This window comes from Cysteiniphilum sp. GTC20157 (assembly GCF_055396795.1).
This window is the reverse complement of the sequence record NZ_AP044698.1, coordinates 1,035,827-1,151,169: the sequence shown is the minus strand read 5'-3', so window position 1 is coordinate 1,151,169 and position 115,343 is coordinate 1,035,827. Positions and strand designations below refer to the sequence as shown.

Sequence of the window (115,343 nt, the reverse complement as noted above, 5' to 3'; positions counted from 1 at the left end):
CAAACAAGCTTATATGACGAATACGAAAGTGACAAAAAGTTGCATTTTTTATCAAGAAAAAGTCCCCTCTTTAATAAAAATAGGGAGGTAATTGGTATTGTTGGTGTGTCTGTTGACATTACCGAGCGCAAAAAGCTGGAACTCGAGTTGCAAAAAAACAAGGAAGGACTTTTTACTTTTGATCAGGATATCGAAGTCGTTGCAGACAGCGATTTTCTGCGTCCAGATTTGCATAAAAAATCGCAATACCTAAAAAATGGCTCTGCTATTAACTTAACTGTTGAGGCACAAAAGTTTTATCGCGATGTTGTCGATGCATTATCGGTAAAACAGTTGGATGTGCTTTATCTGACTTTGTCGGGCTATAAAATGAAAATGATTGCTTATCACATGAACGTTGGTATTGAAACGGTTAAAACCTATATCAAGCAAATCAGATTTAGATTAAATTACCACTGTACAACAACGATGATTGAGGATTGTTTCAAGCACCGAGTTAAATATCAATTTGAGCGATCACAAGCGCTCATGAATAAGTTTCACCGCTAATGTTTATATTCCAATGTAATGAAAGAATAAGTTGTACCACTTATTATGTTGCGTGAATGAGGGGTAATTAAAACACGACTAATTTGGCTAAGACTAAATATTCACCCACAAGTGTTCATCGTACCCTGAGCGTAAGTCGAAGCGATGCACTGAGCATCAGTCGAAGCGGTGCACTGAGCAACAGTCGAAGTGTGGGAAAGCTTGAGGAAAATCACACTCCATAGAGGCTTCGACTTACGCTCAGCCAGCGCTTACACAATCAAAGTGGGCTCGAATATAGTCATAGCCACTAATTTTTATTGATTACTATTTTTTAAGTATAACGCTAACTTATACATATGATTTATAGAAGTGAATACGGTAATATATATCGTGTGTGAATAGGTTAAGGAAAAACTATGGGCAAATTTGTTAACTTTGGATGTCTTGATAGCTCTTTCAGCTCAAATCAACAAGAACAAGCCTTGATCTTAGATATGATTCCAGGTGTGTTGTATTGGAAAGATAAAAAAGGAAATTATTTAAAAACTAATGAATTCAATCTAGCTAGCGGTATAAACCCTCATGAGATCGTAGGAAAAAATGACCTTGATATATGGCCGGAAAAAGCGGAGCAACTAAAAGAAAATGATCAAAGTGTTATTACTACTAGAAGGACTTTAGTACTAGAAGAAACAACAGTAGAAAAAGGTTTGACAAGACACTACCTTGCTCAGAAAGCACCCTATTTTGACCATGATAATAATGTCATTGGGATTGTTGGGCTATCTATTGATATTACTGAGCGCAAAAATCTGGAACTCGAGTTGCAAAAAAACAAGGAAGGACTTTTCACCTTTGATCAGGATATCGAAGTCGTTGCAGACAGCGATTTTCTGCGTCCAGATTTGCATAAAAAATCGCAATACCTAACAAATGGCTCTGCTATTAGCTTAACTGTTGAGGCACAAAAGTTTTATCACGATGTTGTCGATGCATTATCGGTAAAACAGTTGGATGTGCTTTATCTGACTTTGTCGGGCTATAAAATGAAAATGATTGCCTATCACATGAATATTGGTATTGAAACGGTTAAAACCTATATCAAGCAAATCAGATTCAGATTAAATTACCACTGTACAACAACGATGATTGAGGATTGTTTCAAGCACCGAGTTAAATATCAATTTGAGCGATCACAAGCGCTCATGAATAAGTTTCACCGCTAATGTTTATTTGCTCATTTTCTGTTTGAAGTTTTTCCTTTTTTGAAAGTTCCCTACTTTTTAGGGATATTGTTACATTTTGATACAAGTTACAATGCTTTAGCGCTTTAGGTGTCATCTATGAGGGGTAATGGAGAGTATATGGAAAGTGGTATAAAACATTATAAAACAGAGGTGACCATTCCAACATGCTATGGAGATGTAGAGTTTTGCACTTTCAGCGACCTATCAGGTAATACTGAGGAGTTTGCGTTAATCTTCAATAGAAACTTAATACTATGCGGTTTACATGACTCACTGAGTTTTACTGTAAAGGAACCCATATTATGGAATTGAAGAAAAAACGGCGTGCCATCATTATCGCTGATTTGGTGACATGTCCACATTATACTATTGATAGATTTAAGGCTTTTAATATTAATGTTGTGGTATTGACTATTAGCACTTATAGCGTTCCATTCTATCAATATGAAAAATTACCGATTCTGGTGCTCCATTCCAAGCAGGATGTTGATGCCGATGTTGCTACAATTAATGCACTCAAACATGAATTTGACTTTATTGGTGGGATTTATGGACATGATGGTGAAGCGACAGTAACCCATGCAGATAAGGTATTTAATCAGTTATTTCCCTTGAGCGCTAACAGCGAAAGTACTAGCCCGCTTCGCTATGATAAGCACGCACTCAATCACAAACTATCACTATTTGGTGCAGGTCTTGCGGCGATCACATTTAAAGCTGCAACAGTTAATAAAAAAGTTTTACAGGATTTTTATGCGCAACACCATGGTTCAGTGGTATTAAAGCCGACTAAAAATTCATCTTCTGGCAAAAACGTTTTAATCAAACCCAGTGAACAAGCGTTACTGACCTGTATTGAGCAATGTCCAGAGCAAACTTTTTTATTGCAAGCATATATTGATGGTGAAGAATACTATATCGATACGGTTTCTTTTAATAATCGCCATAAAGTGGTTTCCATTGGTCGCTATGAAAAAAACATCATCAATCATAAACCCGTCTATCTTTATTCTGAAAACATCGGTAAAAAATCGAGTGATGCCAAAAAACTTGCCGAGTTTGCGATATGGATATTGGAACAATCTGGATTTAGTACCGGTCTGGCTCATATAGAAGTTAAGATGAAAGGAGCCATCATTGAATTAATTGAACTCAATGCTAGGATGTCTGGTATTTATGGTGGATTGAATGAGATGCAACTTGCCAGAGACAACCACGATCAAATATCTGAGTTTCTACATTTAGCGGCTTACGAGCAAGCAGTACCGATTAAAAAGAATTTGCTTTATAGAATGGTTAATCTAAAGAATAAAAGAGCTGAGTTCAGCATACCCGATCTCAAACCAATTTATGATTTAGAAACCGTCTATAAAGTAAATGTTATCCATAACGATCACACGACAACTAACCACAGAATATTGGCTGTTGTCATGCAGATCTTTATGTGTAGCGATTGTCACCAAGCATTAGATGTCGATAATAAGTGTTTATTAACGATGTTTAATCAGTTTAATATTTAAAGAAGGAATAGAGTAATGAATGATCAAGAAAATAATTTGAATAGTATGTTAGATATGATCAATGAACTGAAAAGTGCCATGACGGAAGAGCAAGCCCAGTTAGCTGCTCAAGCGGCAACGTGGTAAGCTTTGATGCCGATTATCAACTGGAGCTTCGGTAAAACTGAAGCTCAACCTCAGGCATGGCGTTTTAATTTTAGTGATGAGCAATCTTCATTTTATGCCGTTATTGTATTTCTAAAGGCATTAGGTCAAGAAACCAAAAATAGTGCATTTAAAGCTGATATTACTACGCAAATTGCTAAGATTAATAAAATCGTTAATGCAGAATCCAGTGACCATGCTCTGGGCCATACTGCTATCAACAGTTCTTCGGTGGCTTTCGCTGTGATTCGGCGGATCAGTCGTGAGAGTGTTTTTACGGCTGATATTATTGATAGTACCGCTCGGTTAATTTTGTTACTTATTGAAAATGTAGAACAGCATGATATTCACCTTTACTCGTTTTGCCGAATAGATAGACCATCAATCAAAGTTTTTACGCGTGTTATCGTTTTGGGGGGAGGATCAAAGGCATGGCAATGGATCTTCACACACGATCCATTTAAAAATGATGAACAACAACTTTTTAATAAATCGAGACGACTATTATTCTCCAGGATACTTGATTATATAAAACCGTCTGTCGATTTTAATAATAACCAAGCGGTTACATTACCTAAGCTTAACAAAAAATCGTTATCTATCGTTAATGCATCTGCTGAACTCGTTATACAAAATTATGATTATTGTATATTAATTTTAGATAGTATTTTAAGTCAGAATAAGAAAGATTATAAAGCGTTAAAGTTATTGGCTTTGGCCTATGTCAATATGGGGCTATATGATGAATCACTTGTGATTTTACAAGATGCGCTCGCCTATTGTGATGACCCGATCTTCAAAGCTTCACTTTATTATGCAAAGGGGCTGATTTTGCAAAAGCGAAAAAGACAATCTTTAGCCGCAGTCGCTGCCTATGATGCAGGCTTAAATGGCTTAAGGTCTTTTGAAATCAACAATGAGACCGATAGCCATCATTATCATTTGGAACAAGCTTGGCTAAATAACGGTCTTTGTTTGTATAAAGCGCTTAAATTAAAAGAAAATGACGATGAAGTGTTGTTTTATGAGATCTATAACACCCTGTGCCATTCACTTTCTAGTTTGTCCAATAATTATAATAACAATGCTATTTATTTAAAGTCGAATTTGATTTCCAATGCCAGTTTTCTCATGGAAATGAGGAAGCAATATAGTGATTCGTTTAATTTATTATCTACTTACTACCAAGGCATTGCCGATTTAAACAAATATGACTTAAGAAGTTGTCATATTAATTATCGTTTAGGTGTTTTACAACTTAAAATGCAGCACTATAGTCAAGCATTAACGTTTTTGAAGATGAGCTTAGCGGCACTAAACGATTTAGCGCAACCATTTTTAGAAGAAAAGTTATGCAGAGTGATTGCCATTGCCTATCTGGGGTTGAAAAAAACTGAGCAAGCAAGAATTTATCTTAAAAAAGGGTTGGCTATTTGTGTGAGTCAATGTGCTACTAATGGTATTCAATATTACGAAACGAAACTACAAGCACCACATCTAACTATAGATTTCAACAGTATCTCGCCGAAATTACCGGCTTATATTCCTGAAATTGATTTAGAAGACATCCCAGCCGTTAATTTGAATGAGTATTTAGGAAAATGAATATCTTAGTTGTGGGATGTGGTCAAATTGGCTCTCAAATAGTAAATACATTAGCCAAGGATCATCAAGTGACCGTGCTCGATAAATCGCCACCGTCGAATTTACTTCACTATTTTCGAGGTAAACGCTCCATCAATTTAATAAAACTCGATATTACTAATCGTGAAGCCGTTAACACCGTCATTAAAAATACCCAACCGAAAATGGTCATCTTAACGACAGGCATTAATGCCGAAACGGTCGATCGTGATCGATCGTTAGGGCAACGCCATTTATACGATGAACCAACACAATTCATTAAGAATATTAGCAAGACGACTATCGAGCGTTTAATTTATATGAGTAGTTTTTCTGTTTATGGTATGTACGCAACGGAAAATGGATTTACTGAATGTAATGAACTCACCCCAGTCAACCCAACCACTCCCTATGGAGAAATTAAATATAAATGTGAACAGTATCTCGTTAATGAATGGAAGAAAGACTATTTAATTTTAAGACCAACGGGCATATTTGGGCAATCAAACCCCGAAGGGGGCAGCTATGGAACGAAAATGATCGATCAATTATTCCATTCACTGCTAAATGGGCACTATTTTGAAATCGATTATTATGGGTTAGAAGATGTAATGTACAATAAAACGCTAGCGAAGTTGCTCTGTGATTTATCATTAAATGAGCAAGTTAGCCATGAGATTATCAATATGAGTTTATTTAATCGCATGGGTTGTAAGCCATTGCGCCATTTTTTTGCTAGTTTGCTTAACAATCCTTCCATCAAACTAAAGACTAAAGATAAACCGAGTGTCGATTGGCCCTTAATTAATAATGATAAAATGTTGTCATTGCTAACGGGCGAATACGCATTTTCTCTATTAAACGATTTTAAGGATTACTACCACCATGCCTTTTGATATTTTATTAATTAGTACCAGTATGAAGAAAACAAAATCATTGTCTCGAGAATTAATGACACATAGTCAGACCTTATTGGAAAAATTTATGTCGGTAAAAGCTATTGATCTCTCTATGCTTCCTATACCCTTATTTGAGGGTAAAGCATTGAACGATTATTTACCTCAGTTACAATACGAGATTGATCACGCCAAAAAGCTTATGCTGTTCTTAACCGGTTATTGGGGTGGGTTATCGGGAGCAAGCAAAAATTTTCTCGATTTATTGGGAGGTGTTAATTATAATGATACAACCCAAACCAATGAATATTATCAACAAAAAGACACCAGTATTGTCGTGGTGGGCTCAGATACCACTGCGACTGAAAATGCCGCCAAGCAAGCTGAAACCAGTGCCCATTTACTCGGATTTAATTTGATTGATAGCCCGTGTCAATTTAACAACTTTAGGAATGCCAACAATCCTGATGTTAAATCATCTTATCTTAGTCTTTATGGGCAAATACAAACACTTTTTCAGGTTGGTAACGCTAATGTATAGTTATTTACAGACAATTAATGAGCTAGCTTGTAAGATACTCTCTCACCCCATAAAACACCTTGATTATGAACAATTAGAAGTCATCGAGAGGCATATAAAAAAAACATATACGATTTCATCAACAACCATTACTCAATTAATGGGGAGATTACTCTTTAGTTTAGCGGCATTAACAAATGCTAGAAAAATACTGGTATTAGGATCATATGAAGGCATTGCGGCTTCTTATCTCATACATGATACTAGCAATATTGACATTACTTGTGTTGATATTGACGCAGAGAATATCGATAGGAACAAATATAATTTCACCGTGTACCCGTCCATTAGCAAGACTTTCAAAACGATGGATGCTGGTGACTACCTAGTCTCTCCAATAGAGGCCGATTTAATCTTTTATGATGTCGAAGATAAGGATAAAGGCAAGCATCTGTATGTTGATTTGTATCAACGGGCAAAAGTGAACAATCGTCACAAGTCTTGTTTACATCTTTTTCATGATGTTTGTGTACCAAAATTCAAAGCGACCTTTGATGAACTAAGCGCCATAAATAATGATTATATTGATGTACCGATTGATCATTCGGGGATTAGAGTGTTAAAGGAAGGGGCGATCTATGCTAATTAATTTAGGTTTAGGCGCTATACATAGCAATAATATCGATATGACGCTTTCAAATTATCCAAACAATACTATCAACTTAAGGTTATTAGAATGGTTGTCTGAACAATATCATGTCGAAATCAAGCCTGAGAATTTCTTATTCGTGCCGGGGGCAACCTACGCATTGTTGCTTATTTTATTGGATTTACAGCATAAAAACATCTATCTTCCCGATTTTTGTTATGGTGGGTATCTCTGCTTGCTGCGAGAGTTAGTGTTTAAGCTGAATGACTACGACTATCAAAATCCATATGATGTTGAGTGTCATCCAGAGAGTGTCTTCATTTGGAATTATCCTAATAATCCTACTGGCTTTTTAGTGAAAGAGGCTAACATTGGTCAATGGAGTGAAGATATTACTGTGATCAGTGATGATGTTTATATTACGCCGGAGACGTATACGGCATCATTATTATCTGAAAATAGTATTGCGAAGCATAATTTATATACTATCGGCAGTGCTTCTAAGCTCTTTGGATTAGCTGGTATTAGGTTGGGTTGGGTGATTTCTTCTAGCGATAATATTACCGCATTGAAAAGGCGTTTACATGCATTATCGTTAGGGGTGCCGACGTCATCGCTTCTAGAATTGGAGAACATCAATTTTAGCGTTCAATTTGAAAGCATCATGCAGCTACTGAAAAAAAATAGGGACTTATGTCATTCATTTTGCGTACAGCATGGCATTTATCATTTGCCCTTGACAGAAACGTCTTATTATTTATTACTGGATGTGAGTCAATTTGGGATTGAAAGTTGCCTGATAAAAGATTTGCTTTTAGCTAAGTATAGTGTTGTAGTAATAGACTTAAGTTATCAAGATAAAGCGTTTTTAAGGATAAATTTAGGCGTGCAAACGGACATACTTGCAGCAGGTCTGAGTAAAATTAATATGGCATTGGCATTGTTGAGGAATATACAATGAAAAATTTATTACTTGTTAATGGTTCCTTGGGTGAATCATCTTATTGTGAAGCGATCATTAATGCGATTAAAGTTATGAAGAATAATCCGGTAGCCGTTGCAGATTTTAGGCAGCTTAATTTACCATTTGAATTACCGCAATATCACAAAGCACCAGAACAATTCCCTGATAATAATGTACAGGTTTGGCTAGATATGATCAAGCATGCTCACTCATTAATATTGGTTAGTCCTTTATACCATGGCAGCATATCGGGGGTATTGAAGAACGCTTTAGATTTATTGGCTTACGATCAGCTTCGCGGCAAAAAAGTGGGTGTCATTATCCAATGTGGGAATGTTAGAGCTGGGGCAACTGCATGTGTGCATATTAGAAGTATTATTCGCACGCTTTATGGCACCAACATTCAAACTCATATTATTACCGGCGCACAGGATTTCACCTTGATTGAGAATCAAAAAAACTTACAGGACGAGGAAATCACCTTGAGGCTAAGTGATATGCTTGAACAATTGGAAATGTGATATGTTGCTAGTGATCATGTTGTTCAATATGATGTTAGCGTTCATGGCCTCTGACATGTATTTACCGGCCATACCAGTCATGGGCAAACTGTATGGCGTGACGATTACTTATATTCAATTTACCATCACCTTATATTTTATTGGCATGGTGATCGCCAATATATTGACCGGTTGCATTTCGGATGGCATTGGTCGCAAAAAAGCATTGATGATGTCTCATATAATATTTTTCATGGGCAATGCACTGTGCATCTGCTTTAACCATTTTACTTTATTTTTACTAGGAAGATTACTGCAAGGTATTGGCTCGGGTGGATTGATGGGATTAAGTCGGGTGATCATTTCAGAATCGTATCCACAAGATGAATTGAAGAAAATATTTTCTATCTTTGCCTTAATGTTCGGCGTATTGCCGGCAATTGCGCCACTTTCAGGTGCGTTGATTATGGAAGCAACGCATTGGCAAGCGATTTTCTACAGCTTGCTTTTCACGCAAATCATCTGTTTTTTAGTAACACAAACAATGGTGCAGGAAACCCATTATGATCGTCAGTCAATCAACATTGTTCATGGGCTTTACTATCATTTTAAGCATTCATCGGTATTGCTGAAAAATGCGATGGGAGCAGCGGTTGTTTTTATGGGAGCGATGGCGATGACCGCGATTGGCCCCATATACTTTGAAAAGTTGAATCATTTTACTTTTAAAAAATATGGATTAACGGTTTTACTTATAGTCTTATTGGGGCAGCTAGGTAAAATCGTCAATATTGTTTTTGCAAACAAGGTGGATCATTATTTGTTTCGATTAGGCTTGTTTTTATTGCTAATGACCGCTTTGTTATTAGCGAATGTCTATCTGCATGTAACAAAAGTTTTTCTCTTTTGTCTCGCATTTGTCTTATATATCAATAGTATGGGCTTATTACTACCGATTTTTGTTAGTAAAGCAATGAACAGCATTACCGATTATAAAGGCAGTGCCAGTTCCATCTATGGTACTTGTTTATTTTTGGGTGGGGCGTTAGGCACGTTTGCCATCATTTTGTTTACGAGGTAAATTTATGAAAAAGAAAGCTAATAAAACACAACGTATGGTGTTTCAAAAACTACGTCAAGCGTCGGAATTAATTGTGTCCTTTAAAACCGATGCGATTTCGGTGGATTTAGTCGGTGGTATTGTATTAAAAACAAGCATAACAGAAGATACCCTTTATGTACAAAATAGCCCCCATCATTTCCATGTGGATTGGTCACGACTAACTCAGGTGACTTATGACAATGACAATCAATATCATGAAGGCTGTTTGACATTTATGGATGATGAGGCGATTATCTTCAAAGTTTTTAATCCAAGCGGCGATTTTAATGCTGAGATAATGCATCTATTTGAGAATAACACCACGATTGAATTGGTGTATTAGAGCAGCAAAACTCAATGATCTTGTTTTTATAACTACAAGGAAACATAATACTACGCGGTTTACATGAGGGGATATCGTGTCATAGGGGATAATATATAAATATTTTATGGGAGATCGGCTGCAAAGCAAAAATGGATACTAAAGAAAGTTCCTAAGTTTACCGTTATGGTTAAAGCATTTAAAGTATCTATAGTCATTTTAATACATATTATGCCTCGCAAAAATATTACCGATTTACCATTGCAACTGATAGGAACGCCATTTCAAAAAAATATATGGCAAATGTTGCAGAACATTCCTTTTGGAGAAACAGTAAGTTATCAAGATTTAGCCAACAATGCCAGCAGTCCAAAGGCAGCTCGCGCAATAGGCTCAGTTAACGCTAAAAATCCTATTGTTATTATCATACCTTGTCATAGAGTTATTAAATCAGGTGGTCAAATTGGTGGATATGCTGGCGGTATTGCCTGCAAGCGCCAATTACTTAAGCTGGAAGGGAGTAGTCCATGCAAAAAGATCCCTACTTTTTAGGGATATTTTTATCAACTGGTATCAACTACAATCTTTGAATATTCCAATATACGACTCTGCTTGGGGCGAGGGGCAGATCGACACAGTTTAAAAATAGGTATTGAGAAATTGTATCAATTGATCAATATCGTTCCCCTTTTTAGACTGTGTCGGATAATTACTCAAGAGCTCAGAAAGCATCTAAGCTCTTGTAAGTTTTAGGCGATAACAACGTCTAAATTTCAGTCATTAACAAATTTTAGGTTTTAACGCTGCTTCATCAAATATTTTTTTGTCAACCTTAAGATAGGCTGCACCCTCTTCTAAACAGACCATTGCCTCTTCAACGCCTGGTAAATTAACAATGCTTTGTTGCAATGCCTTAGCATCAATAGACTGAGTTTTATTGATACTATATAGTTTAGAGCTTAATTGTTTTGGCTTTTGCATCGTTGCTGCAATGACAATCCACAACACACCTAACAGACCATTAAAAATAAAAATACCTTGTATACCAAAGTGATGCATTATTAAGCCACCTACTACACCACCAAAAAAGATCCCAAAGAACTGCGCACTAGAGTAAACCCCCATTGCGGTACCTTTGCTGCTAATTGGTGCCATTTTTGAAATAAGCGATGGCAAAGCCGCTTCAAGTAAGGTAAAGCTTGCAAAATATAATACCAATAAAAGACTCATCACAATGACATGATGATCGAACTCATATAATAAAAACTGCATCGCCGTAAGAATGATGATTGCGCCAACAAAAACGGGCTTCATCAAATTTTTAGTCTCAGCAATAATGATAAATGGCACCATAAGCAAGAATGAAATAAATAGCACGGGTAAATAAATAATCCACTGTTTATCAACACTCACGCCAATATAGTCAATTAAAATAACCGGAATAGCGAGAAACAATGCCGTTAGCATCGCATGCAAGCTAAAGATACCATAGTTTAAACGCAATAATTCAGGCTTTTTCAATACACTCTTGATTTGACTAGGTGTCGTTTCAGATCCTTTATGAAAAATAACTTTAGTCGGTGTAGGCACACCATAAACTAGAATAACAATACCAATAGCACCCAAAATAGCTGTCAGCCAAAAAATACCTGATAAACCAATCCATGTATTTAAAATGGGACCTAACACCATCGCCCCAATAAATGATAAACCAATCGTCATGCCAATGACTGACATCGCTTTCATACGATTCTCTTCCTTGGTCGTATCAGCAACTAACGCTGTAAGGGTACTACCTATCGCACCGGCTCCTTGCAAAGCGCGACCAATGATAATACCATAGATCGTATGCGACATCGCAGCAACAATGCTACCAATAATAAATATCACAAGACCAAACAATATAACTGGCTTTCGCCCATACTTATCGGATAACACACCCAAAACGATCTGTAATAACGCTTGCGTTAAGCCATAAATACCCAATGCCACACCAATTAATGTCGGTGTCGCATCAATGATTTTATCAGCATAAAGACTAAATATAGGCAAAATAATAAAAAGACCCAGCATTCTAAAAGCATAAATACTAGCAATACTTAACGTCGATTTCTTTTCTGATTTTAACAACATAGTTAAACCTCGATATGACTAAATATTAACGGATATCCCCAAGTCTCCAAAAAGCACAAAGAGTAATTTATAAGCAATAAAGCTCATGACAATGCAGCATGGTAAGGTTAATAGCCAAGCCGTCGCCATCGTCCGCACCACACGCCAATTCACTCCACCACTTTCAGGATAGCCCGCCCCCATAATTGAGCCTGAAGCGGCTTGCGTGGTACTAACTGGTAATCCTAAATGTGAAGCCCCAAGAATCAATAGACCAGAGCTCATCTCAGCGGCAAAACCATTAGCTGGACCAATCTTAGCAACGCGTGTTGTCAATGTCTTAATAATACGCATACCGCCAGATAAAGTGCCAAGAGCCATGGTTAATGCACACAAACAAATCACCCATACAGGAATATGCGAAACGGTTGAAACCATACCAAAACTAAACAATGCCAGAGTGATAATCGACATGGTTTTCTGTGCATCGTTTGAACCATGGCTTAATGCTAATAGGCTACTAGAGATCACTTGCATCTCACGAATACGTGCATTTGATTTGCGTGGTGTTTTACGCTTACTTAGAATTCTAAATACAATCACAACCAAGATAAGTGCCAAGAAGAATGCTAATATTGGTGATAGCACCATCGGCACAATGATTTTACCAACCAAAATCCCATAATGAATGGTATGCACATTACTGGCAGCTATGGCGGCACCAACAAGCGACCCAATAAGGGCGTGTGATGAGCTAGATGGAATACCAAAATACCAAGTAAACAGATTCCAGCCAATGGCAGCAAATAGCGCCGCTATTAACACTAAATGCGTAATCACATTGGCATCAACCAAACCTTTACTGATCGTTGTTGCTACTGCCGTCCCAATAAAGGCACCAACAAAGTTAAAGATTGCAGCAATAATAATCGCCTGATATGGCGATAATGACTTTGAAGCAATCGGTGTTGCCACAACATTGGCAACATCATGAAAGCCATTAATAAATTCAAAAAAAAGTGCAATGATGATAATACTAATAAGAACTATCATCGTTAGATTTCCTTGACGTAAATACGCATCACCGAATCACATAAAGTGGCACTGGTATCAACCGCTGACTCTACTGCCTTGAATACTTCCTTTAATTTAATCGTTGTCAATGTGTCATAATCAGCCTTTTTAATCTGATCAATCGCATCACCTAAATCCTCAACCACGTTCTCATCAAGCTCTGTTGCGCGTTGTGAGGCAAGTTTTAACTTGTCACCATCCTTGTCTTTAAAGGCAACCAATAAATCACACAATGATTTTGTGATTTCCTGCAACGTCACAGCACTGCGTATTAAACAATCATCAACCTTACTATCAATCGCATAGATTTGCATTTTTTTGTTGATCTTAATAATGCGTTTAGTCAGTTTCAACATAATGCCAGATAAATGAAAAATATCGCCACGATCAATCGGTGTGATGAATTGCTCATTTAACTCAACAATAATTTTTTTATTAATATCTACCGCATTTTGACGTTGCTGACGCAACTTGGCCATTAGCTCAGTGGCTTTATAAGCATTTTCTTCATTAACGATATCTACTAAGAGCGATGCTGAGAAATGCACATTTTGTGCAGCCTCAACAAATAGATCAAAAAAAACTTCCCCGCGTGACGGAATCAACGACTTGATAATTTTTCGCAACATAAGCGCATTTTCTTAAAACCTTTCAGGTATCGCCATGATAATCGTATTGACGTAAAACACAACCTTAAACTTTATTTTAATAAATCTACCAACGCCGTCTCAATATGCGAATACTGAAATACAAGCCCTTTTTCTTGCAAACGTTTCGACGCAATATTATGCGATGATAATAACAGCTCTTTACCCATTTGCCCAAACATTAATCTCACCAACCATTGCGGCAAAATCAAATAACATGGTTTGTTAAGCACTTTGGCTAAAGCTTTTATAAATACTTTCTGGCTACAAACATTGCCTGAAGTGATATTATATTCGCCATCTGTTACGTTATTTTGAATTATAAAAACAAGCGCTTGACACAGGTCATCCATATGCACCCATGACATCATTTGTTGACCATTGCCAATCATTGCACCTAACCCCTTTTTAGCCGTTGGCAAAAGCTTGTTTAGCATACCACCCTTACCAAGCACTACTCCAAAGCGCACAATGGTTTTGCGACGCAAGCGCGCACGCTGCACAACTGCTTCCCATTGATTGACAATATATTGACAAAAACCGCTATTTTCTTTTGTTCTTTGCACATTATATGTTTCATCTTGTTCTTTCATAGAGAAAGGATAAAAACCAATGGCACTGGCATTAATCAACCATACATCATAGTCACCAATCAGTTTAATCAGACGTTCTGTTGGTTCAATACGACTATTAACAATTTTCTCTTTAACCGCGCTTGACCAACGTTTTTCACCAATACCAAATCCACATAAGTTAATAACCACATCGAACTGTGCCACTTTTGCCATCGTGATGTCCTGCCACGTAATGCACTCATCAAAGCCATCAATTATTTGCATTTGACGACTTAACAATGACACCCAATAACCTTTTTGCTTAAGATGACGGACAAGGTTTTGACCAATAAACCCAGAACCACCAGCTATTAATATCTTTAGCATAACACGCTCCTTGCTAATTGTTGTTATTTACCTAAGTTACGCATTCGCTATTAAACGGCATTTATAGCCAGCAAACTTACACATATTCATTACCCCTGTATCCAAGATAATATATTGCCCTTTGATGCCCAATAACGTACCTTCAACGAGTGGGCTCTTATCAAGGTTATGTGAACTAACTTTCTGCGGATATGAAAGCACAGGATAATGAATATCAATGACTTCATTATTCATCAACTCAATCGCTTGCGTGCCATATTTTGCCTTAAGTGATTCAATAAAATCCTGCTCTGCTAAAAGCACTTCGTTTTTTATTGACAGTAAATCAATCGCATCAGGCGGCCCCTTTAGCATCGCCTGCCAATTGGTTTTATCCGCTAAGTGTTTCGTAAGTTTTGTTTCAATCAGCCCCGATAACAAACGTTCACTGACCTTAATAATCGGTAAAGCTTGTACCGCACCTTGATCAATCCAACGTGAAGGCGTATTCTTCTGACGCGTGATACCGACCTTTGCCTTGGCAGTGTTTGCCAGATAGATAAAATGTGGCTTAATGCAGTGCTCACTTCCCCAGCTGCTATCACGGCATGTCCCTTCATGAAAGTGACATAACTCTGGCTTGATAATACAAGTATCGCACTCAGGTAAGCTACGCATGCAAGGGAAACAATAGCCCTGACTAAAGCTTTTTTTGGTCAAGCGACCACAGGCAACACAATTTATCTCATTTAAAAACGTTAGTTTAATTGTTTTACCCAGTAAATCATTCATGTTGATATCCTGCAATTGATAGCACGCATTATTATCACCATCAAGTGAGGTTTTCATTTTTCGCAGATGCAAAGTATATTCAGCCATTCAATACTCTTTTTGTTTTTTTTGTTTTTTTGTTTTTTTTGTTTTTTTGTTTTTTATATTTTACTCAAGCAACTTATCCATCACTTGCACTATCCACCGTTGGCTGAGCGTCAGTCGAAGCCACCTTAGCGTTGACTGAGCATCGTCGAAGCCATTGCAAAACACAAAAGGCATACACCCTTCGACTTCGCCTGAGTAATAAAGAAGTATAAATTAAGCCTTAACTCCCCCTCACCCGTGCAGCTTAAGCTGCACGACCTCTCCCGCAAGGGGAGAGGTACTAGCGGTTGATAGCTTAATTATATATCATTACTAAAGCACGATAGCTATACCCATTACTCGCACTATCCACCGTTGGCTGAGCGTTTGTCAAAGCCATTGCAAAACACAAAAGGCATGCACCCTTCGACTTCGCCTGAGTAATAAAGAAGTATAAATTAAGACTTAACTACCCCTCACCCGTGCAGCTTAAGCTGCACGACCTCTCCCGCAAGGGGAGAGGTACTAGCGGTTGATAGCTTAATTATATATCATTACTAAAGCACGATAGCTATATCCATTACTCGCACTATCCACCGTTGGCTGAGCATCGTCGAAGCCATTGCAAAACACAAAAGGCATACACCCTTCGACTTCGCTCAGGGTACGGTGGATTATTTAAACTTCTTGCTTTTTAAATTCAGTAAGCGTTTTTTCGACATGCGTTTTCACTGTTTGCCAATTAACAGGACCTAATTCATCAGCATAAACCGCTGGATCTTTTAATCCTAGATTTAAGAATGCTTCAATACGCCCAATGGATGAAGCTGATTTATAATCACTATAAATCGTATTATCATGCTCCACGGGAATATAAGAGGTGAATGTCATTGCATAGACCTCTTCATACTTTAATCCCAATGACTCACAAGCACACATGCCATCGCGTAACACATCAGTCTTGCTGCTATTAATATAAGGCAAATAATACGTCACTTTCTCAGCATCCCAATTCCCTGCGATAAAGGCATCATAATCTTTATCTCGAAATAACTGTCGGCAATCAGGATAGGTTGCATGATCTCCACCATGAACACCCATCGCAATAATCACATCGGTATTTTGCGCCTCAGCAATCGATAGTGCTGCCGCTTGAATGATTGAGCTAAATATCTTATTGCGATTAGGTACAACGGTTAGACGCATATTACGCTCGTGATAATGTCCAGTTGGTACATCCTCGCCACCACTGATAAGTGCTGAATGTAATAATTGCGATAAACCATCTATGCTAATAACATGATGTTTAACCTTGAGCCCTTGCTGCTTTAAGTAATCAGTAAGACTCATCGCTTTTTCTAGCTCTACTTTATGTTTTTGACCATAATCAAACGAAATCGCTGTTACTTCATAACCATCAGCAAGTAAACGCAACATCAATGAAGATGAATCCATACCGCCTGAAAGCGACAATACTGCATATTTATTTTGTGTATTCTTTTTTATTTCGTCATTCATTCTATTCTCCAAATCATTCCCTAATTTCAACGCAAAAGTTTATAAAACCATTGGTAAATGGTATAGTGCTGAAAAAATTCAAAGTATCATACCATAATGATTTATCGAGTTGAAAAATATCTTGATGGCTTTTCCACTTGCTTTCGCCAGTGGAATGCTGAGCACTCACACTGCCGCTTTTTGCATGGTTATGCCATTTCCTTTCGCTTACATTTTGCTGCCAAATCACTCGATCAGCATAACTGGGTCTGGGACTTTGGCTGGCTTAAAGACAAAAATCACACCATTGACGGCATGACCGCTAAAGAATGGTTTCATTATATGTTTGATCACACCGTTGTTCTGTCACAAAAAGATCCTGCCCTTGGAACATTTAAAGCACTCGAGCAACAAGGTTTATTGCAGTTACGAACCTTGCCGTATTTTAGTTGTGAGGGCATTGCCGAGTTTGTATTAAACACCTTAAACCCTTTAGTGCAGAAGCATAGCAATAATCGCGTAACCTTATTTCGTGTCGATGTCATGGAAAATAACAAAAACCTCGGCGCCGTTGAGATTGATTATGCGCATTAATGATTATCATAAAACACTGCCTGTTATTGAACTTTATCCTTGTTTGCAAGGTGAGGGATCACGTCGTGGACACCCCTCATTTGCAATTCGCACCACGGGTTGTACACATCGTTGCCATTTTGGTGAACATGGTGGTTGGTGTGATACATGGTACTCAAGCATTCACGCGGATAAAGGCAAATTTTGTTTTAACGATATTATCGACATGATCAAAGCCCATCCTGACATCAAAGAAATTATGCTCACCGGAGGTGCGCCAACCATGCATCCGAAACTGATTAATGAAATTATGCATCTGTCACATGAGTATAAGCTATTTGTAACACTAGAAACCGAAGGATCCCATTTTATAAAAACCGATTATCCGATTAATCTTCTGAGCTTATCGCCTAAGTTTACTAACAGTATTCCAAAGCTTGGTATAAAAACACCTAAAGGCACTACTGTTGATCAAAAGCTAATTGATCAACATAATAAATATCGCTTAAATTTGACTGCAATGCGTCAGATGATTGATTATCACCATGATTACCAGTTAAAGCCTGTTTGCGATGGCAGTGATGAGAATCTAGCAGAAATAAAGTATTTGATTAAGGCACTTAATATCCCAAAGCATAAGGTTTATTTAATGCCCGCGGGAAGCACTCGCCAAGAAATGGTTAAAGCATATCCCAAAATTATTAATCTAGCCCTTATGCACGGTTTTAACTTCACCGGTCGCGATCATATTATTGCCTTTGATGACAAAATTGGTGTTTAATTACCCCTCAACCCGTTGAGCTTATAAGAGGATCACTAACCATCCATGGCAGCTTCGCACTGGATCCTCACGCCATCCTGGCTCAGGATGACAAGTCATAGGATGTCATTGCGAGCATGGATGCGTGGCAATCCATTTTGTCAGGGATGGTAGATTTAAGTTCGTTGCAAAGCCTATATTTAAAGGCTACTTCTTAAGGTAATGCCATTAATCCATGATTCCCCTTAAACCATTGCTTAGATACTTATAAATGATCAAGCATTTGTTGGTGACGTTGATAAATGGCATCACTTGGCGCTTTACTTAAGATACTTCCTAAATAGATCGCAATACAGGCAAAGATAAAGCCAGGAAGCAATTCATACAACTCAAAAACACCACCCAAAGTCTTCAAATAAGGCCAAATAATGACGGTTAATGCACCAACAACGATACCACAAAAAGCACCTGTTAAATTCATACGTTTCCAGAAAAGTGATAGCACAATAATTGGACCAAATGATGCTCCCAGTCCAGCCCAAGCATAACCAACAAGGTTTAAAATCGAGCTCTTCGGATCAAGTGCCAATAGCACCGCAACAACCGCAATCACGGTTACAATGATACGACTAATGATGAGCATTTCATTGGCTTTGGCATTTGGTCGAATAAATTTGTGATAAAAGTCTTCAACCACCGCACTTGACGACGCCAGAAGCTGCGCTGAAGCGGTACTCATCGTTGCTGATAAAACTGCCGCTAATAACACGCCTGCCACCCATGGATTAAATAATGTTTCTGCTAACACAATAAAAACCGTTTCTGGGTTTTTAAGCGTATGTGGTGCGTAATATGCAATACCAAACAGCCCAGTAAATACCGCACCAATGAGCGCCACACACATCCACGTCATACAGATAAATTGTGCTTGCGGAATGGTTTTGGCACTTTTAGTTGCCATAAAGCGTACCAAAATATGCGGCTGACCAAAATAACCTAACCCCCAAGCAAAGAGTGATAATATACCAATAATACTTGTGCCTTTAAATGCATTTAAATACACAGGAGACTGCTGAGAGACTGTATGCAACGCTTCAGATAAACTGCCAACATGCACCCAAACAGTAACTGGCACGATAATTAAGGCAATAAACATCAAAGCACCTTGGAAAAAATCAATCCATGAGATTGCTAAAAAACCACCCACACAGGTGTAAACCAAAATAATCAATGCAGTGATATATAGTCCTGTGGTGTAATCAATTTTAAAGGTTGAGCCAAATAACAAGCCACCGGCAACAAATGCTGATGCGGTATAAAAAGTAAAAAAGATTAAAATCACTAGCGCACTGAGCAGACGCAACAGCCCACTTTTTTCCATAAAGCGATTTTCAAAATACGATGGAATCGTAATTGAATCATTGGCAACTTCAGTGTAAACACGCAAACGCTTAGCGACAAACTGCCAGTTTAAGTAAGCACCCAAAGATAGGCCAAGTGGTAACCAAATCTGGTTTAAACCATTGAGCATCACCGCTCCGGGTAACGCAAGTAAAAGCCATGAGCTCATATCTGAAGCGCCAGCACCTAGAGCGGCAATTGGTCCGCTTAATGAGCGTCCACCTAACATATAATCATGCAGATTTTTTGTGTAAAAATATGAACAAATACCTAACCCTAAAATAATGCTGATATACAACACAAATACAATAACTAGAACTGTCATCCCCTACCCCTTTTTAATTACTTAAACAATATATCGACCAAATAACCTAGAAGTATGAATTCCTTACTTCTACCCCTTGTTTTAATGTTCTTTTACTCTACTGTCTAAGGTTTATTTTTAATATAATTTGCCAAAGACAAACCAACAATTACAACCAACGGCACAAACATAACTACCCACGAACCAAAAGATCCCATAATTCCCTCCAAAAAAGTTAAAGTTTTCTATGCAATAAATTGTATTTTCAACTTATCTACTTACATTTCTGAGATTTATCTACATAAACCAGAGCGAGGATACTCAAAAGTTTTACAAATTGCAAATACCAAGACAAGCTTGCCTCAAGAAAATTAATAGCAGAATAATTTGTGGGTGGCATGTACTTGAATATGCTTACCTTTTCAGGCATTATCACCTTACTTTTACGTCCTGATAGTTCAACGGATAGAATAAGCCCCTCCTAAGGGCTAGATGCAGGTTCGATTCCTGCTCGGGACACCATGCTAACAAGCACCCCTGATTTAATCACAGAAATTACAGCCAACTTGCGTTTTTTTTGTTAGAATTGCCGTCGTTTTAACACATGGAGCAAATCAATGATTATTGTTACAGGTGGCGCCGGATTCATTGGTGCGAATATTATCAAGCAGCTTAACCTACGTGGGCATGAAGATATTCTCGTTGTTGACAACCTCAAAGACGGGCATAAATTTGTCAATTTGGTTGATTATGAAATTGCAGATTATTGTGATCAAACACCTTTTTTGCAAGCGATTGAGTCTGATTTAGCTTATCACACACCAAACGCTGGCTTGAAACTTAATCCTAATGATATTACTGCAATCATCCATCAAGGGGCTTGCTCGGCGACGACCGAGTGGAATGGTCAATATGTAATGGATAATAATTACGAATACAGTAAGATCCTTTTGCATTTCGCGATGCGCCACAAAATTCCATTTATTTATGCCTCAAGTGCAGCCACTTACGGCAATAACACGACTTTTATTGAAGAGCGTCAATATGAAAAACCCGTGAATGTTTATGGGTACTCTAAGTTTTTATTTGACCAATACGTTCGCAAGTTTTTGCCGCATGCGCAAAGCCAAATTGTTGGCTTAAAATACTTCAATGTTTATGGGCCACACGAAATGCACAAAGGCTCGATGGCAAGTGTTGCCTTTCACCATTACAATCAGTTTAAAACACATAAAAAAGTTAAACTGTTTGATGCCTATGACGGTTTTGCAGCAGGGCAGCAAATGCGTGATTTCATTTATGTTGAAGATGCTGCCAAGGTTAATCTATGGTTTTTAGATCATCCACAAGTCTCTGGGATCTTTAACTGTGGCACAGGTAAAGCTGAACCTTTTAATAACATCGCTCATGCTGTCATTGATTTTTACAAAGAAGGTCATATCGAATATATCGAGTTTCCAGAGCATCTCAAAGGACATTATCAAAGCTACACAGAAGCTAATTTAGACAAATTGCGTGAGGTAGGCTGTGATGTGAGCTTTAGGGATGTTACAACAGGGGTGACTGATTACTTACAATGGCTTGAAAAACATAAGATATGATCTACACACTCATTCGTTTTATTTACAGCCTATTATTTTGTTTAGGCTTACCATTTATCACTATTAAAAAATTAATTCGTAGTCGCAAAAATAAAGGCTATCGCCAAAGAGTGCATGAGCGCTTTGGCTTTACACGCTTTAAGGTAAATGAAAGTATTTGGATTCACTCTGTTTCCATGGGTGAGAGTATTGCCATTGCACCTTTAGTGAAAAAACTCGCCTTAAGCTACCCACATCAAACCTTTGTGGTCACGACCATGACGCCAACAGGTAGCAATCAAGTGCAAAAGCTTTATAAAGACTTTAGCAATATCAAACACAGCTATATCCCCTATGATATCCCTTGTTTGTTAAGGCGCTTTATTAAACGCACTAATCCTAAACTCTGCATTATCATGGAGACAGAGATTTGGCCTAACTTACTTGCAGAGTGCGAAAAACACCATATTCCAAGTATTTTGATCAATGCACGTTTATCACAAAAATCAGCCACAGGTTACGCCAAGATTGGCTTTATTATGCGTCACATGCTCAAACAAATCAGTCATATCAGCGCGCAATCTGATGATGATGCAATGCGTTTTATAGCGCTTGGCATGCCCAAAGATAAAATAACTGTTGATGGCAATATCAAATATGACTTTCCGATTGCTGATAATCTTCTTGAAAATGCCCAAAGGTTACGTCAACGTTTTGCAAAGCAGCATATCTGGATTGCTGCAAGTACGCATCAAGGTGAAGATGAGATTATTCTTGAAACGCATCGCAAGTTATTACAAACAACACCTGATGTGCTATTGATTTTAGTGCCAAGGCATCCTGAGCGCTTTGATCAAGTCGCTGAATTAATTAAAGCACACAAGTTTAGCTACAGTCGCAGAAGTCAAGATCAATATGACCGTAATAATGATGTCTACCTTGGAGACACCATGGGCGAGCTGATGCTGTTATATGCAGCAAGTGATATTGCTTTTGTTGGTGGTAGTTTTGTCAATAATGGTGGGCATAATATGCTCGAGCCCGCAGCTCTTGCTAAACCTATTTTATCTGGTCCATCGGTTTTTAATTTCGCTTTAGTTGCCGAAAAGCTACAAGCCAAGCAAGCTGTAACCTTAGTCAACAACAGGGATGAATTAGCTAAGCAATTACAGACACTTTTTAACGACCTGCAATTAGCAACATCTCAAGGCAATGCGGCATTAACGGTTTTCCAACAAAACAAAGGCGCACTTAACAAACAGCTCTCAATCATTAAAGGTTTTTTATGCTAAGTAAATTCACACAAATAAAAGATGACTTTGAAGACTTTGCCAAGGACTATTTCTTAGAACAATCCATTCAAAGCTCACGTCTGAAAAAAGCAATGGCATATAGCTTTCTTAATGGTGGCAAGCGTATTCGTGCCATATTAAGCTTGCTAAGTGGCACCTGTTTTAATTGTAATCCTGACAACATCAAGTATATTGCTTTAGCCCTAGAGGCAATTCACGCCTACTCATTGATTCATGATGACCTACCGGCAATGGATGATGATGATTTGCGTCGTGGTAAACCGACATGCCATATTCAATTTGATGAAGCCACTGCCATTTTAGCAGGTGATGCGTTGCAGACACTCGCATTTCAGGCTTTGAGTGAGCTCAAAAATATCAATATTACGCAATTACAAAAAGCGCTTCACCTGTTAGCAACACACGCAGGCAGCCAAGGTATGGTGGATGGACAACAGTTAGATATTGATGCTGAGGGTCAAATACAAGATATTGAAAGCATTGAAACAATACATCGCTTAAAAACCGGTAAGCTATTAACTGCTGCCATTGTATTACCCTTTATTGTTTCACCTTATTACACGGATGAAACAATTGAAAAACACCTTATTGCATTTAGCCAACACATTGGCTTAGCCTTTCAAGTCAAAGACGATTTGCTTGAAGTGACTTCGGACACGGCGACTTTAGGCAAGAATAACACGAGTGATATTAAACTCAACAAATCAACCTATCCTTCTTTGTTAGGTATTGAAAAGACACAACAATTATTGGATGAGTTATTTGCACAATCAATGACGCATTTGCAACAAGTCAAAGGACACGATACGACATCATTAGTCCAATTGGCTGAATATATTATTAGACGCACGCATTAGTTATCTATTAAACACCACCTATTACCTCGCCCCTTGAGGGAGAGGTCGTGCAGCTTAAGCTGCGCGGGTGAGGGGATAATTGAAACCCAATTTATTCCTCATTGATTGTGTTATGCCACGACTTCCACTTACGCTCAGTCAGCATCCTTTACTCTATATAGCTCGTAATAATCCGCGCTAAACTAATCAGTTGATTCTTATTCTGACAATTAAGCTTCTCACACAAACTCGCAATACTCCCCTGTACCGATCGATAGGAACGCCCAGCATGCATTGCAATCTCTTTAGCGGTGGCACCGGTGGCGATAAAGCGCAGATACTCGACATTTAAATCTGTCAGTTTCAAGCGCTGCTGTAAATCATCAGGCAAGCGCACAATCTCAGGCATAACCGCACTATCATTAAAGTCTTTAATCTCGATCAATGTATGAAATCGCACCACACTCATCAATAGATCAATACAATCTGTTAGGCACTGATAAAGCTTAGTTTTATCTTCAAATGTTAGCTGATTAAAGTAATCGGCATTGATATCAAAGGAAAAATGATCCGTATACTGGTGATAACATTTCACAATATACAGCACCATATTGTGCACATCTTGAGTGATAAGCTTATGCTTCATCTGATCACTGATTAACTCATCATAGGTAAACACTTTAAACACATTGGTCTGCTTAGGAATAATCGATGGGTCATAACGCCATAAACCAAGCTCAAGATAGGGCTTAATCAACCCTTTAGTAAAGCTTGTAATCATCGCATATTGATTTGTCTCAAAACGCCGCACCCACGTTAAGGTGCTTATCGTATCCTCACGAATAATATCTAAAATTTGCGTGATAATCGATGCATTACTCATACTATCATAAAGCATGGCTTTAAGATCTAATTCTTGTATCTTCAACAATGACGAAATGGCATGTTTTTTCATAAACTGAAATTCATTTTCAGTGGCAGTGAAATTAAGTATAGCGCATTGGAAACTAATGTCAGCTTGCTTTTACGCGACTTTGTCGCTTAAACAGGCTTAATATTGGCTCAACAGCAATAGATAATAAAATCAATAAGCAAGCAAATACCATATTGATACTAATATGATCGCCCATAATAATCACACCCAACAAACTGCCAAACAATGGCACTAGATAATTCGATAAAGAGCAAAACCCAGCACCCGCACGTTTAATTAAGCTCACATAAAGCACATAAACCAACCCCGAACAAAATACACCTAATATAATTGAGGCGATAAAGGGATATAAAGCAAAGTGCATACCTTGCAACGAGCCATTACCAAGGTTTATGCCAAGCATAGTGATTGTACCGATAATAAATGCATCACGTGATAGCAAAAAGGCATCTTCATTGGGTAGGCTTCTGATAATGATTAATGCACCTGCAAATGATAACGCCCCAAGCATAATCGCTAATTGCGGTAATAACGCGCTTGATAGACCTGTGCTTATCAAATCAGGTGCAAACAAAATCAGTAAGCCAATAAAGCCAATAAACATACCCATAAATTTAGCGCTTGTCGCCCGCTCAACACCTGTCAAGAGAACTAGGATAATTGTAAAAAATGGGATGGTGCCCATTAAGATCGATGCCATGCTCCCTGAGACAGATTGTTGTCCCCATATGACTAAAGTAAATGGAATCACCACTTCAAGCACGCCAATTGCTGCGACTTTAAACCATGTTTTAAAGTCTCTTTTATAGCGCTTTCTTTTAGCAACCAAACAAAAGACAATCAAAAAAACTGCGGCATAAAATGTTCTTAATAAAGCAAGCTGTTCAGGCGTGTAACTGACTAAAGAGAAGTCAATTAAAACAAACTGACTACCCCAGATAATACCGATAAATAAAAGTAAGATATAATTCATTATTAACGATTACACCTTATCGATATTCTACCGTCACGATTTCATAATCAACCACACCAGAAGGAGTTGCGATACTCGCTTCATCACCCTCTTCTTTGCCAATGAGTCCACGTGCTAGTGGTGAGCTTAATGAGATCTTATTGCGCTTGATATCTGCCTCATCCTCGCCGACGATTTGATAAGTTATCTCTTCATCGGTGTCGACATTTAACAAGGTCACCGTTGCCCCGAAAATTACCTTGCCACTATTGCTCATACTCGCAACATCAATTACTTGCGCATTACCCAACTTTGCTTCAAGCTCTTGAATACGACCCTCAATAAAGCTCTGTTGCTCACGGGCTGCATGATACTCGGCATTTTCTTTTAAATCTCCATGCTCGCGCGCTTCAGAGATTGCCGCAATCACTTTGGGACGCTGAACACTTTTTAGATCTTGTAACTCTGCTTTTAACGCCGCTTCACCGGCAACAGTCATTGGAATTCGTACTGCCATTTTTTATCCTTAATGTTTTTAGATTTTTTGGTCTTTTTGGTCTTTTTGACCTTTATTTTAAATTTAAATAATAAAAAACGCCCAGCATGCGACATGCTAGGCATCATTAAAAACTTTTCACACACTGAGGTGCATTATACCGAAGCGTACTTTGTTTGCAATTTCAGATTTCTATTGCAATAGAAGTTTCGCCGTATTTATGTTTAAAAGACTTTTCAGATCAGTATAATAACTGCATTGAAATGTCATATAAGTTTAAACATCAACATAACAGGTAATAACATGTTTACGATTAAAAAAATCTCTTTAATTACAGCGTCTTCTATCGCTTTATTAGGTACTCAATTTACTTTTGCGCAAGATACAGTAACAAAGGCAGCAACAGCAGAAAAAACAAAAACGACACAAGTAGCACAAGCCACAACACAAAATGAACCCGATACTTATGGTGCGACTTCAGTTAATTATATGGGTGTACCACTTAATGCGTATGGCGCAGTATCGTCAAGTGCCAATGTACCCCTAGAAGTGCAAGTGCCAAAAGCACCTGCAAACTTAGTATTACCAAAGATTACACCGGCAACTAAAGTTTGGCATAATCAAGTAGTCACGCCACCGATGCTAAACGTTAAAAGCTATATGCTCATAGATGCTAAAACAGGCAATGTACTGGCTGAAAAAAATGCCAACATGCGCATTGCGCCTGCCTCGTTAACTAAAATGATGTTGCTTTATATCGTTGAGCAAAAGCTAGCAGCTGGCAGTATTAAGCTTGATCAAAAAGTAAAAGTCCCTGCTATTGCTTGGCATACCGCAGGCTCAAGCATGCACTTAAAAGCAGGTCAAGAAGTGACGATTCAAGACCTACTGGAAGGAACCATTGTCGCCTCAGGTAATGATGCTGCAGTCACCTTAGCGGTGACACTGGCCGGTACGCAAGAAGGTTTTGTCAACATTATGAACTTTACCGCGAAAAAGTTAGGTATGACTAACACGCATTTTAGTGATGTTATGGGTTTGCCAGCACCTAATTTGTACACTACAGCACGTGATTTATCTGTTCTTGCGCAACACATTATTTACGACTATCCGCAAAACTATCACTACTACAAGATGCCGAGTGTCAGCATGAATGGCTTTGTTACCCGCAATTACAACAAATTATTGGATATTTATCCTTATGCTGATGGCATCAAAACAGGCTCAACTGATTCGGCGGGTTACTCACTTGTTTCTTCTGCCGTTAAGCCAGATCACGACCGCTTAATTGCAATTGTTATCGGATCAACCAGTCTTTTGCAAAGTGCGCGTGATAGCCAAACGTTACTAGAATATGGTTTTTCTAATTTCCAGACTAAAACCTTTTATCCAGCAAACTACGCCTTAGGTAATATCCGCATTTACAAAGGTGAAAGTGATACGGTGGATATTGGCGTACAAAAGCCCCTAGCGATCAGCTTCCCAAGTTATATCGATGCCAAGGATATTCAGTTTGTGCTACACAAAAATCCTAAAGGGCTTGTTGCACCTGTGACAGCTGGCACTGAAGCAGGTTCTGTTGACATGGTCTACAAAGGCAAAACCATTGAGACATTCCCAGTCGTTGCGCTAAAAGATGATGCAACCGGTTCATTATGGCAACGTATCAAAGGCACTGTTGCCTTGTGGTTTGCTTAAGCTTACCCACTTCGACTGATGCTCAGTGCATCGCTTCGACTTACGCCTAGGGTACGATAAGCACTTGTGCAAATATTTAGTCTTAGCCTCCCTTTCTATCCTTTAAACACGCACACTGCCATTACTCATCACCTGATATTTAAAAGTGGTTAATTGTTTGATGCCAACAGGTCCCCGGGCGTGGAGCTTGCCTGTTGAGATTCCAATCTCAGCGCCCATGCCAAATTCTCCACCATCTGAGAACTGTGTTGAAGTATTGTGCATCACGACGGCACTATCGACATTCTGCATGAAAAATTGCGCAGCTGTTTGATCTTCCGTTAAAATCGCATCGGTGTGATGTGAGCCGTAATGATTAATATGCATAGTCGCTGCAGTAACATCATCAACATACTTGATTGACACAATACTATCTAAATACTCTGTTGACCAATCCGCTTCTACTGCTTCTTCATATTGCGAGAACTGCTGCCATAAATCCTGATCAAGACGCAGCGCGCAACCTGCTTTATTAAGTGCAGCTAATAGTGCTTCAATATGTGTTGTTGGAAGTTGTCGATCCAATAAAATCGTCTCTGTCGCACCACAAATCCCAGGGCGGCGCATCTTGGCATTGACACACACATTAACTACTTTGCTCAAATCTACCGCATGATGGACATAAGTGTGACAGATACCATCTAAATGTTTAAACAACGGTACTTTACTGTGTTTTGTTAAATACTCAATGAGCGCACGCCCGCCACGCGGCACAACCACATCAAGATATTGATCTTGAGAAACCAAATACTCGATCGCTTCTCTATCTTGCGTTGGCAGCATTTGCACCGCATCACTGGTAATCTCTGACTTTGCCAATCCCATCTGTATTGCGCGCATAATCGCTTGATTTGAGTAAAAACTCTCACTGCCGCCTCTTAAAATTGCTGCATTGCCCGATTTTAAACACAAACCAGTTGCATCAATCGTGACATTCGGACGTGATTCATAAATGACTGCAATGACACCCAGTGGCACACTAACTGCTTTGATATCAAGCCCTGTTGGTCTTTGGATATGTGACAATATACAGTTAAGAGGATCGGGTTGTTCGGCAATCTCACGTAAACCATTACTCATTGCGACAATACGCTCATGTGTTAACAATAAGCGATCAAGCATGGCTTTACTTAAGCCTTTTGCCGTTGCATTTTCAATATCCTTGTCATTACCTTTTAGAATATTATCGGCATTATTCACGATCTCATCGGCGATTAATAACAATGCCTGATTACGCATATCATTAGTGCTTGATGCCAAATGGTATGTTGCCTGTTTGGCTTGTTTACATAATGTTTCTATCGCATGATATTTATTCATTTCTTGCTACCATCTAAAATTCACTCTCAAACCAGCACCATATTATTGCGGTGAACAATTACTTTTGTCTCTGACGTATAGCTTTTATCTAATAGTACCTGCTTTAATATTTCAGCATGCAACATTGCTACACCAACTGCCATCGTATTGCCTTGTTCATCTTTTATCGTAACCACATCATCGACTTTAAAATTACCCACACATTCCATCACACCCACACTTAACAAACTCTTGCCTAAACGCAGTGCACGTATTGCCCCCTCATTAATGATAAGACTACCGCTATGTTTAACGTGATTTGCTAGCCAGCGCTTTTTGGCACTTTGACCAATCTTTTTTGCCTTAAACAGCGTAAAACGTCTATCTTTTTGCAAGCTTGTTAATGGCTTGAGTGCCTTGCCATTACAAATTAGCATATTACAACCATTATTAACTGCAATCTCAGCAGCTAGAATTTTAGTAATCATGCCACCTGAGCTAATCTTAGTATGACTCTCTCCCGCCATTGCCTTAATCTCATCACTAATCAAATCAACTTCAGTGATGAATTGCGCGGTTTTATTTATATTCGGATTGGCAGTATATAACCCATCGATATCTGAAAATAAAATCAACAAATCAGCATTAACGGTTTGCGCAACACGTGCCGCTAAACGATCATTATCACCATAGCTAATCTCAGTCGTTGCCACCGTATCATTCTCATTAATAATTGGAATCACGCGAAATTTAAGCAGCGTTTCCAAGGTGTTTTGCGCATTGACATAGCGTTGACGGGTTTCAATATCGTCAATACTCAACAACACCTGCGCACTGTTGATGCCAAAGGCTATAAACTGTGATTGATAAACTTGTGAGAGCTTAATTTGCCCAATGGCAGATGCTGCTTGTTTTTCTGCTAAGGTACACTTACGCCCCATGCAGTTAAGCACCTTGCGACCCAATGCCACGGCACCCGATGACACAATAATTATCTCAATGTCTTGTTTATAGAGCACCTGAATATCAGCAATCAAACTTTCAAGCCACTTTATTTTAATTTCATACTGATCATCAACTAACAGCGATGATCCGATTTTAATCACAATGCGTTTATAATCACTTAGGTTCATAGATAATAAGCTCTTGCGCTCTTAAGTTGCTAAGGTATTCTTACTTAGGCAATATTTATGTTAAAAGAATGCTTATTATTCTGCCACGGCTTAGAGATTTTACCTAAACCAATTTGCCGTCATTTTTGTTGGCGCAATGTTCGTTGCAGGGATTGAAACCGTTTGGCATCAATTAGTTGCTCCGAACTATTACAGCAAAATTAGCATGGGTCAGGCGATTGCTAATCATATCTAAAAAGATTTAGCATTTATTTACAGTAACAAATACCTGCAAATCAAAATTTTTTATCTATACTCAAACTTGTCAAAACCAAATACAAGGAGTTTGTGATGAAACCATTTGACGGATTATTAATCGCTGATTTTACCCATGTACTATCAGGACCATTTTGTACCATGCTATTATGTGATCTAGGCGCACGAGTAATCAAGATTGAACGCCCAGAAGTCGGTGAAGACTCACGCCAATTTGGTCCCTTTATTGATGGTATTTCAATGTATTTTGAAACAGTTAATCGAGGTAAGGAAAGTATTGGCGTTAATCTTAAAGACCCCAACGATTTAGCACTTGTTAAAAATATTATCAAACAAGCCGATGTTGTTGTTGAGAATTTCCGCCCTGGCACCATGGCAAAGCTTGGATTAGATTACAATTCCCTTTGCAAGCTCAACCCAAAAGTGATTTTTGCCTCCATCTCAGGTTTTGGTCAGTCTGGCTCAATGTCACAGCTGCCTGCCTATGATGAGCTGATTCAAGCAATGAGTGGCTTTATGAGTGTGACAGGTGAGCCAGATGGACCTCCAATTAAAGCAGGTCCTTCAGTTTCTGATATGCTCGCAGGTGTGTATTGTTTTTCTGCCATTGCCACAGCGCTTTATCAACGTGAGAAAACAGGCAAAGGGTGCCAAATCGATATTGCCATGTTTGATGCGATGTTGTCATTTTTAGAAAGTGATGTTGTCTCTGATAAAATGTTGCATAAAATCCCAAGCCGGATTGGTAACAAACACCCCAATATCTCCCCTTTTAGCACATTCAAATGTAAAGATGATGATATTGTAATTTGCGCGGCAACCGATAAGCTGTTTGCTAGTGCTTGTGATGTCATGGGGCTTGAGCAACTGAAAAATGACCCCAAATGCAAAACCAATAAAGATCGTTTAGCACATAATGACCTGATTAAAGCTACCTTTGAAAAATCATTAGGTAATGACACTGTTGCTAACTGGTATGATAAATTCGTCAAGGCAGGTGTCCCCGCAGGACCAATTAATAATGTTAATCAAGCACTTGATCTTAAAGTTGTTAAAGAACGTGATATGATTGTCAAAGCTGGAAAATATCAGCTACCAGGATGTCCATTAAAATTCTCAACGAATATAGAAACCGGCACAAGAAAGGAGGCGCCTAAAGTAGATGCTGACGGTGCTAAAATTAAAAAAGAATTTAAATAATCGCTTTCATCATGCTGCTAACTAATACACTATCCTTCCGCCTTTGGCGTATACTTTCTTTTTGCTTCTCTTTTGTACTGATATTTGTTTGTTTTTCGCACTTGTCATCTGCGCAAGCCCAAAGCAGAGAGCATCAAACCATTATGGCAGCACACTATGATACTTTACTTACAAGTTTTAATACTGATTTACATATCACACAAACGCTTTTACAAGATATCCACATTAGAATTTATCAACCGGATATTAGCCAAAGACAATATGCATTTTTTGCTAAACAACTAGACTTCGTTCTTGAGAAATTTCATCAATACCAAATACAACTCGTCAGTGAAAGGCATAAAATAAGCCATGAACTCACTTATTTTGAAGAAACCAGTCAACCTGGCTCTATTCATGATTTAAGTAATGGCATAGCATTATTTAAACGCGTCCACGACGGCATCAACAAACTCAAACAGGCAGAACAAGAAGCGCAAGCCATTATAAAATCCACCAATCATCTTCTTTTGAAGCTCTCAGATCACGAACGCTTAATTGATGATATTAAAGAGCTGCGTCCCACACCATTTCTCATCTCACCCCATTCATTTATGACATCATTTAAAGAGCTCAAGGCTTATTTCACTCATACAAACTTTGAAAAACATCCACTTTTTTTGCCAACGAGCAAGCAAATTCTATCCGCTGTCTTATTGTTGTTATTACTGCTGATCAATATAACATACCGTCGACATTTACAAGCTAGACTAAGTCTTTATCTACGCCATTATGTCTATCGATATATTTATTTGCGCGTATTTTCTGTTTACTTTAACGAAATCAGTTATTTACTCAGTCGCAGCATTTTTCCTGCATGTTTGCTTTATCTCATTTATTGCGCCATTTTTATTGATCAAGATCCATTAAATATTATTAATCTCATGGTTAATGCTTTTGTGCTAAGTCTGATTTTTTATGTGTTATTTAGCACTGCAATCAAGAGCTTACTGCACCTTAACCGATCTCAAAATAAACAAAGTCACCGATATGTTCGCCCTTTAGCATTTGTCAGCTCAATGATTATTTTCATAGAACACATCAATCCCATTGCTTTTGGATTTAATATCGAGCCCTTCTTAATTGATTATGCCTATGCACGCGTCCTCTGTATGCTTATCCTTGGCATTATTCAGCTTATCCTACTGCTGAAGTTATATCTTCTTTACGCTAGAACACATCATTTTCATTCAAGCCGTTATGGTTTGTTCGTATTGCATCTTCTTATTGTACTTTATGGCTTATACGTGATTATGGTGTTAATAGGCTTTGGCAATCTGGCATCCATCGGTTTTTATAAATTACTGCAAACCTTATGGGTGTTATATATTGCGCATCAACTAACACGCTTAATTGCTTTTTTACTAACCCCTCTAAGCGCCCTTAAGCTTCAGCATATCACCCCACGCAAAAAGCACACCAAGGCGCATGCCATCGTTGTCTATCACTGGTTAAAGCTCATAGGTACTATTATCAGCTCTATGTCTGCTATACTTCTTATTACCTTATTGTGGGGTGTTGAAGCCAATGAATTAAACGCCATGCTTGTTTATCTTTTTACCACACCTTTTCCAATTAGTGATAATCAAATCTTTACAGTCATGCACATTGTAAACTCTCTGACTATTTTTATTACTTGCTATGCGGCTTTATTGATTATCAAGCTTATGATTCAGCGCCTGATTATCCATTATTTAACGATTGAAGCGGGCACAAAATACGCGCTTGATAAATGCATTAATTATCTGGTATTTATTTTTGCAATCGTCATTTTGATCTATGCAATGGGGGTGAGCACACATGCGCTAACCTTTATTATTAGCGGTCTATCCATCGGTATTGGCTTTGCCTTACAAGATGTGATTAAAAACTTTTTCTCAGGGTTTATTCTACTGATTGAACGCCCTATTAAAGTGGGGGATATGGTACACTGCGGCAATGACCTGGGGTTTGTCAAGCACATTAATATTCGCACGACCATTATCGAAACATTTGATAAAAACACCTTAGTCATCCCCAACAGCCTACTGATTAATAATAAATTGAGCAATGAAACCATCAATCCTTTAAGTCGCGCTAGCATAAGCATTGGCGTTGGCTATAACAGCGATCCTGCACAAGTCAAAAATATCCTGCTACAGGTCGCTGAAAATAACGTCTACGTCTTTGATGACCCTAAGCCATCGGTTAAATTTAATGACTTTGGTGATTCGGCTCTTATTTTTGTACTTAAAGCCTTTGTCAATAAACTAGAGCAAAGCAAGGCTGAAGATAGTTTGCGACATGAAATTTTTGCCGCATTTAAAACCCATAATATCGATATTCCTTTTCCTCAGTTGGATATCCAACTAAAAAATACTTTGATGCATTAAATTAGTCTGTATTCACCCCCAAAACCCAAGCTTATTTAAGGTGTCAATCATCGCTGTCACCACCCTTTTAATCACTGGATTTTTATAGGATTCACTATTGACCAATAAGTATGTGGTGAATGGCTTGCTTGATATTTCAGGCAAAACATTGATTAGTGTTTGTCCATCAGACTTAACCACAGACTCTGGGATTAAGCTTACGCCATAACCTAGTTTTGTTAACTTGTGCTGCATAATTACTGCATCACAACCAATACTCTGCTCAAAGGTTAAAGCATGTTCTTTTTGTTCCATTTGCCCCTTTTGCCCCTTTTTCTCCTCCTGCAACAACCAGGATTTGCTTGGCAATAAATTATTATAAATACAAATATGTTTTCTTAAATCCTGTGGATCATTGATTGTTGGATGCTTTTCAAGATACTGTTCACTAGCGTAAAGCTTATGCGTTGTTTGTAAGCGCATTTTAACAATCCATTCGTCATCATTAATCAAATGGATAAGTGCATCATGTATAAAGATCACATCAAATTGATCAAAGAGTGACTTCGAAACTGAACCAAAATTAAGCATCTGATAATAGGTATAACTGGTCATCTCAATGGAAATATCAGGACTTGTTGTCAACAATGACTTCAGACACTCATCAATAAAGAAGTAATATATGCCAATATTATTAAAAAAACGAACTTGCAGCTTCTGTGTTTCTTGCTTTTTAACCAGTTGTGAAAAGCTTCGATCCATATGCTCCACCATCGCTTGTAATCTTGGCACTAACTCAGCCCCATAAGTAGTGAGTTCAACACGTCCACTTTTTGTTGTAATTATCGTATTTTTTAAATGGAATTCCAAACGCTGAATACGTCGTGAGATGGTTGTACGGTGCTCACCTTTAGCATCTGATAAACCGGCAATTGAGCCTATTTTAATGATATCCAGTAAGGTGGTTACATCAGTAAAAAAATCGGTATACATAACATTCCTTCGCTACTAACAAGTCAATTAACTTGTTCTCAACTATAGCCCAAAACGTTTATAAGTAAAGAACAAACGCTATCCCACCTGTCCTCTGTCCTCTGTCTTCTGTCTTCTGTTTTCTGTCCTCTGTCCTCTGTCCTCTGAACAGTGTACACAAAACGCAACAATCGGTGCAGCATATGACCTGTCTCTAACCACTCATTCTGTTCATAATGCGACCACACAAGGTGATCACCAATTGTCATCTTGCGATGTTCAACAACTTTCGAGGAAAACATTATGAAGAAGATCACAAAACTTAACAAACTCTATACTCTTTGTGCACTATCTCTTGGCAGTATCTCATTAACTGCTTGCGGTGGCGGCGGAGGTAGTTCTGCAGAAGATACTCCAACAACACAAACAAAAATCAATGCAGCGGTAACGCTTGATACACCTGATAATGTCATCAATGGTGAAAAAGCATTATACAACACACAACTCACCGCAGAGGTTGCTACACTTGGCATGAGTGCAGAACCTGCGCAAATCACTAAAAAATACTTCTCGCCACAATTAACCACAGTGCAAGCCAATGCGCTTGAGAGCAATAGCGGCTGTTATGAAGGATTACAGCTAAGTGCTGGCGAGCAATGCCAAGATCATTATGAAGTTACATCAACAGCTGATAATGCAAGTTATCATGGTAGCCTTATCTATGAAACGACAACAGGTACCGTAACAACACCAATCGATATCAACTTTAAAGCGGATAGTGATGCACTATTTAATCATTCTGATATTCAAGTAATGAGTGTAGGTTCATTCTCACCTGGACTACAAACATCGATTGATATCGTCAACACATCACAAAAAGTACTACAGCACCCGCAAATGGTTTTTCCAGAATCTGTGCGTGCATACATCCATGCTTTAAATAGCATTTCAACTCTAGAGAGTGGGCAAACAGCAACCTTAAAATTTGAGCTAGATAATTCTGCTGAAGCACTTGCTGCACTGAAAGCCTGGAAAAATGAATTAGATCAAGCATTAGTAGAAAGCTTATTACATGTTAAAACCAACGAACAAAAAGCACAAAAAGTAGAGCTGACGCCCTCTTTTAATTTGTCTACTTTATCTGCTGAAAATAGTCAGAACAATTTTGTACGTAATGCTAATGGCGACTTAGAAAAAATGATTACGCTTAAAAACGTAACCACTGATACCATCAATAGCATTGATGCACAATTTTCTCCCATTGTTGATGGCGTAAGTGCTGATTTTTCAGGTTGTAGTTTGCCGCTTGCTGCGGGTGAGAGCTGCCAAATTAAACTTATTGTTAGTCCTGAAGTCAGTAATACAGGTATTTCAAACTTTGAAACGGCAGTCACCTTTGTTACCGACTCGATGTATCACCTTGATGATTTAACGACAAATTTGGCAATGGATACCACGGTTATGCTAAGCATTGATCCATTAAGTGTTTTAATTGATCAGCATGATAGCATGATTAAATTGGTAAATAATGGCAACGTTAATTTTAAACCATCAACGCTTACAGATGATTATAAAATTTATGATGCAACTGGCAAAGACATTAGTAATCAAATGAGTCTTTTAGAAAGCTCATCATGCTTAACAGGTAATGTTGTTGCCCCTGGCATGAGCTGCTCTGTTGTGATCAACCCATCTGTTGCCATTTCACAAGTTGTTCAACCGCTTAAATTAGTCATCAATAACAGCAATACAACTACCGAAGTCACCTTGCCAAACTATAGCGATAACGGAATCTTTATTGATGCAACACGCACACCAAATGCGTTTGTCTCAGGTAAAGATGCCTCAATCTATGTGGTACTTTCACCAGTGGAGGCAAAGAAGCTATACGGTTTTGAACTGCCATTTAACATGCCTTATACTTTAGATACCAGTGTTGAAAACAGCTGTCAAATCGGTAGCATTATCAGCTCACCTTGCGTTGCAAAGATTGATATTTCAGGTGTGGATTTAGCCAATAAAAGCCTTCTTAACCATTTGGTTATTCAATGGGATGATGCAAGTACAGATACTGAAACACTCAATATCAATGTCGTTGATATCAACGATCCTGAGGCAAATATTAGCGGGCTTGTCGATCTCAATGTACTATCACAGTTAAGTAGTAATACCGTGACGGTTGATACAGAAGGCTTACATCTAACCTTAACAAATAATGCAACACAAGCATTGCAATACCTAAGTGTTACAGCACCTCAATGGTTAAGCGACATCGTTGACTTTAAGATGCTTGATACATTAGTAATGCTTGGCGTCAATCAATCACAATCACTTACCTTACCATTATTGGAGGGTAAAACCATTGCTGATTTGCAACAGGCAATGATGACACATCAAGCAGAAGTTATTGCCAATAATGATGCTAACGCAACGCTGGATAAGGTCTTTGGCTTTGCTGCTAATAATGCTGCAACCTTATTTTACCCAAGCATCACAAATGCACTTTATCCAAGTTTTGATGATGGTGCATTTACGCAAGAAGTTGTCTTTACTGAACCTGGTGTACGTTACATCCCAATGACTAATAATACAAGCGTAGCCCAAGTAATAAGCTTTGAGCAAAACCTACCAACGGGTGTTACCCTATCTTCACAAGCTTCATCACCAGAGATGACCTTGTGTGAAGATGCGATGACATTAGCCAGTGGTATGACTTGTTATATGGCTTTTCATGCTGCTGCTAACGCTAATGAACAACCAGGAAATCACTTTAATCTCACACTAACACCTAGCGTTGAATCCGGATTATTAGCGACAACCTTACAAATGACTTTCAAAACAAACTTTGTCAATGAAATAAGCTTTAGCGCTCCACAAGCAGCGATCAATGTACCATTAACTGGCGTTAAGCACTATGATTTGAAAATCATCAATAATGAGGTATATGTTGCTTGGTTACCATCAACGGACATTGCGAATTATCATCTTACCGGTGAAACACTAAGTGGTTTACAATTGAGCGATCCAACCCTTAGTCCAAGCTGCTTAAGTGGTGCTGCCGTTGTCAGTGGCGCTTATTGCTACGTAGGTTTAGATATTTCTGATAACAGCACACCGGCAGAGTATGGATTGGTGCTAGATATGGGAGACAATAGTAACTTGGCACAAAATGATCTGAATATTGGCACGGTTAATATTATTGATCACGGTATTGCCTCAGCTGAGCTTATTGCTAATGGTCAAAATATCACAGGTGTTGTCGCTGGTTTAGGTTTTGATGTTGTGATTCACGCCCCTGAAAGCTGGTTTAATGAAACAACAACAGATCAAAGCTTCACGATTAGTTCAAGCTCACCAGAGATATTAATCAATGGCGCTCAAAGTGACAGCTGTACATTATCACAATCTGCACAAAGCTTAACTTGTCAAGTGCATGTCACAACAACTGAGGCACTTGCTGTTGGCAGCTATGAGTTAACTGTTACCGCAAATGATACGATGGAGATTAGTAACCCTGTCATAAGCTTTAATATCCAAAGTTATGCGTGGAAAGCGTTATCTAAAGTCTCAACAAGTTGGGATGATGGCTCTTGCGGTATTGGACATGATCACAAAGCCTATTGTTGGGGAAGTGTCAGCAATTGGAGATTAGGGACAGGGGGAACTCCTCTTTCTGATCATCAACGTAGACCCGTTGCTGTAACACAAGGGCAAATGCCAGAAGATGTCGTGCTTGATACGATTGTCTCAAGTAGAGACACAACGTGTGCTTTGGATAATAATGGACAAGCCTATTGCTGGGGATATAATGCTTATGGACTAACGGGTACAGCTTCTAGCACAACTATGGTTTACGAGCCCACCAAAGTTGCACAAAATGGAATCGCGTTTAAGAGCATTGTTGGCGGACAGTTCCATTTTTGTGCGATCTCAACTAATGAGGAATTATATTGCTGGGGTTCAAACCATCATAATCAACTGGCAACCGCCATTCCAGTGGGTACTGTAGTTGATCATCCAGTTGCAATCCCTAGAGGAGATATCCCAGTGACAGAGACAATTAAGCAGGTGACTGTCAGCACTTATGAAACATGTGCGCTTGCTAGTAATGGCTGGGTATATTGCACCGCTGAAGATGGTTCTGCTAAATTAAACGCCATTGCACAAGGCGCCTTACCACAAGGGGCTTACTACACCAAAATCCAATCTGGTTATGATTACTTCTGCGGGTTAGCCAGTGATAATCATGCGTACTGTTGGGGAGATAATAGGCGTGGTCAATTAGGTGATAACACAACGATTGATCGCACGACACCGGTACAAGTCAAAGCGGGCGCGATCCCTGCCAATGCAACATTGCAGGATATCTCAGCTAACTTTAAAAGTACGTGTTTACTTGCGGATAATAAAGCCTATTGCTTCGGTGATAACCAAAACTATGACTTAGGTAATGGCAATAAAACTAATACTAGCGTGCCAGTAGCAGTTGCTCAAGGCGAGTTAGCGGCAGATGAGACAGTAAAATCGCTTGCTGGTAATAACTGCTTCATTAGCAATAAAGACAAAGCATACTGCTGGGGAAGTAATCGCGATTATAAAACAGGGACTAATGTAACCTCTGCCTACGTGACAACCCCAAAAGTGGTTTATCCTTATAACAACTAATCTCTCGCCTAACGCATACTAACCATACCCTAAGCCCGCTATTGCGGGCTTTTTGCTTTGCGCTTTTCCTATGTAACCCCTATTTAACCTGCACACATTGCGCACAGATCAACGCATGATCTGTCGTTTTTCCAATCAATTTACTGCTTTATCATCAGCCACATGAAAAAGTTTAATTCACTTTAAGGAAACTTGTAATGAAATATAAAACACTTATTAAGCTATTACCTTCAGTGCTAAGCACTTCTTTAATCAGCGCCTGTGGCGGTGGCGCGCGAGCCCCATCACCAGATCCAGTCATAAGTAGCACTAGACTTACCAATGAAACGATATTAGCGCCTGCCTCTAGCATTAAAGCACAAGGGATTGGTATCAATAAGCAACGTCTAAGCACAGAAACCACTTATCATCTTATGGCTGGTTTAAATGATCCACCGCAGGATAACGTTAAAATAATAGGCGCACATATCGATCCACAAATTGATGGGCTATCACTAAAATATGTGGCTGATAAATCAGAAAAAAGCTGCCTTATTACCAATGAAGATGGTTCTGTGACACAAACTATATTAAGTGCTAATGACAGCTGTGTGCTTAATATTGAAACAACATATACTGGCTCACGAACACTTCTTGAGCAAGAGCTTAACTTAGTCATTGAAGTCGAAAATGTTGATAATAAAGTATTGCATTATCAAGGCAATTTTATTAAAGAAGAAGATATCGCAACGGCAGAATCATTAGCTAAAGCAAATGTCACACCGATTACCATTCATAGCGATGGTCAGATGAATGTTGTTTTCAAAAATATCTCAGATAAAGCAATTAATCGTGTGCTGTTAAATATCGCCGAAAATGATGACAGCAAATGGTTTATCGATTTATTAGATGAAGCGACACGAAATGAACTAAATGCAAACAACCAAATCATTGATGATGAGAAAAACATTTTGCCTGGCGAGGAAGGTGTTATCACTTTACAGCTTGATCCGATTAAACTCAAAGCTGCCCTTGACGATAAAACCCATCAAGCACAACTTTTAGATAATATTAACAATGGTCATCTTCTTAACATTGATGCCAGTAATATTGTAAAAACCAATATTGCATTAGCCTATGATGATCGTGTACTTATTACTGATCACGCTAATGTACATTTTAAACAAGCAGACATGAATGAAAATATTACCTTAACGAATACATCAAACAGCCCCATTACCATTAATCACATCGACATTATTGGTGAGATTGACGGTATTAATCTGAATGCTAACTCACAGGAGATTGCACCACTGTCAAGTACAACGATCACCCTTAATGCATCAGCATCGGCAAAAGGTCAAGGTGAGTTGGTTATTGAATATCAACACGATCATGGCATAACTGAGACAGTCAATATTCCAATGAGCGTTGCCAATACCAATATCACGCTATCAGCAATCAATGATAACAATCCTTTTGAGAAAAGTGAGCAAAGCATTGAAGTAGCAACGCTTATCACCAATAATGGCAGTTTTAACTGGTATCCAGCAGCAATATCAACACAAGGTGCGTATCAAGTGCAACGAGTTGGTGGAGACAATATTGTTTATTCTTCATCTAACTCAACGAATTGTCTTTCATTAAGCGGAACGGGTTTAGCACCTAACCAAAGCTGTGAGATGCCCATTATGACCATTGATTCAAATACACAGGCAGGCACCTATGAATTTAATCTATATGCTAAAGCTCAAGATGGTACTGTTTACACCAATCTTGATGATAATCATACAGCGATATTTTCAGTCATTGAAACTGAGAAAGGACAAGCACAATTTCAATCAGAAAATGGTATGCCATTAACAGAACTTGCACTAAACAGCATTGATAATCAGGCAGTGATTGTCATTAAAAACATTGGCAAAGGAAATCTTAAAAACGTAAGCTTTAGCAGTGATCAAGCTGATGTGATCCGCATTAACCATCAAGCTTGTCAATCAACCTTAAATGCAGATCAATCATGTGAAATAATCATTAGTGCCGATTATAATCTAGATGATCCTCTTTCTGCCAAAATTACCGTGTCTGCTGATAATATGAGTGAAACAACTGCTGAAGTTCCTGTTAGTATCACCAAAGCAACCACGCGTTTTATTTTTACAACCGCACAAAACTATAGTGGCAATTTAGGTGGAATTGAAGGGGCTAACAGCAAATGCCAACTTGAAGCAAATGCCCTTGGATTGAGTGGTGAATATAAGGCCTTACTTCCTGCTAATGAACGTAGTATTAAAGATAATATTGGTTATGATCAAAAGGCATATTATCTTAATGTGAATCATGAAGTTATCGCCTCACCCGATACGCTCTTCTCCGGCAATTTAGAACATGCCATTGCCAAGGACACTGAGACCTATGTTTGGAGTGGGTTTGCCTTATATGATGATGTGTTTGGCTTAAGTAGTAATTGCAACAACTGGACAAATGATGGCACTTCAAACAACCCACAATATTTTGCCAATGTTGCTAATCCTTTGGCAATGGATAATTCATGGGCTGCAGCTTTTGATCATGACAAACAAACTTTGCAAATGGCAAGCTGTAACACACCAAACAAACTCTATTGCGCACAAAAAGCCTAATTATCCAACTCAACAGTAACAAGGAACATTCATTATGATTATTAAAAAATTGAGTAAAAAAATCGCTTATTTTGGTTTACTTAGCCTAAGTCTTATTAGCAGCAGTTTTGCTAACTCTACCGTGTCGATTTATGTTGACCCAGCAGTAGAAGATCTTGATGCAACGCAAACACAATTTATTGTCGCGAGTGCATATCCTGAAGTAACACCTCCAACGCTAATTGTTGATACTGATAGGGTTACTATTGATATTGGATATAATATTGCGTTAGAAAATGGTGATATTGCTAATTGGCTTAAAAATATCCGCGGCACATGTGATAGTGATGATACTAATTGCAAAGCAATTGGTAGCAAAATGAGCAATAGTACGGCAGGTCTTGGCTTATACGGTGATCTTATTTTCACTTCCAAAGATCACCAACATCACTATGTTTGTAAAGACGTTGTATTAGGTGCTGTTAAACTTAGCTATTTCACAGCGACTTGGTCACTTGGCGCTAAGTCAAGCCTACCAAGAAAATATAATGAAGCAAGCAAAGACTGGGAAATTACTTTAAATTGTGAGGGTGCAAAACAAGAAATTAAGCATATTACGCTTCAAGGTGGAGGCAGTTCATTTACAGTATCTAAAGTAGATGAATAGACACTAAGATGGATCCGTTACTCCCTGCCAGCATGCATCAAAAGTATCATCGCTATCCTTAGATGGTTGTATTAGCAGTAAGCCTTTACCCTGCTGTCCCCCGTCGCTACAAACACATTCTAGAGCAACTGAGTTATAATAATGTCCATTGCAATATGTAGTGAACTTATCAATATAATCATGTTGGTCTTGAGTAACAGCGTTCATGGTAAAACCGATATAATTATCGGTACTTTCAAGTGACCATTGTGAAATCCACCAAGTGTTTGACTCATGCAAAGCATAGTCAATTTCTTGAGAGAAGTCTTTTGCTAAATTTTTGATCAAAGCCACTGTGGATGGCTTCCATTCTGTGCCATCGGTTAAGCTAAATGTTAGCGCTGCACATCCTGCTTCAACACCATCTGTAATCCACTGAGTTGCAGAAACTGGCTTTACGGTATCAGAACCTTGTTGTCCTAAAATAACAGACCCACACGTACAACCAGCAATGTCAAGATTTAAAGAGACTACAAAATTTGCCTCACCAGGTCCTCCATTTACCAAAGTGCCAGAGTTCGGATCCTTTTGAAGTGCAGCAATGTTTGTATTTAAAAGTGTTGCCCCAGAAACTCCCCATTGACTAAGAGCTTGCAAAGTTGCCCCCATAGCTGAAGAATCTGACCTTCCAGCCTCTATCGTAATTGAATTTCCTCTCCAATTAACACTGCTAAATTCAATTGCATCAACAGTTCCTGATGGTGCTAAAAAATTTCCAGCACAAGATGAATCTCCTTCACCGCTAGTCGCTACACCTGCATAAGATGGACAACTATTTGATGGTTCACAACTATTGTTACACTGCGCATTTTGCACTCCTTCTTGGATATTTGGATCGGCAACAACATTACTAAAGAGTCCACCTGTTTGATTATTATTAAAATTGATCTGATTTGAATCTGCGTATGCATATATAACACTGAATTGCGTAAGGATAAATAACTTTGAGAAGTTTGAGAGAATAGTCATATCTTGGCTCCTTATAAATCGATTATAGTCATGGTAGAAGAGTCACTGCCTACATAAAGCTGCTTTTCATTTTCTGAAAATGCTATCGCATTAATAGAACGTAACGACAATGCTGGAGTAGTTTGAGTATTATAGAATTTGATAGCTATAAGATTATTTTGATCGTCTACCTTTGCAACCATCACCCCTTTATCCATTGTCGCAGCTGCTAGCATAGTGCCATCGTGATTAAAAGTAATAGCATTGTATTTATTCGAGAGGATATTTGTGTCATTTTTATTGTAAGTAGTAACCGTGATAAAAGTATTAACATCAGTTAATCTACCAAGATACAATCCAAATGAAGTTGCAACTGCTACGGTTCCTTTGGGACTAATCGCAACACCATGCACATCATTAGAAAATTTGCTATTTCCAGGTTGAGAGTAAGTAATGTGACTCAGATTATGGTTATCGTCAATAGATGCAACACCAAGACCTCCACCACGTGTTGCAAAAGCAATTTTTTTCTTATCCATAGTAAGCGCTATTGATTTAACAGGTTGATACATCATGGTATCAACCGTATGCTGGTTGTATGGCTTTACTGATAATAGTTGATGAGACTTTAGATCAACTTTTGCAACTAATAAGCCACCATGATAGTTTGCTATGTATAGTATATCATCAACTAAAATAAGATCGATTACTGTAATATGTTCCATTTTAGGTATAGTATTTTGCGTATATACCGTACATTGTTTTAAAAGCATACCGCTATTAATAGAACAAACACTCAAGCCTTTATTACTACCAATAGCGATAAGATCACCTGATTTAGCAATAGCTTTAACTGTTTGCCCTACGATAGATGGTATTGTTTTTTGATTGTAAATTTTTGTAAACTCAATACCTGTATCTGTAATATCACCCAATGCTAATCCACCAGTGATACCGACATACTCTTTTTTAGCTCCAGCAGACTCAAATGCATAAATTTTTGTACTTGTCGGCAATTTGATTTTTTCTTGTGCATTTACTGAGTGGCAGAAAGTTAAAAATATAATGATTAAAGAAAACACCAAAGTGTAATACCTTGATAAATATATATTAAACATTTTATTCTCCATTTTTGTTTACATTCCTTAGAAAAATATAGATAAAAAGTTCCAGCTTTGCAATTTTGATTAAATATCAACCTGCCATATTTAATAATTTAGCCTTAGTTAAACTCATCCCTTATTTTATTTGTTGACGCACCCAGTGCCTCTGGGGTATTGAGTTTATTTAAATCACTACTTGAATTAATCTTCATTGGATTGCCTGGCACAATATAATCTCCAGCATTAACCAGCATATTACGTGCTTTTATCTGTGGCAGCTCACAGGCTTCTTTAATGTTATTCACAATACCATTTGGAATACCTGCGTCAGTTAAGATCTTTTGCCATTCTACCGTCGTCTTTTGCCTAAAAAGTGGCTGTACAAGAGCTTGTAAATCAGCACGGTTTTTAATGCGATCAGGTCCCGTTTTAAACTTAGGATTATCATGCCACTCCATCTTATCCATTGCCTGACAAAAACTTAACCAAAGCTTTTCTCCTAAAACAGCCACAATAACGGCACCATCTTTTGTACGTATAGCACCAAAAGGAGCCGCTGCCGGATCAATATTACCACTACAATGTTCAATTTCATTGAGTTTAGTATAAGCCACCACTTCAGCAGGCATCATTGCAAACAAACCATCGAGCATTGAGACATCAACATAGGCACCTTTTCCACTACGTAGACGTCCACAATATGCTGTCATTGTTGCCATATAGCCCCACATCCCCGCACTGACATCGCCCACTGGAAAACCAATGCGTCCAGTGTCCTTATCTAAATCACCATTGATTGACATCATGCCTGAGTAACCTTGACCCACCAAATCAAAGCCTGGCGCATGCGCCATTGGCCCTGTTGTGCCAAATCCCGAAATTGAGGTATATACGATTGTAGGATTCAATTTCTTTACCTCTTCATAACCTAAGCCTAATTTCTCCATCACGCCAGGTCTGAAGTTCTCCACCAGAATATCTGCCTTTTGAATAATTTTTTTAATCAATGCGATATCTTCTGGATTTTTCAAATTGAGCGCACAGCTTTCTTTATTGGCATTAGCTGACGCCCAAAATACTGAAGTACCCTCTTTAGTAAAGGGTGCAGCTGAGCGCAACATATCACCATCACCCGGTCGCTCAATCTTAATGACGCGCGCGCCATTGTAAGCTAAAAGCATTGTACAATAGGGACCAGCTAGTGCTTGGGTAAAATCCAATACCAATATACCATCTAATACTCTTGACATTTTTCTCTCCTTGAATCTTTAATTTTTATGATGAATTTTCGCGATCAGCGCTTCTACACGCTTTGTAAATTGTGGGCTATTTAAAATCTTATGTCGCGATTCTTCAATTAAAACCGCTTCATCATAATTAATCGTAACATCATTCGCTAATACATTAAGCTGTAACTTACTATTGGCAACGCCTTCAGCACAACAACTTATAATCGCCTGACACACTTCATCAATGCGTGTTTTAAGTGCTGCCTTATCACTAAAAACCGTGTTGAAAATTCCTGCGTGATAAGCATCCATGGCATCAATACTACTGGCAGTAAAAAAGAGTTCTTTGGCTTTATGAATGCTCATCACTGACAACCAATTTTGGTAATTTCGCAGTGAAAAAGGAACACCCATTTTATTGGCTGTAATAATCACTTTGCTATCATTGGTGGCATAGACCATGTCGCAAACCATAAGCATATGCAACGCTCCAGCATAGACTGCTCCCTCTACTTGGGCAATGATTGGCAAAGGTGACGCAGTCATTGCATCAAACATTTCAAACATCGGATCATTGGTGATCTCATCGACTGATGTCAGTTCATTTAAGTCATGTCCTGCTGAGAATATCCCATGTGAAATATTGGCTTTAAGCACAATTACACGCTGTTTTTTACGTTGTGCCTCGTGAATAGATTGCGTAACTGCTTTTGACATCTCACTATCAAAAGCATTGCGCTTGTCACTGTTGTTAATCGTAATTGTTGTGATCTTATCACCGTGTTGACATAGTATCTTATCCATTAAACTGTCTCCTTGTATTTTACTTAATCCAAACGCGTTGCGCCGGTACCTTCTAGTATAGCCAGAGATTATTAAAACGAGCACGAATTTACTAAAGTAACGCGCTTCTCAATCAGGGCTGCATAAATTGCGCGCACTACTGTTCTAAATATGTACTTACAGTTGATTGGGCATTTTGCAATTATTTGTTCTGCTTATGTTATGAACTATTAAGGAGAAGCACATGAAATTATCCCAACTTTATTTTCTCACATTAACTGCTTTTATTATAAGTGCTTGCGGTGGTAGCTCTGATGGCGCAAGCAATGAAACATCACCGACATCAACACCACCGTCTGAGTCAGACTACCAAACCTTACCATCATCTGAAAACACAACGATAGGAAACACGGAAAACACCGATTCTGAAGTACCTGAAACCGAGGTTGAACCGACACCAATACCATCAATTAATATCGTGCAATTTATAGCAAATGGTATTCCTGAAACAGCCGATGGCACGGTCAATTTTATTAAACCAAATCAAGAGGTTATCAGCTATAGTTTAAAGGTTCTGGGATCACAAACGAACAAAAGCAATCGATTCTTGATCAATACTTACAATATGATGATGCTACCAACTATGTAGAGCTTATTAAAGTCGTGCGTCAAAAGCTTGATAATTTGAGTAATATAACGGGTAAAACCTATCATTTAAGTATTGCAATCAATCAGGCACCTGAAAATATCGCCCTTAACCATTATAGTGAAATGCTGCCTTATCTTGATTCTATCAACATCATGTCCTATGATGCAGCAGGAACTTGGGACAGCATAACAGGGCATCAATCTCCCTTATCTGCTACTGAAGGAGCTGATGCTCCAAATTATGTAACCACCAAAGGGCAATGGAATTTAATCAGCAGTGTTGCCGCCCTTAACGCTAATGGCATCCCTAACCCAAAAATCGTTGCCGGCATTCCACTATATGGTCGCCAATGGATAGAGGTAGGTGAAGGACAAGCGCATATTCCAGGCGTTTATCAGTCAGGTGTCACAGGACCTGGTGAATGGGAAAATGGTAGCTTAGGATATAATTGCCTCATGGGTGATAGCTTTTCTAACATCAAAGACAATCAGGTTTGTTCAGGCTTTGCTAACTCAGCGTCTGATTATACCTATATCCTTGTGCGCGATAATAATAATAGCTTGAGAAGTGTTGGTAACTTTGGCAAGATCAGCATGAATGGTTACACCGTATCAGGCGTCACGTATCCATTTGATCGAATCGTTGAAAGCTATTATTACAATCCTATATCACGCATGTTTATCACCTATGATTCTGCGACAATGGTCGAAATCAAAGCACATTGGATAAAACAACAAGGTTTAAAAGGGGCAATGTTTTGGGATACTTCAGGTGATGCCCCAAACCCTGAGACTAATCCAGATCCATCATTGATTGATACTTTATCCAATACATTTAATTAATGACATCAAAGTTAGCATTGTCACAAAGACATCTGTTAGCAATCAATTGACACTTTCTCACTATCAAATATCTCAAAATGTCTTGAGTCATTTTTAGTCATTTGTAATTGAACTCAGCATTGGTTAAATTAACATCAAGCAGCAAAGCATACTGCTTAACCAAATCGCAACATTAATATATTGAGGAGTTCATTTTATGAAAAAACTAACCACTGCTATCACACTTCTAGCTTCACTTGGATTGATTAGCTTTGCAAATGCAAACCAAGTTTCACCATATGCTTATGCATATAGTGTTTATGGTGGTGCTTTAGTCGCTGGCGCTACATTAACAAAGGTAACAGCTGACACGCCAAATACTGCCTTTAGTCTTCCTCAAGGCGGTTTACCTGCAGCATTATCACAAGATGATAAAAACGCAGGGTTAGTAACCTTTTACTCAATAAACTCGAAACAAAAGGATATTAAAATTAGTTTAACTTATATGGTAAACACTACAGGTGGCGGTGCTCAAACCTGTACTGTTAATGTTGAATCAACGAATATTTTTGATAAAGGACAACCATTAAATGCTCAATTAACAACGCCAATCTGTGGTGCCTTATTCCACCCTGTCTACAGCACAAATACAAAAGATGGTGATCAGGTTGTAACAACTAACTGGAAAGTTGAATAATTTATAAAAACCGCATCGATAAATCAATTGCTTGAATGTTTTTAGTCAATGCACCAATCGAGATAAAATCAACACCGGTTTGTGCAACAGTATAAATCATATCAAGAGACATATTACCAGAGGCCTCAAGTTGCGCTTTTCCTTTAGCGATGCTTACGGCCTTTTTCATATCCTCTAAAGAAAAATTATCAAGCATAATCACATCAGCATGTGCTTTAAGTGCCTCATTGAGCTCATCAAAGTTCTCAACCTCGACCTCAACCATTTTCTGTGGCGCGATTTCTCGCGCTTTTTCAATCGCCTTGGTAATGGAGTGATCACAAGCTGCAATATGATTCTCTTTAATTAAAAAGGCATCAAATAAACCAATGCGATGATTCATCCCCCCGCCACAGGTGACGGCATATTTTTGTGCCAAACGAAACCCTGGAATCGTTTTGCGTGTATCAAGTATTGCGCACTTTGCATCTTTAATCGCCTTGACATATTCACGCGTTTTTGTGGCAACGGCTGAAAGCATTTGCAAGAAATTAAGCGCATTGCGCTCAGCGGACAAGATACTGCGTGCTAAACCCTCAACTTCAAAAAGTGTTTTATTAGCAAGCACCTCATCACCATCATGATGATACCAATGAATCTTTAGACTGGGATCAACCTGTCTAAAGACTTCATTAACCCAATCATAGCCACACATCACCATCGGCTCACGTGTTATCACACGTGCACAAGCTTGTTCATGTTCATTGATCAATAAAGCGTTAATATCACCTTGATCAATATCCTCAGCTGAAGCTTGAGTTACCATGGTTGCCACAAGATCTTTAGGAATTTCGGTAATTTGCTCGGTCTTTAAATGCATAAAATCTCTCACTCTACATTTTTTTAAACTTCATTTTTAATATTGGGTATCTCTTACCAGTACCGTCTACTTCCTGACGTGATAAAACACAGAACCCTCTTTTCAAATAAAACTGTACTGCTTTGGTATTTTGCTCATTGACATCAACTTGATAAATAGACAGTTTATTGATACAAAAATCAACCAATGTGCAACCAATCCCTTGCCCAAAAAATTTTGGATCAATAAATAACATCTCTAATTTATCATCACTAACACCGATGAAACCAACGATCTGCCCATTTAGCATATATTTATATATTTTGACTTGTGGAAAATAGGACGATACTATTTTTGAACTAAAAAATTCAAAGTCCTTTTGTTCTAAAAAATCATGTGTTTCTTTTACGGCAGCTTGCCAAATTTGAAGCAATCTAGGGTAGTCACCTTCATTTGCAGCTAATATGTCGCTATTCATTAATATAATTCACCTAATTATTAAACGCCACCATCCGTGTTAATGGTACCATTGCACGCTCACGTACATCATCTGGCACCAGAATTTCGTTATCACCCTTCGCTAACACCTCAGCAAGGTTCTTTAAGGTATTCATCCCCATCCACGGACAATGAGCGCAAGACTTGCACGTCGCGCTATTGCCCATGGTTGGCGCTTCAATAAATACCTTATGAGGCGAGGCTTGCTTCATCTTATAGAAAATACCGGCTTCTGTTGCTACAATAAAAATAGGATTTGCTAAGTTTTTTGATGCTTCCAACAACTGCGAAGTAGAACCCACCGCATCAGCCAGTGCAACAATCTCTTGAGGTGACTCAGGATGCACTAATACCGCAGCTTCTGGATATTGCGTTTTTAAATCTAATAATGCGCGTGCCTTAAACTCTTCATGGACAACGCATGCTCCATTGTAATGTACCATATCCGCACCGGTTTGCTTCTCAATCCAACGTCCTAAATACTTATCTGGCGCCCATAGAATTTTCTCACCTTGTTGATCTAAATATTCACAAACTTGTAAGGCATTTGACGAGGTGACTGTCCAATCAGCCAACGCTTTAATACGTGCTGAAGTATTCACATAAACCACCACCGTACGATCAGGATGCTCAGCAATGAATGCTTTAAATTCTTCCTCTTGACAGCTCACATCAAGTGAACACTCGGCTTCTAATGTTGGCATAATCACCTTTTTATGCGGAGATAAAATCTTAGCACTCTCACCCATAAAACGTACACCGGCAACGACAAGGGTTTTCGCTGGATGATCTTTACCAAAGCGTGCCATGGATAATGAATCACCTAACATGCCACCGCTTTCTTCTGCTAATGCTTGGATATCGGCATCGACATAGTAATGGGCAATTAAACAGGCATTTTTTTCTTTCAATAATCGTTTTATTTTCTCACGATAAAATATTTTTTCTTTTTCATCTGTTACCTGAAGACTTTTGGCTTTTGGCCAAGCTTTGGCAACACGTGATTGAAACTCAACATCACTGATCATAATTGATATGGCTTTAATCTAATACTAAAAAGTTTTTGGAGTGTACCACAGACCGTTAAAAATAAGAAAAAGTAGCAGCATTTTTCTTGTTCTTTATCGCTTTCTCACGCCATTGAGATGTTCAACTTCTTTTTCCAATGTAACTGCCTATTTATTCATATAAGCAATAATGACACTGCCTTTAGAAGGAGTACATGCAATTTTGAACAAAAGCATTTGGTAAAGAATACTTAACTGATATATGATAATTAACAACTTTTAGTGACAAAAAACCAACCAATTAACAATATGTTGTAAATCATTATGCGACGCTTATGTTGTAAAGTGGTTTTTGAAAATTTTATGGTTTAAAAAATTAAGGACAATCTATACAGCATGGGTTTTATTTTTAAGAAAATCGCCATCATTGGCACGCATGATAATCCAGCGGTTTCTGAGACTGTTGAATATCTAGCACATACATTGATTGAGCACTCGGCACGCATTTATCTTGAATCTGAGACGGCAGAGAGCTTAGATCATCGCTTTGGTGAAGGTTATGACTTAAAAGCCATTGCCAAACACTGCGATGTGGCAGTAGTCGTTGGCGGGGACGGTAATTTTTTAAATGCTGCAAGAAGCTTATCTCTACTAAGCAGCATTCCCATTGTCGGGATTAACCGTGGTAAACTGGGCTTTTTAACTGATATTAATCCGGATGAATTAAGCACACGTTTGTTTGATGTGCTTGAAGGGAATTATCAACAAGAACAACGCTTTATGCTACAAGCATCGATTAAAAGCGATATCTGCCCACCTGAAAAAACCGTTGCATTAAATGATATTGTTATTGCCGCAGGTCAACATAGTCGTTTATTCCAAATGCATGTCCACATCGATGGTCGCTACGCTTTTGACCAACGTGCTGACGGTATGATTATTGCAACGCCTACCGGCTCAACTGCGCATGCATTATCTGCAGGAGGTCCTATTATGCATCCAGGGCTTGATGCGATCGTCATGGTGCCAATGTTCTCGCACTCCTTAAATAGCCGCCCTATTGTCTTAAATGCCAATTGTGATATTCAAATAACCGTTGGAGAATATAACAATCCAGAACCCAGTTTAAGTTTTGATGGACATATGAAGTTACAACTCTCGCCAGGAGATACTATTAAGCTTAGTCGCTGCCCAAAATCAGTGACGATTTTGCACCCTCTTGATTATGACTATTTTCACTCATTACGTTCAAAACTTCATTGGGGCAAAATGCTCTTCCCCTAAGCCCTAATCAACGCTACAACTAAGTATTCGCCCAAAATACTCATTCATACCCTGAGCGTAAGTCAAAGAGTACGCTTGTAAACACCATGTAATGAATCAAGAATAAGTTGCGTCAGTTAGCACCTCTCCCCTTGCGGGAGAGGTCGTGCAGCTTAAGCTGCACGGGTGAGGGGAGTAATTGAAGCTCAACTTATTTTTGAATTATTACTATGCTTAAAAAGGCTTCGACTTACGCTTAGCCAACACTTACACAAGGGTTGTGGGCAGGAGTAAAATCATCACCACAATCAATGTCTTTGTTTGCCAGTAAAACTATTGGTATTTAGGCTTTGATCGGGCATAATAACGGCTTAAATTTGACAGAAAATAATAGGATTAAACATGGAAAACACACAAAACGATCAACCTAACTTTGTTGTTCAAAAAATTTACACAAAAGACATTTCATTTGAAGCGCCAAGTACGCCTGACGTTTTTAAAGCACAATGGCAGCCTGAAGCTAATGTTAACGTCGATACAACGTCATCAAAGCTTGATAATGATGTATATGAAGTTGAATTAAGCTTAACTGTCACCGTTAAAAATAATGACAACAATGCTTATTTAATCGAAGTTTCACAAGCAGGCATTTTCACATTACAAAATATGCCAGAAGATCAAATTGCACCAATGCTAGGTGCTTTCTGCCCAACCACACTATTCCCATATGCCAAAGAAACCATTGATAGCCTAATTAATCGTGGTGGATTCCCACAGATTAATCTAGCACCAATTAACTTTGATGCACTTTATATGCAAAGACTTGCACAACAGCAATCAGGTGAGCAAACACAGCACTAATACGCTTGTGCTTGCTATGCAACATATCACTCGTGAAGCCTTACGTCGACAACGGCAAGCAATTCCTAAGACAAAAAAAGCAGCATATGCTAAAGCGCTTCACAGGAATTTTTTTGACTATTACGAATATTTATTAACGTCAAGTCCGAAAAAAATAGCCAGCTACTATGCATCTGCTGAGGAAATCTCACCACGATGGGTTGATGGAATATTAGGTAAAACTCATGAGCTTTACTATCCCGCATTACATCCATTTAAAAAGCGTCAACTTTTTTTTGCGAAGCGAACAAAGAACAAACGACTGAACAAATATTACCTAAAAGAGCCATTATTTATCGCTGAAAATATTTTAGCACCATGGGAGCTTGATCTGATTATCGTGCCATTGGTTGGGTTTGACTCACATAAAAATCGCATTGGCATGGGTGGTGGATTTTATGATAGCTCATTAGCATTATGCAAAGCTTTTAATAATACTGAGTTTGTTGGCATTGCTTTTGATGAACAACAATTTGACGAATTTGAACATAAGCCCATTGCAATGAATGATTGGGATATTAAAATGCATACCATTATCACACCAACGCGCATTATTCGCTGATTATATGAATACACTATATAAAGAGATCATTCACAAGCTTGAAAAAGCGTTCTCGCCCTCTACATTAGAGCTTATTGACGAAACGCATAAACACCAAAAACACAAACAGTTTCAAGCAGGGAAATCGCATTTTAAATTACGCATTGCCAGTGAACAGCTTACTTCACTTAGCACATTAAAGGCACATCAAGCAATCTATGCTTGTTTAGGTGAGCTCATGCAAACCCAAATTCATGCCCTATCAATTGAGATTGATAAAAGCTAAATGAATGGTTTACGAGTAATATGACTTATTGGCTAAGACTAAATATTCACCCACAAGTGCTCACCATACCCTGAGCATAAATCGAAGCGATGCACTGAGAATCAGTCGAAGTGGATACGCTTAGGAAAATCACACTTCATGGAGGCTTCGACTTACGCTCAGCCAACGTTTACGCAATCAAAGTGGGCGGGCATATGGTCATAGCCGGCTTATTTTTTACGAAAATATGCATGAGACAATTTAAACACTACCGGACTCAACAATAACAAAGCGATCAAGTTAGGTAGCGCCATTTAAGCCTTATTGACTATACCCATCGTAAATCATTTTGCGGTGTTTAGTTGCAAAGCAGTTTGTGAGGGTTTTGACAAGTTGGGTTGCAGGTAATAGCTAGGACTATTGCCAAAACTCAACTTGGTAAAAACGTGGGAAATGCAAAGCAAGAAATTCTGTAAAATGGTTTGCGGTGGGTATATAGCAATAAAACATGTGTTTGCATTACAATATTGTGCATGATTTGTAAATAACACTTAACTTTATGCTTACAGATAGTCATTGCCACCTTGATTTCCCTTGTTTTGATCGCATGCGCAACAATCTTTTAGATCATTGTGTTGAGCAAAATATTACTCACTTCATTAATCCGACTGTAGCGTTTAGTAACTGGCAAAGAGTAATTGATTTAAGTTTACAATATCCATCAATCACCCCAGCATTGGGCTTACATCCATGTTATGTTGAAAAACATCAGAACGAACACCTTGAAACGCTCAAACCTTGGCTTCTAGCGCACCATATTCCACTGGTTGGTGAGATTGGTTTAGATAAGCGCTTTATTGATAGTTTTGATCGGCAAATATTCTTCTTTAATGAACAACTAGCTATTGCTCAAGACTTACAAAAGCCGGTGATTATTCACAGTGTTAAAGCACATAATGAAGTGATTGCCACATTAAACGATCATGATTTTAAGCATGGTGGCATTATTCATGCATTCTCAGGTAGCTTCAATATTGCTAAAGCCTACTGTGATCTTGGTTTTAAACTCGGTGTTGGCAGTATTCTGCATTACCCTAATAGCAAATTACCCAATGTTTTAAAACGCATTGGCATTGAAAATATCTTACTTGAAACCGACTCGCCTGATATGCCTATCCCAAATAGTGTTAACGAAATAAACACACCATTATCTCTACTGCAAACCCGTGATCTGCTTATTGACATTTTTAAACTATCAAAAGACGATATACATCAAGCCCTAGCACAAAATTCGAGAATATTTAGAATACAACGTCACTGATCAACCTCAATATTTTGCTGTTTTTATCTGTCAAACACCAATAATCCACTACAGTGACACCAAGCTTTGTGATATATTGCCACCCAATGTTTTGATCAAAACGAACAATAGATATGGCTGAACAACTGGATAATAATGAGTTAGATAAAGTAAAACTTTTATGGAAAAAATATGGCTCGAAGCTAGTGACACTAATTTGCGTTATTTTAATAATAATCGTCGCTTGGCAATATTGGCAAAAAAGAAAGCTTGAAAACAATGTTCAAGCGGCTGAGCTTTACCAAAAGTTAGCCCTTATTGCCGATAATGCATCAAGCAATTCAGAAGCGATTTTAAACCAAGCGCAAAACCTTATAAACCTTTATCCTGAATCAGTTTATGCGGACTTTGCGCGTTTAGAAATCGCCAAACAATCCGTTTTAAAAAATCAATTAGACCAAGCAGCCGCAAGCCTTAAGCAGGTTGCTGATAGTAGTGTTAATCCAAATCTGCAAGCCATTGCCAAACTTCGTCTTGCTCGCGTTGAATTAGCGCAAAACAAAATAACTGATGCCATTGCCACACTTAATAGCATCACATTGGCAGGCTTTAGTCTTTCAAGCAACATGCTATTGGGTGATGCTTATTTCGCCAATAAAGACTATGCCAAGGCCAAAACATATTGGCAAAGCGCCCTATCTGAAGCTGACAAGCCAGAGTTAGCAAATATTAAAAGCTTATTACAAATGAAAATCGATAATCTTGCTGCATTAAGCAAATGAAGCAAATGATAACGGATAAACATATGACAAAATTAACAATCAAAAATACCAAGAAAATTATGCTAAGCACGGCATTGATTGCTGTATTTGGTGGCGCTTTAGTCGCTTGTGGCAACAAAAGTAATGACACGCCACCTAAACCACTTGTTGAGTTTAAATCAAACTTAGATGCTAAGTATGTCTGGGATACCAACATTGGCAATGGCAATGATGGACAAATCGATTTGACGTTAACGCCTGCTATTGAAAACGGTGTGATTTATACGTCAAGCTATGATGGTTATATTTCAGCGGTAAATGCAACAACAGGCAAACGCCTATGGTCAACCGACACCAAGCTTCAGTTAAGCTCTGCTGTTGCTGTTAGTGGCAATATTGTTGTTGCCGGTAGCTTACGTGGCACATTAGTGGCAGTTGATACTAGCTCTGGCAAAGTACTGTGGCAAAGCGCATTACCGAGCAGCTTATTTTCAGCGCCCACTATTGTTGACAATGTCATCTACACACAAACACATGACGGCAGTATCTCAGCATATAACCTCAAAGACGGTAAGCAAATATGGACTCAAAGCATTGCCACGCCTGATTTAATGTTAATTGGTAATAGTTCGCCTATCGTATACCAAGGTTTGGTAATTGTTGGCACTTCATCTGGTAGCTTATGGGGCTTAAAAACAGCCTCGGGTGAAAAACAATGGGATAACCCGATTGCTTTACCACAATCAGGATCACCTGCGCAACAGATGGTTGATATTACTGCCACACCACTTATTCATAATGACACGCTTTATGTAGCAACATTCCAAGGCAACTTGATTAGTTTCAATACAAAACTAGGTAGCATGAACTGGCAGAAAAAAGCGTCTGTTTATCGCAATATAGCATTAGGGCAAAAGGCGATTTTCACCACTGACACTAAAGGTGATGTTACAGCTTATAATCTCAAAACAGGTGATAAGCTCTGGCAAGCTACTGAGCTTGAAGGGCGTAAACCATCAGCACCTTTATATATTAATGGCATGATTGCCGTGGGCGATTACGAAGGCTATGTACACATTTTCAATGCCGAAACTGGTAAATATCTCACTCGTGTTGAAATTGGCGGTGATGGTATTAATGCAACACCTATCGCTGCGGGCAAATCGATTATTGTCCAAACCAACCGTGGCACACTTGCTGCTATCCAATTATAAAAACACATTGTAAATGTCTAGCGCTAACACTTCACAGAAAATTGCGGCATTTATTGCCCCTTCTTTGTTTATTCTGGTGCTGATGATTTCAGTGGGTCCTTTTGGTGACACGATCTATGCACCCTCTTTGCCTAGTATTGCTCGAGCTTTTAATACCCCTTATCATAATGTCCAATTAACCATTACCTTTTATCTATTGGGTTACTCTATCAGTCAGATATTGTATGGTCCTTTTTCTGATCGATTTGGACGTAAACCAATTATGATTATCGGTGCGGTTATTTTTCTAATTGGTTCGATTGTTTGCTTGATTAGCCCTAATATCACCATCCTGATTTTTGCACGTTTTTTACAAGGCTTTGGCGCATGTGCAGGGGCAGTTATCTCTAGTGCCGCAGTACGCGATGCCTTTTCGCTAAAGGATCAAGGCAAAGTTTTTGCTAAGATGAATGCAGCTTTTGCCATAGCTCCTGGAGCTGGTGCGATTGTTGGCACCTTTATCTCATGGCAAACGAACTTTATCGTGCTATTGATATTAGCAATTGTTTTACTTATTTCGGTTATTTTTCTCTTTCCTGAGACACTGCGCCAAAAGAACTATGGTGCAACACGTCCCAAGAAATTGCTTACTAACTATTTCAAGCTATATCAAGCGCGCGGCTACTTTGTTTATCTATGCTTATTGGGGCTTAATATCGGCATGGTTTATGCCTGCTTGGTGGAAGCGCCAGGCATTGTCATCAACATACTACATTTAGACAAAATCTGGTTTATCGTCATTGCTGCAGGGATTGTACTGGCGTTTATGATTGGTTCGGTATTATGCACTTATTTGGTACATAAGATCAGTCAAAATGGGATTTTACTGATTGGTATGCTGATAAGCCTTTTAGGTGCAATTATGCTCTTGTGTTTTATGTCACTAAACATTGTGCATTTATATAGCTTATTAACACCTGTTATCATTCTTTTTACTGGGATATCATTTGTGATTCCAATCGCTACCGCAAAGGCACTTGCTCCTTTTACCCTAACCGCAGGCTCTGCTTCTGCAATGATGGGCTTTTTTCAAATGGGTGCGGCATCACTTATCACCGCAATTGTGACGGTATTACCCTTTAGCGATACACTGTCAATGCCGATTGCTTTCACCTTTCTATCTAGCTTAAGTATTGTGATTTTGATCATTTATATGCTTTGGCTAAGGCAGGCTGAACCAAAAAACTAGCGTGGTAGACGCTCAACAATGACAAAACAAATCAAAGCCAAAACAACTCCAACCATGCCCGTTACACCAAGCTCATAAACCGTATCCAAAATATGCCAAGCGCCTAGTGCAGTAAATACAAATCCGCCAATAATTTGAATGAAGCTAAATATCGCGATTGATGTGCCTTTATACTCTGGATAAACCGATGTAGCAATTGCCATCATATTGGGGTAAACCCACAGATAGACAAGCCAAAAAGCCGATAAGCAAATAATATCTGTAATATAGGTACTGGTATTGGATGATAACGTCACACCCACCATACTGATAAACATAACAATCAATGCCGCTTTTACCAACGTCATCATCGCGCACTTCTTAAGAAGCATACCATTTAACCATGCACCAATCAGCATGCATAATATAACCAGCGCAACAACCCAACCAAAAGCAGCAACTGGCATATTGTATTCTTGAACAAAAATATAAGGATAGGTTAAAAGCACACTTGCAACGACACCATACACAAAAAACATCACTAAAGTCGCACATAAAAAACGTAGATTAAACATAATTTTTAGTACTTGAGCGATATTTATTTTTATATGTGAAGTATTTGATTTAATGGTGTTTCTACCAACAATCAAACCAAAACCTACGATTAATGCAATCATCAAAGCATACCAAAACATAAAACTAACGACACTATGCCATCCCTGATATTGCATTAAGTAACCCGAGATCACTGGAGAAATTGACACGGTAAATACTGAAAAAGCAATCAATAAGGCATAGATTTTTGAGAAAGCCTTGCCCTGAAAAGAATCAGCGACAATGACACGCGCTAAAACCGCAGCCATACCAGAACCTATACCTTGTAAAACACGTCCAACGAGCATCCATTCTATCGTATGTTCAACATGGCACACTGCACTGCCTAGCATGGTAATCAGCAAGCCTAAAATTAAGATGCGTACACGTCCAAAACGATCAGATAACACCCCTGAAATAAGTTGTGAAATCGCACTACCCAACAGAAATAGTGCCACCGTATACTGTACCATTTCTCTTGAGGTATTTAATGCTTTATCCAAAAATGGCAACACCGGCAAATAAATATCCATCATCGCTTGCGGATAGGCTAAGACAAATCCTGCAGCAATAAATAGAATGATTAATATTAGTTTGCTGGGTCTGGTGACTATTGACGGTTTCTTTATTTCCATGGTCTTTTAGTATCCATTTTTTGTCATTATATTGTCAGACATTAGTATAGATTAAATTTCAAAAAAAGCAGCTTTCTTTTTCAACTTTCTAACGTTAAATCTCAATGGGTGAAGCCCTTCTATTAATTGATTTAGTACTGAAGCTTGATGCCCATTAACCATTAACTGACTTAATAGTTTAGCGCCATATATCATTGAACATAATCCTTTTGAGCCGAAGCCTGTTAATAAGTAAAGTCCTGATAGATACTCTGCTTGAGGCATCGCCTTTAAAACAACGCCCTTTTGTAAACGTTGATAATACTGCTCAATAAAATTGACGTTATCAGCAACTGCGCCAACCATCGGCACATGATCAGACGTTACACATCGTAGGGATACGCGTTGTGCGCTAATTTGCGCATTTGTTTGACTACCAATGATATTGTTTATTTGCATTAAATTAATATGATCATCACTATTGCGCACTTCAGCAATTAAATCATCGTTATCACGAAATGTAGCGCCTAGTAGTTGCTTGCCATCAACACTTGGCAAAATATAACCTTTATCCATCAGGATTGTTTTATTATTTAATACCTTTTGCACTTGGGTGATTTGTCCGTATGAAGGATAAATCTCTATATGTTTAAATGCCTCAAGATCTTTTATAAGCGAAGCGTTACCCGCAAAAACCACCACATCATATGCTAATATTTTTTGATTATTTTTGTTATCAGTGAAGCTCAACTGCCAAGTATTACCTAATCTAATAAACGCATCTAAACGATGCAATAAAAACAAATTCACACTTTTGCTATTTTTTCTATTTTTGCTATTACGAATAAGACTCTGACATAACGAATAAGGATTAACCATCATTGCCGTTGGATAATAAGCGCAAGTTGATGAAACATCACAGCCTGCTATTTTCGAGGCTGTTTCTCTATCCACGATTTGTAACAAATCCTCAAGAGAGGCGCGCTTTTTGATAATATTGTCAAAACGTTGTCGTGTTTTATTATCACTCAATAACTCCAAAGCACCACATTCATTAAAATCAATCTCGCTTTTATGTTTAAGAATGTAATCTCTGGTATGCACAAACCCTTGAGTATGAAAGCTATCAGAGATATTACCATCAGCAGTCATGTAAGGCTTCAGTATGCCATAAGGGTTGCCAGATGCACCCTGGGCAATATCATCACATTGATCAAATAAATCCACCTCAAAACCCATTTGACTTAGTTCATAGGTTAACGCGCATCCTGCCATACCAGCACCGATAATTGCAATTTTATGAGTTTTGTTAAGAGTCCATTGCGGCTTGGCAAAATACGGTTTAATTTTAGTTTTTGCTAATTTTTGTGTGTCTTTAACAACAGCACAAATCATTTCACGTTTATGGCCAAAGCCTTTTTGTTTTCTGATTTCAAAACCTTGAGTCTCCAATGCACGCTTCACAAAACCCGCTGCGGTGAAGGTTGATAAAGTCGTCTGCCCATAACTTAAACGATAGATCTCTTTAAATAAATCATCCGACCACATATCAGGGTTTTTAGTCGGCGCAAAACCATCTAAAAACCAAGCGTCAATACTAAGATCAATTGCTGCTAACATCTTAGCTGCATCATCAACCAATAGAGTTAAATGAACATTTTCTGAAATATTTAGAGATGTTGAGCCACTGTAAAAACTCGTTGGATAAACCTGAAGTAATTGATCAGCTTGAGGTTTGATCTCGTGCCATATCGATAATGCTTTCTCTAAATCACTATAAGTTAATGGATATTTCTCACAACTGATAAAGCTTAATTTAGCAGTTCCCGGTGCGTATTGCGCCCAAAGCTTTAAGGTTGCTAAAAAGTTTAATCCCGTACCAAAACCCGTTTCAGCAATCACAAAATGCGTATCTTGATCAAGCTTTTCAAACCGTTTTTGTAGTTGATTACCTGCTAAAAACACATATTCACTCTCGGCAAGTCCATTGTGCCTTGAGAAATAAACATCAGCAAACTCATCCGAAAATGGCTCTCCTGTGTCTTGCCATTTAAGTTTTGCATATTGCAATTTATCGATCCTTGACAGCCATCGTTAAACGATTGATCGATATCAAACGACCCTTTTCATCAATAATTTCAATTGCCCATACATGGGTTGTCCGTCCAATATGATGTGCATAGGCTTTAGCCGTTAGCACACCTTCTGTTGCCGGACGAATATGATTAGTATTAATATCCAATCCAACACAATACTGCTTTGTCAGATCAACGGCATAATTCGCAGCAGTACTACCGACGGTTTCAGCAATACCACAAGAAACCCCGCCATTCATAATCCCTAAGGGTTGCTTGTGTTTTTTCTGCAAAGGCATTTCTGCCAATAAATAATCATCACCAATTTCCGTAAAACGAATACCTAAAGTATCAGAGAATAAATCAGCTCCGCGCTCATTCATTTGTTCTAGTGTTACGGGTGTTTTCCAAATGCTCATGTTTTTCTCCAACGTTTAGTTTCTAATTTTCAAAAGTCTATAGTCGCTTATACAATGTACGGGTACATTTACTATCGATATTTATCGATGGGGTTACCATCACCATCTTTCCATAAAGTCCAACCATTTGAAGACTTAAACCCGATGTTGTAAGCCGCCGTAGATGGTGAATACCACTCCTCGTCATCCAATTTTATTTTACCTCTTCCTTTGTCAAATATAGCTTCAACCCTAACTCTTTCTCGATTGCGAGGCTTGCTATTAACATAGACCGTTATTAACTGATCGTTTTTATTGTCCTTTATATCAATTGGTTCTCTTGGATTTTTGGTCATTTCTTTGTTCGTTTTTACGTCAGCATCCAGCGTATTAATTTCCTGCAAAATATCAAATAACTTTTTAAAATGCATAAAATCATCTTTTTGAAATGATTTACTCATTTGGCTAAGGTTTCTTTTAGCATTGTTTGTTACATTTTTAGATATTGCATCAATAGAGAAACCTTCATATTTTTGCTCATTTACAGCTTTGATATAAGCTTCTTTATATCTGTCACAATCAAACATGTTTTCAATGGTAAAATCATCATGATTATATCCTGATTTTTTGGGCAATAATAAACCAATAAAGTTATTAGAAGCTCCTTTATCAACTCCATTTGGGTTCAAAGTAGCATAATCACTTTTATCAACCTTCTTATATTTTTTCTTAGTAAAATTACTCCTTCCAGCTTCGTCATTATCAAAGATGGCTATATATTTTTTATTATTTATCTTGGCTTCTCTTAGTCCAATAAGCATAGGTGTTAAATTAGACTCTCCACCAATGTCAAATACATCAAAGTCTAATCCTTGATAGTCATTTTTATAATACTGCCAAGCATTTAAAATATGCTCCTTATCATGCTTCCCCTCAACCAACAAAATCATCTTTTTTTCACTCGATAAAAAAACAGTTTGCTGCTGAGCGCTCCAAAACTCACCAACCAAATAATCGATGTCTTTTACCATTGATGAATTAATAGTTTTACCATTTTTTAATATATGCAAAGATTGGTCGCAATTACCCATGCTTTTAATGCATTGCGTTAACGTCGGGGAATGTGTTGTTAATATAATTTGACGGTTGTGCTTGTATTTATCAATTAATTCAATCAGCTGTTGCTTTCTGTCTAAATGAATATGTGCATCAGGCTCATCAAGTAAAAATAAGCTATCTTCTTGCGCTGCAAACTCAAAGGCTGCTTTCAATAGCAACAGCTTCTTTTCTCCCTCACTTAAATCATTTAATGTAAGATTATCGGCATTAAAAACTATCTGTATATCCGCAATCATATTTGATATCAGCGCATTATAGAGGTAATTATAAATATCTATTTCATTGTAATACTCTTTTAGTAATGCTTTGAGTTCCTCTAAACTATATTGCTCTTTGTAATCAATGAGATCAATAAAGGCCTTTGTTGTGCTGTAATCAAAGGTTTTATACCTTTTATTATTAAAAGAAAATTTAATTTGATTGACGTGCTTTATCCCTAAAACGTCATGAATAAAACCCTGATTATCATTTGATAATAGTAATGACAATAATGAGATGCCCCAATGCTCTTTATTTAGCATTAACATATCCAAAGCGTTACTAATAACCCCGTTTTTTATGTTATTCTTAAAACCTCTAAATACTTGCTGATAACAACCCTCATTCAATCTTTCCTCTTCACCACTATAAATAGATATAATTTTTTTGGGCAACGAACTGATATCGTGAAGATTCGAATCTATATCTTCACCCTTCTTTTTAATCCGAAATTTATTGCTATCAAACTCATACTCCACAACAAAATCAAACGCTATTTTTTTGGCTTTTTGCTTGAAGCTGTTAATACCACTGATATAAAAATCTTTAAAGATATAGCTAAGTGCTTCTAATATATTGCTTTTGCCACTACCATTTAAGCCAATAAACGTTAAGATGCCTTGATCATTACTAATATCAATATCTACATTTTTATAGCCTTTAATTTTAAGTCTAGTGAGTATCATTTGTAAAAATCTCCGCTTCAAAATCCTTTATGGCAGATTCTCTATAATCTTGTGCTTGTTGTTTTAATCTTTGAATGTATGCTTTTACATTTCTAATACGGTGAGCAATATGTTTTTGTGTTTTAAGAGATGGCAATGGTATTTCATAATTTGCAATCATGCCTGCATTTAAGTTTGGCTGAGCGCTACCAAAAGCCATAGACTTTAAGTCTTTTTTCCGTAGCTGCAAATAAAACCATAAATAATCATCATATATTAACTCACTCTTTACATTATAAATTACCGCACATGCTTGATTAGTGGTTGCTTCGACACCTAATTTTGCTGTTTTTCCAATAGTAGCACCGTACATAGCTATAACTATACTACCTATTGGATATAATTTAGCACTACTATTTTCTAACCCTAAGCTTGTTATATTTTCCTCAGTAGAAAACACTACTTGCTCCATTAACTCTCCAGTTTTTACCCATGGGATTTCACCATTATAATACTCACTCTTACTTCTGCTAGGGGTGCCTCCACTACTAATATCACAAATTTCCTTCAATTTTATAAGTTCATATTTATTGCATAGAGTCTTGTTATTTAATATTTGACTGCTCCAATCACCATTAAAGTTTTGATACTTTACAAATGTAAGCAAATTTTTTCTAAGACTTTCTTTTTTCGGCTTGAATATTCCTAATTTAACATATAGATAGTTTTCTATTTTTTTTTCTAAGTTGCTTGCTCTACTGTCTAATCGCTTAGCTAATTCTAATTTATCATTATAAGACTGCACCATTACCCTCTGTAGTTTCAGTGGTGGCAATGGTATTTTTTGATTCAAAAAGAGATCAATATCAACCCTTTGCCTATTAGTGGTTCCACTGCTACAACTTTTTATAAAATTAACAAATTGAGTTGTTGTCGTCACTAATACTAAAAAATTAGAATCAATCAATGACATAACATCAAACACAGGAAAATCACTAGTAACAATAGCATTCTGAAGTTCTTTAGTAACTAGTCCAAAAGCACCATTTCTTGCATCTATTTTTGATAATAAAAACTGACCTTCACTAACTATAAATTGTTTTTTAGTACCTATATTTTTCCCCAGATCTTTATCTCTCAAGAAAACGCCACCATTATTTAATTTTATAGTAACTCTTTTATATATTTTATCATCTTTAATTATTTCTACGGTTTTATTCCTTGTAAGCAACTGCCGTATCTTTACTAACTTAAAATCATTATTATAAACAGCATGTTCACCTAAAAGATATTTAACACTCCAGTTTTGCAAATTCGTTAAATCAATAAAGTTTAATAATTGATTACTTATCATGCTTATTATATTCCTCTACCAAATTCCATTTTCTTGTGCATAAACTCTAAACTCTTGTAAGAGCTCTGGCAATTGATTTTCAATTTCAGCCCCTGTGGTGCTCACACCTGCTTTTTCAATTTCAGCGATAGGTATTTGATAGTCAAATTTTTGTTTAATTCGCTGTATTATATCTTTTTGCTGCTGCTCCTCGAGCTCTTTAATATCCCGTTTGATCTTCTTTAACTCGGCTTTATAGATATCTTGTTCTTTAAGTAACGCATTTAAATCATCTTGTAATTGATCCTTGTTAATGGTACTTTTCTTTTTTAGCTCGCGCCTTAAGTGGGTTATGTCTTTTTTTCTTATTTTTTCTTCGTCAATACGATTGGTTAATACTGATAATTTTGGTACATATTCTTTTTCAACTTCTTTTTGCGCTTGAGTTTTTACTAAGTTATATAGCTTTTGCTCTTGGTTTGTGAATTTCTTCAAGAACACTAAGCTTGTTTTAACCGTTGCACCAGAGCTAACAAACAAATCTTGTGGTAATGAGACGATCAATAAAATTTTGGCTCGGCTTTCAAAATACTCGCGCGCCTTCTGCAAGTTCGAGCTATTTAAAACACCTTCAGGCAGCACAATACCCATTCGCCCACCTGGTTTAAGCAAATCTAGACATCGCTCAACAAACAATACTTCTGTAGCTCCTGAGAATTCACCTGTGTGATATAGTCCTCTGATGGGGGCATTAAAATTATCGGTCACTTGTGTTAATTCATCCTCATACACCTTACCATACTCTTCGATATAGTGCTTAATCATTGCCTCGTCCGTGTATTTATCTTCGCTTGACACTTTAGGACTATCTTTACCAAGGTTAGTACCAAATGGTGGATTAGTTAAAATAACATCAAAACGGTTTCTAAATATGCCATTGACATTCAATAAGCCATCATTATGGTGAATGCCATTGTGTCCATCGCCATGCATGATCATATTCATTTTTGACACTCTTGCCATTCTGGGATTTGCGTCTGTACCAAATATCGCTTTTTTTGAGAGCTTTGCTATCTCACTCTCTTGCTCTTTATTTAGCTTTGCCTCTATTGCTTTATATTTCTCATTTAGAGCTTCATCGTCTATCTTTTCTAGTTTCTCACCAAATATTGCTTTTTGTTTGATTAACTTTTGCCTTATATATTGCTCTTCAATTTTAGCTCTTACAACGTCAAATGCTCTAATTAAAAAGCCTCCACTGCCAGCACAAGGATCACAAATCAGTTCATTGGGTTGTATATCCAAAGCATCAACCATAAATTCCACAACCTTTCTAGGGGTAAAGAACTGCCCTAACTCCCCTCGAAATGTTCGACCTAAAAAGGTTTCAAAAGCTATGCCTTTAACATCCGCACCTGTTTTTGTGAGATTATATTTTTGCAGCTTAACTACAATCTCTTCAAAGCTAGATTCTCTAATACGGATTTCATCATTACTTTCAAAAATATGGTCTTGCTCAAACTCTTTTTTAACCGCTGTAAAAAGGCTTTGCATATATGATGGTGCAGATGCTTTTTCTAGTTGATCTATTTCTTTCTGAACTTTATCTGCTTCATCATGTTGACCCGCCCTAATAAGCTTCTTTTTATGTTTTTCATTCCACTCAATAGCGCTCTTATTCTCTGTATAAAAGTTTGTAACAAACTCATTTTTCAGTTTTTTAAATTGATTCTCTGAAAAAATCGCCCCATTATCTGGGTTTCTTTCATACATGATCTTGATAAATAGAACTTTGCTTATCTCGTCAAAAGCCGCTTCAGGTGATAACTTATCATTATTTCTAATAATGTTGTGACAAGTACGCAACACATCGGCAAATTCATCACCTTTAAACTTTGCCGTTTGATTCAATGATTTTTCGAGTAAGTCTTCGTTTTTAATAATATCTGCTTTAGGGATTTCACTAACAGGCACTAAGCTCAAGGGTAATTCAGTTTCAACCACTTTATATACTTGAACTTCTTTTCCATTAGAAATCGTAAATAGTTTTGCTCTTGCCCAACTAGCATAATTATAGCCTTGATAACAATCAGGAGCACTTAATTTGACATTTTCAGCTTTAAACTCTAATGCCATAAAAGCAGTTCTATTGTTTTTTTTAGCTTCTTCATCTACCCAAACCACTAAGTCAGCACTGGCTCGTCCTGTCCCTCTTTTTGATTTAGTCAATTTTACTTCCTGTTTCATTTGTTTAAGTGAATAACCATAGTCATTTACCAGATTACAAATAAACTGTTGTCTTACCTTTTCTTCGGGTTTAGCTTCCAGCCATTTACCTCTACCATTATTTGCTAAAGGTGCAAAAATTTTGCCTTCTGAATTATATTCAACTTTCATTGCCATTAATCGATATGATATTTCATTGGATCCTTGTAAAATATTACTACATCTACCATCTACTGACTATCTAAATTCTCCTTGAGACATTGCATTCATTGATATTCAATCACTCAATATAATGTAACCAGCTCAATTTGTGAGAAAGCTTCTCACAAATATCAATGTCTTGCGTTTTCAATACGCCTAGGCGTATTAATATAATTCGAGACGCAATGCGTCTCATTTTGGTTAATTGTGCGACGATGTCGCACAATTTGGATATGACATATAAAATTGGCGCATTCGATTTAAATTACTTCAACTAAACCCTTGAACATGAAGTAACGTTAAGTCATCTGAAAGTGCTTCTAGCAATACTTTGCCATATGACCTTGCTGCTCATACATTTTTGTCACCTTTAAGCTGATTGAGCTTTATCAGTGCTTGTGTCCGCTCACGCTCAAGTTCTCTTATCAGCTCTTCCTCAGTAGGTAGGTAAGGCAAATATTTTGCGGCAAATAACTGCTTTTGATCTGATAATATTGAGTATTTAACAACTGCTTCACTTTTTTCACTGCACAACACTAAACCAATCGTTGGGTTGTCGTCTTGGCTTTTCTTCTGTTCATCATACAAACGCACATAAGTATCCATCTGTCCAATATCTTGATGCTTAAGTTTACCTAGCTTTAAATCAACCAATAAAAAGCATTTAAGCTTAAAGTTGTAAAACACCAAATCAATATAAAAATCTTCATCTTCAAAGCGAATACGTTGCTGACGTTCTACAAATGCAAAGCCTTTACCTAACTCCAATAAGAATTGTTGTAAATTACTAATAATAGCTTCTTCAAGGTCACTTTCTTGATAGGTTTTGTCTTGAAGGTTAAGAAAATCTAAAATATAAGGATCTCGCAAAAAGTCTTTGGCGTTTTCAACCAGAGGTTTTGTTGCTTTCTGAGCTTCTGATTCCACCAGTTTTTTGTCTTTGCTTGATAATAATCGCTCATAATATAACTTACTAATCTGGCGTTCTAATGCTCGGGCACTCCAGTTGTGCATAATTGCTTCTTGCAAATACCACTCGCGAGCAACCAAACTATCTATGCGCATAAGAATACGATAATGTGTCCAACTCAATTCACTACGCACTGCGTAGCGAATTGGAAAAGTAATATAAAATTGGCGCATATTACGTAAGTTACCTGCATCAAACCCCTTCCCCAAGCGTTTGGTAAGTTCTTTGGAAAGTAACTGTAACTGCTGCTTACCATAAGCGGCTCGACTTTCTCCGTTTTGCTCATGCTCAACTATTAGCCGACCAATCTCCCAATAGCTTTGAACCATGGCATGATTAACTGTTTGGCGTACTTGTTGCCTACTGCTTTCAATAATAATAGCAATATCATTAATCAAGCTCACAAATTGAGTATCTTTAGAAAGGCTCATCTACTTGTCTCTCAATATCTATAACGACACCCATTTTTTGTAATAATCCTACAAAAAAATATTTAATGCTTAACTGTAGCTCATCACAGCTTGCCCATAATGATGAATATAATTGAGATTTTTTAATTGCCATCTTTACTCTCTTTTAAGCCCCAAACAACTTCAAGCCATCTTTTTTACGTTTCTCTTCCGCGCGAATTCTTCTGGCATCTTTAGGGTCAATTGTAAGCGCTCGATAGATTTCAATGCGATCATCCGGATTTACCATATGATCAAGTGCAACAATTTCACTATAAATACCGACTGTTTGTGTTGATAAATCAATCTCTGGGAAATCACTCAATACACCACTTTGTATAATCACATCTTGGACAGAACTATTTTCATCACACTCAATTTGATATAGTTTTTGCTCTTGGGGATTGGCATACACAACTTCTACTTTCATACAGCTTCTGCTCCATACACTGTTTTAGCACGCTTACAAAAGGCATCAAGCATTGTATTAGCCAGTGTATTAAAGACAACACCTAATGCTAATGCCATGACTTTAGAAGAAAATTCAAACTCTAAATCAAGTGTTACTTTACAGGCTTTATCATTTAGAGGAATAAAATGCCACACACCCAGTAAACGCTTAAAAGGGCCTTTAATTAATCGGATTTTAATCTCTTTGCCTGAGATCATGTCATTGTGTGTACCAAAATCAATTTTGACACCGCCTTTGGCAATTTTAAGTGTCGCTTCGGCTTCTGTTTCAGTATGCATATGCACCTCTACTGCTTGGCACATGGGTAAAAACTCAGGATATTTATCAATATCATTTACAAGGTCATACATCTCTTTAGCACTGTACTCAACCAATGCTGTTCGATGAATTGTTGTCATAGTGTTTCTCTTATGTCATAAGTTCATGTTAGAATCTTGGCTATTGTAACGCTTATGCACTATTTTGCAAAACAATGGCAAAGACAAAAAATACAAAATCGAAGTCAACGGCAACCAATAGTACCATTGCCAAAAATAAAAAAGCTTTTCATGAATATTTGATTGAAGAGCGCTTTGAAGCCGGTATTGTGCTTCAAGGTTGGGAAATCAAAAGCATTCGTGCTGGACGCGTGCAACTAACCGATAGTCACATTCATGTTAAGAATAATGAAGCTTGGCTTTTTAATGCACTCATTACCCCTTTACATTCCGCATCCACGCATGTCGTACCTGTTCCTGCAGGCACACGCAAATTGTTATTACACCGTAGAGAAATCAATAAGCTCTTAGGTAAAGTTGATATCAAAGGCTATACCATTGTGCCACTTGCTATGTACTGGAAAGGTTCTCGTGTCAAAATTGAGATCGCAATTGCTAAAGGCAAGCAATTGCATGATAAACGTCAAGCCTCTAAAGAACATGATTGGAAACGTGAAAAAGAGCGTTTATTCAAAAAGAGCCTATAACCACCATGACGCAAACAGAAAAGAAACTTCATTTCTATATTACCAAAGCAATTGCCGATTATAAGATGCTAAAAAAAGGTGACAAGGTGATGATTTGCTTATCCGGTGGCAAGGACTCTTTCACACTGGTTAAAGTGATACATGACTTGGTAACTAATGGTACTTACGACCTTGATTTGATCGTTTACACCTTAGATCAAACCCAACCGGGTTGGGATGACGCCGGATTAAGACAATATCTTGACAATCATCATATCAACTATATTATCGAAAAGCGTGATACTTACTCTGTTGTTGTTGATAAAATACCTGAAAATAAAACCTATTGCTCGTTATGCTCGCGCCTACGTCGTGGTAATATTTATCGCTTTGCGCGCGATAACAACGTTGATAAGATTATGTTGGGGCATCATAAAGATGATGTGATTGAGTCGGCATTAATGTCGATGTTTTATCAAGGCAAGATTAAGTCAATGCCTGCCAAGCTATTAACTGAAGACAAAAAAAACGTGGTGATCAGACCCATGATTTACTGCCAAGAGCGTGATATTGCACGCTTTGCTAAAGAACAAAGCTTTCCCATCATTCCATGCAACCTATGCGGCACACAGGAAAATCTAAAACGCCAACAGGTTAAAGCACTTATTCATGATTTGGCTAAGCAAAACCCAATCATTCCTCAAAACATTTTTGCCTCGCTTAGCAATGTCGTACCAACTCATTTATATGATCAAGAGCTATTTGATATTCGTGAATGTGATCAACATCGCATCGATGCTACCACCGCTTAATAAAACGACAAAATTACAATAAAAAAATTAAGTTGACTTCCGCTACCAACTGATACAATTTATTACATTAAGTTGCAGTAACTGGAAAAAGCTATGCGTTTATTTAAACACCTGTATGCACAAGTTATTTTAGGGATTATTATCGGCATTATTTTAGGCGCATTGTCTCCTCAATTTGCCGTGAGTTTAAAGCCATTTGCCGATATTTTCATCAAATTAATTAAAGTTTTAATCGCACCGATTATATTTTTGACCATCGTTTCAGGTATTGCAGCTATGAAAAGCTTGAAATCGGTTGGCAAAATAGGCGGCGCTGCACTCATTTACTTTCTGATTACCACAACCTTAGCATTAACTATTGGCTTAATTGTTGCGAACCTTATCCCAATGGGTTCAGGGATGCATATTAATGCCAATACATTAGATATGCACGCAGCATCAGCCTATATCGGTAAGGCTGAACAAATGGATAGTATATCTGGTTTTATTTTAAATATTATCCCCCACACTTTTGTCAGTGCATTTAGTGATGGTGAGATTTTACAAGTCTTATTTGTTGCCATTTTATTCGCCACAGGGTTGTTAATGTATGGTGAAAAAGGTCAACCAATATTAGAAGGCATCCAGCACTTGTCTAAAGTATTTTTCAAGATCATCCATAGCATTATGTACTATGCACCACTTGCCGCATGTGCGGCAATGGCATTTACAATCGGCAAATATGGACTTCATACATTAGCCGGTCTTATTGGCTTACTGCTTTGTTTTTATCTAACGTGTATTATCTTTCTTGTCGTCATTCTTGGTTTAATCTTACGCATCTATTGCAAGATTAGTATATTTAGTGTGATTCGCTATATAAAAACAGAAATTCTGATCGTCCTTGGTACTTCATCATCAGAAACCGTTCTGCCTAACTTGATTGAAAAGCTTGGGAAATTAGGTTGTGATAAAAGTGTTGTTGGGCTTGTTATCCCCACTGGGTACTCCTTTAATTTAGATGGAACAGCTATTTACCTTTCTTTAGCGGCTATTTTTATTGCCCAAGCATTAGATGTTCCATTAACACTCGAGCAACAACTGTTTATGCTTGGGGTGATGCTTATTAGCTCTAAGGATGCAGCAGGTGTCACCGGCAGCGGCTTTGTGATCTTAGCAAGTACATTAGCTGCGGTTGGTACAGTGCCTGTCGCTGGCATTGTTATTATTCTGGGCATTGATCGTTTTATGTCTGAAGGACGTGCAATTACCAATATGATTGGCAATACTGTTGCTACTCTTATTATCGCCAAATGGCAAAAGAAATTAGATTTATCCGTCATGGCAAAGCATTTACAAAAGACAACGTAATCTTTAACATTTATTACAAGAGTGTTATTACAATTTCACTACAAAATTCATCCGAATCTAGCTAGCACAACAAATAGTTTTACTTTATACTGAACCATCGTTCATTTTATAAAACCACAATATACATTTTTTGGGCAAAATTCATGTTACATATTAAAGCATCTACATCGGCTAAGGTTATTTTCGTTTTTATTATTATGGTCACCTCGATGCTGGGTATTTTTGTCTCTGATATTTATGTCCCGTCGTTACCGAGTATTAGTGAGGATTTTGGCACGGGAGCCCACTTATTAGCATTTAGTGTTACCTACTACTTTATTGTTTTTGCCTGCGCCCAGCTTATTTATGGCCCTTTATCAGAGCGCTTTGGGCGACGCAAAATCTTTCTCACGGGACTTGCTATTAGTATTATTGGTACGCTGATTACCGTGTTTAGCTTAAACTTTAGCATATTAATGGTCGGACGCACACTCGAGGCCATTGGTATGGCAGCACCGATGTCATTGGGGCGCGTGATTTTACGTGATGTTATTCCTGATAAAGTCAAATATGCGCGCTTTATGTCATTTATGGGTATTGGCACCTTAATGGCACCTGTGATTGCACCAATTGTTGGCGCATTTCTAGCGCATGTTTATCATTGGCGTGCCGATTTTATTTTCATCTTAATTTTAAGTGTACTCTGTTATATTGGCGCTTATATTTATTTGGTTGAAACATTGCTAAACCCGAAAAAGCGTCTTTCGGCTAAACTATCCGTTAAAACCTATTTATGGGTTATGAAAAACAAAACATTTATTAAAAACATGATCATATCGAGCACCATTATGGGCGCTATCATTGCCTACTTATCAATAAGTGCCTTCTTATTTCAACAATACTTTGGCTTAAGCGAGATACATTACGCTATCGTTTTTGGTATCGGTGAAGCTTTCATTGCTGTAGGGATGTTTGCCAATGGCATGGCGCTTAAATATATTTCCATTGAGCGATCTCAAGTCATTGCTGTGACGCTTTTTTTACTTTCAGGAATACTCATCACGATTCAATCTGTGTTCTTTAGCCATAGCCTTGAATTTATCATGCTCGCGGTCATTATCTTTAACTTCGCTGCAGGTGTCATTTTTCCAACCAGTAGCACCTTGGCTATTGTAACATTCAAAGCACGCTTAGGTGCCGTGGGTAGCCTATATGGCTGCATTAGTATGCTTGCTGCAGGTCTAATCAGTGGCTTTGCTTTATCTCTACCTTTAGAACCAAATCTACTGATCGCTTTATTGATCCTTGTGATGTCATTAGTTGCCGCGATCGTATTATTTGGCATTAAAGACAAAGCATGATTTCAAATGGTCATTGACCATCCCCGTTGCCTGCATAAAGGCATAACATATCGTTGGTCCGACAAAGCTAAAACCTTGTGATTTAAGCCATTTACTCATCTTTTTTGATTCTTCAGTAAATGCCGGAATTGCTTCATGCTCTGTATAAACAATCGCTTGCTTAGGGGCAAATTGCCAAAGTGTGTCAACCATCGATTGTGTTTTAGATAACTTAAGCCAAGCTTTTGCATTGTTAATCACACTTTTGATCTTAAGACGATTACGAATAATACCTGTATTTTGCATTAAAGTTTCAACCTCATCCGCTGTCATGTGGGCAACTTTATCAATCTGAAAATCATAAAAAGCTCGACGATAATTTTCACGCCGCTTTAAAATTGTCTGCCAACTTAAGCCTGCTTGTGCTCCTTCTAAACATAAGAACTCAAACAGCTTTTGCTCATCATACAGTGGCACGCCCCATTCATGATCATGATAGTCTTGCATCTGAAGACTTGAGTTTGCCCAAGGACAGCGCAACAAACTCATGATTTGAATTGGGCAACAAAAACTGGCTTACCATAGATATTGCCATTATCATCCATTTTGGCAATCGCGATGCTATCAACCATTACGCTATAGCTTTTGTGATTGAGTAACTTATTTGCTTTGGCAGCTAACTCACTATTACCTTTGTTATAAACCACCGTGATATGGGAATGATTACTGCCTGGGATATTATAATCACGCCAAGCGCTGCCGCTTTGCATTTGCGTAAGATCAGCATGCCCTTTTTCAATAGCAACAATCGTTTGATGTGTTGGTGCATTGGGGTGCGTTTTAGCCGTTAACTCTGCATTAAGCTCGTTCAAAAAAGCATTATCTCCTGCAACATCCAAGGATAGAGTATCTCCTGCCACGCTGAATTTTTTGGCTAAAGTAACCTCTTGCGCTTTGGTATGTTTTGCCAATTGAGTAACCGCTGCAACTAGCTCTTGATAGTTTTTGCCTTTAAATACACCTTGAATAACACTGATATGCGGCGTTGTCATAACCCTTGTTGCCATATCAGGATATGCCAACGCATTGACTTCTGTTAACAGTGTCAATAATGGCTTATTACCTTTAACAGGAATATATACTGCATATTCTCCCTTATATACATTAGCATGTCCTTTTAAGTTATCTTTGGCAGGCACTTGAAGCACAGGCTTGTATAGAGGGTTCGTATGCGCATTGTGTAATATAAATAACGCTTTTGTCTGATTGGGACCATGATAATTTGTCATTGCAACCGCTGATGACATCAAACCTACACTTAACAATGGCAACGATAATGTTTTAATAATTTTGTTCATAAGCTAATTTCTCACCTTTCTTTTTCTCTATTTTCCATGTGTTAACATTCACAGATCAGCTTAACAAAGTTTTTATTTAAGTGAAGAATATTTTATAGCAAATAACCTTTATGCCTTTTGCGTCCCTTGCAATGCCAAGCGAATAAGACTCTCAACACTATCCGCGTCATTTTTGACTTTTTGAACGTATTTTTCCGCTTCTTTGCGCTTATAACCAAGTGCTTCCAACGCATCAACTGCTTGATGCACCATTGAGCTTACCTGATAATTCGTGCTTACCGAATCAATAGGGCTTGGATTCTCTTGTACGCTATATGGCATATTCTGCGTTAAAGCATCTAACTCAAGGACTAATTTCGTTATCTTATCCTTCATCTCAATGATAATACGCTCAGCTGTTTTTTTTCCTACACCTGGAATGGTACATAACAACCCATGATCTTGTGATTCAATACACCGAACGAAAGTCACCCCATCCATACCCGATAAGATTGCTAGCGCCATCTTAGCACCAATGCCATTGATCTTAATAAGCTCTTGGAATAATCTGCGATCTGACTTAGTGGCAAAACCATAGAGTTGTTGCGCATCTTCGCGCACGACAAAATGGGTGTGCAATATCACTTCCTGCCCAATATCACCAAGCTTATAAATCGAGCTCATTGGCACCCATATCTCATAGCCGACACCAGCGGCTTCAACCAATATCAATGGCAGTTGCTTCTCAATAAGCTCGCCCTTTATTCTTCCAATCATCGTAATCGTCCTCGTACAACTTTGTTAGCCCCCGGAATAAACTGCAAACTATTGCGACTGTGAAAATGGCAAATTGCGATGGCTAAAGCATCTGCAGCATCGGCTTGTGGCTTGCTACTTAGTTGCAAAAAAGATTGCACCATATGCTGCACTTGAAACTTTGTTGCATTACCATTTCCAACAACAGCTTGTTTGACCTGCTTAGCTGAGTATTCATTAACTGTGAGATCTTGATTTGCCAAAGCGCACATGGCGACACCGCGTGCTTGTCCAAGTTTTAATGCTGCTCCCGGGTTTTGAAACATAAAAATTTGCTCAATTGCCGCTTCCGTTGGTTGAAAAGCGGCAACAATGTCATTGATGCCATCTTGAATTTGCTTTAAGCGCTCAGCAGTTGATTCTTTCGTAATACGGATACAGCCACTGGTGACATACAAACATTCTTTTGCTTGCACTTTGATTACACCAAATCCAGTAATACGCGAACCTGGATCAATGCCTAAAATGATCACGAATTAAGTGCATCCATAACGCTTTCGTCAAACTGGGCATTGCTATAAACGCTTTGTACATCATCCAAGTCTTCTAACCGATCGATCATATTCATAATTTTTTGTGCGACTTCGGCATCATCAATATTGGTTTTAACATCCGCATCCATCGTTACTTCAGCTGAAATTGGCTTTAGCCCCTTGGCTTCTAGCGCATCATTGACTTCTGAGAAAGTATTTGGATCAGTAATCACATCAATTGCACCATCATCAAAGCTCACTACATCTTCAGCGCCCGCTTCAAGAGCGACTTCCATTACCATATCTTCATCTAAGCCTGTGTCAAAGCTGATAATACCTTTTTTATGAAACATATACGCCACTGAACCATCCGTACCCAAATTGCCACCGGCTTTAGTAAAGGCATGGCGCACTTCAGCCACCGTACGATTGCGATTATCGGTCATGCACTCAACAATAAATGCAACACCCGCAGGCCCATAACCTTCATAACGAATTTCTTCTAAGTTGCTTCCCTCTTCGCCACCGGCACCTTTCTTAATTGCGCGCTCGATCGTATCTTTGGTCATATTATTCGACAATGCGGTTGCCACTGCTGCACGCAAACGTGGATTTGAGTCTTTGTCTCCTCCACCTAGGCGAGCTGAGACGGTTATCTCACGAATAAGCTTAGTAAACACCTTACCGCGTTTTGCATCTTCTTTTGCTTTCTTATGTTTAATGTTTGCCCATTTACTGTGACCTGCCATATTAAAACCTCTGTTAAATCTTTGATTTTTTTGATATTCAGCTTAATAAAACGCGGCAATTGTATCATAAAACATGACAAAACAATGCTGTGATTAGTGTGTTTGATATGATTTTTGTAAATTAGATAATCTTAGCTATGCTTAACATTACAGGGAATATCAGGCAAGGATGATTTTAGTATGCAAGTTGATAGCTTAATCCAACCAATCAAAGCAATGCGTCTGCGTTATTTGCCACTTTTGATGATTTATTTCGCTTATGGTTGCAGCATCTTCTCAGGCATTGGCGAGTCATTTTTTGTTAAAGAACAATTAAACTTATCTGCTGAAAGCCTGATTGTTATCGGTGTATGGTTAAGCTTGCCATGGAATATCAAAATGGTTTTTGGGCAATTTGTTGACAGCTTGCCCTTATTTGGCTCACAGCGCAAAGCCTATATCTATCTTGCTGCGATCTTAATGGTTTGTGGCTCACTATTGATGGCAGGGTTAGCAGGACGCTGGTCGTTTGTCGTGGCTTTAGCACCTGATAATACCCTTTTCTTTATATCATCACTTCTAACAGTCCTTGGTGTTGTGTTACAGGATGTCGTAGCTGATGCCATGAGTGTTGAAGTGGTTGAGCGCAAGGGGCGACCTCAAGAAGATATCGATAAAGACTTGGCAATGGTTCAACTCTTAGGACGCTTAAGTTTAAGCTTAGGTATGTTTTTGGTTGCTGGTCTTGGTGGCTGGCTTGCACAAGTGATGAGTTATCAAAATCTATTTCTACTGACCTTAGTGATTCCATTGATTAGTATTACGGGTATTTTATGTATCCGCTTGGATAAAGTCCCAAGAAAACCGATCAACAAAACCGTGCTTATTGGTGGGCTGATATACGCTGTTTTTATTATTGTCATCGGCTTAAGTAATATTCCTTTTGCGCAAGAGATTGTTTTTGTTGTGTCGTTAATGATTATTATTTATTTACTCAAATCAATTACTAAAGAATTACCGCGAGATTTATTGCGCGCTATTTTTGTCGCCGCCCTTATGATCTTTATCTTTCGCGCCTCGCCTACGGCTGGCCCCGGTGCACAATGGTTTATGATCGATGTACTTGGATTTGATAAAGCTTTTTTTGGCACACTATCACAAATTGGTGCCTTTATGTCGATTGTCGGCATGTGGTTTTTCGCGCGTCTAATTACTGAAAAATCAATTGCCTGGGTGCTGTTATGGCTGACTGTTGCAGGCTTTTTATTAGAATTACCACTTATCGCACTTTATTATGGTCTGCATGAGTGGACCATGGTTTATTTTGGTTTTGGTGCTCGCACCATTGTGCTGATTGATAGCGCAATTGCCTCACCTTTTGCTCAATTGGCAATGATTCCAATGTTAGCCCTTATCGCGCGTTACGCACCTAAGGGCAATGCTGCGACTTGGTTTGCTTTAATGGCGAGCTTTATGAATTTAGCCCTAACCGCTGGATCACTCTTAAGCAAATACCTTAACCAAATCTTTGTCATCACACGTGAGGTTGTGAATCACACCAACAACACCATTACCACACCGGCGAATTATAGTGAACTAGGCTTGCTTTTAATCACCGTCTCAGTTATTGGTTTATTAGCGCCATTAATTGGCATTGTTGTCTATGCCCGATTTGCACAGAGATCAAAATCATCAAAATGTATAAAATAATCCCTGTTGTTACTTGCCTTTATCTGAGTCATTACCTACAATAACAAACCTCACTGGGGGCGAATATGGCTTCGACGGGAATGTCAATGTCTTACGGTGCATGCCGAGGGTGTATCTACCTCGTAAAACACGTTACAATTTGCTAATAACTGGCAAAAATAAAGCAAACCGCGTTGTAGCTAACGATGCAGCTTTCGCTGCTCGTAAAGCTGCTTAATCTAGCTTAAGAACCTAGATACGCACGAACCGATAGTATTTGCTTGTGGATCTATCTTATGTTCGTTCATCTCTTTCACAAGATCGCCAAAGTGTCTGTCTAAACACTGCGGTTAAATCGTAAGACTCGCTTAAATGTTACCCTGATTTATCGGGTAGATTTAAGTTAAAGATAATAGATAAATCTAAGCATGTAGATCTGAAGATGGCGAGTTTGCGGACGCGGGTTCAACTCCCGCCGCCTCCACCAAATCAACTTTTAACACCACCCCGTTTCACTCCAAAACCCATATAAATATAGTATTTCACTCACCGTGTTGGTTTTGCATCACACCGTACCACCCTGTTATATTTATTGTAAAGCCGTACCTAAAGCCGTACAATAATTATAACCAACGATAATTCAGGTACGGCTCATGAAAGACATTCAGATAAAGCAAGCAAAACCAAAGGCAGATGGCAAGGTAAACATCATTACAGACACACAAGCAGCAAGTAAGGGTTTACGACTTTTAGTGTTACAAGGTACGGGTACGAATATAGGTACGGTTTATAAGCATTTTGAATTCAGGTATGAGTTAAACAAGAAATCTTACAAGATCAGAATAGGTAGCTACCCTGCTGTTAGTTTAAGTGAAGCCAGAGCCATAGCAACCACCTACCGTTCAATGTTAGTTCAAGGCAAGAACCCCAAGGACTATAAAGATCACCAAAAAGAGCAATTGAATAACACATTCAAGCTATTAGCTCTAGAGTGGCTAGAATCTAAGAAATCACAATGGAAGACAGCTAAATCCTATCAAGATGCACAAGGTGCTTTTACCTTACATATTTTTCCTAGCATTGGAGACAGGAGCATAGCTGATTTAACAATAGCAGACATCACCCCCTTGTTGGATAAGCTACACATAGCGGGTAAAGCAAACAGACTGATAAAAGTCCGCCAAACAATAGCCCATGTGTTTGATTATGCCATTATTAAAGGACTTATTACAACCAACCCTGTAGATGTATTACGTAGAGCCACTCACTATGCCACCCCCAATGCTAATTATGCTCACCTGAGCAACAAAAAGGACATAGCAGACTTATTACATGCTATTGACCGTTATCATGGTGCCTATCAAACTAAAATGGCTTTAACACTTGCTAGCCACCTGTTCTTAAGACCTACAGAGTTGTGTGAATTAGAATGGTCAGAGGTTGATTTATCAGAATCATTAATCACCATTAAAGCAACAAGAATGAAAATGGGTAAAGCACACTTGATACCTTTAAGTAAGCAAGCTTATGCCATGTTGAGCGAATTGCATAAATTTAGTGGTGATGGCAAATATGTTTTCCCCTCTCCTTTGAGCAAGTCAAAACCTCTAACATGTGAGACACTTTCTAAAGCATTACGTGTAACATTAGGATTTAATGGCAAAGACAAGCCTAAGCACGTGACTCATGGCTTTAGGCATTTAGCCAGTACCGCATTGCATGAGAATAGCCATATTCACGGTGTTGGCAGTGATGCCATAGAGAGGCAGTTAGCTCATGTAGATGGTAACAAAATCAAAGGCACTTACAATAAAGCTGAATATATCAACGAGCGTGTAAGGTTGATGCAATGGTGGAGTGATTACCTAGACAATTTAAAGCACCCTAATAATTTAGTAGAGTTTAAGCAGGCTTGAGCTCTCATAAACAAATTAAAGAACCAACAATAACCGGATACGGAGAGCTCATGAGCAATATACAAAAACAACTAGAAAATGGCAAGTTAGAAGAATATTTAACCTTGAATGATTTTGCAGAAAATGAAGAAATATCTACTGATAGACTATTAGAAATTGATAAATATAAAACTTTACCACTAAGATTTCACCCCAATCTATCACAACACCCATGTTGGTTTATTATTAAGGACACCTCGATCCCTGATGACTATGATCAAGATGAACAATTACCCAATATTTATGAATATATTCATGCAATGTCATACAATGCAAACTGCAATATAGCACACGAAAACGCACACCCAACAACAGTGACTAATGATTATGTAGATGCGCATCTCATGTTTCTTCGCATACTGGATGAATACAATTTAAGTCAAACCATTGAGCTGGTAACATTGGACAAGCTTTCAGATTGTAATTATAAAATAACCCCCTATGGTTTACAGCTTTTAACCTATAAAAATGAAAATCTTTGCAAAACAAACTTTGCATCTAATTTCCCAGTCGAGTCAACGACTGTTAAAGTAGAGTTTCCTGTGCTATTAAAGGAGTATGTAAACCAGATAATTATATTCATAGATGAATTAGACGCTTGGAAAAATGACACTTCGGAAGAATTCACTAAACTATGTAAAGATTTTGAGCAGTCTCCAATATATAAGCAATATGGTAAGCAAGTCCAACAAACCGCCTTGGAAAAATGGATTATGGAGCAAGGATTTACAAGAAATGATGCTAGGGAATTAAAAGCCAGACTATCTAAAAGATTCGGCATCGCTACTCTAAGAAACAAGTAGCTAACCCTTATTCTATATAGCTTTATTTCCGCCGCGGAACATGGCGTAAACGGCACATTTTCAAACACTGAGCTACTAAATATCATTACTCTCGCACACCAGATAAACAACACGATAAGGAGTGGTAAATGCAAGTGCAAAGAATGATGAACCTAAGAGAAGTAGCAGCTTATGTTGGCATTGGTGCTAACACGGTTTATAAATACATGAAACAGGATGGTTTTCCCACACAAATAAAACTCACAGAGAAAACGGCAAGATGGGACAAAAAAGAGGTTGATGCTTGGTTAGATAGTAGACCTAAATTTCAAGGGGTTAAGTAATGAGATACTCTATTAGTGTTGGTCAAGGTGCCAACAGCACAGCTTGTGAGATCAAGTATTTAACCTTTGACGAGCTTAAAGACACCCTATTAAAAAAACCAACAAGGATTAGTGATTCTGCTAAAAATACCCAGTACTGGTTTATAGGGGGTGAATGTCACGGTGAACGTAATAATGATGCCGTAAAAAGCCGTAGCATGCTTACCTTTGACATTGACAAAGGATTTAATACAATCGACGAGTGTGTTATTAAGATCCCTGCTATAGTCAATTATATGGCATATAGCACATTCTCTAACAATATAGCTGGTAAGAATAGCTACCGTGTAATTATACCGCTAACTGAGCCGATAACAGACAAAGAAATCTACAAAGCCGTTATTAAACACCTAAACACGTGTTGGTTTAATGGTAATGCAGACCCTGCAAGTGAAGTATGGGCTCAAATTATGTTCTATGGAAATATGAGCCATATGAGCACATTTGAGAATAGCTATAACGACAAAGGGGAACCGTTCAACTGGCGAGCTTTAGACTTACCTAAAGAGCCAACTGAACAGCGCATGCCTATTATACCTGAAAGCAGCACTTTAAGTAATCAAAATTTACTTGAGTTGGTCAAGGTATGCACTACATATATTAAAGATGATGATTATCAAACATGGATTAGTGTCGGTATGGCATGTAAGCACTTGCTAGGTGATAATGGCTACGATATATGGCTTAACTGGTCAATGCAACAAGCCACATTTAAAGACATACACGAATGTAAAGCTAAATGGTTAAGCTTTAGTGATGATGAGAAAGGCTACGGCAAGCCGTACCTTGTTAATACCGCCTTTGGCGAGCTCATATTAAATAAAGATGGATTATCTCATTTAAACAAAGAGAACAAACTTCATACATTAATGCTAGAGACGATCAACTGTAGGTACGTTATTAATGAGAATAAAATATATGACCTGAAATCTAGGGAATCGCTCAATACCAGTCACTGGAATGAGATGCTGCAAGTATCAGTAGATACACTAAAGAAAAAACCCACCGCAGTATTGGGATTATTGCCTTATTTCAGTGTTTCTGGGTTTAAATATAATCCATTACAACAAGAAAGTGTGTTTTGTGATAATGGCAAGCAGTGGATAAACGAATATTATGACACTCGTGTTAAGTCTAACAATAATCAAAAAGTAATTGATGCTATCAACCAACATGTTAGCTTTATATTTAATGGCAAAAATGAAACTATATTCAAACAGTTCCTTGCTCATAATTATAAACATATCGGTAAGCAGTTAGGATTCTACTTGTTCATAGCTGACATTTGTGGTGGTGTGGGTAAGAGCTTGATTATTAATGCTGTATGTAATGCCATTGGTTTAGCAAATGCTAAGGTAAAGACATCAAAGGATTTGCTTAAAGACAACTTTAACAGTGACATTCTAAAATCCACCCTCGTGTTCGTTGATGAGCTCGGCATGTCCGACAAAGACAGACGTAAGGAAACCGACAAGCTTAAAACGCTCACCAATGGTTTACAGAGTGCTCGAGGAATGCACAAGGAAGCGACTACAGTAAAAACTTATTATAACACGCTTATGAGTGCTAACAGCTACGATGCCATGCTATTTGATGACAATGACAGGCGTTGTGCAGTAATTGAAACCTGTTGGACTAACAGAGAAGAATTTAAGAAAGAACTTTTCACTACCTTTGGTAAAGCACCTGACGAATATTTTAAGTGGTTAGCTGATGAGATATTAAGTGACCTTGAAGGTGTTGCAGCTTGGCTGGAGTCTATTACATTAGCTGACGCTATAATTTACTCACACGAACAGGTGTTAGCTACTGAAGCAAGAAAAAGAGTGATTGAAAATGGACGCTCACCAGTAAACACTGCTATTGAATCTGTGCTCAATAATCTTAACAACCCCCTATTTGTTGAAAGTAAGGAATTTTTAGAGTCCGTTGAGGAGGAGTTAGATGAAGACTATAGCAATGGTAAGCTACGTTCACTTGTTAGTTCAATATTAAAACGTGACTTCAAATTTATACACATCTTTAGTGGAAATGATCGTATAAGATTTGATGGTGAAAAATTAACCTTTTACGCTAGCGCTACTTTTGCAACTAAAGAAGATGCCAGAACACATATCAAAGAACACTATAAAAAAGACTAGGTAATTTTATTTAATGCTACTGGTAAATTTATTAATTTCGGTAAATATCCTACCAATACATATACAACACCCACAAGAGAAAAAAGTTGAAAAACATGAGGCTCTCAGGGCGGACACCACGCTACGCCTCTTGCAGCAATGAGTTTGCAGAGCCCTCAACTTTTAAAACCTTAGGGCTACATGAGGGCTTTTGAGGGCTAAAAGCCCTATATTTAGCTGATAGCGCCAAGAGCTGAGATAATAAAAGATATAAATTTAGTAATAAAATTACTGTACAACAATTAATATGAAATAAACAAACTTACAATATAAGGCACCAAAACATGAATATTGAACGTCACGAATACCTTAAACAATTTAGAACCGACATCTACGGTAAAGCTATTGTAGTGGGTTACAAGGGGGATTTAGATAAACTTAGAGATGATATTCCCGAAGTATGCAAAGAACTACTTGAGGTACGTAGTGCTTTTAAGAAAGTCCAACACAGATGTGGGGTGTCAACAGGAGAAAGGAAAAAAGAACATGCCATGAATATGAGCCTACTATGTAAACAAGCAATACAAATAGCCAAAGATAACGGCTTCTTTCTTGATATTGGTAAATTCTTTGGCTTTAAAGGGAATGGGGTCACACAATACATACCTGAGGAGTTAAAATAATGAAACTGACCAATCTATTATTAAGCCTGATTTTTATTGTCATATCGTTAGACACTGCATTTATGGCAGGCTATTTTCATGTGTTTAATTGATAATCACCGTTATAACCTCAGGCACTGGAAAATACGACCACATTTAAAAATATTATAATACTTTACTTTCAATTTACACTTAGTATCATACCGCATAAATGCAAGGGTAAAAATCAAGCCATGTTTACTGAAATCAATTATGATGATCTAAACGCTCGTCAAAAAGAAATATATAATTTCCAAATGGTTGCAGCCAAGCTTAATAAATATGGGTTTAATTGCATTAAATTAGCTGATGATTGGAACGGTGCAGATTTTCTTGCCAATCATTTGTTGAATGATACTTTCCTAAAAGTTCAGCTTAAAGCAAGACTGACAATCCATAAAAAGTATTTGGGTAAAGACCTATGGATCGCTTTTCCATATAAAAATGATTGGTATATAGTTAATCATGATGAATTGATTACTGAGCTAACTCACAATGATAAATGGGTAAACACTCCATCGTGGATAGGTGGCGGCAGCTATAGCTCAGTTTCATTTCCAAGAGGATTGGAAGAATATTTGAGTAAATGTAAATTATAATTTAAACAAAAAGAGAGAATAAAAGAGAAATGTCATCATTAAAACAAGGTTTAGTAATCTCAACCTTAGCCCTAACTACAATTTCTTATGCTTCAATGCTTAGTCGTCCAGCTCGTATCTACCCTGTAATTAAAGATACGTTAGTTAACGAACAATTATGTAAGGTTACTATTGAGTCTATGGAAACTACTTTAGATGGTTTTAAACACAGAGCTTTTGCTACTTGTAATAAGTCTGACGATAATTGCTTTGCTAAAATAGAAAGAGAAGCCTCAAAAATTAATAATGAGATATGGCAAGCTAATATGAATACACCCTTAAACAAAGACCAACTTGCTGACTGTATGGCAATGATTGACTAATAAACTAGAGGAAAAGAGAAAATGAAAAATGTAGTCATATTAATAATTTCAACAATCGTTATGATAATAGCCTTAGCTACCATGACGCACTTCATTAACAGCGTATCATTTATTGGTAGTTTTTTAGATTTTGGAACCAATAACTTTGGACAAATAACAATAAATAATATTGATGCAAATATTTATAGTGCCAAACTTGCAGCAAGTTTCTATGCAGCAATATGTGGAATTATTTTTACTGTATCCGTGGGCTATGTGTTCATATATGGTTACACTGTTATTATAGCTGGCAGAAATCGGATACGAGAAGCTGACAAAAAACTTATTGAACAAAACAATAACCAATAAAATCACCTTATGAAACGTGAGCTAAATATACAAAACCTCACACTCAAATATGAAGCTATTAAATGCTTTGTTATAGCGACTTGCTTAACCAAAAGCTCCAGTGTATTTAAAGATGGGTCATTGAGGAATGTGGCACAACACTCTTGTTATACCTACACAGGGCAAATGCGGATATTAAAGCAAGTGGTTGATAAAATGTTGTTTGTTAGTGGGGGTGACACATTGCAGCAACCTGTGCCAGTATACTGGGATATGGGTAGCAGGTATCGTAAAGGTGAGCTTTTATTGCCATTAGATATAATAAAAAGGTTTCTGCAAGTAGCCTGTATAGAAAGGATTATTGAAGCTTGCAGAGTAAGTAATATTAAGCTTTATATGATTGCCAATGGCAAAATGGCATTAGAAGCATTAAGTCTAGTGGTCATTAACAAGATCGCCCAATACATTATTGATATTTACCGTGGTAAGTATGCGTATTGGGAATATAAGCCAAGGAAAAGGAATGGTAAGCTTAATAAAGCTCTACAAAGGGAAAAATTCTATGCTACTAACAAGGGTGTGAATATTGCAGTTAATAACATGAATAATATACCAACACGCAGTGGTGTTTCTTCATCTCAGCAGAGAATGGTTAGAATAAAGCAAATATGTAGGCTCTAATAAATAGTATTAAACTCGCGTTTAAAGGACACTCTAAGGATCACTGTTAAACGATCGTGTTATTAACCTGAAATGGTACGATTGTTTTAAATTCTAACATGTGGTGGTGTGTTAGTTCTTTAATACAAGGTTATTATTTAATCTATTTTAATTTATAAAATCATTTATATTTTTATAACTATTATTATATAGCCCTTATATAGCCCTCTAACAGCCCTCTACTTTTTTTAATCTAAGGGCTAAAAAATATATATATATAAAACATATATAGAACAAGGATTTCAACATCACAGTATTTATCATAGCCCTCATGCCCTCAGCTTTTCACTCATTCTCACATGAGAGATTATATATAGGTATAAAAAATAACCTATCAAAACAATAGAAAAAATCTAAAATTTTCTATTAGAGGTAGCCCCTTACCATAAGGAAGAAAGCTTTAAAATTAGGCATGACGCTCTTTAGAGATTCATAACCTACCCCGTTAGGGTAGGCATGCCTAACGAGCTTGCGAGTTAGCTCAACACTACCACGTGTTAGTCTGAGTGTAGCTTGTGATATTTATCATAAATCGTGGGATACTTTTTCTAATCAGTACCTAAAACCGTACCTAACTTTAAAATTAAACTAAATACAACTCATTTAAAAAGAGACTTTCACATACATAGTTTGTAGTTCGCCGCCTCCACCAAATCAAAAACCAATCAATATACTAATAACCTTATAATAACGCTTTTAACCGCTAAAGTTGAACTCGCGGGACGTGGGGTGAGCTAGGGCACAAAAAGTGATTAGCTTTTTGCTGGCGAACGCCTGAAGCATGGATTGCAAAAGGCCGGCTTGCAAACTTGGCAGGAAGCCAAGTGCAGCAAGAACTCCCGCCGCCTCCACCAAAAATAAGCACTATCAAAACCTTATAAATAAAATCATTTCGCAGTATATCTGTATGAGCGATGTGATTTATCTAAATATTGCTTTCCATCCTTACCCATCAGCCAAGTATTGCTGACTTGATTGATGGATATTGGTAAATATGAGTCAAAATTAATTTTGCGTGCCGTATTTATGTTGGCTTTCTCTTTTGATCGCCATTTTTTATGCCAAAGCTTTTTATCTTGCTTCTCACTTTGACAAGTTGTATAGCCAATAATAGGATTTTTGCGATAGCTGTTACTCATAATCAAATAACCTATCTAGCAAAGTGTAAATGAGGCTTGTAACCCATAATAGAAGATATTTGAGCTATGGTAGATACTGTTAAATTAGCCTCCCCTTTAATTATTTTAGATAATTGTGATGGACTTTTACCTAGCTTTGAAACCATGTCATTAAAGCCTATATTGTTATCAGACATATAGTGTATCACTGCCTGTGACACTTCATTTTGCAATGCTTGCAGCGCATCAAATTCAATTTTAGCTGCTTGTTCAATTTCTTTAATTTCTTCTTTATCAAGCCTTTTTTCAAGATGCTCTGAAAAACTTTTAATTTTCATAAATGAATCTCCTTTAATAATTTTTTAGCTCTCTTTATATCTTTTTGTTGAGATGTTTTGTCACCCGCATGCAATAACAAAACTACACAATCCTTTTCAAATTTATAATATATTCTATAGCCAAATTTTCTTTTCCTTAGCTCAAACAATCCGCCACCAAGTGTTTTACTGTGTGGGAGTTTAAGTTTGTTACCACACATCTCCAACAGCTTAAGTTCCTTGGCAACTGATTTATATTGGGGAATAGTTAGTACATCTAGCCATTTTTCTACTATTTCAAGATACTTTATTTCCCACATATCTAAAACTTTTTCTCTTTTAGTTCCTTTTATAGTAGTACGATAAAAAGTATTAATCAAGATGTTATAAAACAATAGTTACCCCCACCGTTATTCCCTGCTAAGACTCTGACCTAGGACTATAGCATCTATTGCATAAGATCTATAAGACCATCAAAAGTATACCTAATTTACAAGATAAGTTACTCACCTACAAAATATTTGCCTTTAATGCGATGTAAATTTCATAAGACTGCCCTGACACAGTATATCTAATCTCGATCCCCTTGACTGCCTTATACCAAAGCTCACGATCATTAGGCGCACCATCAACTTCTTCCCAAACGCCATTGGCATAGTAGAGAATTTGCAAATCATCCACATTATCAATAAGCTCTTGTGAACTTCCTGCATTATCAATATTAATCATAAGACTTTTAACGCCGCTTTGTTCGCGTAGATATAAAATATAGACATGGTATTGTGCCAAAAAACTGTCTTGGGCATAGCTGCGCGCTGGCCCCTCTTCAACAGGCACAGATCCGCCTGATGCATCTGCCGTTGCCTTCATTACTTGATAGCCTGCTCCATCTGCAAGCAATATATAGTCATTATTGCCAATATCTAACCCCGTTGTGATATTCATCGGTGAGGCACTGGCTGAAATCGCCCCCGATAATTCACTAGAAACAACCCCCTGCAACATTAAAAAGTCAGTTCCCGGAGCATGATTGCTTGGCGCAAAGAAGCTCAGCGAACTTGCAGCATAAACCGGTGGATAAGATAACGGATTAAAGGTGGAGCTTGTCACACGTAAGTCAACCTGCTGCCATGGCCATAAACCATAAGGCGATGGCGAGGTTGATTGATCCACAAGATTACGAAAGGTTTGAGCAACAACACTTGCCTTAGTATTATCCACCAATTGTGTGACTGTGCGAGTATAACTATGACGCACGGTGTAATACATCTCACCTGCCATCACCAAAACAAAAGCAGCAACAGCAATACCGATCAATACTTGAATTAAACTGGCTCCTTTTTCTTTTGTATTCATTCAATCACCTATCATCCTTAGCTATCCAGAATCACTGTGTAAGTACGTTGTTGCTCAACGTTTAACAAAGTATTACGTCCTGTTAATTGCGTTGTTCCTTGAGTAAAGACAATATTCCCCTCAGGCGCAAGCTCAATTGCTTCTCCGGTAATCCATGATCGTTCAATTCGGTTATCCAATAGAATATCGATGTCAACCTCATTATTTGTGCGACTTGCCACAGTGGCTGATCGCAGCATCACTGCCATAAATGAGGTAAAGACAAAGACTAATATAGTCAATGCGATTAAAGACTCAATCAAACCAAACCCGGCTTGTTTGCGTGACTTATAATAACGTTTATTACGTATCTGCTTTGTGTATTTCTTATATTTTCTATTACATACCATAGCCGCTTCCTTGATTGTCTCAATGATACATGCTTATCATAGACTTAATAAAAGTATAGCCTGAGAAATATTTTTTTGCAGCTTAGCAATCGATTCAAAAGTTCTTTTTACGCATTGATTCCATTAAACAAGCACTTAGTATTTTCTTTTGTTGCGTGACAAAAGCGCTCAAAGTCCTCACCACGCAATTTGGCTAAGCACTCCGCAACATAATAAACATAAGCTGGATAATTGGGTTTACCGCGATATGGCACGGGTGTTAAGTATGGCGCATCGGTTTCGATAAGTAGTCGATCTAGCGGAATTTTCTGCGCCATCGATTGCACATCTTGCGCATTTTTAAAGGTCACAATGCCTGAGATTGAAATATACATTCCCATATCAAGCGCTTTTTTTGCCATCTCCCAATCTTCGGTAAAGCAATGCAGCACGCCGCCACACTGGTCAATGCCATGCGTTTTTAAAATAGCTAATGTATCTTCTTTAGCGCCACGCGTGTGTACAATAACAGGTTTTTTTAGTATTTTTGCCGCTTCAATGTGGGCAATAAACTTCTGTTGTTGCAGTGAGTGTGTCTCTTGATCATTATAATAATAATCAAGCCCTGTCTCGCCAATTGCGATACATTTATCATGGTCGATATAATCGATAATAGTTTGTGCATCAAGCGGTTGAACGCCCTCAACTTCACTGGGATGCACACCAACAGAGTAATAAACTTCGGGAAAATCTAAAGCAATGGATTTAATTGCCTTGACATCTTCTAACGTAGTCGCAATAGAGATGATTTTTTCAACGCCTTTCGCTTTGGCTTCAGTGACAATTTCCTGAAGTGTCGGCTGCCCTTCTTTTTGTAAATAGTTGAGGTGACAATGAGAATCAATAATCATAAGAATAATAACAAAAGAGTGATTAAATCATGTGTTTAGCATCAACAGCACGAATCTCTGGCACATTGCGCATATAACCGTGATAATCCAAACCAAATCCAAATAAAAATTCATTTTCGACTTCAAGACCAGAGTAATTTGCTTTAATCAACCCCCCTTTATCCCTTGGCGCTTTTTTATCAAGCATCACCGCTGTTAAGACGTTTAAAGCACCACGATCTTCATAATAACGCTTAACTTCAGATAAAGTTAAACCACCATCCAAGATATCATCAAACAAAATAACCGTGCGACCTTGTGGATTAATATTGGGTGTTTTAACCCAATTTAGCATATTGGCACCCGTATACTCATTGCCATAGCGACTCGCATGAATATAATCAACCTGTAATGGAAAACGCAAGCGTTTAACAATTTCTGAGGTAATAAACAAGCCACCATTCATCACGCACACAGCAATCGGATTATCTTTGATGTGATTTTGTGTAATCTCAGTCGCTACTTTTTCAAATGATGCTTCTAAAGTTTGCTGAGGCACAATAACACGTGAAGCATCAAAGACTTCTTTAATGAAAGTAGGTGTAATTTTTGACATGGATTTTGACGTTTCGCTTTATGGAAATTTCAAGCTATTCTATCCGATTTCCTAATGAATGCGAACTAAAAAATTTAAGAAATAGATAACAATCAGGAACAAAGCAACCTTGACAAAACAAGGCTGCTTGTAATTCAAACAAAAATAATTACTGAGCCTTTAAAGGAACAGGAATACTTGCTTCAACACGTTGGTTGATTGACTGATTAGCTTTTGTTGTATTTGGCACTAATGGACGTGTATAACCATAACCAACCACTTCGATATTGCTAGCATCAACACCTTTAGAGATCATGTACGATTTAACAGCTTGTGCGCGATTTACTGATAACTGTTGGTTGTATTGTGCAAATGCTGGACCTTTTTTACCTTGTGAAGCAAAGCCTTGTAATACCACTTTCTTGATATCATACTCGTTCATAAAATTGATTAGGTTTTCAATTGCCGCTTTAGCTTTTGCGTTTAATGCGTAGCTGCTATAGGCAAACTTAGCATCTAAATGCATTGTTACTTTATCGCCATCAACCGTGTAGCAGCCGATAGATTCACGTGTCATACTCGAAGTACCTGCGTGGCATTCCATGACATTTTTTGGCAATGCATAAGCTGCGTGATATTCATTTTCACGCGCTTGTTGATCAGCTGCCACAGAACCCATGGCGCCATAAGCAGATGTATTATTCGCACCGCCAAAGTACAACCCAAGACCAATACTAATCATACTACCATTTGGTGTCTTAGAGCCAAAGGATTGAAGATAACGGTAGTCGGCTGACACATAAGCATTCGGAGCAAAGTCATACTTAACACCTAGACCTGCATCAAGACCAAATGAATTGGTTGTCATATCCATGTAACCGCCACCAATGGCAACATATGGTGTAAATTTAGTATTATTAGCAAAATTCCAAATACCTTCTGCTAAAACAGTTTTTTGGTTATTGCCCATGTAGCTCACACTTGCTTGTGCCGCAAGATTTTTGTTAAAGCCATAACCAACAGTGCCTGATACAGCAGGACCACTTTCAGAGTAGCTGTGATTGACATAACCGCCTAAGCCAAACTGTCCATATAATTGATTGCTATGATCATTTGCTGCAAAAGCTGCTGAACACAAACCCGCCGCTAGTAGACCAACAATGATTTTTTTCTTCATGTTTCTTCCTCATTTTTTTGGGTTATAAAAATAGTTTATCCATAACAGGACATTGCGGGAGCCTCACAATAAGAAGCTAATCCTTTTAATTAAACCGTGGTTAGTATAGTTAACTTTTTAGCAGACTGGGAGTGTTGTTAGCGCTTTTTCAATGAAAAAATTTAAATTTTATTGTCTATAGCAACTATCTACGATTAAATAACCATAACTTATGAAATAAGCAATAAGGAAAATTTCATGCTGGAGATCTCCACAAAAATTCAAACACTACGTCAATTAATGCAGCAAAAACAATATGATTTTTATCTAGCCCCTTCAACAGATGCACATAATAACGAGTATTTACCCAAAGCTTGGCAGCGCCGTCCTTGGATAAGCGCGTTTGATGGCAGTGCCGGTGAGGCGTTAATTGGTCAAGATAATGCCTTTCTTTGGACCGATGGGCGTTATTTTTTACAAGCTGAAGCGCAGCTTGATAGCAGTATTTATAGCTTACAAAAACAACAAGGTTTTGCTTCCGAATTAGAGAATTGGCTAAGAGACAATGCCTATGGCAAAAGCATCGCTATTGACCCAACTACCGTATCGATTAAACGCGCTAAACAGCTTGAGGAAGTTATGCACTCACTTGAAGGTAAGTGCATCTTTGATCAAGAAAATTTAATCGATCAAGCTCGCGTCACCCTAAAAGATCAAAGCACATTGCCACATAGCAATGTGTTTTTACAAAAAGATCATTTCAGTGGCAAAGATACCACGACGAAGCTTAAAGAAATGCGTGCACTTATGCACAAGAACAAAGTTGATGCGCTAGTTGTTAGCATGCTTGACGAAATTGCATGGTTACTCAATATTCGTGGCAATGATATTGATTTTAACCCGCTAGTGATTAGTTACGTGATCCTTTATAAAGATCGCTGTGAGTTTTTTGTTGATGAAACCAAATTGAGTAATGAGGTTAAGTCTATTCTTGAGACTCAAGGAGTTAGTATCATGCGTTATGATGCGTTTTATCCGCAATTATCAAAGCTTCAAGGCAAAATCTGGATTGACCCCAACACGGCAAATTATGCCATCTTACAAAACTTAAATATCGAATGTAACGATCATCTTGCGCATTTTGCACCATCACCTATCGCACTTGCAAAGGCATGTAAAAACATCACTGAAATTGATGGCAGCAAGTATGCGCATAAAAAAGATGCTATTGCGATGATCGAATTTATTCATTGGCTTGAAAATCACTGGCATGAAGGCGTTGATGAGCTTAAAGCGCAAGATATGCTATTGAAATTCCGTCAAAAACAGCCTAATTTCAAAGGTGCGAGTTTTGATACCATTAGCGGCTTTGCCTCAAATGGCGCAATTATCCACTATCGCTCATCTGCTCAGACTTCTAAAGTCATTGATAATAACAACCTTTACTTACTAGATTCAGGTGGACAGTATTTGGAAGGTACAACAGATATCACTCGTGTATTCCATCTAGGCAACCCAACATCGGAACATAAATACTATTACACATTAGTGCTTAAGGGACACTTGGCAATCCAAAATGCAAGCTTTCCTAAAGGCACGCGTGGCGAGCAGCTAGACACACTTGCCCGCCAGCCATTATGGCAACAACAGTTAAACTATGGACATGGTACAGGTCACGGTGTTGGCAGCTTCCTATGTGTGCATGAAGGACCACAGCGTATTTCTCCAGCCTTTAGCAATCAACCACTTGAATCTGGCATGATTGTAAGTAATGAGCCAGGAGTTTATTTCCCTCATCAATTTGGTATTCGTATTGAAAACTTATGTTTTGTTAAACCGATGCGCGAGCAAGCACACCATGATTTTGGCGATTTTTATTGCTTTGAAGATCTAACACTCGTGCCTTATGCGCGCAATTTGATTGACACTGCACTTTTGACTAATGATGAGATTAAGCAGATCAACAGTTACCACTTGCGTGTGGAAAAAGAAATTCTGCCAATGATCAGTGATGAGGCGATTAAAGCATGGTTAATTGCCCAAACTAAGGCATTATAACTTTGACAACTTTGCCATATTGGCAAGTAATACCTTTTTGCCACCTCCAGCTTGAAAATCGATGTGATAACATAGATCATCACCCTGCCCTTCAGTTTTTAGAACAACGCCTATACCAAACTTTGGATGAACAACACAATCACCTGATTTAAAGGCATTGGTATTTACACTTTGAATTTGCATAAACTCAAAAGGCGACATGCCAAAACTTGTTTTTTTAGTTTTTTTAATTTTTTTAGTTTTTTCCATTTTTGACGATTGTATATTTTTCATCTGCTGTCGGACATACTGAATATACTCATCTGGAATCTCATCCAAAAACCGCGACTTAATCTGATAATTAACATCCCCATATTGATGGCGCACTTTACTAAAGCTTAAAGTAAGATAACGCATTGCGCGCGTGATACCAACATAACAAAGTCGCCTTTCTTCAGCTAATTTCTCACGCACCTCAATCGAGCGCGATGATGGGAACAAGCCATCTTCAAGCCCGGTCATAAATACATAAGGGAACTCAAGACCTTTTGCCGTATGCAGCGTCATTAATTGTACTGCATCCATATTATCTTCAGCTTGCATCTCCCCAGACTCAAGCACGGCAAAACTTAAAAACTCAACCAGTAAATCCTCATCAGCAACATCCTCCACAGGCGGAATAAACTCATTAGCTGCATTGACTAACTCTTTTAAGTTTTCATGCTTTTGTTGTGCCTTCTCAGCTTTTGATTCCTGATGCATTAACATTAAACCACTGGCATCAAGCACGTGATGCATTAACTGCCCTAAAGTCAATGCATCTTTCAATGCAGACATATCTTCAATCAAATCAATAAATCGCTGTAGTGCTTGAGAGGCGCGGCTACTAAACGCTTTTATTTCAATCATCTGTAATGTCGCGTGCCATAATGACAAATCATTTGCTCTGGCATATTCACGGATACTTTCTAAGGTTTTATTACCAATGCCGCGCGTTGGTAGATTAATCACCCGCTCAAAGGCTAAGTTATCGGCGCGCAAAGCAATTAAACGCATGTAAGACAGTGCATCTTTGATCTCTGCGCGATCAAAAAAGCGCAAGCCCCCATAAATGCGATATGACAATCCACGCTTAAGTAATGCCTCCTCGATCACACGTGATTGCGCATTAGAGCGATACAATATAGCAATATCAGCCAAGGGAATGGATTGATTATGATGCAAATCATCAATTTTATCGGCAATATAATCCGCCTCATCACGCTCATTAAACGCCTCATAAAGTGCTATCGGCTCACCTTTTTCAGCTTCAGACCACAACATCTTGCCCATGCGTTTGTTATTATTGGCAATAACGGCATTAGCCGCATCTAAAATCAGCTGTGTGGAGCGATAATTTTGCTCCAAACGCACGACTTTGACGGGTGATAAATCTGCTAAATAATGTTCGATGTTTTCAACTTTTGCACCGCGCCAACCATAAATGGATTGATCATCATCACCAACCGCCATAAAAACGTTATTGTCTGATTTAAGACACATCAACCATTTATATTGCACACTATTGGTATCTTGAAACTCATCAACCAATACGTACTGAAAGCGCTTTTGATAATAGCTGCGAAGCACTTCATTGTGTTTAAACAACTCATACGCGTATAGTAGCAAATCAGCAAAATCTAACGCATTATCTGCCTTTAAACGTGCTTCATAAGCTTGGTATATTTTAACCACTTCGCTATCAAACTCAGCTGTTGGCAAATCAATCGCGCGCATTCCTTCATCTTTTTTACCATTAATAAAACCCTGAAAATACTTAGGTGGATAATATTTCTCATCTAAATTTAAACTTTGAATGACTTTTTTAATGACTTGTAATTGATCATCTTGATCGAGTACTTTAAAGCGTCGATCAAATCCAATCTCTTGTGCGTGTTGGCGCAATAATCTGTGTGCTATGCCGTGAAATGTACCAATCCACATACCAACCGTTGAAAAACCCAGAAGCTCTTCAACCCTACCGCGCATCTCACGCGCCGCTTTATTAGTAAAGGTCACAGCCAATATATTCAAAGGCGAGATATTTCTCTCTTGACACAAATAGGCAATGCGATGCGTTAACACACGCGTCTTACCACTGCCAGCGCCGGCTAAAATCAATGCATTTTCATTTGCTAAAAGTACGGCTTCTTGCTGCGCTTTATTCAGCATTTTGATCATATCAAGCATCACTGTCATCACATTACACACCGTGATAATGATGTTTTTCGACAATGATCGTACGCGGTTGATAGGCAATCGCTAAAATTAAGCAAATCAACCAGACAATAAAAGTAAAACCAAGTAATAAGTTAACAATAAAGATGATAATGGCGCTCGGATGCTGCTTTTTAAAAGCAATATAGCTTGGTAAAAAGTAAAGCATCAATAGCAATACGCCAAGTAACACAAGCATTGAAAGCGGAAAAAAGAACAAAACAGCAATAACGACTGCAACAACAAACAGCAAATTAAGAAAAATACGCATGAACAGATTCCAGAGTTAGTCTTTTTTTATCTGACAAAATCATAACAAAGATTGCTTGTAAAAACCAAAGCAATCGTATTTTTATCTACTTATTACTGTCTTTTTGGCTTAATCTTGTTATGCTTACTGCCAATCTAAAGTAACACGTTTACTGCAATGACAATAACCCCACCGCTTCGTTGGAAGTTACGGTTTGAGAACTTCTCTAAAGCCTATCATGTATTACAAAGACGAGTAACTGAATATCAGCAACATCAAGATTCAGAAGCCTATCAAATGGCTCTAATTCAAGGTTTTGAAATCATTATAGAGCTATCGTGGAAAGTATTAAAAGATTATCTTGAGAATGAAGGTTTTCAGGAAGTTAGCACACCAAAGACGGTGATACGTCAAGCGTATCAGTCAAACATCATCGATCAAGGAGAGCTTTGGCTTGAAGCGCTTCAGCTTAGAAACTTAGCAAGTCATACTTATGATGAAACAACCACGAAGATAATGCTTACATTTATTGTTGATAAGTATCTAAAGCTCGTCACACAACTTTATCAAACCTTAGAGTCACAGCAATGACAAAATGCGGGTTAAGCAAAGATCAAATGCGCAGTATTCATGTTATTTTATCCTCATTCCCTGAGGTTAAAACAGCCGTTTTATTTGGCTCACGCGCTATGGGCAATTATAAAGAGGCATCAGATATTGATATCGCTCTTCTTGGTAAAGAAATTAACTTCAAAGTATTGATCAACCTTAAAGATCAATTTGAAAATAGTAATATTCCCTATTTCGTTGATCTTGTTGATTATCAAACAATTGCTTCGGAAGCACTATTAAAGCATATCAATGATGTAGGAATTACTATCTATTCCGTCCCTAGATAAGGTTGGTGACGGCACACTATTCGTACTTAAACAGCTATACCAAAAGTCGATGACTATGAAATCAAGTCATCACTCATCTCATATTTCCTTTAATGTTTGTTGCTGATAACTATAAACGGCTTGATCTGAGTTTGTAGATTGCAAATACGGATTACCACTAAGAATATTGTCCAACAGACTTTGCTCATGCTCAGTTAACTCTTCCGTTAAATGGAAGTGAGCCAAACGTTGTAATCTTGAGCTTAATTGCAATGGGTTATGACCATACTGACACAACAGCGCATGATAATCTTCAGCCTGCTCAACATGTAATAAACAGTTATCATAACTATCAAAATCGATTTCAACGGATGTTGTACGCCCTATAATATTGTGCTTGCTACTGAGCATATCCTGATAAGCGCCAACAAACATAAAGGCAAGATCATTAATCTCAGTGCATGGCAAGTTAATATAATCATTGCCTTCTTTGCCTTTAAAAACACCATCAGCATCACATGAGATATCAAATAACTGGCAGTCGATAGTTTGCGCTTCTGAGTAGTGTGTTACTGGTAATAGTGGGAAATGCTGTCCAATCCCCCAGTGATCTGGCAAGGACTGAAACAACGAAAAGTTAAGCCATAGTTTTTGCGCATTGTGATCACCCAAATAGCTAACACTTGAGCTGTCAACTAAATCAGCTAAATCAATTTCACCATTTAACCAACCTACTTGTAAAGCGTCATCATAGCTTGTTTGAGTAACGATTTCATTTTCTGCTTTTTGATAAAGAGGTGAAACGATTAACACACTTGACATCGCACTGACCGCTCTGCCTGACTCAGTAATAATCGTCGGATGTGGTAGTTGAAAAAGATCGATAAAATAGCTAAACGTTCTAACAATCGTTTCAGCATAATATGGCAATTGAAAACGTGGATTTTGGGTGTCTTCATAATCAATACCTAAGCCACCACCTAAATCAATCATAGTGAGATTTGCACAGTCATTTAATAGATTGCCATATAAGCAAACCATCATATTAATATGCTTCTCAACCTGACTTAATTGCTTAAGCTGTGAACCGATATGTCCATGCAGCAACACTACTTTGTCATTAAGATTAAGTGCTTTTAGCTCATTATTGACAGAATGAATATCTTTTAAGCTAAGACCAAATTTAACACTATGCAAATCCTCATGAAAGGGTTTTGTGCGATAGCCCAACTTAAAGTAAATCACCGATTCATAGCTTAGCGATTTAACAACTGCTAACTCATCAACATTTTCCAACACCATAATGACCGTGTAACCTAGCTTGCCAGCTAAATTGGCAAGCTCATAAAACGCTTTGTCTTTAAAGCCATTGCAAATGATATTATTTTCCTTCGCGGCAAGTGCTAACACACTTAATAACTCAGACTTGCTACCAACCTCAAAGTTAAAAGGTAAATCATGTTTATAAGCGCACTCTTTTAAGGTTTCCATCACCACGGCATTAGGGTTTACTTTGATGGGATACGCTAACTGATAAGCACCTTGATAACGGTAATTTGCCATTGCATTTGCAAAGCTTTGATAAAGGCTTAACATCCTATCTTCGGTGATATGTTTAAAGTTTAGCACGCAAGGCTTATTGCCGCCCTTTTCTAGTACTTTATCAATGATTTCTGTCAATGGTTTCGACTGTGTGAAGCTCTGACCATAATGAACACACAACTGATTGTTTTGATCATAACTGAAGTAAGGCTGAAATGTGTTACGTGTGTTAAATGAAAATATATTGCTCATAGAAAATCTCCTTCTATGAAAATTTTTTGGTAAACCAAAAAGGTCATATTAACAGTTCATTGCGTGATTAATCGCACAATGCATCAATAACGTACTGTGGTAATGCAAATGCGCCAAGATGAAGCTCAGGCGTATAATAACGCGTTTTAATACCACTTTCGTCAAAACGTTTCGTCAATGTTTCAAATGTCTGCATTCGATGGTTTAACTCATCAGTCCCCCAACCGAATGCCATATCTCCACCAACATATGTGGGCACTGCTGCCTTATAAAAGGTATAGTCTTGGTATAATTTTTCAAAACTTTGCTTGGTATTTCGCAATTGCTCAAGTTGAAAATACATCACACCATTTTGAGTAACCATAATCCCTTTATCATTTAAAGCTGCTTTACATGCACTATAAAATGGTGTCTGGAATAAAACTTCAGCACACCCCATAGGGTCCGTGCTATCACAAATAATCAAGTCATATTTCTGTATTGTTTGCTCGATAAATTTAGCGCCATCGTCAATGACTATATTCACACGTTTATCATCAAAAGCACCCTGTGAATGCATAGGGAAGTAGCATTGACACATCTCAATCACTGCTTGATCAATCTCAACCAATGTTATGGATTCAACAGTTTTATGATGCAATACTTCACGCAACATGCCACCATCACCGCCACCGATAATTAAGACACGCTTAATCCCACCATGCGCAAACATGGGCACATGTACGAGCATTTCATGATAAATAAATTCATCTGCTTCAGTTGTTTGCACGACACCATCTAATGTCATTACACGCCCAAACAGAGGATTGTTAAAAATCATTAGATGTTGATGCGATGTATTATGCTCAAACAATACATTTTGTACCTCTAAACTTTGTCCATAGCCTTTATGTAAGGTCTCTTGAAATACATGAGACATCAGATCAATCCCTCATTGCCACGCTGTAACTCATCAACCAAAACATTTTGCGGATTAAATGCTGATTTAAGCACTTTAATCGCCTCATGGGGTTTGGCATCACCACACATAAAAATATCAAATGCCGCAAAGCCAAACTCAGGCCATGTGTGCACACTAATATGTGACTCTGCTAAAACCGCAACACCTGAAACACCTCCATTAGGCGTAAAATGATGCAGATGAATATGCAATAAAGTTGCACCTGCTGCAATCACTGCATCGCGCATTGCTTGCTCCATTAAATCAAGATCATTGATTCTACTGCATCCCCAAAAATCAGCAATCAAATGATAGCCTGCAAAGCGCATACCATCTTTGGTAATAAAATGATCTTTGGGAAGTGCATCTTGAGCGGTTTGATGCTTTGGCAAATTGCCGGCTGCCAGATTTGGCAACTCAGTAGACTGGGTTGTCTCTATAAACATAAGGTTTCTCCTGTATATTTCTAAAGCGCACGCTAAGTAATCAACTCATGTGCGCCTTACTCACTAAAGGCCATGTAAACTCCCGTTTTGTGCCAATTAAACAATGTCTGACCTTCGTCAGACGTATTTAATTTCAAGCGCTGAATTCATGTTTGAATCAGTGTTTGAAATCAAGACTGCTAAAAATTTTGCATAAAGTAACAGCAAGTTATTTCACTGTAAATAAATATTTTTGCTAAAAAAATAAAAAGATTATTTGCAAGATACTATTTCACACAGGTTGTGCTCATACTGCATTTTTTATAAACCCAATAAACAACCATTGGCAACAATACCGCAGGCACCCCAAAATAAAAGGCGGGTCTTAATTCTTCAGGGTGACAGAAAGTGCGAATATTAGAACCAATTTTTTACGGGTCAATCAAAAAATAAAGGGTAAAAAATATTTTTTTCATCAATGGTTTTTCATCCATTTTCACTACGGATTACTCAACCTAATTGTTGGCGCATTTTATCAATAACTTCCTTATAGTTTTGCCCATTAAAAATAGCAGATCCAGCGACAAATGCCTTGGCACCACAACGCGCGATTTTGGCAATATTATCGACTTTTACGCCACCATCAACTTCTAGCAAAATATCGCTTTTATATTCTTTAATCCATTTTGCTGTTGTGCTGATCTTATCATACATCGCGTCGATAAAACTTTGTCCGCCAAACCCTGGATTCACCGTCATGATCAGTAGTCTATCAATCTTTTCAAGCACATGTTCACACACATTGACAGACGTTGCCGGATTTAAAGCAAGACCTGCATCAATACCAAAGGACTTGATCAAACCAAGACTTCTATCGATATGCTTTGATGCCTCAGGGTGAAAGACAATACTCGTTGCGCCTGCTTTGGCAAAATCCTCAATCATCGAATCAACGGGCTCAACCATTAGATGCACATCCATGCCAGCATTGATACCATCATCGCGCAATGCCTTTAATACCATTGAACCAAATGTTAAGTTAGGGACATAATGATTATCCATCACATCAAAATGAATATTATCAGCGCCTGCTTTTAGTACTTTTCTAACATCATCACTTAAATGCGCAAGGTTTGCTGATAAAATAGATGGATTAATTTGAAAATGCATTTTAATAATTACTCCTTATAACAACGCAATAATGAGTAAGATTGTACCTCAAAGCATCGCAAAATACTTACGCTTTATTTGAAGCAATTTGCGTGTTGAATCAATGAGATTTTACAATAGTATGTTTTGTATTTCATGTTACAATAGCGCGCTTGGGAATCAAGCTTTAATCCGTTATGAATTTTTTACATTTTTTACGCCGTTATTTTGAGTTTACTAAATATAACACCACACTACGCACTGAGCTTATCGCGGGTGTCACAACTTTCTTAGCAATGCTTTACATTATTGTCGTTAATGCCAAAATTCTCTCACAAGCAGGTATGCCTGAAAATGCTTTAGTAACAAGCACCGTCATCATCTCAGCCTTTGCCTCTATTGCCATGGGCATTTACGCGAGAAATCCTTATGCACTAGCTCCGGCGATGGGTATGAACGTATTTTTTACCTATACCATTGTTAAAGCGTGGGGCATCCCTTGGCAAGTGGCATTAGGTGCTGTGTTTTGGTCGGGGGTTATCTTTGCTCTTTTGGCTCTTTTTAATATCCGCACCAAAATTCTTGCAGGGATCCCTGATGGAGTGAAGCACGGCATTGGCGCTGGTATCGGCATTTTTATTGCTTTGGTTGGTTTTTATAATGCAGGCTTTATCCATCAAGCACCTTCAGGTTTATTGGAAATCGCACCATTAACCGCTGAAACGCTCATATTCTTAATCTGTTTTTTTGCACTTCTTATCTTTTTAGCATATCGCTTTAAAGCGGCTATTTTACTTATGATCATTTTAGGATGTATTATCTCTTTTCCTGTGGGACGTCTCTTTGGTGATCACATTATCATGCATACGCCTGATCACATATTTTCACTGCCTGACTTCTCGCTATTTTTCTCAATTGATTGGTTGGGTAGCTTTAAAGTTGCTATTATTCCGGCGGTTTTCACCTTCTTGTTTATTAATATTTTTGATAGTACGGGAACGTTAATTGGCTTAGCACAAGCATCTAACTGGTTTGATAAAGACGGTCAACCCATTCGTATTAAAAGATCACTAATCGTAGACTCTTTTGCTTCAGCCTCTTCTGGTCTTTTGGGTAGCTCACCCACTTCTGTTTATGTTGAATCAATCACAGGCATCTCTGTAGGTGGTCGCACCGGACTAGTCGCGGTCGTGGTCGGCATATTATTTTTGCCTTTCCTCTTCTTAGCGCCTTTAGTCATGATGGTACCAATCTTTGTTGTCGCCCCTGCCCTTGTGATTGTCGGGAGCTTTATGCTGTGTTCTGTTAAACAGATTCATTGGGATGATTTAACACAAGCCATTCCTGCTTTTATGACGATTATTCTTATGCCACTGACTTTGTCAATATCAGAAGGTATTGTTTGGGGTATGGTTAGCTGGTTTGTGATCGTACTTGTTCAAGATCGTAAACAACTAAAGCCAATGCCAGTAATAATCACCTTCTGTTGTTTTTTAATCATGCTTAATTCACTAAAAGTGATCTAAGTTAGGTATTCGTCTCATCAAGGCTTAACACGCCAAGTGCCGCATCATATTCAATAATCTCAGCATAACGTGCCCAACCAATAAATGTATTAAATACGCGTGCTGCTTCATCATCACTCAAATGATCCTCAAGCTCTGATAAGAAGCGTGATTCAGGCGCTTTCTTATTGGGCCGCTCTTTTAATACTTTAACGACATGGCGCGCTAATGGGATGTGCTGCACTAGCAATTTAGAAAATACCACTTTACGCTCTTCAATATCAGCATTCATAAACTGCTTACCTAAAGCTGTCATGGTGATATCTCCGTCAGAAACACTCGCCAAATGCAGTACAGATAGCGTTTCAATAATCGGGAATAAATCATCAATATCCAAACGCACATGATCTGCCAAGTCTGGTAAGTCAATTGATCCTCTGGCTTGAAGATCATCCATCTCAGTTAAAAGACCTGTTAATTCAGAGACTTCAGCATCCGGTAAGCGATAACCAATATTAAGGGCTTTGCGCTTATTCATACGCTCTGTTAACTCACGTGTTTCTGCCGTTGTCATCATTCGATAAACTTCATCAATCAAATCTCCAACCGCCTCATCATTTGAGTTGCGCGGATGAGGTAAGTCAACCTTCAACTCACCACGAATAAAGCCAGGATTACTCCCAAAAATAATAATCCTATCCGCTGTTAATACCGCTTCTTCAATGTTATGTGTGACATATAAAATGCCCTTCATCGCATCATTTTTTTCCCATAGTTCAAGCAAATCCTCACGCAAGTTCTCAGCAGTCAACACATCAAGTGCTGAAAAAGGTTCATCCATCAATAAAAGATCAGGTTGTAACACTAAAGCACGTGCAAAACCAACACGTTGACGCATACCGCCTGAAAGCTCTTTAGGATAGGCATTTTCAAATCCATCTAAACCAATCATATCAATCGCTTTTAGCGCTTTTTCCTTGCGCTCTTTAGCATTTATATCGCGTGCTTCAAGCCCTAGCTCTACATTTTGCAAAACAGTCAACCACGGCATGAGTGCGAAACTTTGAAAGACCATCGAGATATCAGGTACCGGTCCTGAGACTTTTTTCTCGCGATATGCCACCTCACCTGTTGTTGGTGCTGTTAATCCGGCAATAATCCTAAGAAGTGTTGATTTACCTGAACCTGATTTTCCCAAAAGGGCGACAATCTCGCCCTCTTTCATCGAAAAATCAACATGATCCAGTACGACCAAATCTTGGCGATCTGCTTTTTTAAATGCTTTAGAAACTTTGCCAACATTTAAAATAATTTTATTTGTGGTTGGTTTTATATTACTGATTGCTTCAATTGCCATTAAAATTACCCACCGTTTTTATTTTTTCAATTTTTTGTTTTTTGTTCTTTTATCTTTTTAATTTATTCTGTTTTTGTTTTTAAGCTTGATAATATTTGCATAATGACTCACATATTCATGCTAAAGCGCTTCTCAGCATAGTTATATAATCTACGCCAAAAGAGCTTATTGGTCAGCACAACTAAAATACACATCACAACCACACCAAGGGCAATATTAGCGGTGTGATCTCCTGGCGCGTTATATTGCTCAGAAATATAAGCACCAATACCTGAGGCCATAATCACTGAGTCTTTGCCCCAGTTGATATACTCACAAACAATACTCGCGTTCCAAGCACCACCCGCGGCAGTAATCGCGCCTGTCACATAAAATGGCATCACAGCAGGAAATAAAAACTTAAACCATTTTACCATACCTTTCAACTGCATATTTTTAGCTGCCATTTTAAGCTCATAAGGTATCGCAGAAGCACCGGCAATCACATTAAATAAGATATACCATTGCGTACCTAATGCCATAAGCAAGACACACCAGATATTAAAATTCAAATTAAACGCAATAACAACTGTTCCAAATAACCCATATAGCACATTCACAGGGAAAGCAGCGAAAATCTGCGCATAAGGCTGCACTTTCTCAGCAACTTTTGGCCTTAAACCAATCCAAATCCCAATTGGCACCCAGATAATTGAAGCTAATATAATAAGCACAAAAACTCTCAAAGCGGTTAATGCACCATAGCCAAAGACTTTAGCAGTCTCAGCAAAGGTGATGGGGTCTTCTTTATTACCATAAATAAATTGCCAAGATAAATACAAAAACAAAGCAACACTTAATGCCACACACAGCTGCCAAATGGCCGCTTGTAATCGCGAGTTTTCACGCTCATTCTTTTGATGATCGACTTGATTATAGTTTTTACTTAGGTCTTTTTTAAGATAGGAAATGTTGACCAATCGATTAGCTTGTACTGCCATAAAATGACTAAAACTTTGCAGGATTGTTGAGCGTTGTAATAACGTTAAAAACCATGAATTGGACCCTGTTTCTTGCTGCATATCACTAACGACAAACTTCTCAGACCATTTAACAATCGGACGAAAGATCAGTTGATCATAAAGCACAATCACAATCAGCATGACAACAATAGCGGCTATCACTGCCGTGAAATTCCTTTCATTATTTGCCTGATCGATAAAAGTACCAATTCCCGGTAAGTTAATTGCAGCTGACGTTGTTGCTGAGAAATTAACGACAATACTTTCCGATGCCACAATCATAAACCAACTCGCCGACATCGACATCATCGTATTCCAGATAAGACCAGGCATTGAAAAGGGTACTTCAAGCTTCCAGAAACGCTGCCAGCCTGATAATTGATACATATCAGCCGCTTCACGCAACTCTTTAGGAATGGTTTTAAGTGATTGATAAAAGCTTAACATCATATTCCAAGCTTGAGCGGTAAAAAGTCCAAAGATTACTGCTAATTGTGCACCCCATAACGAATACGGAAAAATAGCTAAAAATCCAGTGATGGTAATGGCTAAAAAGCCCAAAATAGGAATTGATTGAAAAATATCAATAATTGGAATAATCACGCTCTCAGCGCGCTTGCTTTTAGCGGCCCATGCACCGATAACAAAGCTAAAGATAAATGAGCAAAACAATGCAATAAACATACGCACCGTGGTATCAGCTGCGTATCTTGGTAGGTTCCACAGATCCATTGAGATATGCTCGTATTGTGTCACACTAGTAAGATTACGGTAATCAACATTACCACCTAGCGAGCTACATACCCAAGCAACAACAAACACCATTGAAAGTACAAAAAATAAAGAGAAAATATCCCACTTGCTTGGCAAAAGCCGTGTGGCAGGAATGTTGTAGAATGATTTTTTCATTGTTATTAGGTCTTAGCCTTCCATCATGGGATGAGATTCTACCTGAAGCGCTTTACAAAGGAAACAATCAGCCATTAGATATATTCCCGAAAATGCACCCAATCAAATCCACTACCTGGATCTGTTTTGCGCGTTGGCGCAATATCACTATGACCAACAATATTACCTTTAATTGCAGGGTATCTTTTAATAATTGCTTTTGTAAGCTCAATTAAGCTTATGTATTGCCCTTTAGTAAAAACTGTCTTATCAGTGCCTTGCAGCTCAATACCGATCGAGAAGTCATTGCAATTACTTTTACCTTTATAAGTACTCGCTCCGGCATGCCACGCGCGATTTTCAGTTGCTACAAACTGGATAATATCACCCTGCCTTGTGAGATAAAAATGACTTGACACTTTAAGGTTTCTAAGATCTTTAAAGCTTGGATCTAAGTTACAATCCAAATCATTTAAAAAAAGTGATTCAACATAATGGTTATCATACTGCCCTTCTGGCAATGAAATACAATGAATCACCAGTAAATCAATGTCTATATTATCTGGGCGCACATTATAATTAGGTGATTTGATAATCTTGGCTTTATTTAGCCAGCCACTGGTATCTAATTGCAACATTGTTATTACCTTATCAAAGTGGGTATATGCATGTATAGGGCGTATGCAATACGCCCCTACATTATTGTTTTTTATAATGACAAATATGCCTCTAACTCATCAAGTAAGTATAACTGCTCTTCAGTAAGCTCACTTTCACGCAGTTTTTGGATACGTTCATAAACTTCAGGAATTGAGACTTTACGCCCGCCTTTAAAGTCAACAGGCATATTTTCAGCTTCAAAGCTGGCAATTTTCTCTAAATATTCCTGAAATTCACCTTGCATCTCAGCTGTTAGTTTATCTGGCGCCATTCTCCCGATAACACGCAATGCGCGCTCATACATCCCACGGTTCATTTCACGCATTAACTTAACTTTGTCAACAACTGCTTTTTGATGAAAATGCTCACACAATGCCTGCTCAGCATAATTCATAAATCCTGCCGTATAAAGTGAGGCATCAACATCAATATGCTCAATCTCAGGATATTTAAAATCCAAAGCAGATTCTTTAATGTCTATAAATAAGCTTGGGTTTTGCATTAAGAACGCTTTATTGCGTTTAATAAGCGCTATACGCTCTGCTGATAAATGCGCTAAAAAGCGCTTTTTCGCAGGCAACACCAACGGCAAATCACCCCATTTTTTGTTCACTGTTAAAAAATGCTCTGACAAGTTTTCTAAATTCACATCAGTGAGTTCAGCATAATCAAGACGTAAAAAGCACCATTGGTTCTTATAATGCCAATGCTGCCCTAAATTAAGCACTGGTAGCATAAATCGCTCATTGTAGCCAAAGCGCCCTGAAACCATTAAAGCTTGTTGGTAATCCTCACCATTGATATGTAGACCAATATCCAATTGTGACAAAACCTTTTGATCTTCAGTTTTATTAAAGCGTGCTGTTAAATAATCCCACATTTTCGGTTGATATGATCTTAATTTACGCGCCAATTCTAAAGTCACCAATACATCGGTTAACGCATCATGCGCGCGCCCTTCAGTATAAAGACCATTTTGCGCATTGATATCTTCCAATTTCAATGACACTTTTTCCTCATCATTAATAGGCCAACTAAGTACGTCATTGGCAAATAAATAAAAGGAAGCAACCATTGGATATAAATCCATGCGTGAGCAATTATTTTTATACTGATGATCATACGCTGGAAACAAGTTCTTAAAAAAAGCAAAGCGCAAAAATTCATCATCAAAACTTAACGTATTATAGCCTAAGCTCACTGTTTCAGGCGTGTTGAACAAGGCATAAATTTTTTTAATCGCTTCATATTCAAACAACCCCGTATTGGCTTGTTCAATCGAGATATGATGGGTAATTGACGCCTCAGGGTTTGGGATCGTATCGGGGTTTAATTTGATTAAAAACTCATAACGCTCAATTTCATTTAGCGCCTCATCTGTGCGCACTGCTGCAAATTGAATGATTTGATCAAAACATTTATTAATGCCTGTTGTTTCCAAATCATAAAAAAGAAAAGTTTTTGCCATGAGTTTTTTTATTCCTTACTATCAATTGATACAGTGTAATCACTTTGCCGTTGGATGTCAGTGCTCATTCAAAATAAAATCAATCAAAGGTTCATCCATTTGTTGATAAATGGTTTTTCTTAAACTATTTAGCGCCTGATTGCGATCATCTTGAAGTGACAAAAAACAATGCATATTTTGATAAAAATCATTTAGCCTTTCTTGTGATAAATCACAACTTAAAACGTATTTTTGTTCTTGAGTAATGCTAACATATTGATGCTTTACTAATGTGACAAGAAGCGAATCCAACACTTTCAAGTCAGCATGCGGCAAATGTTTAGCGCACATCTCTTTATCAACCGCACATTTGCTTTTTTGTTTGATATACAAAAGACGCAACACATCAATCGCTAAGCTAAATTGTGGTGTTTTTTGCGTCACGCGTAACGCCGGTGGCACACTTAACATCCGCACCACAATAGCTCCTAATAAAAACAGCTGCCACGAAATTGCAATCCACAAAATAAACAATGGAATAATCGCTAATGTACCATAAAGCATCTCATAGGTTGGTAAGTTTAGCGCATACCATGCAAACACTTTTTTTGCTAAATCAAACACGATTGCCATCATTAAGCCACCCAATAGCGCATGCTTGAATTTGACACGCGTATAGGGCACGACTTGGTAAATAAACGTAAAAGCAATAAGGTTAAAAATAAAAGGTAAAATCTGTAAGAAGCTTATCAATTGACTAAAACCATCATTCAACCAATGCCATGATAATAAATAAGAGCTCAAGCCTAAGCTTGCCCCAACGAGCAAAGGTCCCAAGCTTAATACCGCCCAATATAATAAAAAAGCCTGTGATAAGGGTCGCTCTTTTTTGACCTGCCAGATATCATTGAGCACTTTCTCAAGCGCGCGCATCATCATAATGCTAATGAAAAAAAGTACAACAACCGCCGTAATCGGTAATCCTGCACGATTCTTCATAAAGAGCTTTAAATACTCATTTACAGCTTCGCCTGAACTTGGCAGCATATTGTGCAAAATAAACTGTTGAAACTCACCTTGGATACTTTTAAACGCCGGCAACATGCTTAAGATTGAGATTGACACCATAAGAAGTGGCACTAAAGCAAAAAGACTAGTCAACGCTAAGCTTGATGCTTTCGTTAAACAGTTTTGTTGCAAATATTCTCTAAACACCGATACCCAGAAACGGCTAAATCGCTTACTATAGTTTTGTGTTAACTTAGTCATAAGGATCCTTTTTATGCAAAACATCTTGATACTTTATTATAGTCAAGGCGGTTCAACAAAAGCAATGGCAGAGAAAATTGCGCAAGGCGTCGAACTTGGCGGCTTAGAAGCCATCGTTAGAACCGTACCAAATATCTCAGCCAATTGCGAAAAAACCGAAAGTGACATTCCCGATAGTGGTGCCATATATGTTACTAAAGAAGATCTTGTAAACTGCTCAGGTATTATCATGGGCAGCCCAACCCGCTTTGGTAATATGGCAGCACCGCTTAAATACTTTATCGATACGACCAGTGACTTATGGTTTAAAGGCGCATTAATCAACAAACCAGCCGCTGTTTTCACCTCCACAGCGAGCTTGCATGGCGGTCAGGAAACAACGCTTCTTTCAATGATGTTGCCACTTTTACACCATGGCGCAATGATCGTTGGTATCCCCTACAGTGAACCCTCGCTACAAAACACACAAACAGGTGGCACGCCTTATGGCTTAAGCCATTACAATGGCATCAATTCTGATAAACCATTGTCGCAAGATGAGATTATCTTAGCAAAAGCCTTAGGTAAACGAGTCGCTGAAATCGCCAAACAAAAATGATAACTCTTCTCAATTACATTGACTTAAAGAAAACGCCTGTTTATAATCAGGCATCCGCTGATTGATATACCTACTCTTATGAATATCAAAACAAAACAAACTTATAAAATCCTTGGGTTTAATGATAATTGTCCACGCAATTATATGCAAAAGCTTTTGTCATTAGGCTTTATTCCTGGTGAGACTTTTTATATCGCTAAGAAAGCACTGTTTGGTAACCCTTATCACATTTCGATTAAAAACTTCTCTGTGTCATTACGTAAATCAGAAATCCTTTACATGCAGGTACAAACCTTATGAAATATGCAATTATTGGGAATCCGAATTGTGGTAAAACAACACTTTTTAATGCATTAACGGGTCTTAAACAAAAGGTTGGCAACTGGAGTGGCGTGACCGTTGATAAAAAAGTTGGCAAGGTTGATTTCAATAATCAGCGCTTAGAAATTGTTGATTTGCCGGGTATTTATACCTTAACCGCCAGTGATGAGTCATCTATTGACGAGCAAATTGCCGCACGCTTTATCGTTGAAGATAAGCCTGACGCAATTATCAATGTCATTGATGCTTCAAATCTTGAGCGCAATTTATATCTAACCACACAATTAATGGAAACGGGTATCCCGTTGATTCTCGTCATTAACATGATCGATGTTGCTAGCAAAAAAGGTATTGTTATTGATTATCATAAGCTTGAACAAACTTTGGGATGCACCGTTATCCCCGTCATTGGACGCAAAAAGGTCGGCATCAGTCAGTTAAAAACTGCATTATTCAAACCTCAAAGCACCTCAAGTTATGATCTAAGTCATTACTACCCTGAAGCAATTAATAAGCTTGCCAGCCAAATTACTGAAGCTAAGTATAGTTATCCTAGTTTATGGCTAAGCACTTCAATTGCCGAAGATAATTATCTACTTAAACATTTGCTGTCATCCACTGATTTTAACCGCTTACAAGCATTAAAAAACGAACTAAAGCTTGATCATACAGCGGATATCACCTTATCAAGCTCGCGTTACCAAGCCATCGCTGACATCGTTAATAAAAGCACACAAAAAAGCCAAATTTCGCAGCATAAAACAACTGAAATGATTGATAAATTATGCATGAATAAGTACTTAGGCATACCAGTATTTTTATTTGTTATGTATCTGATGTTTGAATTCTCAATCACCATTGGTGGTGCGCTGCAACCACTATTTGACAACACATCAAGTGTGATATTTGTTGAAGGCATGACGCATTTAGGCGTTTATCTTGGTTTACCCCTGTGGCTTGTCGCTGTCATTGCCCAAGGTGTTGGTTTAGGCATTAATACCGTTTTGACCTTTATTCCACAAATTGGCTGCATGTTTTTATTCTTATCCTTTTTGGAAGACTCAGGCTATATGGCACGTGCTGCTTATGTTATGGATCGCTTTATGCAAGCGATTGGACTGCCTGGTAAAGCCTTTGTGCCCTTGATTGTTGGCTTTGGTTGTAATGTTCCATCCGTCATGGCAACAAGAACATTAGAAACTCGTCGCGATCGCTTAATGACCATCATGATGGCACCTTTTATGTCTTGTGGTGCGCGCTTGGCAATCTTTGCTGTATTTGCTGCTGCCTTTTTTCCACAAAATAGTGCGTTGATTGTATTTAGTTTATATATTGCTGGTATCTTAGGTGCTATTATCACAGGTTATGTTGTTAAGTTTGCCTTATTAACCGGCAAGAGTGCTCCATTTGTGATGGAGTTACCCGTTTATCACTTACCTAACTTTAAAACCATTGGCTTAAATAGTTGGAGCCGTTTAAAGCGCTTTATTTTTAGAGCAGGTAAAGTCATTGTCCCAATTTGTGTTTTAGTTGGGACTTTAAATAGTATCCAAACCAATGGAGCTGTCGTTGCCGGTGGCTCACCGGATTCAATTCTGGCGCAAACTGGACGCACGATTACCCCAGTATTGAAACCAATGGGGGTGACTGAAGACAACTGGCAGGCAACCGTTGGTCTTTTAACTGGCACATTAGCAAAAGAAGTTGTTGTTGGGACTTTAAATACACTTTACACACAAGAAAAGCCACAAAGTTTAGCCGATGCTGCGAGTGAGAAATTTGATTTTTGGGGTGGAATTGCCGCTTCTTGGCATGATACTGTTGATGGCTTTAAAAACATGAGCTTAAGCGCATTTATCAACCCATTTGCTGCGAATGAGGCGGATGCCAATATAGATAAAACTGCCATGGGCTCAATGGTTGTTGCTTTTGGTTCATTAGCTGCGGCATTTGCGTATATGTTGTTTGTCCTTTTATATGTTCCTTGCGCCTCTGTCATTGGTGCAATGGCACGTGAGGCAACGCGTGGCTGGGCATGGATGTCGGTACTTTGGAGCACCTCAATTGCCTATGTTGCTGCGGTTATTGTCTATCAATTAGCACAACTAGCAACTACGCCACTTCATGCACTGAGTTGGATTATCGGAGTTATTATTTATATGATTCTATTGGTACTTGCGATGAAATATTCTTCACAAAAATTCCGCTTTGAATTAGAATTAAACCAAGGCTGTGGCAAAGGATGTGCTGTAACGGTTAATAGTAAAGAATCAGGTTGTCACTAGATAATAAGTTATTTCATTTGAACTAATAAAAGTGCGTAACTTCAATTATTTTCTGCCCTTGGTATTGGATTCGCAATTTATTTTTGCCAATTGTAGTAATGGGCATCATCAGAATGTGTGTGAGCAAATGCTAGAAATTCTGTCATCAGTAATGATTGAACTTTAGACTTATGTGCTACCCAATACCATTCGTGAAATAATGGGAACCCTTTAACAGATAAAGTTTCAATCAACCCCAGGCCTAATTCAAACTCTATACTTTGCATAGATACAATGGAAATACCCATATCAGCCATAATGATTTGCTTAATAGATTCATTATTCCCCACTTCCATAACAATATTCGGTTTTATCTCATTTTCATCAAATAACTTTTGCATTACTATTCTTGTACCTGAACCTTCTTCACGTATCACCCAGTTCTGACTCGCTAATTC

Annotated in this window: 110 protein-coding genes, 1 tRNA gene, 1 other RNA gene and 1 pseudogene (2 of these 113 running past the window's edge); 58 read left to right on the top strand and 55 right to left on the bottom strand. The window is 38.0% G+C overall.

What is annotated here, in order from left to right:
• The 12 genes from ACZ5V8_RS05195 to ACZ5V8_RS05140 all read left to right on the top strand — a co-directional run.
• On the top strand, positions 1 to 549 hold the 3' portion of the coding sequence (locus ACZ5V8_RS05195) for a PAS domain-containing protein (RefSeq protein ID WP_464218633.1). Its footprint begins 315 nt before the window's first position; the window shows 549 of its 864 coding nt (coding positions 316–864); its start codon lies off the left edge, out of view; the stop codon is at positions 547 to 549.
• Between the two features lie 398 nt (positions 550 to 947).
• Positions 948 to 1,757, top strand: coding sequence for a PAS domain-containing protein (locus ACZ5V8_RS05190; protein ID WP_464218632.1), 810 nt, complete (start codon positions 948 to 950; stop codon positions 1,755 to 1,757).
• 323 nt (positions 1,758 to 2,080) lie between these two features.
• Entirely contained in the window at positions 2,081 to 3,298 is a 1,218-nt protein-coding gene (locus ACZ5V8_RS05185; RefSeq protein WP_464218631.1) for an ATP-grasp domain-containing protein, read from the top strand.
• 132 nt (positions 3,299 to 3,430) lie between these two features.
• Positions 3,431 to 5,047, top strand: coding sequence for a hypothetical protein (locus ACZ5V8_RS05180; protein ID WP_464218630.1), 1,617 nt, complete (start codon positions 3,431 to 3,433; stop codon positions 5,045 to 5,047).
• The gene (locus tag ACZ5V8_RS05175; protein ID WP_464218629.1) at positions 5,044 to 5,961 is read left to right on the top strand and encodes an NAD-dependent epimerase/dehydratase family protein; all 918 of its coding nucleotides are present in this window, start codon (positions 5,044 to 5,046) and stop codon (positions 5,959 to 5,961) included. The genes ACZ5V8_RS05180 and ACZ5V8_RS05175 overlap by 4 nt, the downstream gene beginning before the upstream one ends.
• The gene (locus tag ACZ5V8_RS05170) at positions 5,951 to 6,502 is read left to right on the top strand and encodes an NAD(P)H-dependent oxidoreductase (RefSeq protein ID WP_440617382.1); all 552 of its coding nucleotides are present in this window, start codon (positions 5,951 to 5,953) and stop codon (positions 6,500 to 6,502) included. Before ACZ5V8_RS05175 ends, ACZ5V8_RS05170 begins: the two co-directional genes overlap by 11 nt.
• On the top strand, positions 6,495 to 7,130 hold the full coding sequence (locus ACZ5V8_RS05165) for an O-methyltransferase (RefSeq protein WP_440617384.1): 636 nt from the start codon (positions 6,495 to 6,497) through the stop codon (positions 7,128 to 7,130). The genes ACZ5V8_RS05170 and ACZ5V8_RS05165 overlap by 8 nt, the downstream gene beginning before the upstream one ends.
• On the top strand, positions 7,120 to 8,091 hold the full coding sequence (locus ACZ5V8_RS05160) for a pyridoxal phosphate-dependent aminotransferase (protein ID WP_464218628.1): 972 nt from the start codon (positions 7,120 to 7,122) through the stop codon (positions 8,089 to 8,091). The genes ACZ5V8_RS05165 and ACZ5V8_RS05160 overlap by 11 nt, the downstream gene beginning before the upstream one ends.
• Entirely contained in the window at positions 8,088 to 8,615 is a 528-nt protein-coding gene (locus ACZ5V8_RS05155) for an NADPH-dependent FMN reductase (protein WP_464218627.1), read from the top strand. Before ACZ5V8_RS05160 ends, ACZ5V8_RS05155 begins: the two co-directional genes overlap by 4 nt.
• Before the next feature lie 28 nt (positions 8,616 to 8,643).
• Entirely contained in the window at positions 8,644 to 9,675 is a 1,032-nt protein-coding gene (locus tag ACZ5V8_RS05150; RefSeq protein ID WP_464218626.1) for an MFS transporter, read from the top strand.
• A 4-nt stretch (positions 9,676 to 9,679) separates the two neighbouring features.
• Positions 9,680 to 10,039 (top strand): hypothetical protein, encoded by a 360-nt coding sequence (locus ACZ5V8_RS05145; protein ID WP_440617482.1) that lies wholly within the window; start codon positions 9,680 to 9,682, stop codon positions 10,037 to 10,039.
• 165 nt (positions 10,040 to 10,204) lie between these two features.
• On the top strand, positions 10,205 to 10,570 hold the full coding sequence (locus ACZ5V8_RS05140) for a methylated-DNA--[protein]-cysteine S-methyltransferase (protein ID WP_464218625.1): 366 nt from the start codon (positions 10,205 to 10,207) through the stop codon (positions 10,568 to 10,570).
• Positions 10,571 to 10,798: 228 nt separating this feature from the next.
• Here ACZ5V8_RS05140 and ACZ5V8_RS05135 read toward each other — a convergent pair whose 3' ends face one another.
• From ACZ5V8_RS05135 to ACZ5V8_RS05110, 6 genes are all read right to left on the bottom strand, one after another.
• Entirely contained in the window at positions 10,799 to 12,151 is a 1,353-nt protein-coding gene (locus tag ACZ5V8_RS05135) for an MFS transporter (RefSeq protein ID WP_464218624.1), read from the bottom strand.
• An 18-nt stretch (positions 12,152 to 12,169) separates the two neighbouring features.
• Positions 12,170 to 13,183 carry an inorganic phosphate transporter gene (locus ACZ5V8_RS05130; RefSeq protein ID WP_440617487.1) on the bottom strand — a complete coding sequence of 338 codons (1,014 nt, stop codon included), beginning with the start codon at positions 13,181 to 13,183 and terminating at the stop codon, positions 12,170 to 12,172.
• 2 nt (positions 13,184 to 13,185) lie between these two features.
• Positions 13,186 to 13,833 (bottom strand): DUF47 domain-containing protein, encoded by a 648-nt coding sequence (locus ACZ5V8_RS05125; protein WP_464218623.1) that lies wholly within the window; start codon positions 13,831 to 13,833, stop codon positions 13,186 to 13,188.
• 71 nt (positions 13,834 to 13,904) lie between these two features.
• Entirely contained in the window at positions 13,905 to 14,792 is an 888-nt protein-coding gene (locus ACZ5V8_RS05120; protein ID WP_464218622.1) for a TIGR01777 family oxidoreductase, read from the bottom strand.
• A 36-nt stretch (positions 14,793 to 14,828) separates the two neighbouring features.
• A complete protein-coding gene (locus ACZ5V8_RS05115; RefSeq protein ID WP_464218621.1) occupies positions 14,829 to 15,650 on the bottom strand; it encodes a DUF2797 domain-containing protein in 822 nt (273 codons plus the stop codon).
• Between the two features lie 657 nt (positions 15,651 to 16,307).
• Positions 16,308 to 17,147 (bottom strand): 7-cyano-7-deazaguanine synthase, encoded by an 840-nt coding sequence (locus tag ACZ5V8_RS05110; RefSeq protein ID WP_464218620.1) that lies wholly within the window; start codon positions 17,145 to 17,147, stop codon positions 16,308 to 16,310.
• 96 nt (positions 17,148 to 17,243) lie between these two features.
• On the opposite strand from ACZ5V8_RS05110, the gene ACZ5V8_RS05105 reads away from it, so the two are divergent.
• A complete protein-coding gene (locus ACZ5V8_RS05105) occupies positions 17,244 to 17,720 on the top strand; it encodes a 6-pyruvoyl trahydropterin synthase family protein (RefSeq protein WP_464218619.1) in 477 nt (158 codons plus the stop codon).
• Entirely contained in the window at positions 17,710 to 18,480 is a 771-nt protein-coding gene (locus tag ACZ5V8_RS05100) for a 7-carboxy-7-deazaguanine synthase QueE (RefSeq protein ID WP_464218618.1), read from the top strand. Before ACZ5V8_RS05105 ends, ACZ5V8_RS05100 begins: the two co-directional genes overlap by 11 nt.
• 244 nt (positions 18,481 to 18,724) lie before the next feature.
• Here ACZ5V8_RS05100 and putP read toward each other — a convergent pair whose 3' ends face one another.
• Positions 18,725 to 20,185: a sodium/proline symporter PutP gene (gene putP, locus ACZ5V8_RS05095; protein WP_464218617.1), complete on the bottom strand. Its 1,461-nt coding sequence runs from the start codon at positions 20,183 to 20,185 to the stop codon at positions 18,725 to 18,727.
• 426 nt (positions 20,186 to 20,611) lie between these two features.
• Here putP and ACZ5V8_RS05090 point away from each other — a divergent pair.
• The 4 genes from ACZ5V8_RS05090 (at position 20,612) to ACZ5V8_RS05075 (ending at position 23,914) form a co-directional block, all read left to right on the top strand.
• A tRNA-Arg gene (locus tag ACZ5V8_RS05090) sits at positions 20,612 to 20,686 on the top strand.
• Positions 20,687 to 20,781: 95 nt separating this feature from the next.
• Positions 20,782 to 21,765, top strand: coding sequence for an ADP-glyceromanno-heptose 6-epimerase (gene rfaD, locus ACZ5V8_RS05085; protein WP_464218616.1), 984 nt, complete (start codon positions 20,782 to 20,784; stop codon positions 21,763 to 21,765).
• The gene (gene waaA / locus ACZ5V8_RS05080; protein ID WP_464218615.1) at positions 21,762 to 23,036 is read left to right on the top strand and encodes a lipid IV(A) 3-deoxy-D-manno-octulosonic acid transferase; all 1,275 of its coding nucleotides are present in this window, start codon (positions 21,762 to 21,764) and stop codon (positions 23,034 to 23,036) included. The genes rfaD and waaA overlap by 4 nt, the downstream gene beginning before the upstream one ends.
• Positions 23,030 to 23,914 carry a polyprenyl synthetase family protein gene (locus ACZ5V8_RS05075; protein WP_464218614.1) on the top strand — a complete coding sequence of 295 codons (885 nt, stop codon included), beginning with the start codon at positions 23,030 to 23,032 and terminating at the stop codon, positions 23,912 to 23,914. The genes waaA and ACZ5V8_RS05075 overlap by 7 nt, the downstream gene beginning before the upstream one ends.
• Before the next feature lie 148 nt (positions 23,915 to 24,062).
• Here ACZ5V8_RS05075 and ACZ5V8_RS05070 read toward each other — a convergent pair whose 3' ends face one another.
• The 3 genes from ACZ5V8_RS05070 to greA are packed head-to-tail and all read right to left on the bottom strand — an operon-like array spanning position 24,063 to position 26,296.
• On the bottom strand, positions 24,063 to 24,848 hold the full coding sequence (locus ACZ5V8_RS05070) for a helix-turn-helix transcriptional regulator (RefSeq protein WP_464218613.1): 786 nt from the start codon (positions 24,846 to 24,848) through the stop codon (positions 24,063 to 24,065).
• Positions 24,849 to 24,906: 58 nt separating this feature from the next.
• Positions 24,907 to 25,800, bottom strand: a complete 894-nt coding sequence (locus ACZ5V8_RS05065) for a DMT family transporter (RefSeq protein ID WP_464218612.1) — start codon at positions 25,798 to 25,800, stop codon at positions 24,907 to 24,909.
• Positions 25,801 to 25,816: 16 nt separating this feature from the next.
• Positions 25,817 to 26,296 carry a transcription elongation factor GreA gene (greA, locus tag ACZ5V8_RS05060; protein ID WP_464218611.1) on the bottom strand — a complete coding sequence of 160 codons (480 nt, stop codon included), beginning with the start codon at positions 26,294 to 26,296 and terminating at the stop codon, positions 25,817 to 25,819.
• 282 nt (positions 26,297 to 26,578) lie between these two features.
• Here greA and ACZ5V8_RS05055 point away from each other — a divergent pair, with 282 nt between their 5' ends.
• Positions 26,579 to 27,973, top strand: a complete 1,395-nt coding sequence (locus tag ACZ5V8_RS05055; protein WP_464218610.1) for a D-alanyl-D-alanine carboxypeptidase family protein — start codon at positions 26,579 to 26,581, stop codon at positions 27,971 to 27,973.
• Positions 27,974 to 28,075: 102 nt separating this feature from the next.
• Here the strand turns inward: ACZ5V8_RS05055 and ACZ5V8_RS05050 are convergent, their stop codons facing one another.
• Together ACZ5V8_RS05050 and proB are read right to left on the bottom strand one after the other, a co-directional pair.
• Positions 28,076 to 29,332, bottom strand: coding sequence for a glutamate-5-semialdehyde dehydrogenase (locus ACZ5V8_RS05050; protein WP_464218609.1), 1,257 nt, complete (start codon positions 29,330 to 29,332; stop codon positions 28,076 to 28,078).
• Positions 29,333 to 29,358: 26 nt separating this feature from the next.
• Entirely contained in the window at positions 29,359 to 30,444 is a 1,086-nt protein-coding gene (gene proB, locus ACZ5V8_RS05045) for a glutamate 5-kinase (RefSeq protein ID WP_464218608.1), read from the bottom strand.
• Positions 30,445 to 30,547: 103 nt separating this feature from the next.
• On the opposite strand from proB, the pseudogene ACZ5V8_RS05040 reads away from it, so the two are divergent.
• From ACZ5V8_RS05040 to ACZ5V8_RS05030, 3 genes and pseudogenes are all read left to right on the top strand, one after another.
• Positions 30,548 to 30,646 (top strand): annotated as a pseudogene (locus tag ACZ5V8_RS05040) (archaetidylserine decarboxylase); the annotation flags it as partial.
• 128 nt (positions 30,647 to 30,774) lie between these two features.
• Complete coding sequence (locus tag ACZ5V8_RS05035) at positions 30,775 to 31,899, top strand: CaiB/BaiF CoA transferase family protein (protein WP_464218607.1); 1,125 nt, start codon at positions 30,775 to 30,777, stop codon at positions 31,897 to 31,899.
• A gap of 143 nt (positions 31,900 to 32,042) precedes the next feature.
• Entirely contained in the window at positions 32,043 to 34,310 is a 2,268-nt protein-coding gene (locus ACZ5V8_RS05030; RefSeq protein ID WP_464218605.1) for a mechanosensitive ion channel family protein, read from the top strand.
• Positions 34,311 to 34,322: 12 nt separating this feature from the next.
• Here the strand turns inward: ACZ5V8_RS05030 and ACZ5V8_RS05025 are convergent, their stop codons facing one another.
• Complete coding sequence (locus ACZ5V8_RS05025) at positions 34,323 to 35,282, bottom strand: LysR substrate-binding domain-containing protein (protein ID WP_464218604.1); 960 nt, start codon at positions 35,280 to 35,282, stop codon at positions 34,323 to 34,325.
• Positions 35,283 to 35,564: 282 nt separating this feature from the next.
• On the opposite strand from ACZ5V8_RS05025, the gene ACZ5V8_RS05020 reads away from it, so the two are divergent.
• The 3 genes from ACZ5V8_RS05020 to ACZ5V8_RS05010 all read left to right on the top strand — a co-directional run bounded on the left by ACZ5V8_RS05020 (position 35,565) and on the right by ACZ5V8_RS05010 (position 43,193).
• Positions 35,565 to 39,926: an RCC1 domain-containing protein gene (locus ACZ5V8_RS05020; RefSeq protein WP_464218603.1), complete on the top strand. Its 4,362-nt coding sequence runs from the start codon at positions 35,565 to 35,567 to the stop codon at positions 39,924 to 39,926.
• A 197-nt stretch (positions 39,927 to 40,123) separates the two neighbouring features.
• On the top strand, positions 40,124 to 42,547 hold the full coding sequence (locus ACZ5V8_RS05015) for a DUF1554 domain-containing protein (RefSeq protein ID WP_464218602.1): 2,424 nt from the start codon (positions 40,124 to 40,126) through the stop codon (positions 42,545 to 42,547).
• Between the two features lie 34 nt (positions 42,548 to 42,581).
• Entirely contained in the window at positions 42,582 to 43,193 is a 612-nt protein-coding gene (locus ACZ5V8_RS05010) for a hypothetical protein (protein ID WP_464218601.1), read from the top strand.
• A gap of 3 nt (positions 43,194 to 43,196) precedes the next feature.
• Here ACZ5V8_RS05010 and ACZ5V8_RS05005 read toward each other — a convergent pair whose 3' ends face one another.
• The 4 genes from ACZ5V8_RS05005 to ACZ5V8_RS04990 form a co-directional block, all read right to left on the bottom strand.
• Entirely contained in the window at positions 43,197 to 44,201 is a 1,005-nt protein-coding gene (locus ACZ5V8_RS05005; RefSeq protein ID WP_464218600.1) for a hypothetical protein, read from the bottom strand.
• Between the two features lie 11 nt (positions 44,202 to 44,212).
• On the bottom strand, positions 44,213 to 45,310 hold the full coding sequence (locus ACZ5V8_RS05000) for a WD40 repeat domain-containing protein (RefSeq protein WP_464218599.1): 1,098 nt from the start codon (positions 45,308 to 45,310) through the stop codon (positions 44,213 to 44,215).
• A gap of 92 nt (positions 45,311 to 45,402) precedes the next feature.
• Positions 45,403 to 46,533, bottom strand: a complete 1,131-nt coding sequence (locus ACZ5V8_RS04995) for a CaiB/BaiF CoA transferase family protein (RefSeq protein ID WP_440617879.1) — start codon at positions 46,531 to 46,533, stop codon at positions 45,403 to 45,405.
• An 18-nt stretch (positions 46,534 to 46,551) separates the two neighbouring features.
• The gene (locus ACZ5V8_RS04990) at positions 46,552 to 47,316 is read right to left on the bottom strand and encodes an enoyl-CoA hydratase-related protein (RefSeq protein ID WP_464218598.1); all 765 of its coding nucleotides are present in this window, start codon (positions 47,314 to 47,316) and stop codon (positions 46,552 to 46,554) included.
• Positions 47,317 to 47,539: 223 nt separating this feature from the next.
• Between ACZ5V8_RS04990 and ACZ5V8_RS04985 the strand changes: the two genes are divergently transcribed.
• From ACZ5V8_RS04985 to ACZ5V8_RS04975, 3 genes are all read left to right on the top strand, one after another.
• Positions 47,540 to 47,944 (top strand): hypothetical protein, encoded by a 405-nt coding sequence (locus tag ACZ5V8_RS04985; RefSeq protein WP_440615480.1) that lies wholly within the window; start codon positions 47,540 to 47,542, stop codon positions 47,942 to 47,944.
• Positions 47,945 to 47,979: 35 nt separating this feature from the next.
• Positions 47,980 to 48,786: a glycosyl hydrolase family 18 protein gene (locus ACZ5V8_RS04980; protein WP_440615481.1), complete on the top strand. Its 807-nt coding sequence runs from the start codon at positions 47,980 to 47,982 to the stop codon at positions 48,784 to 48,786.
• A gap of 196 nt (positions 48,787 to 48,982) precedes the next feature.
• The gene (locus ACZ5V8_RS04975) at positions 48,983 to 49,462 is read left to right on the top strand and encodes a hypothetical protein (RefSeq protein WP_440615482.1); all 480 of its coding nucleotides are present in this window, start codon (positions 48,983 to 48,985) and stop codon (positions 49,460 to 49,462) included.
• Position 49,463: 1 nt separating this feature from the next.
• On the opposite strand, the gene nadC is transcribed toward ACZ5V8_RS04975, so the two are convergent.
• The 3 genes from nadC to nadA are packed head-to-tail and all read right to left on the bottom strand — an operon-like array spanning position 49,464 to position 51,826.
• Complete coding sequence (gene nadC, locus ACZ5V8_RS04970; protein WP_440615483.1) at positions 49,464 to 50,333, bottom strand: carboxylating nicotinate-nucleotide diphosphorylase; 870 nt, start codon at positions 50,331 to 50,333, stop codon at positions 49,464 to 49,466.
• A 1-nt stretch (position 50,334) separates the two neighbouring features.
• Positions 50,335 to 50,778: a GNAT family N-acetyltransferase gene (locus tag ACZ5V8_RS04965; RefSeq protein ID WP_440615484.1), complete on the bottom strand. Its 444-nt coding sequence runs from the start codon at positions 50,776 to 50,778 to the stop codon at positions 50,335 to 50,337.
• Positions 50,779 to 50,791: 13 nt separating this feature from the next.
• Positions 50,792 to 51,826 (bottom strand): quinolinate synthase NadA, encoded by a 1,035-nt coding sequence (nadA, locus tag ACZ5V8_RS04960; protein ID WP_464218597.1) that lies wholly within the window; start codon positions 51,824 to 51,826, stop codon positions 50,792 to 50,794.
• Between the two features lie 375 nt (positions 51,827 to 52,201).
• Between nadA and ACZ5V8_RS04955 the strand changes: the two genes are divergently transcribed.
• From ACZ5V8_RS04955 to ACZ5V8_RS04920, 8 genes are all read left to right on the top strand, one after another.
• A complete protein-coding gene (locus ACZ5V8_RS04955) occupies positions 52,202 to 53,089 on the top strand; it encodes an NAD(+) kinase (protein ID WP_464218596.1) in 888 nt (295 codons plus the stop codon).
• A 381-nt stretch (positions 53,090 to 53,470) separates the two neighbouring features.
• Positions 53,471 to 53,929, top strand: a complete 459-nt coding sequence (secB, locus tag ACZ5V8_RS04950; RefSeq protein ID WP_440615487.1) for a protein-export chaperone SecB — start codon at positions 53,471 to 53,473, stop codon at positions 53,927 to 53,929.
• Complete coding sequence (locus tag ACZ5V8_RS04945) at positions 53,910 to 54,530, top strand: 5-formyltetrahydrofolate cyclo-ligase (RefSeq protein WP_464218595.1); 621 nt, start codon at positions 53,910 to 53,912, stop codon at positions 54,528 to 54,530. Before secB ends, ACZ5V8_RS04945 begins: the two co-directional genes overlap by 20 nt.
• 4 nt (positions 54,531 to 54,534) lie before the next feature.
• Positions 54,535 to 54,795: a BolA family protein gene (locus ACZ5V8_RS04940; RefSeq protein ID WP_440615489.1), complete on the top strand. Its 261-nt coding sequence runs from the start codon at positions 54,535 to 54,537 to the stop codon at positions 54,793 to 54,795.
• Positions 54,796 to 55,333: 538 nt separating this feature from the next.
• The gene (locus ACZ5V8_RS04935) at positions 55,334 to 56,095 is read left to right on the top strand and encodes a TatD family hydrolase (protein ID WP_464218594.1); all 762 of its coding nucleotides are present in this window, start codon (positions 55,334 to 55,336) and stop codon (positions 56,093 to 56,095) included.
• Positions 56,096 to 56,208: 113 nt separating this feature from the next.
• The gene (locus tag ACZ5V8_RS04930; protein WP_464218593.1) at positions 56,209 to 56,856 is read left to right on the top strand and encodes a YfgM family protein; all 648 of its coding nucleotides are present in this window, start codon (positions 56,209 to 56,211) and stop codon (positions 56,854 to 56,856) included.
• Between the two features lie 23 nt (positions 56,857 to 56,879).
• Positions 56,880 to 58,049, top strand: a complete 1,170-nt coding sequence (gene bamB / locus ACZ5V8_RS04925) for an outer membrane protein assembly factor BamB (protein WP_464218592.1) — start codon at positions 56,880 to 56,882, stop codon at positions 58,047 to 58,049.
• 13 nt (positions 58,050 to 58,062) lie between these two features.
• Positions 58,063 to 59,277 (top strand): multidrug effflux MFS transporter, encoded by a 1,215-nt coding sequence (locus ACZ5V8_RS04920; protein WP_440615493.1) that lies wholly within the window; start codon positions 58,063 to 58,065, stop codon positions 59,275 to 59,277.
• Here the strand turns inward: ACZ5V8_RS04920 and ACZ5V8_RS04915 are convergent.
• The 10 genes from ACZ5V8_RS04915 to ACZ5V8_RS04870 all read right to left on the bottom strand — a co-directional run bounded on the left by ACZ5V8_RS04915 (position 59,274) and on the right by ACZ5V8_RS04870 (position 71,028).
• Positions 59,274 to 60,485 carry an MFS transporter gene (locus ACZ5V8_RS04915; protein WP_464218591.1) on the bottom strand — a complete coding sequence of 404 codons (1,212 nt, stop codon included), beginning with the start codon at positions 60,483 to 60,485 and terminating at the stop codon, positions 59,274 to 59,276. The two genes, ACZ5V8_RS04920 and ACZ5V8_RS04915, sit on opposite strands and share 4 nt — an antisense overlap.
• A 51-nt stretch (positions 60,486 to 60,536) precedes the next feature.
• The gene (mnmC, locus tag ACZ5V8_RS04910; protein ID WP_464218590.1) at positions 60,537 to 62,534 is read right to left on the bottom strand and encodes a bifunctional tRNA (5-methylaminomethyl-2-thiouridine)(34)-methyltransferase MnmC2/FAD-dependent 5-carboxymethylaminomethyl-2-thiouridine(34) oxidoreductase MnmC1; all 1,998 of its coding nucleotides are present in this window, start codon (positions 62,532 to 62,534) and stop codon (positions 60,537 to 60,539) included.
• A 1-nt stretch (position 62,535) separates the two neighbouring features.
• Complete coding sequence (locus ACZ5V8_RS04905) at positions 62,536 to 62,958, bottom strand: PaaI family thioesterase (protein ID WP_464218589.1); 423 nt, start codon at positions 62,956 to 62,958, stop codon at positions 62,536 to 62,538.
• A 71-nt stretch (positions 62,959 to 63,029) separates the two neighbouring features.
• Complete coding sequence (locus ACZ5V8_RS04900) at positions 63,030 to 65,000, bottom strand: AAA family ATPase (RefSeq protein ID WP_464218588.1); 1,971 nt, start codon at positions 64,998 to 65,000, stop codon at positions 63,030 to 63,032.
• The gene (locus tag ACZ5V8_RS04895; RefSeq protein WP_464218587.1) at positions 64,987 to 66,333 is read right to left on the bottom strand and encodes a restriction endonuclease subunit S; all 1,347 of its coding nucleotides are present in this window, start codon (positions 66,331 to 66,333) and stop codon (positions 64,987 to 64,989) included. The genes ACZ5V8_RS04900 and ACZ5V8_RS04895 overlap by 14 nt, the downstream gene beginning before the upstream one ends.
• 15 nt (positions 66,334 to 66,348) lie before the next feature.
• Complete coding sequence (locus ACZ5V8_RS04890) at positions 66,349 to 68,709, bottom strand: N-6 DNA methylase (RefSeq protein ID WP_464218586.1); 2,361 nt, start codon at positions 68,707 to 68,709, stop codon at positions 66,349 to 66,351.
• Between the two features lie 381 nt (positions 68,710 to 69,090).
• Entirely contained in the window at positions 69,091 to 70,140 is a 1,050-nt protein-coding gene (locus ACZ5V8_RS04885) for a PDDEXK nuclease domain-containing protein (protein WP_464218585.1), read from the bottom strand.
• A complete protein-coding gene (locus tag ACZ5V8_RS04880; protein WP_464218584.1) occupies positions 70,127 to 70,273 on the bottom strand; it encodes a hypothetical protein in 147 nt (48 codons plus the stop codon). The genes ACZ5V8_RS04885 and ACZ5V8_RS04880 overlap by 14 nt, the downstream gene beginning before the upstream one ends.
• Positions 70,274 to 70,285: 12 nt before the next feature.
• Positions 70,286 to 70,588 (bottom strand): RnfH family protein, encoded by a 303-nt coding sequence (locus ACZ5V8_RS04875; protein ID WP_464218583.1) that lies wholly within the window; start codon positions 70,586 to 70,588, stop codon positions 70,286 to 70,288.
• Positions 70,585 to 71,028 carry a type II toxin-antitoxin system RatA family toxin gene (locus ACZ5V8_RS04870; RefSeq protein ID WP_440615500.1) on the bottom strand — a complete coding sequence of 148 codons (444 nt, stop codon included), beginning with the start codon at positions 71,026 to 71,028 and terminating at the stop codon, positions 70,585 to 70,587. Before ACZ5V8_RS04870 ends, ACZ5V8_RS04875 begins: the two co-directional genes overlap by 4 nt.
• A 74-nt stretch (positions 71,029 to 71,102) precedes the next feature.
• Here ACZ5V8_RS04870 and smpB point away from each other — a divergent pair, with 74 nt between their 5' ends.
• The 4 genes from smpB to ACZ5V8_RS04850 all read left to right on the top strand — a co-directional run bounded on the left by smpB (position 71,103) and on the right by ACZ5V8_RS04850 (position 75,075).
• Positions 71,103 to 71,594 carry an SsrA-binding protein SmpB gene (gene smpB, locus ACZ5V8_RS04865; RefSeq protein ID WP_464218582.1) on the top strand — a complete coding sequence of 164 codons (492 nt, stop codon included), beginning with the start codon at positions 71,103 to 71,105 and terminating at the stop codon, positions 71,592 to 71,594.
• 5 nt (positions 71,595 to 71,599) lie between these two features.
• Entirely contained in the window at positions 71,600 to 72,385 is a 786-nt protein-coding gene (ttcA, locus tag ACZ5V8_RS04860) for a tRNA 2-thiocytidine(32) synthetase TtcA (RefSeq protein WP_464218581.1), read from the top strand.
• 93 nt (positions 72,386 to 72,478) lie between these two features.
• Positions 72,479 to 73,735 carry a C4-dicarboxylate transporter DctA gene (dctA, locus tag ACZ5V8_RS04855; RefSeq protein ID WP_464218580.1) on the top strand — a complete coding sequence of 419 codons (1,257 nt, stop codon included), beginning with the start codon at positions 72,479 to 72,481 and terminating at the stop codon, positions 73,733 to 73,735.
• Between the two features lie 143 nt (positions 73,736 to 73,878).
• Positions 73,879 to 75,075: a multidrug effflux MFS transporter gene (locus ACZ5V8_RS04850; RefSeq protein WP_464218579.1), complete on the top strand. Its 1,197-nt coding sequence runs from the start codon at positions 73,879 to 73,881 to the stop codon at positions 75,073 to 75,075.
• Here the strand turns inward: ACZ5V8_RS04850 and ACZ5V8_RS04845 are convergent.
• From ACZ5V8_RS04845 to ACZ5V8_RS04825, 5 genes are all read right to left on the bottom strand, one after another.
• Positions 75,049 to 75,561, bottom strand: a complete 513-nt coding sequence (locus ACZ5V8_RS04845) for a DNA-3-methyladenine glycosylase I (RefSeq protein WP_464218578.1) — start codon at positions 75,559 to 75,561, stop codon at positions 75,049 to 75,051. The two genes, ACZ5V8_RS04850 and ACZ5V8_RS04845, sit on opposite strands and share 27 nt — an antisense overlap.
• Before the next feature lie 38 nt (positions 75,562 to 75,599).
• The gene (locus ACZ5V8_RS04840; RefSeq protein ID WP_464218577.1) at positions 75,600 to 76,412 is read right to left on the bottom strand and encodes a 2'-5' RNA ligase family protein; all 813 of its coding nucleotides are present in this window, start codon (positions 76,410 to 76,412) and stop codon (positions 75,600 to 75,602) included.
• 108 nt (positions 76,413 to 76,520) lie between these two features.
• Positions 76,521 to 77,168: a Holliday junction branch migration protein RuvA gene (gene ruvA / locus ACZ5V8_RS04835; RefSeq protein WP_464218576.1), complete on the bottom strand. Its 648-nt coding sequence runs from the start codon at positions 77,166 to 77,168 to the stop codon at positions 76,521 to 76,523.
• Complete coding sequence (gene ruvC / locus ACZ5V8_RS04830) at positions 77,165 to 77,680, bottom strand: crossover junction endodeoxyribonuclease RuvC (RefSeq protein ID WP_464218575.1); 516 nt, start codon at positions 77,678 to 77,680, stop codon at positions 77,165 to 77,167. Before ruvC ends, ruvA begins: the two co-directional genes overlap by 4 nt.
• Positions 77,677 to 78,429 carry a YebC/PmpR family DNA-binding transcriptional regulator gene (locus ACZ5V8_RS04825; protein ID WP_464218574.1) on the bottom strand — a complete coding sequence of 251 codons (753 nt, stop codon included), beginning with the start codon at positions 78,427 to 78,429 and terminating at the stop codon, positions 77,677 to 77,679. The genes ruvC and ACZ5V8_RS04825 overlap by 4 nt, the downstream gene beginning before the upstream one ends.
• 180 nt (positions 78,430 to 78,609) lie before the next feature.
• Between ACZ5V8_RS04825 and ACZ5V8_RS04820 the strand changes: the two genes are divergently transcribed.
• The 11 genes from ACZ5V8_RS04820 to ACZ5V8_RS04770 all read left to right on the top strand — a co-directional run bounded on the left by ACZ5V8_RS04820 (position 78,610) and on the right by ACZ5V8_RS04770 (position 88,007).
• A complete protein-coding gene (locus ACZ5V8_RS04820) occupies positions 78,610 to 80,118 on the top strand; it encodes an MFS transporter (RefSeq protein WP_464218573.1) in 1,509 nt (502 codons plus the stop codon).
• A gap of 55 nt (positions 80,119 to 80,173) precedes the next feature.
• Positions 80,174 to 80,584, top strand: a transfer-messenger RNA (tmRNA) gene (ssrA, locus tag ACZ5V8_RS04815).
• Positions 80,585 to 80,750: 166 nt separating this feature from the next.
• The gene (locus tag ACZ5V8_RS04810; protein ID WP_464218572.1) at positions 80,751 to 82,013 is read left to right on the top strand and encodes a tyrosine-type recombinase/integrase; all 1,263 of its coding nucleotides are present in this window, start codon (positions 80,751 to 80,753) and stop codon (positions 82,011 to 82,013) included.
• Between the two features lie 50 nt (positions 82,014 to 82,063).
• Complete coding sequence (locus ACZ5V8_RS04805) at positions 82,064 to 82,855, top strand: hypothetical protein (RefSeq protein ID WP_464218571.1); 792 nt, start codon at positions 82,064 to 82,066, stop codon at positions 82,853 to 82,855.
• Positions 82,856 to 82,983: 128 nt separating this feature from the next.
• Positions 82,984 to 83,178, top strand: a complete 195-nt coding sequence (locus ACZ5V8_RS04800) for a helix-turn-helix transcriptional regulator (protein ID WP_464218570.1) — start codon at positions 82,984 to 82,986, stop codon at positions 83,176 to 83,178.
• Positions 83,178 to 85,358 carry a DUF5906 domain-containing protein gene (locus tag ACZ5V8_RS04795; protein WP_464218569.1) on the top strand — a complete coding sequence of 727 codons (2,181 nt, stop codon included), beginning with the start codon at positions 83,178 to 83,180 and terminating at the stop codon, positions 85,356 to 85,358. The genes ACZ5V8_RS04800 and ACZ5V8_RS04795 overlap by 1 nt, the downstream gene beginning before the upstream one ends.
• 323 nt (positions 85,359 to 85,681) lie before the next feature.
• Complete coding sequence (locus tag ACZ5V8_RS04790; RefSeq protein WP_464218568.1) at positions 85,682 to 86,020, top strand: hypothetical protein; 339 nt, start codon at positions 85,682 to 85,684, stop codon at positions 86,018 to 86,020.
• 212 nt (positions 86,021 to 86,232) lie between these two features.
• Positions 86,233 to 86,637 (top strand): hypothetical protein, encoded by a 405-nt coding sequence (locus ACZ5V8_RS04785; protein WP_464218567.1) that lies wholly within the window; start codon positions 86,233 to 86,235, stop codon positions 86,635 to 86,637.
• 29 nt (positions 86,638 to 86,666) lie between these two features.
• Positions 86,667 to 86,999, top strand: a complete 333-nt coding sequence (locus ACZ5V8_RS04780) for a hypothetical protein (protein ID WP_464218566.1) — start codon at positions 86,667 to 86,669, stop codon at positions 86,997 to 86,999.
• Positions 87,000 to 87,020: 21 nt separating this feature from the next.
• Positions 87,021 to 87,347, top strand: coding sequence for a hypothetical protein (locus tag ACZ5V8_RS04775; RefSeq protein ID WP_464218565.1), 327 nt, complete (start codon positions 87,021 to 87,023; stop codon positions 87,345 to 87,347).
• Between the two features lie 129 nt (positions 87,348 to 87,476).
• Entirely contained in the window at positions 87,477 to 88,007 is a 531-nt protein-coding gene (locus tag ACZ5V8_RS04770) for a hypothetical protein (protein WP_464218564.1), read from the top strand.
• 926 nt (positions 88,008 to 88,933) lie between these two features.
• Here ACZ5V8_RS04770 and ACZ5V8_RS04765 read toward each other — a convergent pair.
• The 8 genes from ACZ5V8_RS04765 to ACZ5V8_RS04730 form a co-directional block, all read right to left on the bottom strand.
• Positions 88,934 to 89,185, bottom strand: coding sequence for a hypothetical protein (locus ACZ5V8_RS04765; protein ID WP_440615510.1), 252 nt, complete (start codon positions 89,183 to 89,185; stop codon positions 88,934 to 88,936).
• Positions 89,186 to 89,196: 11 nt separating this feature from the next.
• Positions 89,197 to 89,502, bottom strand: a complete 306-nt coding sequence (locus tag ACZ5V8_RS04760) for a helix-turn-helix domain-containing protein (RefSeq protein ID WP_117003969.1) — start codon at positions 89,500 to 89,502, stop codon at positions 89,197 to 89,199.
• Positions 89,499 to 89,876, bottom strand: a complete 378-nt coding sequence (locus tag ACZ5V8_RS04755) for a type II toxin-antitoxin system RelE/ParE family toxin (protein ID WP_464218563.1) — start codon at positions 89,874 to 89,876, stop codon at positions 89,499 to 89,501. The genes ACZ5V8_RS04760 and ACZ5V8_RS04755 overlap by 4 nt, the downstream gene beginning before the upstream one ends.
• A 115-nt stretch (positions 89,877 to 89,991) precedes the next feature.
• Positions 89,992 to 90,837, bottom strand: coding sequence for a hypothetical protein (locus ACZ5V8_RS04750; protein WP_440615512.1), 846 nt, complete (start codon positions 90,835 to 90,837; stop codon positions 89,992 to 89,994).
• Between the two features lie 17 nt (positions 90,838 to 90,854).
• Positions 90,855 to 91,226 (bottom strand): type IV pilus modification PilV family protein, encoded by a 372-nt coding sequence (locus tag ACZ5V8_RS04745; protein WP_440615513.1) that lies wholly within the window; start codon positions 91,224 to 91,226, stop codon positions 90,855 to 90,857.
• 107 nt (positions 91,227 to 91,333) lie between these two features.
• Positions 91,334 to 92,116, bottom strand: coding sequence for a TatD family hydrolase (locus ACZ5V8_RS04740; RefSeq protein ID WP_440615514.1), 783 nt, complete (start codon positions 92,114 to 92,116; stop codon positions 91,334 to 91,336).
• Between the two features lie 22 nt (positions 92,117 to 92,138).
• Positions 92,139 to 92,711 (bottom strand): hypoxanthine-guanine phosphoribosyltransferase, encoded by a 573-nt coding sequence (locus tag ACZ5V8_RS04735; protein WP_440615515.1) that lies wholly within the window; start codon positions 92,709 to 92,711, stop codon positions 92,139 to 92,141.
• Positions 92,712 to 92,859: 148 nt separating this feature from the next.
• Positions 92,860 to 93,867 (bottom strand): OmpA family protein, encoded by a 1,008-nt coding sequence (locus ACZ5V8_RS04730; RefSeq protein ID WP_440615516.1) that lies wholly within the window; start codon positions 93,865 to 93,867, stop codon positions 92,860 to 92,862.
• A 237-nt stretch (positions 93,868 to 94,104) separates the two neighbouring features.
• Here ACZ5V8_RS04730 and ACZ5V8_RS04725 point away from each other — a divergent pair, with 237 nt between their 5' ends.
• Complete coding sequence (locus tag ACZ5V8_RS04725) at positions 94,105 to 95,904, top strand: aminopeptidase P family protein (RefSeq protein WP_464218562.1); 1,800 nt, start codon at positions 94,105 to 94,107, stop codon at positions 95,902 to 95,904.
• Here ACZ5V8_RS04725 and ACZ5V8_RS04720 read toward each other — a convergent pair.
• Positions 95,899 to 98,112, bottom strand: coding sequence for a UvrD-helicase domain-containing protein (locus ACZ5V8_RS04720; RefSeq protein ID WP_464218717.1), 2,214 nt, complete (start codon positions 98,110 to 98,112; stop codon positions 95,899 to 95,901). The genes ACZ5V8_RS04725 and ACZ5V8_RS04720 overlap by 6 nt on opposite strands.
• 13 nt (positions 98,113 to 98,125) lie before the next feature.
• Positions 98,126 to 98,410 (bottom strand): superinfection immunity protein, encoded by a 285-nt coding sequence (locus ACZ5V8_RS04715; protein ID WP_464218561.1) that lies wholly within the window; start codon positions 98,408 to 98,410, stop codon positions 98,126 to 98,128.
• Positions 98,411 to 98,566: 156 nt separating this feature from the next.
• On the opposite strand from ACZ5V8_RS04715, the gene ACZ5V8_RS04710 reads away from it, so the two are divergent.
• Together ACZ5V8_RS04710 and ACZ5V8_RS04705 are read left to right on the top strand one after the other, a co-directional pair.
• Positions 98,567 to 98,980 carry an HI0074 family nucleotidyltransferase substrate-binding subunit gene (locus ACZ5V8_RS04710; protein WP_440615520.1) on the top strand — a complete coding sequence of 138 codons (414 nt, stop codon included), beginning with the start codon at positions 98,567 to 98,569 and terminating at the stop codon, positions 98,978 to 98,980.
• Positions 98,981 to 99,006: 26 nt separating this feature from the next.
• Positions 99,007 to 99,288: a nucleotidyltransferase domain-containing protein gene (locus ACZ5V8_RS04705; protein WP_440615521.1), complete on the top strand. Its 282-nt coding sequence runs from the start codon at positions 99,007 to 99,009 to the stop codon at positions 99,286 to 99,288.
• Between the two features lie 78 nt (positions 99,289 to 99,366).
• Here ACZ5V8_RS04705 and ACZ5V8_RS04700 read toward each other — a convergent pair whose 3' ends face one another.
• The 4 genes from ACZ5V8_RS04700 to rpe all read right to left on the bottom strand — a co-directional run bounded on the left by ACZ5V8_RS04700 (position 99,367) and on the right by rpe (position 103,596).
• Positions 99,367 to 101,061 carry a type III PLP-dependent enzyme domain-containing protein gene (locus ACZ5V8_RS04700; RefSeq protein WP_464218560.1) on the bottom strand — a complete coding sequence of 565 codons (1,695 nt, stop codon included), beginning with the start codon at positions 101,059 to 101,061 and terminating at the stop codon, positions 99,367 to 99,369.
• Positions 101,062 to 101,128: 67 nt separating this feature from the next.
• Positions 101,129 to 101,980, bottom strand: coding sequence for a polyamine aminopropyltransferase (gene speE, locus ACZ5V8_RS04695; protein ID WP_464218559.1), 852 nt, complete (start codon positions 101,978 to 101,980; stop codon positions 101,129 to 101,131).
• A complete protein-coding gene (gene speD, locus ACZ5V8_RS04690) occupies positions 101,980 to 102,447 on the bottom strand; it encodes an adenosylmethionine decarboxylase (protein WP_464218558.1) in 468 nt (155 codons plus the stop codon). Before speD ends, speE begins: the two co-directional genes overlap by 1 nt.
• A gap of 489 nt (positions 102,448 to 102,936) precedes the next feature.
• Positions 102,937 to 103,596 (bottom strand): ribulose-phosphate 3-epimerase, encoded by a 660-nt coding sequence (gene rpe, locus ACZ5V8_RS04685; protein WP_464218557.1) that lies wholly within the window; start codon positions 103,594 to 103,596, stop codon positions 102,937 to 102,939.
• A gap of 176 nt (positions 103,597 to 103,772) precedes the next feature.
• Here rpe and ACZ5V8_RS04680 point away from each other — a divergent pair, with 176 nt between their 5' ends.
• A complete protein-coding gene (locus ACZ5V8_RS04680; protein ID WP_464218556.1) occupies positions 103,773 to 105,101 on the top strand; it encodes an NCS2 family permease in 1,329 nt (442 codons plus the stop codon).
• 1 nt (position 105,102) lies between these two features.
• Here ACZ5V8_RS04680 and ACZ5V8_RS04675 read toward each other — a convergent pair whose 3' ends face one another.
• The 5 genes from ACZ5V8_RS04675 to ACZ5V8_RS04655 form a co-directional block, all read right to left on the bottom strand.
• Positions 105,103 to 106,437 (bottom strand): ABC transporter ATP-binding protein, encoded by a 1,335-nt coding sequence (locus ACZ5V8_RS04675; protein ID WP_464218555.1) that lies wholly within the window; start codon positions 106,435 to 106,437, stop codon positions 105,103 to 105,105.
• A 107-nt stretch (positions 106,438 to 106,544) separates the two neighbouring features.
• The gene (locus ACZ5V8_RS04670) at positions 106,545 to 108,347 is read right to left on the bottom strand and encodes an ABC transporter permease (RefSeq protein WP_464218554.1); all 1,803 of its coding nucleotides are present in this window, start codon (positions 108,345 to 108,347) and stop codon (positions 106,545 to 106,547) included.
• Positions 108,348 to 108,421: 74 nt separating this feature from the next.
• Positions 108,422 to 108,964: a 1,6-anhydro-N-acetylmuramyl-L-alanine amidase AmpD gene (gene ampD, locus ACZ5V8_RS04665; protein WP_464218553.1), complete on the bottom strand. Its 543-nt coding sequence runs from the start codon at positions 108,962 to 108,964 to the stop codon at positions 108,422 to 108,424.
• A gap of 71 nt (positions 108,965 to 109,035) precedes the next feature.
• On the bottom strand, positions 109,036 to 110,454 hold the full coding sequence (locus ACZ5V8_RS04660; RefSeq protein WP_464218552.1) for an exonuclease domain-containing protein: 1,419 nt from the start codon (positions 110,452 to 110,454) through the stop codon (positions 109,036 to 109,038).
• 57 nt (positions 110,455 to 110,511) lie between these two features.
• The gene (locus ACZ5V8_RS04655) at positions 110,512 to 111,702 is read right to left on the bottom strand and encodes a YihY family inner membrane protein (protein WP_464218551.1); all 1,191 of its coding nucleotides are present in this window, start codon (positions 111,700 to 111,702) and stop codon (positions 110,512 to 110,514) included.
• A 13-nt stretch (positions 111,703 to 111,715) separates the two neighbouring features.
• Here ACZ5V8_RS04655 and wrbA point away from each other — a divergent pair, with 13 nt between their 5' ends.
• From wrbA to feoB, 3 genes are all read left to right on the top strand, one after another.
• Entirely contained in the window at positions 111,716 to 112,300 is a 585-nt protein-coding gene (wrbA, locus tag ACZ5V8_RS04650) for an NAD(P)H:quinone oxidoreductase (protein ID WP_464218550.1), read from the top strand.
• Positions 112,301 to 112,378: 78 nt separating this feature from the next.
• Positions 112,379 to 112,600, top strand: coding sequence for a FeoA domain-containing protein (locus ACZ5V8_RS04645; RefSeq protein WP_464218549.1), 222 nt, complete (start codon positions 112,379 to 112,381; stop codon positions 112,598 to 112,600).
• The gene (gene feoB, locus ACZ5V8_RS04640) at positions 112,597 to 114,906 is read left to right on the top strand and encodes a Fe(2+) transporter permease subunit FeoB (protein ID WP_464218548.1); all 2,310 of its coding nucleotides are present in this window, start codon (positions 112,597 to 112,599) and stop codon (positions 114,904 to 114,906) included. The genes ACZ5V8_RS04645 and feoB overlap by 4 nt, the downstream gene beginning before the upstream one ends.
• A 77-nt stretch (positions 114,907 to 114,983) precedes the next feature.
• Here the strand turns inward: feoB and ACZ5V8_RS04635 are convergent, their stop codons facing one another.
• Positions 114,984 to 115,343 carry the 3' end of a LysR family transcriptional regulator gene (locus ACZ5V8_RS04635; protein WP_464218547.1) on the bottom strand. Its footprint extends 558 nt past the window's final position, so 360 of the gene's 918 nt are visible here — the last part of the coding sequence; the start codon falls outside the window, past its right edge — the gene reads right to left on this strand; it ends in the stop codon at positions 114,984 to 114,986.

Coding starts and splice junctions, on each gene's coding strand:
- ACZ5V8_RS04915 (WP_464218591.1), bottom strand. CDS start 60,485: ATGGAAATAAAGAAACCGTCAATAGTCACCAGACCCAGCAAACTAATA.
- ACZ5V8_RS04660 (WP_464218552.1), bottom strand. CDS start 110,454: ATGGCAAAAACTTTTCTTTTTTATGATTTGGAAACAACAGGCATTAAT.
- ACZ5V8_RS04750 (WP_440615512.1), bottom strand. CDS start 90,837: ATGAATACAAAAGAAAAAGGAGCCAGTTTAATTCAAGTATTGATCGGT.
- ACZ5V8_RS05100 (WP_464218618.1), top strand. CDS start 17,710: ATGCGCATTAATGATTATCATAAAACACTGCCTGTTATTGAACTTTAT.
- ACZ5V8_RS04805 (WP_464218571.1), top strand. CDS start 82,064: ATGAGCAATATACAAAAACAACTAGAAAATGGCAAGTTAGAAGAATAT.
- ACZ5V8_RS04850 (WP_464218579.1), top strand. CDS start 73,879: ATGTTACATATTAAAGCATCTACATCGGCTAAGGTTATTTTCGTTTTT.
- putP (WP_464218617.1), bottom strand. CDS start 20,185: ATGACAGTTCTAGTTATTGTATTTGTGTTGTATATCAGCATTATTTTA.
- ACZ5V8_RS04720 (WP_464218717.1), bottom strand. CDS start 98,112: ATGCTTGATATGATCAAAATGCTGAATAAAGCGCAGCAAGAAGCCGTA.
- ACZ5V8_RS04655 (WP_464218551.1), bottom strand. CDS start 111,702: ATGACTAAGTTAACACAAAACTATAGTAAGCGATTTAGCCGTTTCTGG.
- ACZ5V8_RS04790 (WP_464218568.1), top strand. CDS start 85,682: ATGAATATTGAACGTCACGAATACCTTAAACAATTTAGAACCGACATC.
- ampD (WP_464218553.1), bottom strand. CDS start 108,964: ATGTTGCAATTAGATACCAGTGGCTGGCTAAATAAAGCCAAGATTATC.
- ACZ5V8_RS05020 (WP_464218603.1), top strand. CDS start 35,565: ATGAAGAAGATCACAAAACTTAACAAACTCTATACTCTTTGTGCACTA.
- ACZ5V8_RS04930 (WP_464218593.1), top strand. CDS start 56,209: ATGGCTGAACAACTGGATAATAATGAGTTAGATAAAGTAAAACTTTTA.
- ACZ5V8_RS04820 (WP_464218573.1), top strand. CDS start 78,610: ATGCAAGTTGATAGCTTAATCCAACCAATCAAAGCAATGCGTCTGCGT.
- ACZ5V8_RS04870 (WP_440615500.1), bottom strand. CDS start 71,028: ATGACAACAATTCATCGAACAGCATTGGTTGAGTACAGTGCTAAAGAG.
- ACZ5V8_RS04905 (WP_464218589.1), bottom strand. CDS start 62,958: ATGAGCATTTGGAAAACACCCGTAACACTAGAACAAATGAATGAGCGC.
- ACZ5V8_RS05135 (WP_464218624.1), bottom strand. CDS start 12,151: ATGTTGTTAAAATCAGAAAAGAAATCGACGTTAAGTATTGCTAGTATT.
- ACZ5V8_RS04760 (WP_117003969.1), bottom strand. CDS start 89,502: ATGAAAATTAAAAGTTTTTCAGAGCATCTTGAAAAAAGGCTTGATAAA.
- ACZ5V8_RS04780 (WP_464218566.1), top strand. CDS start 86,667: ATGTCATCATTAAAACAAGGTTTAGTAATCTCAACCTTAGCCCTAACT.
- dctA (WP_464218580.1), top strand. CDS start 72,479: ATGCGTTTATTTAAACACCTGTATGCACAAGTTATTTTAGGGATTATT.
- ACZ5V8_RS04900 (WP_464218588.1), bottom strand. CDS start 65,000: ATGATACTCACTAGACTTAAAATTAAAGGCTATAAAAATGTAGATATT.
- ACZ5V8_RS04895 (WP_464218587.1), bottom strand. CDS start 66,333: ATGATAAGTAATCAATTATTAAACTTTATTGATTTAACGAATTTGCAA.
- ACZ5V8_RS04740 (WP_440615514.1), bottom strand. CDS start 92,116: ATGATTATTGATTCTCATTGTCACCTCAACTATTTACAAAAAGAAGGG.
- ACZ5V8_RS05025 (WP_464218604.1), bottom strand. CDS start 35,282: ATGTATACCGATTTTTTTACTGATGTAACCACCTTACTGGATATCATT.
- feoB (WP_464218548.1), top strand. CDS start 112,597: ATGAAATATGCAATTATTGGGAATCCGAATTGTGGTAAAACAACACTT.
- ACZ5V8_RS04745 (WP_440615513.1), bottom strand. CDS start 91,226: ATGGTATGTAATAGAAAATATAAGAAATACACAAAGCAGATACGTAAT.
- ACZ5V8_RS04955 (WP_464218596.1), top strand. CDS start 52,202: ATGGGTTTTATTTTTAAGAAAATCGCCATCATTGGCACGCATGATAAT.
- ACZ5V8_RS04710 (WP_440615520.1), top strand. CDS start 98,567: ATGACAATAACCCCACCGCTTCGTTGGAAGTTACGGTTTGAGAACTTC.
- ACZ5V8_RS05050 (WP_464218609.1), bottom strand. CDS start 29,332: ATGAATAAATATCATGCGATAGAAACATTATGTAAACAAGCCAAACAG.
- ACZ5V8_RS04705 (WP_440615521.1), top strand. CDS start 99,007: ATGCGCAGTATTCATGTTATTTTATCCTCATTCCCTGAGGTTAAAACA.
- ACZ5V8_RS05185 (WP_464218631.1), top strand. CDS start 2,081: ATGGAATTGAAGAAAAAACGGCGTGCCATCATTATCGCTGATTTGGTG.
- ACZ5V8_RS04725 (WP_464218562.1), top strand. CDS start 94,105: ATGCTGGAGATCTCCACAAAAATTCAAACACTACGTCAATTAATGCAG.
- ACZ5V8_RS05140 (WP_464218625.1), top strand. CDS start 10,205: ATGGTTAAAGCATTTAAAGTATCTATAGTCATTTTAATACATATTATG.
- nadA (WP_464218597.1), bottom strand. CDS start 51,826: ATGATCAGTGATGTTGAGTTTCAATCACGTGTTGCCAAAGCTTGGCCA.
- smpB (WP_464218582.1), top strand. CDS start 71,103: ATGGCAAAGACAAAAAATACAAAATCGAAGTCAACGGCAACCAATAGT.
- ACZ5V8_RS04965 (WP_440615484.1), bottom strand. CDS start 50,778: ATGAATAGCGACATATTAGCTGCAAATGAAGGTGACTACCCTAGATTG.
- bamB (WP_464218592.1), top strand. CDS start 56,880: ATGACAAAATTAACAATCAAAAATACCAAGAAAATTATGCTAAGCACG.
- ACZ5V8_RS05035 (WP_464218607.1), top strand. CDS start 30,775: ATGAAACCATTTGACGGATTATTAATCGCTGATTTTACCCATGTACTA.
- ACZ5V8_RS05130 (WP_440617487.1), bottom strand. CDS start 13,183: ATGATAGTTCTTATTAGTATTATCATCATTGCACTTTTTTTTGAATTT.
- ACZ5V8_RS04885 (WP_464218585.1), bottom strand. CDS start 70,140: ATGAGCCTTTCTAAAGATACTCAATTTGTGAGCTTGATTAATGATATT.
- ACZ5V8_RS04730 (WP_440615516.1), bottom strand. CDS start 93,867: ATGAAGAAAAAAATCATTGTTGGTCTACTAGCGGCGGGTTTGTGTTCA.
- ACZ5V8_RS05115 (WP_464218621.1), bottom strand. CDS start 15,650: ATGGCTGAATATACTTTGCATCTGCGAAAAATGAAAACCTCACTTGAT.
- ACZ5V8_RS04940 (WP_440615489.1), top strand. CDS start 54,535: ATGAATACACTATATAAAGAGATCATTCACAAGCTTGAAAAAGCGTTC.
- ACZ5V8_RS04990 (WP_464218598.1), bottom strand. CDS start 47,316: ATGGATAAGATACTATGTCAACACGGTGATAAGATCACAACAATTACG.
- ACZ5V8_RS04765 (WP_440615510.1), bottom strand. CDS start 89,185: ATGAGTAACAGCTATCGCAAAAATCCTATTATTGGCTATACAACTTGT.
- ACZ5V8_RS04795 (WP_464218569.1), top strand. CDS start 83,178: ATGAGATACTCTATTAGTGTTGGTCAAGGTGCCAACAGCACAGCTTGT.
- ACZ5V8_RS05030 (WP_464218605.1), top strand. CDS start 32,043: ATGGCAGCACACTATGATACTTTACTTACAAGTTTTAATACTGATTTA.
- speE (WP_464218559.1), bottom strand. CDS start 101,980: ATGTCTCATGTATTTCAAGAGACCTTACATAAAGGCTATGGACAAAGT.
- ACZ5V8_RS05190 (WP_464218632.1), top strand. CDS start 948: ATGGGCAAATTTGTTAACTTTGGATGTCTTGATAGCTCTTTCAGCTCA.
- ACZ5V8_RS04890 (WP_464218586.1), bottom strand. CDS start 68,709: ATGAAAGTTGAATATAATTCAGAAGGCAAAATTTTTGCACCTTTAGCA.
- ACZ5V8_RS05175 (WP_464218629.1), top strand. CDS start 5,044: ATGAATATCTTAGTTGTGGGATGTGGTCAAATTGGCTCTCAAATAGTA.
- secB (WP_440615487.1), top strand. CDS start 53,471: ATGGAAAACACACAAAACGATCAACCTAACTTTGTTGTTCAAAAAATT.
- ACZ5V8_RS05165 (WP_440617384.1), top strand. CDS start 6,495: ATGTATAGTTATTTACAGACAATTAATGAGCTAGCTTGTAAGATACTC.
- ACZ5V8_RS04995 (WP_440617879.1), bottom strand. CDS start 46,533: ATGTCAAGAGTATTAGATGGTATATTGGTATTGGATTTTACCCAAGCA.
- ACZ5V8_RS05125 (WP_464218623.1), bottom strand. CDS start 13,833: ATGTTGCGAAAAATTATCAAGTCGTTGATTCCGTCACGCGGGGAAGTT.
- ACZ5V8_RS04985 (WP_440615480.1), top strand. CDS start 47,540: ATGAAATTATCCCAACTTTATTTTCTCACATTAACTGCTTTTATTATA.
- ACZ5V8_RS05120 (WP_464218622.1), bottom strand. CDS start 14,792: ATGCTAAAGATATTAATAGCTGGTGGTTCTGGGTTTATTGGTCAAAAC.
- ACZ5V8_RS05145 (WP_440617482.1), top strand. CDS start 9,680: ATGAAAAAGAAAGCTAATAAAACACAACGTATGGTGTTTCAAAAACTA.
- ACZ5V8_RS04975 (WP_440615482.1), top strand. CDS start 48,983: ATGAAAAAACTAACCACTGCTATCACACTTCTAGCTTCACTTGGATTG.
- ACZ5V8_RS05000 (WP_464218599.1), bottom strand. CDS start 45,310: ATGGAGAATAAAATGTTTAATATATATTTATCAAGGTATTACACTTTG.
- ACZ5V8_RS04680 (WP_464218556.1), top strand. CDS start 103,773: ATGAATTTTTTACATTTTTTACGCCGTTATTTTGAGTTTACTAAATAT.
- ACZ5V8_RS04825 (WP_464218574.1), bottom strand. CDS start 78,429: ATGGCAGGTCACAGTAAATGGGCAAACATTAAACATAAGAAAGCAAAA.
- ACZ5V8_RS05070 (WP_464218613.1), bottom strand. CDS start 24,848: ATGAAAAAACATGCCATTTCGTCATTGTTGAAGATACAAGAATTAGAT.
- ACZ5V8_RS05015 (WP_464218602.1), top strand. CDS start 40,124: ATGAAATATAAAACACTTATTAAGCTATTACCTTCAGTGCTAAGCACT.
- ACZ5V8_RS04800 (WP_464218570.1), top strand. CDS start 82,984: ATGCAAGTGCAAAGAATGATGAACCTAAGAGAAGTAGCAGCTTATGTT.
- ACZ5V8_RS04920 (WP_440615493.1), top strand. CDS start 58,063: ATGTCTAGCGCTAACACTTCACAGAAAATTGCGGCATTTATTGCCCCT.
- ttcA (WP_464218581.1), top strand. CDS start 71,600: ATGACGCAAACAGAAAAGAAACTTCATTTCTATATTACCAAAGCAATT.
- ACZ5V8_RS05005 (WP_464218600.1), bottom strand. CDS start 44,201: ATGACTATTCTCTCAAACTTCTCAAAGTTATTTATCCTTACGCAATTC.
- ACZ5V8_RS05170 (WP_440617382.1), top strand. CDS start 5,951: ATGCCTTTTGATATTTTATTAATTAGTACCAGTATGAAGAAAACAAAA.
- ACZ5V8_RS04675 (WP_464218555.1), bottom strand. CDS start 106,437: ATGGCAATTGAAGCAATCAGTAATATAAAACCAACCACAAATAAAATT.
- ACZ5V8_RS04775 (WP_464218565.1), top strand. CDS start 87,021: ATGAAAAATGTAGTCATATTAATAATTTCAACAATCGTTATGATAATA.
- ACZ5V8_RS05010 (WP_464218601.1), top strand. CDS start 42,582: ATGATTATTAAAAAATTGAGTAAAAAAATCGCTTATTTTGGTTTACTT.
- ACZ5V8_RS05105 (WP_464218619.1), top strand. CDS start 17,244: ATGATTTATCGAGTTGAAAAATATCTTGATGGCTTTTCCACTTGCTTT.
- ruvA (WP_464218576.1), bottom strand. CDS start 77,168: ATGATTGGAAGAATAAAGGGCGAGCTTATTGAGAAGCAACTGCCATTG.
- ACZ5V8_RS05055 (WP_464218610.1), top strand. CDS start 26,579: ATGTTTACGATTAAAAAAATCTCTTTAATTACAGCGTCTTCTATCGCT.
- greA (WP_464218611.1), bottom strand. CDS start 26,296: ATGGCAGTACGAATTCCAATGACTGTTGCCGGTGAAGCGGCGTTAAAA.
- ACZ5V8_RS04735 (WP_440615515.1), bottom strand. CDS start 92,711: ATGTCAAAAATTACACCTACTTTCATTAAAGAAGTCTTTGATGCTTCA.
- ACZ5V8_RS05075 (WP_464218614.1), top strand. CDS start 23,030: ATGCTAAGTAAATTCACACAAATAAAAGATGACTTTGAAGACTTTGCC.
- speD (WP_464218558.1), bottom strand. CDS start 102,447: ATGTTTATAGAGACAACCCAGTCTACTGAGTTGCCAAATCTGGCAGCC.
- ACZ5V8_RS05065 (WP_464218612.1), bottom strand. CDS start 25,800: ATGAATTATATCTTACTTTTATTTATCGGTATTATCTGGGGTAGTCAG.
- wrbA (WP_464218550.1), top strand. CDS start 111,716: ATGCAAAACATCTTGATACTTTATTATAGTCAAGGCGGTTCAACAAAA.
- rpe (WP_464218557.1), bottom strand. CDS start 103,596: ATGCATTTTCAAATTAATCCATCTATTTTATCAGCAAACCTTGCGCAT.
- rfaD (WP_464218616.1), top strand. CDS start 20,782: ATGATTATTGTTACAGGTGGCGCCGGATTCATTGGTGCGAATATTATC.
- proB (WP_464218608.1), bottom strand. CDS start 30,444: ATGAACCTAAGTGATTATAAACGCATTGTGATTAAAATCGGATCATCG.
- ACZ5V8_RS04785 (WP_464218567.1), top strand. CDS start 86,233: ATGTTTACTGAAATCAATTATGATGATCTAAACGCTCGTCAAAAAGAA.
- ACZ5V8_RS05160 (WP_464218628.1), top strand. CDS start 7,120: ATGCTAATTAATTTAGGTTTAGGCGCTATACATAGCAATAATATCGAT.
- ACZ5V8_RS05180 (WP_464218630.1), top strand. CDS start 3,431: ATGCCGATTATCAACTGGAGCTTCGGTAAAACTGAAGCTCAACCTCAG.
- ACZ5V8_RS04935 (WP_464218594.1), top strand. CDS start 55,334: ATGCTTACAGATAGTCATTGCCACCTTGATTTCCCTTGTTTTGATCGC.
- ACZ5V8_RS04670 (WP_464218554.1), bottom strand. CDS start 108,347: ATGAAAAAATCATTCTACAACATTCCTGCCACACGGCTTTTGCCAAGC.
- ACZ5V8_RS04715 (WP_464218561.1), bottom strand. CDS start 98,410: ATGCGTATTTTTCTTAATTTGCTGTTTGTTGTTGCAGTCGTTATTGCT.
- ACZ5V8_RS05110 (WP_464218620.1), bottom strand. CDS start 17,147: ATGAATGACGAAATAAAAAAGAATACACAAAATAAATATGCAGTATTG.
- ACZ5V8_RS04875 (WP_464218583.1), bottom strand. CDS start 70,588: ATGAAAGTAGAAGTTGTGTATGCCAATCCCCAAGAGCAAAAACTATAT.
- ACZ5V8_RS04645 (WP_464218549.1), top strand. CDS start 112,379: ATGAATATCAAAACAAAACAAACTTATAAAATCCTTGGGTTTAATGAT.
- ACZ5V8_RS04700 (WP_464218560.1), bottom strand. CDS start 101,061: ATGAGCAATATATTTTCATTTAACACACGTAACACATTTCAGCCTTAC.
- ACZ5V8_RS04880 (WP_464218584.1), bottom strand. CDS start 70,273: ATGGCAATTAAAAAATCTCAATTATATTCATCATTATGGGCAAGCTGT.
- ACZ5V8_RS04840 (WP_464218577.1), bottom strand. CDS start 76,412: ATGAACAAAATTATTAAAACATTATCGTTGCCATTGTTAAGTGTAGGT.
- ACZ5V8_RS04810 (WP_464218572.1), top strand. CDS start 80,751: ATGAAAGACATTCAGATAAAGCAAGCAAAACCAAAGGCAGATGGCAAG.
- ACZ5V8_RS04845 (WP_464218578.1), bottom strand. CDS start 75,561: ATGCAAGACTATCATGATCATGAATGGGGCGTGCCACTGTATGATGAG.
- waaA (WP_464218615.1), top strand. CDS start 21,762: ATGATCTACACACTCATTCGTTTTATTTACAGCCTATTATTTTGTTTA.
- ACZ5V8_RS05155 (WP_464218627.1), top strand. CDS start 8,088: ATGAAAAATTTATTACTTGTTAATGGTTCCTTGGGTGAATCATCTTAT.
- ACZ5V8_RS05150 (WP_464218626.1), top strand. CDS start 8,644: ATGATGTTAGCGTTCATGGCCTCTGACATGTATTTACCGGCCATACCA.